Annotated in this window: 92 protein-coding genes, 1 other RNA gene and 1 other annotated feature; of the genes, 66 read left to right on the top strand and 27 right to left on the bottom strand. The window is 45.8% G+C overall.

What is annotated here, in order from left to right; genetic code table 11:
- Positions 1 to 370 precede the first annotated feature (370 nt).
- The 11 genes from rpoE to acpS all read left to right on the top strand — a co-directional run bounded on the left by rpoE (position 371) and on the right by acpS (position 9514).
- A complete protein-coding gene (gene rpoE / locus AACQ42_RS13695; protein ID WP_026027282.1) occupies positions 371 to 943 on the top strand; it encodes an RNA polymerase sigma factor RpoE in 573 nt (190 codons plus the stop codon).
- 34 nt (positions 944 to 977) lie between these two features.
- Complete coding sequence (locus AACQ42_RS13690; protein ID WP_094165137.1) at positions 978 to 1598, top strand: sigma-E factor negative regulatory protein; 621 nt, start codon at positions 978 to 980, stop codon at positions 1596 to 1598.
- Positions 1595 to 2575 carry a sigma-E factor regulatory protein RseB gene (rseB, locus tag AACQ42_RS13685; RefSeq protein WP_017042688.1) on the top strand — a complete coding sequence of 327 codons (981 nt, stop codon included), beginning with the start codon at positions 1595 to 1597 and terminating at the stop codon, positions 2573 to 2575. Before AACQ42_RS13690 ends, rseB begins: the two co-directional genes overlap by 4 nt.
- Entirely contained in the window at positions 2572 to 3042 is a 471-nt protein-coding gene (locus tag AACQ42_RS13680) for a SoxR reducing system RseC family protein (protein WP_094165135.1), read from the top strand. The genes rseB and AACQ42_RS13680 overlap by 4 nt, the downstream gene beginning before the upstream one ends.
- A gap of 112 nt (positions 3043 to 3154) precedes the next feature.
- The gene (lepA, locus tag AACQ42_RS13675; RefSeq protein WP_026027281.1) at positions 3155 to 4948 is read left to right on the top strand and encodes a translation elongation factor 4; all 1794 of its coding nucleotides are present in this window, start codon (positions 3155 to 3157) and stop codon (positions 4946 to 4948) included.
- 94 nt (positions 4949 to 5042) lie between these two features.
- Positions 5043 to 5939: a signal peptidase I gene (lepB, locus tag AACQ42_RS13670; protein WP_094165133.1), complete on the top strand. Its 897-nt coding sequence runs from the start codon at positions 5043 to 5045 to the stop codon at positions 5937 to 5939.
- A gap of 36 nt (positions 5940 to 5975) precedes the next feature.
- A complete protein-coding gene (gene rnc / locus AACQ42_RS13665; RefSeq protein ID WP_010319803.1) occupies positions 5976 to 6653 on the top strand; it encodes a ribonuclease III in 678 nt (225 codons plus the stop codon).
- Positions 6646 to 7620 carry a GTPase Era gene (gene era / locus AACQ42_RS13660; RefSeq protein WP_010319802.1) on the top strand — a complete coding sequence of 325 codons (975 nt, stop codon included), beginning with the start codon at positions 6646 to 6648 and terminating at the stop codon, positions 7618 to 7620. Before rnc ends, era begins: the two co-directional genes overlap by 8 nt.
- Positions 7621 to 7667: 47 nt before the next feature.
- A complete protein-coding gene (gene recO, locus AACQ42_RS13655) occupies positions 7668 to 8396 on the top strand; it encodes a DNA repair protein RecO (protein ID WP_026027280.1) in 729 nt (242 codons plus the stop codon).
- Positions 8393 to 9124, top strand: coding sequence for a pyridoxine 5'-phosphate synthase (pdxJ, locus tag AACQ42_RS13650; RefSeq protein ID WP_013856034.1), 732 nt, complete (start codon positions 8393 to 8395; stop codon positions 9122 to 9124). The genes recO and pdxJ overlap by 4 nt, the downstream gene beginning before the upstream one ends.
- A gap of 9 nt (positions 9125 to 9133) precedes the next feature.
- Entirely contained in the window at positions 9134 to 9514 is a 381-nt protein-coding gene (gene acpS, locus AACQ42_RS13645) for a holo-ACP synthase (protein WP_064625892.1), read from the top strand.
- Positions 9515 to 9607: 93 nt separating this feature from the next.
- On the opposite strand, the gene barA is transcribed toward acpS, so the two are convergent.
- A complete protein-coding gene (gene barA / locus AACQ42_RS13640) occupies positions 9608 to 12388 on the bottom strand; it encodes a two-component sensor histidine kinase BarA (RefSeq protein ID WP_094165131.1) in 2781 nt (926 codons plus the stop codon).
- Between the two features lie 183 nt (positions 12389 to 12571).
- Between barA and rlmD the strand changes: the two genes are divergently transcribed.
- The 5 genes from rlmD to eno all read left to right on the top strand — a co-directional run bounded on the left by rlmD (position 12572) and on the right by eno (position 20357).
- The gene (rlmD, locus tag AACQ42_RS13635) at positions 12572 to 13894 is read left to right on the top strand and encodes a 23S rRNA (uracil(1939)-C(5))-methyltransferase RlmD (RefSeq protein ID WP_094165129.1); all 1323 of its coding nucleotides are present in this window, start codon (positions 12572 to 12574) and stop codon (positions 13892 to 13894) included.
- Between the two features lie 63 nt (positions 13895 to 13957).
- Positions 13958 to 16180, top strand: a complete 2223-nt coding sequence (gene relA / locus AACQ42_RS13630) for a GTP diphosphokinase (protein ID WP_094165127.1) — start codon at positions 13958 to 13960, stop codon at positions 16178 to 16180.
- 134 nt (positions 16181 to 16314) lie between these two features.
- Positions 16315 to 17112 (top strand): nucleoside triphosphate pyrophosphohydrolase, encoded by a 798-nt coding sequence (gene mazG / locus AACQ42_RS13625; protein ID WP_094165125.1) that lies wholly within the window; start codon positions 16315 to 16317, stop codon positions 17110 to 17112.
- Between the two features lie 223 nt (positions 17113 to 17335).
- Positions 17336 to 18976 (top strand): CTP synthase, encoded by a 1641-nt coding sequence (locus AACQ42_RS13620; protein WP_013856040.1) that lies wholly within the window; start codon positions 17336 to 17338, stop codon positions 18974 to 18976.
- A 79-nt stretch (positions 18977 to 19055) separates the two neighbouring features.
- Positions 19056 to 20357 (top strand): phosphopyruvate hydratase, encoded by a 1302-nt coding sequence (gene eno, locus AACQ42_RS13615; RefSeq protein ID WP_013856041.1) that lies wholly within the window; start codon positions 19056 to 19058, stop codon positions 20355 to 20357.
- A 116-nt stretch (positions 20358 to 20473) separates the two neighbouring features.
- On the opposite strand, the gene AACQ42_RS13610 is transcribed toward eno, so the two are convergent.
- Positions 20474 to 21685: a multifunctional CCA addition/repair protein gene (locus tag AACQ42_RS13610; protein WP_094165123.1), complete on the bottom strand. Its 1212-nt coding sequence runs from the start codon at positions 21683 to 21685 to the stop codon at positions 20474 to 20476.
- Between the two features lie 88 nt (positions 21686 to 21773).
- Here AACQ42_RS13610 and AACQ42_RS13605 point away from each other — a divergent pair, with 88 nt between their 5' ends.
- Positions 21774 to 23372, top strand: coding sequence for an ExeA family protein (locus AACQ42_RS13605; RefSeq protein WP_094165121.1), 1599 nt, complete (start codon positions 21774 to 21776; stop codon positions 23370 to 23372).
- Entirely contained in the window at positions 23372 to 24139 is a 768-nt protein-coding gene (locus tag AACQ42_RS13600; RefSeq protein WP_088721291.1) for a general secretion pathway protein GspB, read from the top strand. The genes AACQ42_RS13605 and AACQ42_RS13600 overlap by 1 nt, the downstream gene beginning before the upstream one ends.
- Before the next feature lie 62 nt (positions 24140 to 24201).
- On the opposite strand, the gene AACQ42_RS13595 is transcribed toward AACQ42_RS13600, so the two are convergent.
- The 3 genes from AACQ42_RS13595 to AACQ42_RS13585 form a co-directional block, all read right to left on the bottom strand.
- The gene (locus AACQ42_RS13595) at positions 24202 to 24810 is read right to left on the bottom strand and encodes a TIGR04211 family SH3 domain-containing protein (RefSeq protein ID WP_026029138.1); all 609 of its coding nucleotides are present in this window, start codon (positions 24808 to 24810) and stop codon (positions 24202 to 24204) included.
- A gap of 158 nt (positions 24811 to 24968) precedes the next feature.
- Positions 24969 to 26228, bottom strand: a complete 1260-nt coding sequence (locus AACQ42_RS13590) for an inorganic phosphate transporter (protein ID WP_026027278.1) — start codon at positions 26226 to 26228, stop codon at positions 24969 to 24971.
- A 144-nt stretch (positions 26229 to 26372) separates the two neighbouring features.
- Entirely contained in the window at positions 26373 to 27053 is a 681-nt protein-coding gene (locus AACQ42_RS13585) for a TIGR00153 family protein (RefSeq protein ID WP_013856047.1), read from the bottom strand.
- 204 nt (positions 27054 to 27257) lie between these two features.
- On the opposite strand from AACQ42_RS13585, the gene AACQ42_RS13580 reads away from it, so the two are divergent.
- From AACQ42_RS13580 to hldE, 4 genes are all read left to right on the top strand, one after another.
- The gene (locus AACQ42_RS13580; protein WP_026027277.1) at positions 27258 to 28781 is read left to right on the top strand and encodes a CYTH and CHAD domain-containing protein; all 1524 of its coding nucleotides are present in this window, start codon (positions 27258 to 27260) and stop codon (positions 28779 to 28781) included.
- A 382-nt stretch (positions 28782 to 29163) separates the two neighbouring features.
- On the top strand, positions 29164 to 30420 hold the full coding sequence (locus AACQ42_RS13575; RefSeq protein WP_013856051.1) for a methyl-accepting chemotaxis protein: 1257 nt from the start codon (positions 29164 to 29166) through the stop codon (positions 30418 to 30420).
- A gap of 126 nt (positions 30421 to 30546) precedes the next feature.
- Complete coding sequence (gene glnE, locus AACQ42_RS13570) at positions 30547 to 33393, top strand: bifunctional [glutamate--ammonia ligase]-adenylyl-L-tyrosine phosphorylase/[glutamate--ammonia-ligase] adenylyltransferase (protein WP_094165119.1); 2847 nt, start codon at positions 30547 to 30549, stop codon at positions 33391 to 33393.
- Between the two features lie 63 nt (positions 33394 to 33456).
- Entirely contained in the window at positions 33457 to 34887 is a 1431-nt protein-coding gene (gene hldE, locus AACQ42_RS13565; RefSeq protein WP_094165117.1) for a bifunctional D-glycero-beta-D-manno-heptose-7-phosphate kinase/D-glycero-beta-D-manno-heptose 1-phosphate adenylyltransferase HldE, read from the top strand.
- Between the two features lie 85 nt (positions 34888 to 34972).
- Here hldE and tolC read toward each other — a convergent pair whose 3' ends face one another.
- On the bottom strand, positions 34973 to 36280 hold the full coding sequence (gene tolC / locus AACQ42_RS13560) for an outer membrane channel protein TolC (RefSeq protein ID WP_017046499.1): 1308 nt from the start codon (positions 36278 to 36280) through the stop codon (positions 34973 to 34975).
- A gap of 234 nt (positions 36281 to 36514) precedes the next feature.
- On the opposite strand from tolC, the gene nudF reads away from it, so the two are divergent.
- The 6 genes from nudF (at position 36515) to parC (ending at position 43394) form a co-directional block, all read left to right on the top strand.
- A complete protein-coding gene (nudF, locus tag AACQ42_RS13555; protein ID WP_019283349.1) occupies positions 36515 to 37144 on the top strand; it encodes an ADP-ribose diphosphatase in 630 nt (209 codons plus the stop codon).
- Positions 37132 to 37566 (top strand): DUF1249 family protein, encoded by a 435-nt coding sequence (locus tag AACQ42_RS13550; protein WP_017042669.1) that lies wholly within the window; start codon positions 37132 to 37134, stop codon positions 37564 to 37566. The genes nudF and AACQ42_RS13550 overlap by 13 nt, the downstream gene beginning before the upstream one ends.
- A 47-nt stretch (positions 37567 to 37613) precedes the next feature.
- A complete protein-coding gene (gene cpdA / locus AACQ42_RS13545; RefSeq protein ID WP_094165115.1) occupies positions 37614 to 38435 on the top strand; it encodes a 3',5'-cyclic-AMP phosphodiesterase in 822 nt (273 codons plus the stop codon).
- Complete coding sequence (yqiA, locus tag AACQ42_RS13540) at positions 38425 to 39021, top strand: esterase YqiA (RefSeq protein ID WP_013856059.1); 597 nt, start codon at positions 38425 to 38427, stop codon at positions 39019 to 39021. The genes cpdA and yqiA overlap by 11 nt, the downstream gene beginning before the upstream one ends.
- Before the next feature lie 212 nt (positions 39022 to 39233).
- Entirely contained in the window at positions 39234 to 41117 is a 1884-nt protein-coding gene (parE, locus tag AACQ42_RS13535) for a DNA topoisomerase IV subunit B (protein ID WP_017042666.1), read from the top strand.
- Positions 41118 to 43394 (top strand): DNA topoisomerase IV subunit A, encoded by a 2277-nt coding sequence (parC, locus tag AACQ42_RS13530; RefSeq protein ID WP_094165113.1) that lies wholly within the window; start codon positions 41118 to 41120, stop codon positions 43392 to 43394.
- Between the two features lie 72 nt (positions 43395 to 43466).
- Here the strand turns inward: parC and degS are convergent, their stop codons facing one another.
- The 3 genes from degS to zapG form a co-directional block, all read right to left on the bottom strand.
- Positions 43467 to 44531: an outer membrane-stress sensor serine endopeptidase DegS gene (gene degS / locus AACQ42_RS13525; RefSeq protein WP_026027274.1), complete on the bottom strand. Its 1065-nt coding sequence runs from the start codon at positions 44529 to 44531 to the stop codon at positions 43467 to 43469.
- Positions 44532 to 44673: 142 nt separating this feature from the next.
- Positions 44674 to 46038, bottom strand: a complete 1365-nt coding sequence (locus AACQ42_RS13520; protein ID WP_026027948.1) for a Do family serine endopeptidase — start codon at positions 46036 to 46038, stop codon at positions 44674 to 44676.
- 116 nt (positions 46039 to 46154) lie between these two features.
- Positions 46155 to 46598, bottom strand: coding sequence for a Z-ring associated protein ZapG (gene zapG / locus AACQ42_RS13515; RefSeq protein WP_017046504.1), 444 nt, complete (start codon positions 46596 to 46598; stop codon positions 46155 to 46157).
- A gap of 144 nt (positions 46599 to 46742) precedes the next feature.
- On the opposite strand from zapG, the gene zapE reads away from it, so the two are divergent.
- From zapE to sspB, 8 genes are all read left to right on the top strand, one after another.
- Complete coding sequence (gene zapE / locus AACQ42_RS13510) at positions 46743 to 47849, top strand: cell division protein ZapE (protein ID WP_013856065.1); 1107 nt, start codon at positions 46743 to 46745, stop codon at positions 47847 to 47849.
- 237 nt (positions 47850 to 48086) lie between these two features.
- The gene (gene rplM / locus AACQ42_RS13505; protein WP_013856066.1) at positions 48087 to 48515 is read left to right on the top strand and encodes a 50S ribosomal protein L13; all 429 of its coding nucleotides are present in this window, start codon (positions 48087 to 48089) and stop codon (positions 48513 to 48515) included.
- A gap of 15 nt (positions 48516 to 48530) precedes the next feature.
- Positions 48531 to 48923 carry a 30S ribosomal protein S9 gene (gene rpsI / locus AACQ42_RS13500; RefSeq protein ID WP_010318040.1) on the top strand — a complete coding sequence of 131 codons (393 nt, stop codon included), beginning with the start codon at positions 48531 to 48533 and terminating at the stop codon, positions 48921 to 48923.
- A gap of 326 nt (positions 48924 to 49249) precedes the next feature.
- Entirely contained in the window at positions 49250 to 49846 is a 597-nt protein-coding gene (gene petA, locus AACQ42_RS13495) for a ubiquinol-cytochrome c reductase iron-sulfur subunit (RefSeq protein WP_010318038.1), read from the top strand.
- Positions 49846 to 51111: a cytochrome b gene (locus tag AACQ42_RS13490; protein ID WP_017046505.1), complete on the top strand. Its 1266-nt coding sequence runs from the start codon at positions 49846 to 49848 to the stop codon at positions 51109 to 51111. The genes petA and AACQ42_RS13490 overlap by 1 nt, the downstream gene beginning before the upstream one ends.
- Positions 51108 to 51845: a cytochrome c1 gene (locus AACQ42_RS13485; RefSeq protein ID WP_094123837.1), complete on the top strand. Its 738-nt coding sequence runs from the start codon at positions 51108 to 51110 to the stop codon at positions 51843 to 51845. The genes AACQ42_RS13490 and AACQ42_RS13485 overlap by 4 nt, the downstream gene beginning before the upstream one ends.
- Positions 51846 to 51942: 97 nt before the next feature.
- A complete protein-coding gene (gene sspA, locus AACQ42_RS13480) occupies positions 51943 to 52578 on the top strand; it encodes a stringent starvation protein SspA (RefSeq protein WP_026027272.1) in 636 nt (211 codons plus the stop codon).
- A 9-nt stretch (positions 52579 to 52587) separates the two neighbouring features.
- Positions 52588 to 53067 (top strand): ClpXP protease specificity-enhancing factor, encoded by a 480-nt coding sequence (gene sspB / locus AACQ42_RS13475; protein WP_026027949.1) that lies wholly within the window; start codon positions 52588 to 52590, stop codon positions 53065 to 53067.
- Positions 53068 to 53152: 85 nt separating this feature from the next.
- Here the strand turns inward: sspB and AACQ42_RS13470 are convergent, their stop codons facing one another.
- The 4 genes from AACQ42_RS13470 to AACQ42_RS13455 are packed head-to-tail and all read right to left on the bottom strand — an operon-like array spanning position 53153 to position 56480.
- Complete coding sequence (locus AACQ42_RS13470; protein ID WP_017042658.1) at positions 53153 to 53722, bottom strand: BON domain-containing protein; 570 nt, start codon at positions 53720 to 53722, stop codon at positions 53153 to 53155.
- A 3-nt stretch (positions 53723 to 53725) separates the two neighbouring features.
- Positions 53726 to 54316 (bottom strand): phosphoheptose isomerase, encoded by a 591-nt coding sequence (locus AACQ42_RS13465; RefSeq protein ID WP_010318025.1) that lies wholly within the window; start codon positions 54314 to 54316, stop codon positions 53726 to 53728.
- Between the two features lie 3 nt (positions 54317 to 54319).
- A complete protein-coding gene (locus tag AACQ42_RS13460; protein WP_017047456.1) occupies positions 54320 to 54688 on the bottom strand; it encodes a YraN family protein in 369 nt (122 codons plus the stop codon).
- Positions 54675 to 56480: a penicillin-binding protein activator gene (locus tag AACQ42_RS13455; protein ID WP_094145433.1), complete on the bottom strand. Its 1806-nt coding sequence runs from the start codon at positions 56478 to 56480 to the stop codon at positions 54675 to 54677. The genes AACQ42_RS13460 and AACQ42_RS13455 overlap by 14 nt, the downstream gene beginning before the upstream one ends.
- A 69-nt stretch (positions 56481 to 56549) precedes the next feature.
- Between AACQ42_RS13455 and rsmI the strand changes: the two genes are divergently transcribed.
- From rsmI to lpxC, 16 genes are all read left to right on the top strand, one after another.
- Positions 56550 to 57416 carry a 16S rRNA (cytidine(1402)-2'-O)-methyltransferase gene (rsmI, locus tag AACQ42_RS13450; protein WP_013856074.1) on the top strand — a complete coding sequence of 289 codons (867 nt, stop codon included), beginning with the start codon at positions 56550 to 56552 and terminating at the stop codon, positions 57414 to 57416.
- Between the two features lie 119 nt (positions 57417 to 57535).
- Positions 57536 to 57939, top strand: an RNA gene (rnpB, locus tag AACQ42_RS13445) — RNase P RNA component class A.
- A 200-nt stretch (positions 57940 to 58139) separates the two neighbouring features.
- Positions 58140 to 59090 carry a 16S rRNA (cytosine(1402)-N(4))-methyltransferase RsmH gene (rsmH, locus tag AACQ42_RS13440; RefSeq protein WP_017042655.1) on the top strand — a complete coding sequence of 317 codons (951 nt, stop codon included), beginning with the start codon at positions 58140 to 58142 and terminating at the stop codon, positions 59088 to 59090.
- A 3-nt stretch (positions 59091 to 59093) separates the two neighbouring features.
- Positions 59094 to 59411, top strand: a complete 318-nt coding sequence (gene ftsL, locus AACQ42_RS13435; RefSeq protein WP_010318013.1) for a cell division protein FtsL — start codon at positions 59094 to 59096, stop codon at positions 59409 to 59411.
- Positions 59408 to 61138, top strand: a complete 1731-nt coding sequence (locus tag AACQ42_RS13430; RefSeq protein ID WP_013856076.1) for a peptidoglycan glycosyltransferase FtsI — start codon at positions 59408 to 59410, stop codon at positions 61136 to 61138. Before ftsL ends, AACQ42_RS13430 begins: the two co-directional genes overlap by 4 nt.
- Before the next feature lie 16 nt (positions 61139 to 61154).
- Positions 61155 to 62642, top strand: coding sequence for a UDP-N-acetylmuramoyl-L-alanyl-D-glutamate--2,6-diaminopimelate ligase (gene murE / locus AACQ42_RS13425; RefSeq protein ID WP_094165111.1), 1488 nt, complete (start codon positions 61155 to 61157; stop codon positions 62640 to 62642).
- Positions 62639 to 63997 (top strand): UDP-N-acetylmuramoyl-tripeptide--D-alanyl-D-alanine ligase, encoded by a 1359-nt coding sequence (locus AACQ42_RS13420; protein WP_094165109.1) that lies wholly within the window; start codon positions 62639 to 62641, stop codon positions 63995 to 63997. Before murE ends, AACQ42_RS13420 begins: the two co-directional genes overlap by 4 nt.
- Entirely contained in the window at positions 63994 to 65076 is a 1083-nt protein-coding gene (gene mraY / locus AACQ42_RS13415) for a phospho-N-acetylmuramoyl-pentapeptide-transferase (RefSeq protein ID WP_013856079.1), read from the top strand. The genes AACQ42_RS13420 and mraY overlap by 4 nt, the downstream gene beginning before the upstream one ends.
- A gap of 15 nt (positions 65077 to 65091) precedes the next feature.
- Positions 65092 to 66429: a UDP-N-acetylmuramoyl-L-alanine--D-glutamate ligase gene (murD, locus tag AACQ42_RS13410; RefSeq protein WP_094165107.1), complete on the top strand. Its 1338-nt coding sequence runs from the start codon at positions 65092 to 65094 to the stop codon at positions 66427 to 66429.
- 42 nt (positions 66430 to 66471) lie between these two features.
- Positions 66472 to 67647 (top strand): cell division protein FtsW, encoded by a 1176-nt coding sequence (ftsW, locus tag AACQ42_RS13405; RefSeq protein ID WP_094165105.1) that lies wholly within the window; start codon positions 66472 to 66474, stop codon positions 67645 to 67647.
- Positions 67634 to 68695 carry an undecaprenyldiphospho-muramoylpentapeptide beta-N-acetylglucosaminyltransferase gene (gene murG / locus AACQ42_RS13400; RefSeq protein WP_088732836.1) on the top strand — a complete coding sequence of 354 codons (1062 nt, stop codon included), beginning with the start codon at positions 67634 to 67636 and terminating at the stop codon, positions 68693 to 68695. Before ftsW ends, murG begins: the two co-directional genes overlap by 14 nt.
- A gap of 13 nt (positions 68696 to 68708) precedes the next feature.
- Positions 68709 to 70169: a UDP-N-acetylmuramate--L-alanine ligase gene (gene murC / locus AACQ42_RS13395; RefSeq protein WP_013856083.1), complete on the top strand. Its 1461-nt coding sequence runs from the start codon at positions 68709 to 68711 to the stop codon at positions 70167 to 70169.
- A gap of 188 nt (positions 70170 to 70357) precedes the next feature.
- Entirely contained in the window at positions 70358 to 71131 is a 774-nt protein-coding gene (locus AACQ42_RS13390) for a cell division protein FtsQ/DivIB (protein WP_088718004.1), read from the top strand.
- Positions 71124 to 72386, top strand: a complete 1263-nt coding sequence (gene ftsA / locus AACQ42_RS13385; protein WP_010317995.1) for a cell division protein FtsA — start codon at positions 71124 to 71126, stop codon at positions 72384 to 72386. The genes AACQ42_RS13390 and ftsA overlap by 8 nt, the downstream gene beginning before the upstream one ends.
- 30 nt (positions 72387 to 72416) lie before the next feature.
- Complete coding sequence (gene ftsZ / locus AACQ42_RS13380) at positions 72417 to 73634, top strand: cell division protein FtsZ (RefSeq protein ID WP_017042647.1); 1218 nt, start codon at positions 72417 to 72419, stop codon at positions 73632 to 73634.
- A 97-nt stretch (positions 73635 to 73731) separates the two neighbouring features.
- Positions 73732 to 74649: a UDP-3-O-acyl-N-acetylglucosamine deacetylase gene (gene lpxC / locus AACQ42_RS13375; protein ID WP_010317993.1), complete on the top strand. Its 918-nt coding sequence runs from the start codon at positions 73732 to 73734 to the stop codon at positions 74647 to 74649.
- 70 nt (positions 74650 to 74719) lie between these two features.
- On the opposite strand, the gene AACQ42_RS13370 is transcribed toward lpxC, so the two are convergent.
- Entirely contained in the window at positions 74720 to 75175 is a 456-nt protein-coding gene (locus tag AACQ42_RS13370) for a DUF721 domain-containing protein (protein WP_017046518.1), read from the bottom strand.
- A gap of 324 nt (positions 75176 to 75499) precedes the next feature.
- Here AACQ42_RS13370 and secA point away from each other — a divergent pair, with 324 nt between their 5' ends.
- From secA to AACQ42_RS13340, 6 genes are all read left to right on the top strand, one after another.
- Complete coding sequence (gene secA, locus AACQ42_RS13365; protein ID WP_081244968.1) at positions 75500 to 78226, top strand: preprotein translocase subunit SecA; 2727 nt, start codon at positions 75500 to 75502, stop codon at positions 78224 to 78226.
- Between the two features lie 104 nt (positions 78227 to 78330).
- Entirely contained in the window at positions 78331 to 78729 is a 399-nt protein-coding gene (gene mutT, locus AACQ42_RS13360) for an 8-oxo-dGTP diphosphatase MutT (protein WP_081244967.1), read from the top strand.
- A gap of 104 nt (positions 78730 to 78833) precedes the next feature.
- The gene (gene dapB, locus AACQ42_RS13355; protein WP_094165103.1) at positions 78834 to 79643 is read left to right on the top strand and encodes a 4-hydroxy-tetrahydrodipicolinate reductase; all 810 of its coding nucleotides are present in this window, start codon (positions 78834 to 78836) and stop codon (positions 79641 to 79643) included.
- 482 nt (positions 79644 to 80125) lie between these two features.
- Positions 80126 to 81265: a glutamine-hydrolyzing carbamoyl-phosphate synthase small subunit gene (gene carA, locus AACQ42_RS13350; RefSeq protein WP_017047461.1), complete on the top strand. Its 1140-nt coding sequence runs from the start codon at positions 80126 to 80128 to the stop codon at positions 81263 to 81265.
- A 16-nt stretch (positions 81266 to 81281) separates the two neighbouring features.
- Complete coding sequence (gene carB, locus AACQ42_RS13345; RefSeq protein ID WP_017046523.1) at positions 81282 to 84512, top strand: carbamoyl-phosphate synthase large subunit; 3231 nt, start codon at positions 81282 to 81284, stop codon at positions 84510 to 84512.
- Positions 84513 to 84753: 241 nt separating this feature from the next.
- Positions 84754 to 85533 (top strand): TSUP family transporter, encoded by a 780-nt coding sequence (locus tag AACQ42_RS13340; protein WP_017047462.1) that lies wholly within the window; start codon positions 84754 to 84756, stop codon positions 85531 to 85533.
- On the opposite strand, the gene AACQ42_RS13335 is transcribed toward AACQ42_RS13340, so the two are convergent.
- The 10 genes from AACQ42_RS13335 to gltB (AACQ42_RS13290) form a co-directional block, all read right to left on the bottom strand.
- The gene (locus tag AACQ42_RS13335; RefSeq protein WP_094165101.1) at positions 85457 to 86329 is read right to left on the bottom strand and encodes a LysR family transcriptional regulator; all 873 of its coding nucleotides are present in this window, start codon (positions 86327 to 86329) and stop codon (positions 85457 to 85459) included. The genes AACQ42_RS13340 and AACQ42_RS13335 overlap by 77 nt on opposite strands.
- Before the next feature lie 102 nt (positions 86330 to 86431).
- The gene (locus AACQ42_RS13330) at positions 86432 to 87052 is read right to left on the bottom strand and encodes a TRIC cation channel family protein (protein WP_017046526.1); all 621 of its coding nucleotides are present in this window, start codon (positions 87050 to 87052) and stop codon (positions 86432 to 86434) included.
- A 74-nt stretch (positions 87053 to 87126) separates the two neighbouring features.
- Positions 87127 to 87951, bottom strand: a complete 825-nt coding sequence (gene btuF / locus AACQ42_RS13325; protein ID WP_094165099.1) for a vitamin B12 ABC transporter substrate-binding protein BtuF — start codon at positions 87949 to 87951, stop codon at positions 87127 to 87129.
- Positions 87952 to 88905, bottom strand: a complete 954-nt coding sequence (locus AACQ42_RS13320; protein WP_094163208.1) for a cobalamin biosynthesis family protein — start codon at positions 88903 to 88905, stop codon at positions 87952 to 87954.
- A gap of 17 nt (positions 88906 to 88922) precedes the next feature.
- Positions 88923 to 89618 carry a 5'-methylthioadenosine/S-adenosylhomocysteine nucleosidase gene (gene mtnN, locus AACQ42_RS13315; RefSeq protein WP_094165097.1) on the bottom strand — a complete coding sequence of 232 codons (696 nt, stop codon included), beginning with the start codon at positions 89616 to 89618 and terminating at the stop codon, positions 88923 to 88925.
- A 240-nt stretch (positions 89619 to 89858) separates the two neighbouring features.
- Positions 89859 to 90284, bottom strand: a complete 426-nt coding sequence (locus AACQ42_RS13310) for a DUF1499 domain-containing protein (protein WP_081244961.1) — start codon at positions 90282 to 90284, stop codon at positions 89859 to 89861.
- Positions 90285 to 90424: 140 nt separating this feature from the next.
- On the bottom strand, positions 90425 to 91837 hold the full coding sequence (locus AACQ42_RS13305; RefSeq protein WP_094165095.1) for an FAD-dependent oxidoreductase: 1413 nt from the start codon (positions 91835 to 91837) through the stop codon (positions 90425 to 90427).
- A gap of 18 nt (positions 91838 to 91855) precedes the next feature.
- Positions 91856 to 96319: a glutamate synthase large subunit gene (gltB, locus tag AACQ42_RS13300; protein ID WP_094165093.1), complete on the bottom strand. Its 4464-nt coding sequence runs from the start codon at positions 96317 to 96319 to the stop codon at positions 91856 to 91858.
- 412 nt (positions 96320 to 96731) lie between these two features.
- The gene (locus AACQ42_RS13295) at positions 96732 to 98201 is read right to left on the bottom strand and encodes a glutamate synthase subunit beta (protein ID WP_094165092.1); all 1470 of its coding nucleotides are present in this window, start codon (positions 98199 to 98201) and stop codon (positions 96732 to 96734) included.
- A complete protein-coding gene (gene gltB, locus AACQ42_RS13290) occupies positions 98202 to 102749 on the bottom strand; it encodes a glutamate synthase large subunit (RefSeq protein WP_029189889.1) in 4548 nt (1515 codons plus the stop codon).
- A 538-nt stretch (positions 102750 to 103287) separates the two neighbouring features.
- Here gltB (AACQ42_RS13290) and AACQ42_RS13285 point away from each other — a divergent pair.
- The 3 genes from AACQ42_RS13285 (at position 103288) to AACQ42_RS13275 (ending at position 107113) form a co-directional block, all read left to right on the top strand.
- On the top strand, positions 103288 to 104223 hold the full coding sequence (locus tag AACQ42_RS13285; RefSeq protein WP_094165090.1) for a TIGR01212 family radical SAM protein: 936 nt from the start codon (positions 103288 to 103290) through the stop codon (positions 104221 to 104223).
- Positions 104224 to 104322: 99 nt separating this feature from the next.
- A complete protein-coding gene (gene arcB / locus AACQ42_RS13280; RefSeq protein WP_013856106.1) occupies positions 104323 to 106662 on the top strand; it encodes an aerobic respiration two-component sensor histidine kinase ArcB in 2340 nt (779 codons plus the stop codon).
- 4 nt (positions 106663 to 106666) lie between these two features.
- On the top strand, positions 106667 to 107113 hold the full coding sequence (locus tag AACQ42_RS13275) for a hypothetical protein (RefSeq protein ID WP_013856107.1): 447 nt from the start codon (positions 106667 to 106669) through the stop codon (positions 107111 to 107113).
- 92 nt (positions 107114 to 107205) lie between these two features.
- On the opposite strand, the gene arcA is transcribed toward AACQ42_RS13275, so the two are convergent.
- Positions 107206 to 107922, bottom strand: coding sequence for a two-component system response regulator ArcA (gene arcA, locus AACQ42_RS13270; protein ID WP_013856108.1), 717 nt, complete (start codon positions 107920 to 107922; stop codon positions 107206 to 107208).
- A 697-nt stretch (positions 107923 to 108619) separates the two neighbouring features.
- Here arcA and AACQ42_RS13265 point away from each other — a divergent pair.
- A complete protein-coding gene (locus tag AACQ42_RS13265; protein WP_010318275.1) occupies positions 108620 to 109105 on the top strand; it encodes a putative 4-hydroxy-4-methyl-2-oxoglutarate aldolase in 486 nt (161 codons plus the stop codon).
- On the opposite strand, the gene AACQ42_RS13260 is transcribed toward AACQ42_RS13265, so the two are convergent.
- Complete coding sequence (locus tag AACQ42_RS13260) at positions 109102 to 109605, bottom strand: hypothetical protein (protein ID WP_094165088.1); 504 nt, start codon at positions 109603 to 109605, stop codon at positions 109102 to 109104. The two genes, AACQ42_RS13265 and AACQ42_RS13260, sit on opposite strands and share 4 nt — an antisense overlap.
- A 242-nt stretch (positions 109606 to 109847) precedes the next feature.
- On the opposite strand from AACQ42_RS13260, the gene thrL reads away from it, so the two are divergent.
- The 4 genes from thrL to thrC all read left to right on the top strand — a co-directional run bounded on the left by thrL (position 109848) and on the right by thrC (position 114724).
- The gene (gene thrL / locus AACQ42_RS13255) at positions 109848 to 109925 is read left to right on the top strand and encodes a thr operon leader peptide (protein WP_100208354.1); all 78 of its coding nucleotides are present in this window, start codon (positions 109848 to 109850) and stop codon (positions 109923 to 109925) included.
- Positions 109863 to 109980, top strand: a sequence feature (Thr leader region). Its footprint overlaps the gene before it by 63 nt.
- 29 nt (positions 109981 to 110009) lie before the next feature.
- A complete protein-coding gene (thrA, locus tag AACQ42_RS13250) occupies positions 110010 to 112469 on the top strand; it encodes a bifunctional aspartate kinase/homoserine dehydrogenase I (protein WP_026027387.1) in 2460 nt (819 codons plus the stop codon).
- A gap of 18 nt (positions 112470 to 112487) precedes the next feature.
- Complete coding sequence (gene thrB, locus AACQ42_RS13245; protein WP_094165145.1) at positions 112488 to 113444, top strand: homoserine kinase; 957 nt, start codon at positions 112488 to 112490, stop codon at positions 113442 to 113444.
- Positions 113441 to 114724 (top strand): threonine synthase, encoded by a 1284-nt coding sequence (gene thrC, locus AACQ42_RS13240; protein ID WP_094165086.1) that lies wholly within the window; start codon positions 113441 to 113443, stop codon positions 114722 to 114724. Before thrB ends, thrC begins: the two co-directional genes overlap by 4 nt.
- A 109-nt stretch (positions 114725 to 114833) precedes the next feature.
- Here thrC and grcA read toward each other — a convergent pair whose 3' ends face one another.
- Positions 114834 to 115211: an autonomous glycyl radical cofactor GrcA gene (grcA, locus tag AACQ42_RS13235; RefSeq protein WP_026027385.1), complete on the bottom strand. Its 378-nt coding sequence runs from the start codon at positions 115209 to 115211 to the stop codon at positions 114834 to 114836.
- Positions 115212 to 115343: the final 132 nt, after the last annotated feature.

Here is a 115343-nt window from a genome sequence, read left to right as displayed (position 1 = left end):
CCAACTCTCATTTTAAATATGCATTGCATGTATCTATACTCTTGAAGTGATTCAGCCGCAAGGTTTATCCACCAACGGTATCGCTATGGCTTCAAGCCAATAGCAGTAGAGAAAGATTTGATGCAATACTTTGTAAATGCCATTGTCTTTCGTCTTATCGACCCTCACTATATTGGGGATCCCCTATAGTGAAATTAGATCACATTTATTGAATAATGCTTGGCAAATATTTTTAGACAGAATGGAACTTTCTATTCTCCCTTGAGTCACAATAGTGCTCATGTAAGCGGTGGTGTCAATACTACATTTTGCATAATGAATGCCCATATCTGAGAAGGTAAGGGGAATAACAATAGGAGTACAGGCTCGAATGAACGAGCAGCTGACCGATCAAGTATTGATTGAGCGAGTTCAGAGTGGAGATAAGCAAGCATTTAACCTTTTGGTTTTAAGGTACCAAAATAAAGTCTGCAACCTTATTTCTCGGTATGTGAGCAATTCCGGAGATGTAGCCGATGTCGCACAAGAAGCGTTCATCAAAGCGTATCGGGCTATCCCAAGTTTTCGCGGAGAGAGTGCCTTTTACACTTGGCTATACCGTATTGCTGTTAATACCGCTAAGAATCACATTGTAGCCCAAAGTCGTAGACCGCCCGCTAGCGATGTTGATGCTGAAGATGCTGAATATTACGAAAGTGGCAACGCATTAAAAGAAATATCGAACCCTGAGAACATTACGTTGTCGAAAGAATTGCAGCGGGTCGTTTTTGGTGCGATAGAAGCGTTGCCTGAAGATTTGAAAACTGCGATGACCTTGCGTGAACTGGATGGTTTAAGTTACGAGGAAATAGCAGAAGTCATGGATTGTCCTGTAGGAACGGTGCGCTCTCGCATCTTCCGTGCTCGTGAAGCGGTAGAAAAGAAGATTAAACCTCTTTTATAGCGCTCAAACTGGTAACGAAAATGGTGAATAAATAATGGCTGACAAAGAAAGACTTTCAGCACTCATGGATGGGGAAATGGTCGATAAAGCGCTCATTCAAGAATTAGAGCTCGACCAAGAAAGTTTGCAAACGTGGAAAAATTACCATTTGGTTGGTGATGTGATGCGTGGAGATGCCCCAGTCCGTGAGTGGGATATTGCACAGAGCGTTGCGTTAGCATTGGATGACGAACCCGCACACAGTCGTTTACAATCTGCTTCGGTTATTGATTTTCGTGATGCAAGCCGTGAGTCTCAGCCGACGCCAGCTCAAGCTCGTCGGCAGTTACCGGCTTGGCTTTCCCAATTTGGCCAGGTTGCGGTTGCTGCGTGTGTGTCGTTTGTGGTGATTTTAGGTGTTCAACAATACGGTGGACGTGATTCAGGAGTGAATCAAAACGACCAATTACCCGTACTGCAAACCATTCCGTTGGCTGGCAGCGCAGAGCCAGTGAGCTTAACGCGTGATTCAGTAGAGCGCCAAACCAGCGAAAGCCGCGTGCAAGAACAACGTCGCCGCGTAAACGCATTATTGCAAGACTACGAGCTGCAACTTCGCCTGAACAGTGAAAGTGCAAGCCCACATAACGATGTACTTGAATCGGTAGTTGAATGAATAAATTCCTGATCAGTGCACTGGCGCTGTTCAGTTTGAACTCTACATTAGCCTTTGCAGAAGACCAACCTGCAGAGGCTTTGTTGCTTCAAATGAACGAGGCCAGTCAGCATTTAAATTATGAGCTGTCTTACATTCTGATTAAGAAAAACAGCATCGATCCACTGCTGTATCGTCATGCAAGTCAAGGCGATCAGCAATTTGCGCATCTCGTTTATCTCAGCGGCCCGATCCGTGAAGTGATTCGCCGTGGCAATGAAGTGAGTTACATTGAACCTGGGGTAGAACCGTTCACCATTGAGTCAAGCACTATGGTTGCGCCGACGATTCCGATGCTAACCAGCAATGTCACTGAATTAGGCCGTTACTACGATTTCGTCAAAGTTGGCCGTGCACGTGAAGCGGGTACGGCTTGCCAAGTGGTGCGAGTGGTGCCGAAAGATGGCTTACGCTATTCCTATATTTTGTGGGTAGATGAAACCAGTAACTTGCCATTGCGAGCTGATTTAGTCGATCGCGACGGCGAGGTGCTTGAGCAATATCGCACTATCTCTTACGCCATTAGCGACAAATTAGCGCAGGCGATGCAAGGGCTAAATGACGTTGAGTTACCCGAGGTATTAACGTTACCGAAAGGCAACCTTACGGAAAGTTTTTGGCAAGTGAGTTGGAAACCGGAAGGCTTTGAACCCAAAGAGCTTAACCGTTATCGCATGGCGATTACTGAGCGTTTGGTAGAGAGCCAGATGTTCAGTGATGGGCTATTTAGTTTTTCTGTCTATATTTCCGATAGTGACAACCATTCGCTGAAAGGCCAACTGGTTCGTCAAGGCCGCCGTACCTTGCATAGTGTGGTGAAAGGAAACAATGAAATCTCAGTGGTCGGTGATATTCCACCGGCAACGGCGCAGCGCATTGCTCAATCGGTGACGTTTGTCCAGCCTGCGGCGCCCTCAACAGAGGCAACCAAACCATGATGACGGCGTTAGCAACAGTCACCGCTGTTCAACCTGATGCTAAAGGGTTTCACGTTGAACTCAGTTGTCAGCAGCAGACCAGTTGCAGCAGTTGTTCGTCCTCCAAAAGTTGTGGTACTGGGATCGTATCGAAAGCGATTGGTAACAAATCGCTGTTATGGCAACTCGATACGAAAAAACCAGTGAAGCAAGGCCAGACGGTTGAAATCGGTTTTCCCGAAAAAAGCTTGCTTCAATCGGCAGCCTTAGTGTATTTGGTGCCGCTTTTTATGATGATGTTTGGCGCTTGGCTGGGTGAGAGCCTCTTGGCCCCTTGGCTCGGTTTAGGTGAGGGCATCGTGATCATCACGGCCGCTGTTTTTATCGCGCTGGGGATCGGAATTGCCAAACGTTGCTCTGTGGTTCTTGAAAAACGATCGCAGCAAGAGGTGGTTTTGGTCCGAGTCCTTGGTGAACCTATCGCCTAATTTATGATGCGAACCCTACCGAAATTGGGTAGAATCGGCCAACTTTATGGAAACGCCGCTTGATGTGGCTTTCTTATGTCCCTTTTTTCAAGAGTTTAGTCATCCCAAATCTATGAAGCACATTCGTAACTTTTCGATTATCGCCCACATCGACCATGGTAAGTCGACCCTATCTGACCGTTTGATCCAAGTTTGTGGTGGATTAAGTGATCGTGAAATGGAATCTCAAGTTCTAGACTCTATGGACCTTGAGCGTGAGCGTGGCATCACCATCAAAGCACAGAGTGTGACGCTCGATTACAAAGCAAACGATGGCGAGACATACCAGCTCAACTTTATCGATACTCCTGGACACGTTGACTTTTCTTATGAAGTTTCCCGTTCTTTAGCCGCCTGTGAAGGTGCTCTATTGGTGGTGGATGCTGGTCAAGGCGTTGAAGCGCAAACATTGGCTAACTGCTATACCGCCATTGAAATGGACCTTGAAGTTGTCCCAATCCTAAATAAGATTGATTTGCCAGCCGCAGAGCCTGAACGCGTAGCGGAAGAAATTGAAGATATCGTCGGCATTGATGCTATTGACGCAGTGCGCTGCTCTGCGAAAACAGGCCTTGGCGTGGATGAAGTGCTAGAAAAAATCGTTTCTGGTATTCCGGCTCCTGAGGGCGATCCTGCTGCGCCGCTGCAAGCGTTAATCATCGATTCTTGGTTTGATAACTACTTAGGTGTTGTCTCTTTAGTGCGAGTGAAAAATGGTGCGCTGAAGAAAAATGACAAGATTAAAGTGATGAGCACAGGCCAAACTTGGGGTATTGACCGTTTAGGTATTTTTACGCCAAAACAAGTCGACAAAACCATGTTGAACACTGGTGAAGTGGGCTGGGTGGTTTGTGGTATTAAAGACATTCTCGGCGCTCCTGTGGGTGATACACTGACCAGCGCGAAAGATCCGTGTGAAAAAGCATTGCCAGGCTTTAAAAAAGTGAAACCGCAGGTGTATGCGGGGCTTTTCCCTGTCTCTTCTGATGATTACGAAAACTTTCGTGATGCGTTAGGTAAACTGAGCCTAAACGATGCCTCGTTATTCTATGAGCCAGAAAGTTCGGCCGCCCTTGGTTTTGGTTTCCGTTGTGGTTTCTTGGGTATGCTCCACATGGAGATTATTCAAGAGCGTTTAGAGCGCGAATACGATCTTGACCTTATCACCACTGCGCCAACGGTAGTCTATGAAGTTAAGAAGACCGATGGCACGATGCTTTATGTTGATAGCCCTGCTAAATTGCCTGCGGTGAACGACATTGAAGAGATTCGTGAACCGATTGCGCGTTGTAACATTTTGACCCCTTCTGAATATTTGGGTAACGTCATTATGTTGTGCGTTGAAAAACGTGGCGTGCAGGTTGATATGGTCTATCACGGTAACCAAGTAGCCTTGACTTATGATGTGCCGATGGCCGAAGTGGTACTTGATTTCTTTGACCGCTTGAAGTCAACTTCTCGTGGTTATGCATCACTTGATTATGGTTTCCAACGCTTTGAAGCTTCAAGCATGGTCCGTGTGGATATCTTGCTGAATGGTGACAAAGTGGATGCGTTAGCCATCATCACTCACAAAGACAATTCGCAAACGCGTGGTCGTCAAGTGGTTGAGAAAATGAAAGAGTTTATCCCTCGCCAAATGTTTGATATCGCGATTCAAGCGGCGATCGGTAACCACATTATTGCTCGTTCAACCGTGAAGCAGCTGCGTAAAAACGTACTGGCGAAATGTTACGGTGGTGATATTAGCCGTAAGAAAAAACTGCTTAAGAAGCAGAAAGAAGGTAAGAAGCGCATGAAGCAAATTGGTAATGTTGAGTTGCCACAAGAAGCTTTCCTTGCCATTTTGCACGTAGGTAAAGATTAAGCATTGCTTTGGCTTTCTTATGCATGCAGCAGTCACCATTTAAGTGAAAGAGTTTCGGCTCTTTCACTTTCGTATTTTTAGATAAGGGAACTCCATGGCGAATACATTTTCACTCATCTTGGTGATCGTCACATTAGTGACTGGCATAGTTTGGGTGCTGGAGAAGTTGGTGTGGACGAAAAAACGTCAACAGAAGATGGCCGTTATTGAAGCGCAAACCAACGGCTTGGATGGCAAACTCAGCGCCAAAATTTTCGCGCAACCTTGGTGGATTGAAAACAGTGTTTCCATCTTCCCTGTGATTGCTTTTGTGCTGGTGCTACGCTCTTTTGTGTACGAACCTTTTCAGATCCCATCTGGCTCAATGATGCCAACGTTGCTGGTGGGCGACTTCATCTTAGTTGAGAAATACGCTTACGGTTTGAAAGACCCAGTATGGCGTACTCAACTGGTCGAAACTGGTAAACCAGAGCGTGGTGATGTCGTGGTCTTTAAATACCCGCCGCAACCAAGCATTGACTACATCAAGCGCGTGGTCGGCATGCCGGGCGACACAGTTCGTTATAGCAGCAACAAAGAGATTTGTATTCAAGCTCAAGGTTCAACAGAATGTAAACAGGTCAAACTGTCCAATGTTGAAGAGAGTGAGTTCAACCAAAATGGCATCCCTTTAATTCAAGTGAATGAAAAGTTAGGTCAGGTTGAACACCAGATTTTGATCAATCCATTGCGTCGTGATCGTGTTGATGCTTATCAACCACGCCATGGCGTTAATGAATGGGTTGTTCCTCAAGGTCAGTATTTTGTGATGGGTGATAACCGTGACAACAGTGCTGATAGCCGTTACTGGGGCTTTGTTCCAGAAGCAAACTTAGTCGGTAAAGCGGTCGGTATTTGGATAAGTTTTGAATTTGAACGTGGTGCCGATAGCGTTTTACCTTCGTGGATCCCAACTGGTGTGCGTTTTAACCGCATTGGTGGCATTAACTAGGCTAGCTTTGGCTAGCCATCACTACATCGAGAGAGCATGAATTCTCCAATTAGTAAATTAGAAACTAAACTCGGTTATTCATTTAATGATCCCGAGTTTATTTCCTTAGCACTGACACATCGCAGTGCAAATGGTAAGCACAATGAACGTCTTGAGTTTCTGGGCGATTCAATTTTAAGTTTTGTCATCGCTGATGAGCTGTACCACCGTTTCCCTAAAATTAACGAAGGGGATATGAGTCGTATGCGCGCTACGCTTGTGCGTGGTCACACATTGGCTGAACTGGGCAGAGAATTTTGCCTAGGAGATTACTTAAAATTAGGTCCAGGTGAGTTGAAAAGTGGTGGTTTCCGCCGTGATTCAATCCTTGCTGATGCCGTAGAAGCCATCATTGGTGCGATTTATTTAGACAGCGATACCGAAGTAGTACGACGTATTATTTTGAGCTGGTATCAAGAGCGCCTTGACGCCATTGAGCCGGGCGTATCGCAAAAAGACCCAAAAACTCGCCTACAAGAGTTTCTGCAAGGTAGAAGAAAGCAACTGCCTATCTACACAGTGACTAATATTAAAGGTGAAGCACACAACCAAGAATTTACGGTATCGTGTGATGTAGCAGGAATGGGAACGCCTGTAATTGGTAAAGGCACCAGTCGTCGTAAAGCTGAACAATCGGCGGCTGAAATTGCACTAGAGCAACTGACAAATGGCTGATAACGAATTTGATTTGGATGCGTACTTCGCATCAAACACCAACAGCAATGAAGCAACTCCGGAAAGTGGTGAGCAGCACTGTGGTTTTATCGCCATTGTGGGTCGCCCCAATGTCGGGAAATCAACCCTGCTGAATAACTTACTGGGACAAAAGATATCCATCACATCGCGCAAGCCTCAAACCACTCGTCACCGCATTATGGGTGTCGATACAGAGGGGCCGTACCAAGCGATTTACGTTGATACTCCGGGGTTACACATCGAAGAAAAGCGTGCGATTAACCGCTTGATGAACCGTGCGGCAAGTAGTTCACTCAGTGATGTTAACTTAGTGCTGTTCTTAGTCGATGGCACTCAGTGGACCGCCGATGATGAAATGGTGCTCAACAAGTTACGCAATGCTAATTTCCCTGTAGTGTTGTGTGTCAATAAAGTCGATAACGTGAAAGATCGTAACGATGTAATGATGCACATGCTAGAGCTATCGAAGAAAATGGAATTTGTTGATGTCGTGCCGATTGCGGCAAAACATGGCAAAAATGTCGATGTATTGCGCAAACATGTGCGTGAGCATTTACCTCAAGCCACGCATCACTTCCCTGAAGAGTATGTGACCGATCGCTCACAGCGTTTCATGGCTTCCGAGATTGTGCGTGAAAAACTGATGCGCTTTACTGGTGAAGAGCTGCCGTATTCAGTAACCGTTGAAATTGAACGTTTTGACTATAACCCTGAAACTGATGGTTTTCATATTAACGCGTTGATCCTCGTTGAACGCAGCGGCCAGAAAAAAATGGTGATCGGCAAAGGTGGTGAAAAAATCAAAACCATCGGCCGTGAAGCGCGTTTAGATATGGAAGAGTTGTTTGGTCGCAAGGTTTACCTAGAAACTTGGGTGAAAGTGAAATCCGGGTGGGCAGATGATGAACGTGCCCTTCGTAGCCTTGGTTATATTGACGATCTATAACCTCTATTCGAGGTGGGCGAGAACATCGCTCACCTTTGAGTGCTGATATGTCAGACGGTTTACAGCGCTGTTTTGTCCTTCATCGACGTCCTTATAGCGAGTCGAGCCTAATCCTTGATGTGTTTAGCGAGGAGTATGGCCGCGTTACCTTAATGTCCAAAGGCGCACGCAGTAAACGATCGAACTTAAAAGGTGCACTGCAACCTTTTACCCCCTTATTGCTTAAATGGTCAGGCAATGGTTCAATGAAAACCTTGCGCCAAGCAGAACCGATTAGCCTTGGCTTACCGCTCAGTGGTATTCATCTCTATTCTGCCATGTACGTCAATGAGCTGATTGGCCGCGTGCTTGCGCAAGAAGTGCCTTGCCCGGGTCTGTTCCATGATTATCTGCATGCACTCACCGAGTTGGCTCAGTGTGAAAATCCAGAACCAGCACTGCGCCGTTTTGAACTCGCGTTGCTAGCTTCAATGGGTTATGGCGTTGATTTTTTGCATTGCGCCGGAACGGGAGAAGCTATCGATCCTCGCATGACTTATCGCTATCGCGAGCAAAAAGGTTTTATCGCTTCTGTTAGGCGCGATAACCTCACGTTTATGGGTGATGAGTTGATTGCCATTAGTGAGCGGCGCTTTGTCAGTAAAGAGCAGCTTCAAGCGGCAAAACGCTTTACACGCATAGCGTTAAAGCCGTATCTTGGCGGCAAACCTTTAAAAAGCAGGGAGCTTTTCCTGCCCATGTCTAGTTTTTCCAGAGTACGGAGTATAGGAAAATGAGCGCAATTTACTTAGGCGTTAATATCGATCACATCGCCACGTTACGAAATGCCCGCGGTACTAAATACCCAGATCCCGTGCATGCTGCTGAAATGGCAGAGCGTGCCGGAGCCGATGGCATTACCATTCACCTACGTGAAGACCGACGCCATATCAAGGATCGCGATGTGCGTATTTTGCGCGAGACGTTGCAAACTCGAATGAACCTCGAGATGGCCGTTACCGATGAAATGATTGATATTGCTCTGCAAACCCAACCTGAATTTGTGTGTTTAGTGCCTGAAAAGCGTGAAGAACTAACGACGGAAGGTGGGCTGGACGTATTAGGACAGCTTGACAAAGTGAAAGCGGCAACCGAAAAACTGACCGCTGCAGGCATCAAAGTCTCTCTGTTTATTGATGCTGATCGTGAGCAGATTAACGCAGCTAAAACTTGCGGTGCACCGTTTATTGAATTGCATACTGGTCATTACGCCGATGCAACAACCGAAGCGGATCAGCAAGATGAGTTAAAGAAAATTGCGGCGGCAGCGAGCTATGCAAGTGATTTGGGCATTACGGTGAACGCTGGTCACGGTTTGACTTACCACAACGTAGCTGCCATTGCTGCACTGCCTGAGATTTACGAACTCAACATTGGTCACTCGATTATCGGGCGTGCTGTATTTGATGGTTTGGAAAAATCGGTCGCCGACATGAAAGCCATCATGCAAGCGGCTCGCAAATAAGGTCTACCGATGGCGATTATCGGCTTAGGGACTGATATTGCGGAAATTGAACGCATAGAAAAAGCATTGTCACGCAGTGGCGATGCTTTTGCCGAGCGGGTGCTAACCCAAGATGAATTGGCGGTGTTCCATTCGCTCAAGAAAAAAGGGCGCTATTTAGCGAAACGTTTTGCCGCTAAAGAAGCGGCATCTAAAGCGCTTGGTACGGGTATTGCGCATGGCGTTAGCTTTCAGGATTTTACCGTCACCAACGACGCCAACGGAAAACCCGTGCTAACACTATCAGGTAAGGCTAAGCAGTTGGCTGCCACAGCCAGTGTGAATCACATTCACCTAACCATTTCTGATGAGCGTCATTATGCGGTGGCGACGGTGATTTTAGAGTCTTAATCTGTCAATCTTCTCTGCTTGCTGACAAGCAAATACTGCTGAGCGGCAAGCCCCTTTTTTCATTCGGTTAAATTGTCTCTTCGGTTAAATTGCTCATTCGCTTAAATACGGTTTAGCGGTAGCGATCACTTTGTCCATCTCATCTTGTAACTCAAATAATTCCGGTTCGACATCGCTGATGGATTTGCCGGAGCGCAATGCCTGTTCGAGCGCCGCGCACACTTTTTTCAAGCGGGGTACGCCACTGTATGAGCAACTGCCGTGCAGTTTATGAATATGGTGCAGTAGATCTTGAGTAGAGTATTCATCATCTTCCAACGCCATACTGACGACTTGGTTCAAATGCGGAATCGAATCAACTAGCATCTGTAGCAGCTCTTTGGCCAAATCTTCCTTATTGGCTGATTGTTTGAGTGCATTTTGCCAGTCAATGATAATGGTGTGATTAGGCTGCTCAGATTCCTGTGACGGCGACGGTATAACTTGTTCTGTGAGTTGTAATTTCTCCAACTGTTTACGGTTGGCGTAGGGGTTCCAATGTGCTAACACTTGCTGCAAGATGTGCTCTTCAATTGGCTTAGTGAGGTAATCATCCATTCCTTCTTTCAGCAGACGATCGCGCTCTCCGATCATTGCATGAGCCGTTACCGCAATCACGGGCGTTTGGTGATTGAGTACCGTTTTCTTAATTTCCTGGCAAGCGGTGACCCCATCCATCTGTGGCATTTGGATGTCCATCAAAATCATATCAAATGTCTGTCGGCTTGCTTGTTCGACCGCTTCTTGGCCATTCGTACAAGCGATGACGGTTTCAACACGTTCTTGCAGCAGGGCCATGATCAGTTTGAGGTTGGCAGGGTTATCATCCACCGCCATTACTTTCAGGGGCAGTGTATCGAGTGTGATCGGTAGATCTTGAATGGCAGGCTGTACCGGTTGGTGTGCGATTAACAGTTGCAGCAATTTTTTACGCGACAGTGGCTTGGTAATGCACTGCACTGGATGATGCTGCATTAAATAATCGGATAGTGCGAGCTCGGTACTTGGTGTACCGATAATCACGTTGTCGGCAAGCTGAATAGCCTTTGTGACCCACTGCTCAACCAAATTTAAATCAGTCTCTCTACTTGGGGCTAAATTGAGTAATACATAATCGAAGCGATCCGTCTCTTCTGGTATCACCGCTCGATATGTGACGCTCAACCCTGCCTGCACCAACATTTGCTGGATGATTGAGGCGGCTTGCATATTGGGTTCAACGAGCAACAGCTGTTTATTGCTCAAAATATGTGGATCAAGCCAGTCGCTCATCGGCATTTCAGTGGTATTAAGACGCAGCGTAAACCAGAAGGTGGAACCTTGGTGAAGGCGGCTGGTGAGGCTAATTTCGCCGCCCATGTGGCTGACCAATTTCTGAGTAATAACCAAACCAAGTCCAGTGCCGCCGTAGCGACGAGAAATACTGGCATCGGCTTGGCTAAAGGCTTGGAACAGCTGTGCTTGTTGGCGCTCTGAAATACCAATGCCGGTGTCGCGCACCATAAATTGCAGCTCAACCACATTGTCGCGTTGTGAGCGCAATTCAACACTGATGTCGATGTTGCCACGTTCGGTGAACTTAATCGAGTTACCGACAAGGTTGGTCAACACTTGTTGGATACGAAGTGGGTCACCTACCAAGCCTGCTGGGATTTTTTGATCCACTTTAAGAGTGATTTCCAATCCTTTTTCATGAGCACTGGTCGCTTGGAGGTTAACCACCTCTTCCAAACTCTCTTGAAACTCGAACGGAATATTTTCCAGTGCTAACTTACCGGCTTCTAGCTTGGAGAAATCCAAAATGTCATTGATGATGTTCAATAAGTTATTAGCCGATTTTTCAATGGTTTGTAAGTAATCTGCTTGGCTATTCGTCAACTGGGTTTTGAGCATTTGGCGGGTGAAGCCAATGACACCGTTAAGTGGCGTGCGCAACTCATGGGACATGTTAGCAAGAAATTCTGATTTTATGCGCGCGGCTTCTTGGGCGCGTTTTTTGGCAATGTCCAATTCAACGTTTTGGATTTCCAACTGCTCTAAGGTTTCTCGCAAATCCGAGGTGGCTTGGTCGATACTGTGCTGCATTTCGACGTGATATTCCGATAGCGATACCGCCATCGCGTTGATCCCTTTTTTGAGCGAATCTAACTCACCGTGCATTTTGCCTTCGATCCGCACATCAAGGTGGCCGCGACGAATTCTATCCACCATGTTTTTCATGTGTGAGATAGGGCGAGTCACATCGTGCAGGAGTCGGAATGCGAACATCCCTGATAAACCGAGCCCAAGCGCAAGCACTAAAAAGGCGGAAAAGACCTCTTGATACTGTTGTAAACGCAATGAAGAGAGATCCAACTCTATCGCGATATAGCCGAGCGCAGGCGTTGATGTATTGGCATTTATGCCTTCGGTTAGACGGTTTTCAGCCAAAATTGGCGTGCGCAGTATTAAAGTGTTCTCGGTGAGATTTGAGCTGCTTAAAATCGGAATGGGCTTATCTTTTGGATAAGTTAAGCTTTCAAAGTTAGGGTGAAAATTCGAGGTGACAAACAGTTCGTGGTTGGCGTCAAACACCGCAATACTGCGGACAAATTTAGAGTTCTTCCGATGCGCGTAGCTGATAATGCGGCGTACCGACTCACGGCTTTGGTTTTTTAAGGCGTCTTCACTAGCAATGGCCAAGGGCTCGATGATGCTTGCCCCCGCATTGATCACCTGTTTTTCCAGATCATGGTAGCGATTGAATGAGAAAAAAGCACTGAGCAACAAGCCGATAATTAAGGTTGGAGCTAAGGTTAAAGTAATAACGCGCGCGCGTAAGCCATATCTGGTCATTATTGTCTAAACATCGTGGTGTGGATATGGGAAAATAGACCGCAATTTGATGAGCAAGCCTGTACGAAAATCGTTTAATTGACGGCTAGCTTAATCAAGTCGAGTAAGTTCGACAATCATCCCCGCACTAAATAGTGACGCTAGGGCAAAAAACATCGATTTAATTTTACTTAGGCACAGAGCATGGCACGTTTTTTCCAACCGAAAAAGAAAGCGCAATTAGAAACAAAACATCAAACGGTATTGATTGAACGTCTTGATCATCAAGGTTCTGGTATCGCTTATCAACACAATAAACTGCTTTTTGTTGATGGCGCGCTGCCCGGTGAGCAAGTGCTGATGCAGCTAACTGAAAGCAAAAGTAAATACTCTCGCGGTCAGTTGATTAAAGTCTTAACGGCCAGTGAACAACGCGTGACGCCATTTTGTCGCCATTACGGTCAATGTGGTGGTTGCGATCTGCAGCATTTAGATCACAGTGCGCAAGTGGCGCACAAAGAGCAAACACTCTCGCAATTGATGAGTAAATTCGCCGGACAAACGTTGGCATTGAGCCCCGTAATAAGTTGCGCCGATAAAGGCTATCGCCGTCGCGCCCGCATCAGCGTGTTGTGGGACAAAAAGCAGCAACAGCTGCAATTTGGTTTTCGCAAAAAGCAGAGCAAGCAAATCGTTAACGTGACGGACTGCCCAGTGCTAGAACCACAACTCAACACGCTACTTACACCTATCCAAGCGCTGTTAACGCAATTTAAATCTCAGCAAGCGATTGGCCATGTTGAATTGGTGCTGGGTGATCAAGGCGCGGTGATGGTGTTACGCCATCTTCAGCCGCTGCCAAGTGAAGATCACGCGGCGCTGCTGGCGTTTGCTCAGCAGCATCATCTCACTTTGTATGTGATGCCAGAAAGCGATCAGCTCGAACGTCTTCACGGAGAGATGGCAAGCTACTGTGAAACCGGATCAGTTATCGAATTTTTGCCCTCCAACTTTATTCAAGTCAATCGCCAAATAAACCAAAAAATGGTGGCTCAAGCATTGGAATGGTTAGCCTTGACTGAGGATGACCGAGTGTTGGACCTATTTTGTGGCGTAGGGAACTTTAGTTTGCCGATGGCCCAATACGCTCAATCGGTAGTGGGCATTGAAGGTGTGGATGAGATGGTTGAGCAAGCGACACAAAACGCGCAGCGCAATCAAATCGACAATATCACGTTCTACCAAGCAAATTTGGAACAAGATATGTCAACGCAAGCGTGGGCAAAGCAAAAATTTGCTAAAGTACTACTCGACCCAGCGCGAGCCGGGGCGGCAGGCATTGTCGACCAATTGGCTAAGCTCGGCGCTCAGCGCGTGGTGTACGTTTCTTGTAACCCGGCAACACTGGCAAGAGACAGTCAAAGTTTACTCAGCCAAGGTTATAAGTTGGTAAAACTTGGCATGTTGGATATGTTTCCACACACCAGTCATTTAGAATCGATGGCGCTATTTGTAAAAAGTCGGTAGACAGAGAACTAACTCAGTCGAAGTTAGTCGAATACCACAAACTATAAAACTAGGACGAATCAGATGGTTGCGGTACGAAGCGCACACTTGAATCCAGACGAACAGTTTGAGCTAGATAAATGGATTGCGAGTTTACATCAAGATAAAAGCACAGCTTCTAAACTGACGGACGTATATCGTCAGTGTGAAACGTTATTAGAAAGTCATGCCAAAGGACCGCTACTGCTGTGGCGCGGCCGTGAAATGATCGAAATCCTGATTACCTTATCGATGGATCGCGCCACTTTAGTCGCGGCTCAGCTCTTTCCTATCGTCAGTAGTGGGCTTTTTGACCGTGAAGTATTAGAAGAGACCTATGGTAAAGGCATAGTGAAGCTGATTGATGGTGTCGAAGAGATGGCGGCACTTGGTCAGTTAAACGTCACCTTGCAAGGCAGTGAAGCTTCAGAGCAGGTGGATAACGTTCGCCGCATGCTGCTTGCGATGGTAGATGATTTTCGTTGCGTGGTGATCAAATTAGCGGAGCGCATTTGTAATTTACGTGAAGTAAAAGATGAACCTGACGAAATTCGCCGTGTAGCGGCTAAAGAGTGCGCCAATATCTATGCCCCTTTAGCAAACCGCTTGGGCATTGGTCAGCTCAAATGGGAAATTGAAGATTACGCATTTCGCTACCAGCAGTCCGATACCTACAAACAAATTGCTAAGCAGCTTTCCGAGCGCCGCATCGTGCGCGAACAATATATTCACGATTTTGTCGAAGATCTGCGCGCCGAGATGAAGCTTTCTCATATCAATGCCGAAGTGAGTGGCCGTCCGAAACACATCTATAGCATCTGGCGCAAAATGCAGAAGAAAGGGTTGGCTTTCGATGAACTGTTTGATGTGCGTGCAGTTCGCATTATTGCTGATCAATTGCAAGACTGTTACGCCGCCTTGGGCGTCGTTCATACCAAATACAAACACCTGCCTAGCGAATTTGATGATTACGTTGCTAATCCGAAACCGAATGGCTATCAATCCATTCATACGGTGATTTTAGGACCAGAAGGCAAAACCATCGAAATTCAAATTCGTACTAAGCAGATGCATGAAGAATCTGAACTTGGGGTTGCTGCGCACTGGAAATATAAAGAGGGCGCAACGGTTGCCCGCAGCGGTTACGATGAGAAAATTACTTGGTTGCGCAAGCTTCTTGATTGGCAAGAAGAGATGTCTGATTCGGGTGAGATGATCGACGAGCTGCGTAGCCAGGTGTTTGATGATCGCGTTTACGCCTTTACACCTCGTGGTGATGTGGTTGATTTACCCATGGGAGCCACGCCGCTCGATTTTGCCTACCATATTCACTCTGAAGTGGGGCATCGCTGCATCGGTGCCAAAGTCGCGGGTCGTATTGTTCCATTTACTCATAAATTATCTATGGGTGATCAAGTCGAAATCATCACCCAGAAAGAGCCGAATCCGTCGCGTGATTGGCTAAATCCAGCAACGGGGTTTGTTCATTCAGGCCGTGCGCGCGCCAAGATTAACGCTTGGTTCCGTAAACAAGGCCGCGAGAAAAACCTTGAAGCCGGACGAGAGATCCTCGAGTCAGAATTAGCCAAAATCGGTGCTACGCTAAAAGATGCCGATAAATACGCGCTCAAACGTTTTAACGTCAATACGCCTGACGAGCTGTACGTCGGCATTGGCAGTGGTGATTTGCGAATCAACCAAATCGTCAATCACATCAATGCTTTGGTGAATAAGCCGACCGCTGAGCAAGAAGATCAACAAGCACTGCAAAAATTGCAAGATGCGCAAACTCGTCCAGCTCAGCCACATCGAGCGCACAAAGATGCCGTTGTAGTGGAAGGGGTAGATAACCTCATGACACACCTAGCGCGCTGTTGCCAACCTATCCCGGGTGATGAGATCAAAGGTTACATTACTCAAGGGCGTGGTATTTCAGTCCATCGCAGTGACTGTGAACAGCTAGAAGAGCTGAGCCATCACGCACCTGAACGCATCATTGATACCGTTTGGGGGCGTGGGTTTGTTGGAACCTATATTTTGACTTTGCGCGTTGAAGCGATGGAGCGAGGTGGGTTACTCAAAGACATCACCACCCTGCTTGCGAATGAGAAAGTGAAAGTCATCAGCATGAAAAGTCGTAGCGACTACAAAAGACAGTTGATCATCATGGATTTTGATCTTGAAGTGAGCAACATCGAAGCGTTGTCACGAGTATCAATGCGAGTAGAGCAGATCAAAGATGTCATGTTGGTGAAACGCCTAGGCTAAATTTCATATCACAGTAACACTCTTATTGGCGTGAATCGCAATTAAATCGCGACGCAAGCGCCTTGGGTTTTCAAAGGCGAGTGGCAATGACTGCTCGCTTTTTTATTTTAAATATTGATGTAAGGAGCGGATAAATGAGCCACCCAATCGAACAACTGGAACAGATCATGGCACAGTTGCGTGACCCAAAAACAGGTTGTCCTTGGGATATCAAGCAAACTTTTGACACGGTTGTTCCTTACACAATCGAAGAGACCTATGAAGTGATGGAAGCGATCCACAACCAAGATTGGCCTAATCTCAAAGAAGAATTAGGTGACTTGCTATTTCAAGTTATTTTTTATAGTCAAATGGCGAAAGAGCAAGGGTTGTTTGATTTCTCGCAAGTTGTTGAAACGGTGAATGAAAAACTTACGCGCCGCCATCCTCATGTTTTTTCGGGTGCCAAGTTTGAGGATGAAGCGCAAATCAACGCCAATTGGGAAGCTGAAAAAGCCAAAGAAAAGGTACAAGCAGGAAAAAAAGATCAAAGTATTCTAGACTCAATACCACACGCTTTTCCGTCTCTTTTACGTGCTACAAAGATTCAAAAAAAGTGTGCCCAATATGGCTTTGATTGGGATTCTATCGGCCCAGTGGTTGATAAAGTCCAAGAAGAGATCGAAGAAGTCATGGAAGAGGCGTTGCAAATCAACCCTGATCCGGTTCGAGTAGAGGATGAAATGGGCGATCTATTATTTGCCACCGTTAACTTTGCTCGACACTTAAAAATTGATCCAGAAGTGGCGTTAAATAAAGCAAATCGAAAGTTTTCACGTCGATTTAAAGGTATTGAAATGCTGGTGGCACGTCAGCACAAAACCTTGACCGATTTTTCTCTCGAAGAATTGGATGCGATGTGGAATGAAGTGAAGCGCTTGGAGTCGAAGTAATACCCTGTGTTGGCAATCCACAATAAAACCCACCCATTGAGACAAATTTGACTCATTTGAGTGGTGTGATAAGCCATATCAAGCGGTGCTCTTTGATTTGAAGCAAAAAATAAAAAATGACAGTGTGATAGATTTCACGTTGTAGCGAATAAGGGCTTCTGGTATATTTTTATCCCGTCCAGAAGAAATCCATTTCCCTCATTCAACCAATTTCAGGTTAAACATGACGACAAATTACATTTTTGTTACTGGCGGGGTTGTATCCTCTCTAGGTAAAGGTATTGCGGCAGCATCTCTTGCGGCGATTTTAGAAGCTCGTGGTCTTAAAGTGACTATGATGAAGCTTGACCCTTACATCAACGTTGACCCAGGCACAATGAGCCCAACTCAACATGGTGAAGTGTTTGTCACGGAAGATGGCGCTGAAACTGACCTTGACCTTGGTCACTACGAACGTTTTATTCGTACCAAAATGACCAAGCGCAATAACTTTACTGCTGGTCGTGTTTATGCCGATGTATTGCGTAAAGAGCGCCGTGGTGACTACCTAGGTGCAACGATTCAGGTTATTCCACACATCACCAATGCGATTAAAGATCGCGTTATCGCAGGCTCTGAAGGCCACGATGTCGCTATCGTTGAAGTGGGTGGAACCGTTGGTGATATCGAGTCATTGCCATTTATGGAAGCGATTCGTCAGCTTGCGATTGAAGTGGGCCGTGAACACGCGATGTTTATGCACCTGACTTTAGTTCCTTACCTTGCCGCTGCTGGTGAAGTGAAAACCAAACCGACTCAACATTCAGTTAAAGAGCTGCTTTCTATCGGCATTCAGCCTGATATTTTGGTTTGTCGTAGCGATCGCGTTATCCCAGCGAACGAACGTAAGAAAATTGCTTTGTTCTGTAACGTGCCTGAAAAAGCCGTTATCTCGATGAAAGATGTTGATTCTATCTACAAGATCCCTCAACTGATCAAAGCTCAAGGTTTGGATGATATCGTTTGTAACCGTTTTGGTATTAAAGCACCGGAAGCGGATCTTTCTGAATGGGAACAAGTGATTTACGAAGAGGCTAATCCAACCGCTGAAGTGGTGATCGGGATGGTCGGTAAATACATTGAATTGCCTGATGCTTACAAATCGGTTAACGAAGCACTGAAACACGCAGGTTTGAAAAACCGTTTGAGCGTGAAAATCAAATACATCGATTCTCAAGACGTTGAAACCAAAGGTGCGGAAGTGCTGACTGGTTTGGACGCAATCCTAGTACCTGGCGGTTTTGGTGATCGCGGTATCGAAGGCAAAATTCTTGCTGCGCAATATGCCCGCGAAAACAAAGTTCCTTACCTAGGGATTTGTCTAGGTATGCAAGTGGCGCTGATCGAATACGCGCGTAACGTTGCGGGTATGAAAGGTGCGCATTCAACAGAATTTAACAAAGAGACTCAATACCCTGTGGTAGGCTTGATCACCGAATGGGTAGATGACGAAGGTAACGTAGAAGAGCGTACTGAAAAGTCTGATCTTGGTGGTACTATGCGCCTTGGTTCGCAGCTATGCCACTTAGAGAAAGGTACCAAAGCGTATGAGCTTTACGGTAGTGCAACCATTCATGAACGTCATCGTCACCGTTATGAAGTTAATAATAAACTTCGTCCGCAGATCGAAAAAGCTGGCTTGAAAGTATCAGGTCTGTCTGCTGATAAGAAGCTAGTTGAAGTGATTGAGAACCCTGCTCACCCATGGTTTGTAGCAGCTCAGTTCCACCCAGAATTCACGTCAACCCCTCGTGATGGTCACCCACTATTTGCAGGCTTTATTAAAGCGGCAGGTGAGTTCCAACGCGGTGAATCAGAGAAGTAACAAGGATACGGGCAGTTGCAATTGTTGTGCTGCTGCCCTTTATAGTTTTGACATTTAAATTCAACGAGAGGAAACATTAATGTCTAAGATCGTTAAAGTTCTAGGTCGCGAAATCATCGACTCACGTGGTAACCCAACAGTAGAAGCTGAAGTTCACCTAGAAGGCGGTTTCGTAGGTATGGCAGCTGCGCCATCTGGTGCATCTACTGGTTCTCGCGAAGCTCTTGAGCTACGTGACGGTGACAAATCACGTTTCCTAGGTAAAGGTGTTCTTAAAGCGATTGCAGCTGTAAACGGCCCAATTGCTGATGCTCTAGTTGGTAAAGATGCTAAAGATCAAGCAGCTATCGACCAAGTGATGATCGACCTTGATGGTACTGAAAACAAATCTAACTTCGGTGCGAACGCAATCCTAGCGGTTTCTCTAGCGAACGCAAAAGCGGCTGCGGCTGCGAAAGGCATGCCTCTATACGAGCACATTGCTGAGCTAAACGGTACTGCTGGCCAATTCTCTATGCCTCTACCAATGATGAACATCATCAACGGTGGTGAGCACGCAGATAACAACGTAGACATCCAAGAGTTTATGATCCAACCTGTTGGCGCAAAAACTCTTAAAGAAGCAGTACGTATGGGTGCAGAAGTATTCCATAACCTAGCTAAAGTTCTGAAGTCTAAAGGCTACAACACTGCTGTTGGTGACGAAGGTGGTTTCGCTCCTAACCTAAAATCTAACGCTGAAGCGCTAGAAGTTATCGCAGAAGCGGTTGCAGCGGCTGGCTACGTGCTAGGCAAAGACATCACTCTAGCGATGGACTGTGCAGCATCTGAATTCTTCGACAAAGACGCTGGCATCTACAACATGAAAGGTGAAGGCAAAACGTTCACTTCAGAAGAGTTCAACCACTACCTAGCGGGCCTTGTTGAGCAATTCCCAATCGTTTCTATCGAAGACGGTTTGGACGAGTCTGATTGGACTGGTTTCAAACACCAAACTGAACTTCTAGGCGACAAAATTCAGCTAGTGGGTGACGATCTATTCGTTACTAACACTAAGATCCTTAAAGAAGGTATTGAGAAAGGTATCGTTAACTCAATCCTTATCAAGTTCAACCAAATCGGTTCTCTAACTGAGACTCTAGCTGCAATTAAGATGGCTAAAGACGCAGGTTACACAGCGGTAATCTCTCACCGTTCTGGCGAAACTGAAGATGCAACTATCGCTGATCTAGCAGTAGGTACAGCTGCAGGTCAAATCAAAACGGGTTCTATGAGCCGTTCTGACCGTGTTGCTAAGTACAACCAACTAATCCGTATTGAAGAAGCGCTAGCTGGTCGTGCTCCTTTCAACGGTCTTAAAGAAGTGAAAGGCCAAGCTTAATCCCACGGGGTACAGCTTAGCATCATTACTTTAAAGAACGCCCTGCAATGCAGGGCGTTTTGTTTTTTCTGCTATCGCAACTCGCATTTTGAATTGCTAGTTGAGAAGAGAAAGATTTACACCGCGCTAATCGCTGCGATCCGTCGTTTATCCAGCTCTTCTTTGATCGCTTTCCCTTGAAAACCATCATGGATCACCTGTTGTACATCGACACTCAGTGCCGCTTGATAGGCTTTGAGAAAAATATCGCGTTGCGGATAAGGAGTCTCTTCGCAATCTAATCGACCCGCATGATCGGCCTGACAACAAAGTAAAACGTCCAGCAAGCGCTCAGGCTTGCGCCATGCATCGAGTTTATCGAGTATTTTGAGTTTGGTGCTGGGTTTTAATTCTGCCGCTCGATGAATATTGGAGTGCTGCTCGCAGACGAGTAGTGCCAACTCTTTACACTCATTTGGAATACGCACCCGCTCGCACAAGGCTTTAATGATGTTAATTCCTGTGTGACAGTGCATTTTATGGCTGGGCCATTCGCTTTTAGGTGTGACTCCTTTACCTAAGTCATGCACTTGCGCTGCAAAACGAACCGCTATCGATGAAGAGAGCTTCGCCGCTTGCGCTGCAACCATTAAGGTGTGTACTCCGGTATCAATTTCAGGATGCCATTTTTCCGGTTGAGGAACACCAAACAGGCGATCCAGTTCGGGTAATACCACTTTAAGTGCACCGCATTCATATAAAACAGAAAGAAATATTTCTGGATGCTGAGTGGCCAGTGATTTCTGCCACTCTTGCCATACGCGCTCGGCGGTTAAGTGTTGCAACTCACCTGATTGCGTTATTTGTTTCATCAGTGCCATGGTTTCATCGGCAATGGTAAAATCTAAATGTGCGAATTTGGCCGCAAAACGAGCCACGCGAAGGACGCGTAGTGGATCTTCGATAAAGGCATCAGAAACATGGCGCAGTAGGCGATTGTGCAGATCGCGCTGGCCGCCATAGGGGTCAATAAGCTTACCAGCGTTATCTTGTGCGATGGCGTTAATGGTCAGATCGCGGCGGGCGAGATCCTCTTCCAAAGTCACATCAGGTGCGTAGTAGCAGGCAAAGCCTGTGTAGCCCGCGCCAGTTTTGCGCTCAGTGCGAGCAAGGGCATACTCTTGTTTCGTTTTCGGGTGAAGAAATACGGGAAAATCTTTTCCTACAGGAGTAAAACCAGTGGCCAGCATTTGCTCTGGGCTGCTGCCTACTACAACCCAATCTTTGTCATAGATATCAATATGGAGCAACTGATCGCGTACCGCGCCCCCAACTAAGTATACTTGCACCGGATTACCTTAAATATGCTGAAACGCCATTGGCGATTGATGTTAGTAATGGTACTTTTCATCACAGTGAAATGATAGAGACGAGAGAATGTATAAGGAATTTTTTGGATTTACCGAGCCGCCATTTTCAATTGTACCGAGCTCTCGTTACCTATTTTTGAGCCATCGTCATCGTGAAGCGATGCAACATTTACAAGCAGGGCTGGGTGATGGTGGTGGTTTTGCGCTATTAACTGGCGAAGTGGGGACTGGCAAAACAACCATCGCAAGAGCGATGCTTGCGGCACTCGATGATAGTACTCAGGCGGGGTTTATTTTAAATCCAACTTTTTCGAATATCGAGTTGCTTGAAGCGATTTGTGATGAGTTTGCGCTGTCTTACCCACCTTCAGGGAGTTTAAAAGCGCTTAGCCAAGTAATTTATCATTATTTACTGCATAACCACGCGCAAGGGAAACAGACGCTATTAGTGATAGATGAAGCGCAGCATCTGGCCGCCGATGTACTGGAACAGTTGCGACTACTGACTAACCTTGAAACAGAGAGCCGTAAGTTACTTAAGGTTTTACTGATTGGTCAGCCTGAGTTACAACAAAAATTGCAATTACCTCAATTACGCCAACTTGCGCAACGTATTACCGGTCGTTATCACTTGCTGCCTCTCAATGTTCAAGAGACAGAGCAGTACATCCACTTTCGTTTAGCGTTAGCCGGCGGTCACAAGGATTGGTTTGATCAGAAAAGTATCAAATGGATAGCGGAACAGACCCACGGTATTCCGCGTTTAATTAACTTAGTATGCGATGCGAGTTTCAAGTTAGCCTATCAGCAGGGCGTGAAAGTGCTCTCATTTGAATTAGTGCGTACCGCGGGTCAAGAGGTCATGAATTTTCAGTCTTCGGTCTATCAGTCGCCTCATGCTCGCCTCGTACCGTCTTCAATATCGTATCGCTCTCCTCTCATTGCGGGCTTAGTGTTAGCTGTGTTCATTGCGTGGTTTAGCCCGCCATGGATTGATCGCATGATGCGCTTTGCGTTGCCTTCCCCTGAATTACCTAAACCGATCACTCAAGTGGTGATCAGTGCTCAATTGGAACAAGATCTAGAACGCTCGAAGGCATTGGAAGCGGCCATTAGCGATCTTTATAAAGTGTGGGGTTACAGTGCATCTTTGGCCGATAGTTTTTGTGATGCTCAAGCACAAGGACGCTTTCAATGTCAGCGTATGCAGGGTGATTTCAACCAATTAAAGCAGTTAAATTTGCCAGTGGTCCTTACTTTAGCTGCGGAGCAAACACAAGCTTATGCGGTGTTGTACCAGATCAATGCTGAGCAGGTGCAATTGTTAATGGCAGGAAAGCATGTGCAAATTAACCAAAGTCAGCTCAATGATGTATGGACAGGAGAATATCACTACATTTGGCAGCACGATTTACTTCGAACGTTGAAACAGGGCATGCAAGGAGATGATGTTGAACTGCTTGACCAAAAATTGTCTCAGTTACTTGGAGAGCAAGCCACAGGGCATCAACAATTTGATGGTGAGGTAAAGCGCAAAGTAGCTTTTTTCCAACGCTGGCAAAAAATGGACAGCGATGGTATTGCTGGGGCTCGCACTATAAGTCGGCTTGAGCTATTGACTCAACACAACGCACCTCGTCTTCTCATTACTAAGGAGCAAGGATAATGTCGCAAGTGCTTAAAGCATTAGAGCAATCAGAGCTGAGCCACCAGAGCAAAAGCTTGCCGCACTCTTCTCATGTGGCAGTGTTTAATCAATCCTTGCCATCTTCATGGTGCTCGAAATCATCGCTTACCGTGTTGTTTGCTCCATCGTTACTCTGCTGCGGTTATCTTATTTATCATTCATACCAAGCTCGAATCGATGAGCTAGAACAATTGAAGCGCAATGCGCCACAAGTTGTGCAACAAGAGGGGGCTTACCAAGTTCTGGAATCCCCTGACTTTGGTGAGTTACAAACCAATACACCACGAGTGAAAACACTTACCGAGACAAGCTCTACGCCGCCATTTACTCCTTTACATGGTACTCAGTTGACGACTCGTGAGCCGCGAGATAAAAACGCAGATCAAGAGTTTGGCCTTAATGATCTCGACTTAAGTCAATTATCCCCGGAATTGGTACAACGAGTTGAGTTGGCGATTCAAGGCAAAGATCAAGTCGTACTGGTAGGAGACACATCAAAAGGTCATCTTCTGCTCACAGAACATCTTGATACCTTTTCAGGACGTATCCCAGCGCTGAATTTCCAGACTCACGTTTATTCAAGTCGCACAGATAAACGATGGGTAAAAATTAATGGCGTAGAGCGAAAGGTAGGTGATGATGTGGTGAATGGCGTGCAATTAGTCGAGATCAATCCGCAATCGACCTTGATACGTTTCGATGGTGAATTGATTGAAATCCCAGCTCTTTATGATTGGAAAGGATAAAAAAACGGTCACCTTTCTCTGGTGACCGTTTTTCAAGTGATAGATCCAGTCTGTTAGGGAGATTATGCCCAACCAGAAGGGTGTTTCTTACGGCGTGGGATAATGTGTGGCAAAATTAGTCCAAGTAACAGACCAATACCCGCTACGCCGCCCCCATAAGTAAAGTATTTAAGCAGTAGATCCTCTTTCTGAGTATCCAGCTTAGCGCGCAGTTCGCGAATTTCAGTTTGTGAATCAGTGAGCTGCTTACTGATATCACTGTAGTTTTGTTCTAACTCTGAAATTTGTTGATTGCGAGCCTCTAATGAATTGGCCAATCCGGCTTTTTCACTGTCTGCATTTTGCTTTGCATTGGCCAATTTACTTTTCACTTCGGCCAGCTCACTCTCCAATTTAGGCAAACGCATCGCCATGCTTTCTTGGCGAGTGACAAAACGGCTTTCAACCCAACCCGTGCGGCCTTTCTCATCGGCAATCTGGCTATAACCAGTATCGTTATTAACATCAAGCAGCTTTACTTTGTCTCCTGCATCGATGCTACCGAGAATGCGAAATTGGTTACTTGGACCTGAATGAATATAAGTAAAGAGTTTGTCCGCAATATAGCGGTCTTGCGCAAACGTTGGCGCAGCCAACATGGTCAGTAAAACCATGCAGATCAGTTTTTTCACGATAAGTCCTTTAGCTATCAAATGAGGTATTAAAATGCTTTCGACAAATATTAAGAAGTTTCGTTGATTGGTGCAACAAAGAAGGGAGGCTAAGCCTCCCTTTCTGTGCGTTTGAGTCAATTAATGACATTGCACTTACAATCTATTGACTTATTGTATTAGCCAAATATTGCTTGCAGGGCATAGAAGAAAATGACCGCAAGTAAAGCGCCTGCTGGCAAGGTGACAATCCATGAAGCAACGATATTACGCACCACACCTAGATTCAATGCCGCAATTCCACGAGCAAAACCAACCCCTAATACCGCACCAACAAGTGTTTGTGTGGTTGAGATTGGAAGGCCAGTACCTGATGCCAATACGACCGTTGACGCTGTTGCCAATTGAGCGGCAAAGCCACGGCTTGGCGTCAGTTCAGTGATACCCGTACCGACCGTCGCCATCACTTTGTGACCAAGGGTAGCTAGGCCAACCACAATACCAAAACCACCCAGTGGCAAAATCCACCAAGCAATTGAGCTTTTAGCACTAACAGCACCCAAGCTTTCAACAGTTGAAACCACCGCAGACAGAGGACCAATCGCGTTAGCTACATCATTTGAACCATGCGCAAAAGCCATTGCACACGCAGTGATCACCATCAATACGCTAAAGATGCTCTCAACACCGGAAAACCCATGGTCTTCTTCGCGGTTGGCAAATTTTCTCTTGATGTAGTAGTAACCACCGACCATAACAAGGCCTGATAACGCCGCAGAACATAACCATGCTTCACCGGTGCTCAGGTGTAAGCCTATATGTTTAAGGCCTTTTTTGATGGTAACCAGTGCGATCACCATAGTGGTGATGAACATATAAATAGGAACAAAGCGTTTGGCATTCATCAGTGGATTTTCAGTATCGAAAATCAATCGTTGAGCACTGACGAAGATTAAGTAGGCGAACAAACCAGAAATGACTGGGGTGACAATCCAACTGCCTACGATGCCTTTTACTGAGGCCCAATCAACCGCTTCTGGGCCGACAGATATGCAGGCAAATCCGATAATGGCGCCGATGATAGAGTGAGTCGTTGATACAGGCCAACCCATGTATGAAGCCAACAATAACCATGTTCCGGCGGCGAGAAGTGCAGACATCATGCCATAAACAAGAACGTCGGGTTGGTGAGCGAAAAGTGCGGGTTCGATGACGCTGTTACGAATGGTTTCGGTTACTTCACCACCCGCTAAATATGCACCAGCGAATTCAAAAATCATCGCAATGATAATAGCTTGTTTTACGGTTAGCGCTTTTGAGCCTACTGAAGTTCCCATTGCATTAGCAACATCATTTGCACCAATACCAATCGCCATCATGAAGCCAAAAGCGGCTGCAACAAGAATCAGGACAGTGCCGTAGTTCGCAAGGATATCCATCGTAATACCTAGTCTTTTGATAACAAGCGGAGCATAACTGGACTCATTTTCTCGAAGCGAGTCAAAACCATCAGCGGAGAAAATAATCAACGCCTAAGCTGATGGATCAAGTTTTGCTCTTCGTTATTTGGTTAACTTACTGATTTAAGAGCGAGAAAGCATTAGTTCAAGACGAGCGCCAACGCGCTGAGCTTGATCGGCAATGCCGCCCACCCATTCTAGAATTTTGTACAAGAACATTACATCGATCGGATTCATTTTCGACTCAATAGCCATTAATTGTTGGCGGAGTCGAACCTGCATCGCATCGGTGTCATCTTCAATCACATCCAGTTGATTGATCATTTCCGCCACCAGTGTGACTTCACGACCTTTAAATCCTGTTTCCAATAACTCATCGAGCTCATTGATCACTTTTTGCGCTTGATTTGCTGCATCAAGGCAGCGTTTTACGTAGGCAATGAAGTTTTCTTGAAGAGGCTCTGGGATGATCAATTGACGGCCGTAGACACGGCCTGCAATATCTTTTGCAAGGTTGGCCAGTTTATCTTGCTGAGTTAACAGCTCTAGCATGTCAGTACGATCGACAGGCATAAATAAACCGCGTGGTAGTTTAAGACGAATTTCACGCTTGAGTACGTCCGCTTCTTTCTCTAAATGAGAAATTTGGGCTCGAATTTCACCTGCTTTCTCCCAGTCACCCTTTGAACAAACTTCAAAGAAATTGACTAAGTGAGAGCAACATTCATTCACACACACAACGTGGCGCTGCAAAGGCTTTATAGGGGACTTTGCAAATAACCCCATAATTGTATTTACTGGCATGGTCGTTCAACCTAAAAAATATAACCTTAAAATAACATACACCATTCATGGCGAAATGTTGAGCGATGGCTATAAAGGCGCGCATGTTAACCCATTAAATCTCTCATTAAAACTGTTTTAGATCATCATTCCAGTGATATTTGTTACTTGCCCCACTGTGCATTAGGCCATATTCTTTCGCTATCTGCTTTGAAAGGGTTAGTTATGGAAACCGAGATAGAACTGAAGTTTTTTGTTTCACCAGAATTTTCGGAAATTTTGCGTTACAAGATCTCTGAAATCAAAGTACTTCAGCACAGTTGTCGAGCGTTAGGGAACACTTACTTCGATACACCTGACAACTGGTTGCGTCAACACGACACAGGGCTTCGTATTCGTCGCTTTGATGATGTGTATGTTCAAACTGTTAAAACGGCGGGTCGAGTCGTTGCAGGGTTGCACCAAAGACCAGAATACAATGCTGAGCACAACAGCAATGAACCGAACTTGACGCTTCATCCGGAAGATATCTGGCCACAAGGTAAAGATATTACGACCTTACAATCTGAACTTATGCCTCTATTTTCGACCAACTTCACACGCGAGCAGTGGTTGATTGGCATGGCCGATGGCAGCCAAGTTGAAGTGGCTTTCGATCAAGGCTTTGTCGTTGCAGGTGAAAAACAAGAACCTATCTGCGAAGTGGAGCTGGAGTTGAAATCGGGGCAAACGGATGCTTTGTTTACGTTAGCTCGCCAGTTTTGTGAGCACGGTGGTATGCGTCTGGGTAACTTGAGTAAAGCGGCGCGAGGCTATCGTCTTGCGTCTGGTTATCAAGGTGATGAAGTTCATGCCTTAACCTTGGTCAATACAATCAGTACTGACAGCGTGGAAGAGTGTTTTATTCACTCGCTAGAGCATGCATTATCCCATTGGCATCACCATGAACAGATCTACACCGAGCGCGATTCAATTCCGGCGTTACATGAGATAAGCCACGCCACCAGTTTTTTACGCCAGATCTTGAGCATTTATGGCGGCATTGTGCCACGTCGCGCCAGCGCTATTTTACGTCAGGAATTGAAATGGTTGGAGCAAGAGTTATCGTGGTTAAAAACTCATGACTACCTAACAAACCTGCTTGAAGATAAAGGCCACGCACTACGTAAACTGGACGCTCGTAAATTTATCATCGCCGAGTTAAAAGAGCAGCAAGAGGCACTACCTAATCGGGAAGAAAACTTAAAGCTGCTCAGTTCGGCGCGGTATACTGGGTTACTGCTTGATCTCAGTCGTTGGATTTTGAGCCGTGGATGGCAACCCTTCTTGGACGATAAAGCCAGAGAAAAAATGGCGCGTAACGTCGGTTCGTTTTCGGTGAAGCAGTTGGATCGCACATGGGCCGAGTTAATGGAAGCTTTTCCCCCTAAAGTTGAGCTAAGCCCTCAAGAGTATATTGATCAGCAGTATCGTTTAATGCGTAATCTCTACACTGGCATCGGTTTTGCGAGCCTTTATGATATTGAAGAACGCAAAAACTTCCGTCTCCCTTGGGCTGATTTACTGCAAGGAATAGATGATTTATTAATGCTCAAGCCGCTAGAGAATTTGATCGACAAGTTGCAAGAAGACGAACAAGAACAACTCAAGCGATGGCTGATTCGCCAACAAAACTCCATTGTTCATGCGATGGAGCAGACGCGACAAATTGGCATTGAAGCCGAGCCTTATTGGCGTAAAAGTCGCTAATCAACATGGCTCACAGCCAAAATGAAAAAGAGATACTGCGGTGTCTCTTTTTTTATATCTCTGCTCATTTAGTTTCATTAATTACAATTGATTTGTGGATGAGATCAAATCTCCAACAGGTTGCACAACGAAACGACTACAGTTCAAAAAATCAGGGTCGATAGAAACCTAACAGGTATCATGATTGACAGAGATGAACAACAAGCCTGAGATCACAAATAATGCCATGAGTGAGTGGATCAGCAACAATAAACACATTGGATTTGTCTCATCTTTGATATCATCTTTTTTCATACGAAGCTCAAAATAAATAGCTTTTTTAGTTTTTGAGTTTGCTTACTTACCGAAATTTCAACATATAAGACATAGTGGAGAACTGACAATGGCAACAATGGCATTTAAGCCATGGGAACGTTTGATTACCGATATTCGTCTCGTTCCTAAAATGGTTATGCTGATGGTGTTTAGTACAGTATTGATCATCGCAAAGCAGCTTTGGGATGCTCGTACTTTTTACGAATCACTGCTTGCAGCAACTCAGAATACCGAAATCGCTCAGCAACACTATGATGCTTATTTGACTCAAGTAGTATGGCAAACGGCATTCATGATCATCGTTTTTGTTGTGCTTTTACTCGCCGCAGCCAAAGTCATGCTGCGCCAAACGCAATATTTAAGTGATTCAATTAAGTTGATGGCAAGTCGTGATCTTTCCACACCGATTAATATGGAATGTAAAGATGAGTACGGCGACGTTGCGCGAGAGCTTGAGAAAACCCGCCGCCAGTTGCAAGACGTCATTAAAATGCAAGTGGATGCCTCACAAGAGCTTTCGTCACTTACTGAAGTCATGACCATCAGCATGTCAGAAACCAAAGATTCGGCTCAAGAAGAGTTTAACGAAATTGACCAATTGGCCACCGCCATGAGTGAAATGACATCCACGGTGCAAACGGTCGCAGAGCATGCACAAAATGCATCAGCACTAACCGAGCAAGCGTCAGGTCAAGCAGAAACTGGTCAGCGTTTTGTTAAAGGCACCATCACTAAGATGAGTGAGCTATCGAAGGATATCGCGGCATCAGCGCAAGCCGTCAACCAAGTTGAAGAGCGAGTGGTTGCGATTGGCAGTGTTGTTGGAACCATCCAAAGTATTTCCGAGCAAACCAACCTACTCGCGCTCAATGCTGCCATTGAAGCGGCTCGGGCTGGTGAAGCTGGGCGTGGTTTTGCGGTGGTGGCCGATGAAGTGCGTAACTTAGCGCAGCGTACCCAAAAAGCGACGATTGAGATCCAGGAGATGATTTCTCAATTACAAAATAGTGCCAATTCAGCTGTTGATTTAATGGAAAAAAGTGTAGTTGAAGCGGCTGAAGGAGTTGAGCTGGTTACGAATGCGGGCACTGAATTAGATGGTATTGTGAATCAAGTGCAACGGATCAATGACATGAATATCCAAATCGCAACGGCCGCTGGGCAGCAAACTAGCGTGGCTCAGGAAATGGACCAAAATCTAACCAATGTGAGGGAGCTCGTTGAAGCTTCAGTAACAGTGGTTGGTGAGTTGCTTGAAACATCAGAGATCATGCAAAGCAACGCCGAAGAGTTAGATCGGAAAATTACGATGTTCAAAGTCTAACTCTGTAGAAATTCGATCCTTTAATCAACGCCCACAATTCTTGTTGTTGGGCGTTTTTTATTGATATAAGTTTGCTATAAATAGCCTTCTAGCGACTGCATTGGTCTCAATTCACAAGGATGTCTCATGTTACTGCCTTCATCACTTCACGCTTTTGCGCACACAACCTATCAACATTTGCTAGAGCAACAACCGAGCATTGCACAGTGGTCCGAGCCATTGAAAAAACAGCTGTTGTATGTGGTCGGGATGAGCCAGTTTATCAATGAAGCATTATTGCGAGATGAACGGTTGTGTATGCAATTACCGGAAATGTTGGCGGGAGAGTCAAGGCTAGAGCATTACCGAGACGATCTCGCTATACAGCTAGAAGAGTGCAAAGATGAAATGTCAGGGCATCGTATTTTGCGTCAGTTTCGTAACCGTGAAATGGTGTGCATCGCTTGGCGAGATTTCACCGCCAGTTGGACGTTAGAAGAGAGCCTTGCACATCTTTCAGCACTGGCGGAAGCACTCATTTTTGAGACTTACCAGTGGCAGTACGCTGTTTGCTGCTTCGAGTGGGGAACGCCAACTAACGACCAAGGTGAAGCACAACCTATGCTGATCATCGGCATGGGCAAGTTAGGTGGCGGTGAGTTGAACTTCTCGTCGGATATCGACCTCATTTTTACTTATCCTGAAAACGGTGAAACACAAGGCGCTCGCCGCAGCATCGCGAATGCGCAATTTTTTACCCGCTTAGGCCAGCGAATCATCAAAGCGTTGGATCAACATACCTTTGACGGTTTTTGCTACCGAGTTGATATGCGTTTGCGTCCTTTTGGTGAAAGTGGCCCACTGGTGATGAGCTATGCGGCGCTCGAAGATTATTACCAAGAGCAAGGGCGTGATTGGGAGCGCTATGCGATGATCAAAGCTCGAGTAATGGGGCGGGAAATGTATCCGCAGTACCAAGAGCTGCGTCAAATGCTGCGACCATTTGTGTTCCGCCGCTACATCGATTTTAGCGCCATTCAATCTCTGCGCCGTATGAAATCGATGATCAGCAGCGAAGTGCGACGTCGAGGGCTGCATAACAACATCAAATTAGGCGCAGGCGGGATCCGCGAAATTGAATTCATCGCACAAGTATTTCAGTTAATTCGTGGTGGACGAGAACCCAGTTTACGTCAGCGTGGACTATTAGAAACACTGGTTGCAATAGAAGAACTTGCCCTGCTCAAACCGCAAGAAGTGGCCGATTTACGACAAGCTTATCTGTTTTTACGTCGCCTTGAGAACCTATTGCAAGCGATGGCCGATAAGCAGACGCAAACCTTGCCAGACAATAAACTGGATCAGCTTCGCTTAGCTGTTGCTATGCAATGCACTGACTGGGCAACGCTGCTTCACGAAACGCATCAACACATGATCAAAGTACATCAAGTGTTTGCAACTTTGATTGGTGATGATGAAGAAGAAGATGACCACTGCGTTGCTAAACATTTTCACGAGCTGTGGGATATGGCGCACAAGCCAGATGTGCTTGAAACGATTTTTCAACAAGAGCTTACCTGTGATGATCCTGCCGGCATGGCGCATGTATTGATCCAATTTAAAGAGGATTTGGCGAAAAAAACGCTGGGCCCACGCGGACGAGATGTATTAAACCGGTTGATGCCAAAACTGTTCCAAGCGATTTTCATTCACCCAGATGCGCAGTTTGGCTTACCTCGTGTGCTGCATTTGATGTACAAAATTGTGACTCGAACCACTTACCTTGAGCTGCTAGATGAACACCCTGCGGCATTGACGCAGCTGGTGCGTTTATGTACCGCAAGCCCGATGATTTCGGAACAGCTTAGCCGTTACCCCATTTTACTCGATGAACTTATCGACCCGCAGCATCTCTATAATCCAATGGAGTTGTCTGCTTATAAAACTGAACTGCGTGATTTTCTTGCTCGTATTCCCGAAGAGGATATGGAGCAGCAAATGGAAGGATTACGCCAATTTAAGCAGATCTGCATTTTGCGTATTGCTGCTGCTGATATTGCTGGTGCTTTGCCTGTGATGAAAGTGAGCGATCACTTAACCTACCTTGCTGAAGCCATCGTTGAAGCCGTGATCAACCAAGCTTGGCAGCAAGTCAGTGCAAAATACGGCCAACCCACTCATTTAAAAGAGAGGGATGGTAAAGGGTTTGCCGTCGTTGGCTATGGCAAAGTGGGGGGCTGGGAGTTGGGTTACAATTCCGATCTTGATATCGTGTTTCTCCATGACTGCCCAGTGGATTGTTACACCGATGGCGCAAAAGAGATTGATGGCCGTCAGTTTTATTTGCGCTTAGCCCAGCGCGTGATCCACATTTTTGCGACTCGTACCGCTTCTGGTATTTTGTATGAAGTTGATACTCGTTTGCGCCCGTCTGGAGCGTCCGGTTTGTTAGTTAGCCCCGCTGAAGCGTTTGATGAATACCAGCGCAATGAAGCGTGGACGTGGGAACACCAAGCCTTAGTTCGAGCTCGAATGATTTATGGTGATGAGCCACTGCAACAGGCTTTCCATCGCACCCGCCATGAGATTTTGTCATTGGCAAGAGATGAAACCAAGCTCAAGCAGGATGTCGTCGCGATGCGGATAAAAATGCGCGATCATTTGGGGGGAAAGAAAAGTGGCCGCTTTATGCTTAAACAAGATGCTGGTGGCATCACTGATATTGAGTTTTTAGCTCAATATCTAGTGCTGCGTTTTAGCCATGAAAAGCCAAAGTTGACATTTTGGTCAGACAACGTACGCATTTTTGAGTCACTACTGAACCAAGGTGTTATGGAGGAAGAACAAGCGCTGGCTCTTACCGATGCCTATACCTCAATGCGCAATCAGATCCATCATCGAAACTTGCTCAACTTGGATGCGGATGTTGACGAAAGTAAGTTTGTTGTCCTGCGAAAACGAGTCACAAACGCTTGGCAGCAGTGGCTAGGTTGAGTGTTTTAGAGACTCAATGAGCTGTGTTACACTCAGCGCAATAACAAAAATTGGAGATCCACAATGAAACCAATCCTACCTGACTACAATGATGCAGGTGTATTGATTATTGGCGATGTGATGCTTGATCGCTACTGGTATGGTCCAACCGGTCGCATCTCACCAGAAGCCCCCGTTCCTGTAGTAAAAGTAGAGAATAGCGAAGAACGTCCAGGCGGCGCGGCAAACGTTGCAATGAACATTGCTTCGCTGGGCGGCCATGCGCACATTGTTGGTTTAACTGGCGTGGATGAGCCAGCGAAGGTTCTGACTGAAACGTTAACAGCGTTGAAAGTGAGTTGTGATTTTGTTGCTCTGCCAAATTATCCAACCATTACAAAATTACGCGTGCTAAGCCGAGGCCAGCAACTGATCCGTTTGGATTTCGAAGATAAGTTTGAGAACACCGATCCAGAACTGATTTTATCTCGCATGGATCTGGCGTTACCGAAAGTGAAAGCGGTGATCTTGTCTGATTACGCTAAAGGTGCATTAGAGCATGTGCAACAATTGATCCAAAAAGCACGTGCAGCCAACGTTCCCGTTTTTATCGATCCTAAAGGAGCCGATTTCGAACGTTATCGTGGCGCAACATTGCTCACACCTAACATGTCTGAATTTGAACAGGTCGTAGGCAAAGTAAAAACAGAGCAAGAGCTAGTAGAAAAAGGCTTTGCCTTGATTGAACAGTTTGATCTTGGCGCACTGTTGGTGACTCGCAGCGAACATGGCATGACACTGTTACAACGCAATCAGAAGCCATTCCATTTACCAACATTAGCCAAAGAAGTGTATGACGTAACGGGCGCTGGAGATACGGTGATTTCAGTGCTTGCAGCATCAGTTGCAGCAGGTAAACCACTTGATGAAGCGTGTGCATTAGCCAATGCGGCGGCGGGTGTTGTGGTTGGTAAACTGGGCACGTCAACCGTTTCAACCATTGAACTAGCGGAAGCGGTTCACGGTAGCAAAGATACTGATTATGGTGTCATCAGTGAACAAGCCTTAATTGATGCGGTAAAAGTGGCTCAAGCTCAGGGCGAAAAGGTGGTAATGACCAATGGTTGCTTTGATATTTTGCATGCAGGACATGTTTCTTATCTTAACCACGCAGCCAAATTGGGCGATCGCCTGATTGTCGCGGTCAACACGGATGAGTCGGTTAAGCGTTTGAAAGGCCCAGGTCGCCCAGTCAATACAACGGATCGCCGCATGGCGGTACTGGCTGCATTAGGCGCTGTCGATTGGGTGGTTCCTTTTTCTGAAGATACGCCACAGCGTTTGATTGCAGCTGTACTACCTAACTTACTGGTGAAAGGTGGTGACTATAAACCTGAAGATATCGCCGGTGGTGAAGAAGTGATTGCGGCGGGTGGAGAAGTTAAAGTGTTGAACTTTGAAGATGGTTGCTCAACCACAGAAATTATTGAAGCAATTAAAGGCGGCAGAGGCTAACATCGCGCCGTATCCTTTGGCATTTTGTATAAAATGAGCCAATCACTACAAAAAAGCCGCTGAATTGTCAGCGGCTTTTACTTTTTTAGCTGTCTGCTTTTAAGCCAGCGTTGATATCTAAAATATCTTGCTCGCTCAAGGTGCCTACTGCTTGACGCAATTGCAGTACGCTCAGTACATAGTCATAACGTGCGTTAGAGAGATTTTTATTCGCATCGTAGAGACGGCGCGTTGAATCAAGTACATCAACAATAGTTCGCGTACCGACATCAAACCCTGCTTCGGTCGCTTCCAGTGCTGATTTCGCTGAAATAACTGACTGCTCATAAGCACGTAAAGCGCCAATAGAGGCATTGATGTTGTTGTTAAATGCGCGTACATCTTTCACAACGCTGCGATACGTTTTTTCTAAATCTTGGCTTGCAGCAACGTACGCAAATTCAGCTTGTTTGGTTTGCGAAGTGGTTTTTCCACCAGTGTACAATGGCACCGCAAGGTTAATACCGACATTAAAATCGTTATAATCCCCTTTAGAGCCGCTGTTATTATTACTTTCATCGCCGTACTTGTAGCCGCCATCAAGAGTCAGTGAGGGTAAGTGCCCTGAACTTGCTAATGAAATATTATCTTTCGCGACATCTTGAGCAATACGAGCGGTCAGCAAAGAGAGATTTTTCTGTTGGGCTTCTTCAAGCAGAGCATCAATCGGCTGCGTTGTTTTGCTGGCTGAAAAACGATTAGTATCCAACACACTTAAATCAGAATGTTCTTGGCCGGTAATTTCACGCAAGGTTTCATAACTATTGGTGAGGCTATTTTTTGCCAAAACTTCATCAGCAAGCACGCCGTCGTATTGCGCTTGTGCGTCATGCACGTCAGTAATTGCAGAAAGGCCGACTTCAAAACGTTGTTTCGTTTGCTCTAATTGACGAGCCACTGCCGCTTTTTCTGCACGGACAAATGCCAAGTTATCTTTGGCGCGAAGCACTTCAAAATAGGCTTGTGCAACGCGTAAAATCAGACCTTGCTGGGTGGCCGCATAGGCAGAATCCGCTTTGCGTGCATTCTTTTCTGCCGTGTCTAAAGAAACCCAACTTGAACGTTGATAAAGCTGCTGAGAGAAACTGATGCCTGCTGTGAGCTTATCACTTTCGCGTGCATCAATATCGCTGCGGTTGATATTGTAACCAGCAGTCAGGTTGATTTGTGGTAACAGATCACCACGGCTAGATGTTACCGCTTCAAATGCAGCATCACGTTGAGCTGCAGAGCTCAGTAGCTGAGGATCATTTTCTTTGGCTTGATTATAGATTTCAGTAAGAGTATCCGCCCATACTGAAGAACTCAGGCTGCCTAATGCTGCGCTGATGAATAGTGGAAGCAGTTTTTTCATTGGTCCTATTCCCTGCCTTAATATGTAAGAAGGTTACTTTTAAGGAGTTTAACTTAAATTGGTGGTAATTCACTCGAAACTTTGCACTTTTTTACACATAACTGTCCATCTGTGCAATAAAATTCGATGCTCGTTTAAAAATAAATATAAAATTTATATAAAAAGTTGAGCAATATCCTTGGTGATGGATGAATTCCATGATTAAACTATGAGATTCACTGAGCGAGGTTTCAAATGCAGCAGTCTGACAAACAGTACAACATTTTTACGCCCCAAGATGTGGACGTCATTTCAAAAGAAACACTGTTCCAAGGTTTTTTCCGCATGGTGAAATATCGCTTTAAACACAAGTTGTTTGAAGGTGGATGGAGTGAGGAAATTGAAAGAGAAATGTTTGAAAGAGGTCATGCTGCGGCTATGCTTCCTTATGATCCTGCGCGTGATGAAGTCGTGATTATAGAGCAAATTCGAGTTGGAGCACTAGAGCACGCCCATCCTTGGCAACTGGAGATTATTGCTGGAGTCATCGACCCTAATGAAACGTCCGAGCAGGTTATTCGTCGAGAGGCGATGGAAGAGGCGGGAATTGAAGTGAACCGAATCGAAAAAATTAGCTCTTATTATCCATCATCTGGTGGATGCTCTGAATTACTCGACGTCTTTGTTGGTGAAATCGATGCAACGCAAGCTAAAGGCGTACATGGGCTTGACTATGAAGGTGAAGACATCAAAGTTCATGTCATGAGCCGTGAAGAGGCTTACCGCTTAGTGAAAAACGGCCAAATTGAGAATGGTGCCTCAATTATCGCTTTACAATGGTTAGAGCTAAACTATCAACAGTTACAATTGCAATGGCAGAATTAGCATTGAAAAAACCGTATCACGTTGATTTATCGGAATTAATGCGTGTGTACGAAACTAACTACGCGAAATTGAACGCTTTGTTACCAAGTCAGCCGAGCGTGGGTGACTTACGCTGTTATCAGGCTGCTCAAATGACCTATCAATTACAAGTGCTAGAGGTCACAAAGTACACAACTTTAGTGGAGATTTGTCAGAGTGATGACGTTTCAGTATTTCCATTACCGTCGATGTCTGTCAGGCTTTACCACGATGCACGTGTTTCCGAAGTGTGTGCAAGTGCGCGGATAAATCAGATCAAAGCTCGCTATGATTACCCGAATGAACAAATGATGCAAAAAGATGAGAAAGCGCAAATCAATCGCTTTTTAGGCGATTGGCTTACTTTCTGTTTAAAGCACGGGATTAGTCGAGCTCCAATTTAGTCTTCGTCATAGATGAAAATTAGTCATTCAATTTGGATTAATAAATTTTGAACGTGTCGCCAACTCTAGACAATTCAGACAGCATCAGGCTGCTACAAATTACCGATACGCATCTGTTTGCGCCGGATGATGGCAGCCTGTTGAGTGTTAATACGGTAGATAGCTTTCATGCTGTTGTGGCAGAGATCTGCGCGCAACGTGTTGAATTTGATGCAATTCTATCTACGGGCGACATCTCGCAAGATCATAGTGCTGAGTCTTATCTTCGTTTCTCTCGTGGTATTTCTTCATTAGAAAAAACTTGTTTTTGGCTTCCCGGTAATCACGACTTTAAACCCAATATGGGCGCCGTATTCCCGTCAGAGCAGATTCAACAGTCGGAGCATGTATTACTCGGTGAACACTGGCAGATGGTGATGCTCGATTCTCAAGTGGTGGGCGTACCGCACGGACGGCTGAGCGATCAACAATTGGCTTTACTTGACGAAAAATTATCGACGCACCATCAGCGACACACCTTGATTGTGCTGCATCATCATCCTCTATTGGTGGGGAGTGCCTGGCTCGATCAACATAGCCTTAAAGACAGAGATGCTTTTTGGAATATCGTCACGCAACATCGCAATGTGAAAGCCGTCCTGTGTGGTCATGTTCATCAAAATATGGATAAACTCCATCACGGTGTCCGAGTGATGGCCACTCCCTCGACCTGTGTACAATTTAAGCCCAATTCAGATGATTTTGCTTTGGATCGCACTTCCCCAGGATGGCGTGAATTGACGCTATCGGCTGATGGTCAAATAGAAACTCAAGTCAAACGTTTAGCTAACGGCGCATTCCAACCGGATTTTAACGCTAATGGATACTGAGATGCCTACTCGTCAACCTATGCTGCTTTATATTCACGGCTTTAATAGCTCGCCGCTGTCGCACAAAGCACAAGTGATGGTGAAGTATTGCCAAATGCAGCGTCCTGATATCAAAGTGATGGTGCCTAAGTTACCCAGTTTTCCCGCGCAAGCTGCGGAATATCTACTTGATCTTATTCATCAACATCAAGATCAATATCGTATTGCGCTGGTGGGGAGTTCATTAGGCGGGTATTTGTCTATTTGGTTAAACCATTTGTTTGGTTTTCGTGCCGTGGTGATAAACCCAGCAATCAAACCGTATGAATTATTGGTCAATTTTTTAGGCGAACAAGTCAACCCCTACACGCAAGAGCACTATCGGCTAGAGGCGAAACATATTGAAGAGCTCAAAGCATTAGAGGTTAAAATTAATGACGTCACGTCATTTTGGTTGTTGCAACAAATGGGTGATGAAGTCTTAGATTACCGTCAAGCCGTCGCTAAATTGGCGGGAGCAAAACAGACGGTTGAATTTGGCGGCGATCATAGTTTTGTGAACTTTGAGCGATATCCGCGACAAATCATCGAATTCCTAGATCTCTGACCGATTCATTGAGGGGGGAGTCATAATTTTACCTGTAACTTACTTATCTCGCTTGACATAAGCAAGGCTCTTCCAGACTATGTTCTACCTATACTTTTGCAGTTTGTAATGCTGAAAAAATCAGCGTTGTTGTCGTTAATTAATCACAAGCACATCATTGATAAACTGCCGAAAAAGTAACGAATCATTTATCTATAAAAGCATTCCGTATTATGACTGAACAATATAATGCTGGGGCCATTGAAGTTCTTAATGGTTTAGAACCAGTACGTCGCCGACCTGGGATGTATACGGACACCGCGCGACCTAACCATTTAGGCCAAGAAGTTATCGATAACAGTGTCGATGAAGCGCTAGCCGGATATGCCTCCAAGGTACAAGTTATTCTCCACGCAGATCAATCACTTGAAGTGATCGATGATGGGCGTGGTATGCCTGTTGATATTCACCCTGAAGAGAAAATATCAGGCGTTGAGCTTATCTTCTGTAAATTGCATGCGGGTGGTAAGTTTTCAAACAAAAGCTACCAGTTCTCCGGTGGTTTACATGGGGTAGGTATTTCCGTAGTGAATGCCCTATCCAAGCGTGTGGAAGTGACCGTTCGCCGTGATGGGCAAATCTATGAAATGGCGTTTGAGCACGGTAATAAAGTCGAGGAATTGACGGTAACTGGCACCTGTGGTCGTCGCAATAAAGGGACAAGTGTCCACTTTTGGCCCGATACCAGCTACTTTGATTCGCCTAACTTTTCAGTGACTCGCCTAATCAATAATTTGCGCGCTAAAGCGGTACTTTGCCCGGGGCTCGAGATCACCTTTAGTGATAAGGTTAACAATCTTGAGCACCGTTGGTACTACGAAGACGGCCTAAAAGATTATCTCGCAGAAGGTGTAAAGGGCTACACCTTATTGCCCGAAGAGCCATTTACGGGTGAGTTTGTCGCTGAAACTGAAGCGGCCAACTGGGCAGTGATTTGGCTACCTGAAGGTGGTGAGATGATCACTGAAAGCTATGTTAACTTAATCCCTACCGCACAAGGTGGTACGCACGTTAACGGCTTACGCCAAGGGTTGCTCGATGCGATGCGTGAATTCTGTGAATTCCGCAACCTGTTGCCGCGTGGCGTTAAGTTAACTGGTGAAGATGTCTTTGACCGCTGTTCTTATGTGTTGTCGGTTAAGATGCAAGACCCACAGTTTGCAGGGCAAACCAAAGAGCGCCTTTCTTCACGTCAAACCGCGGCTTTTGTTTCAGGTGTGATAAAAGACTCCTTTAGTTTATGGCTGAATGAAAAACCACAACTCGCTGAATTACTTGCCGAAGTGTGCATAGCCAATGCGCATCGCCGCATGCGAGCCAGCAAAAAAGTGGTACGGAAAAAAATCGCATCAGGCCCCGCGCTCCCCGGTAAACTGACCGACTGTTCAGTACAAGACCTGAGCCGCACGGAAATCTTCTTTGTCGAAGGGGATTCAGCAGGCGGCAGTGCTAAGCAAGCGCGCGATCGTGAATTTCAGGCGGTTATGCCACTGCGTGGGAAAATTTTAAATACGTGGGAAGTGTCGGCAGACCAAGTGCTGGCTTCACAAGAAGTGCATGATATTTCTGTTGCGCTTGGGATTGATCCTGATAACGACGATCTAGATGGATTGCGTTACGGTAAAATCTGTATTCTCGCAGATGCGGACTCTGATGGTTTACATATTGCCACCTTGCTCTGTGCCTTATTTACCAAACATTTCCGAGCACTAGTCAAAGCGGGCCACATTTTTGTTGCGATGCCTCCTTTGTATCGGATCGACTGCGGCAAAGAGGTCTTTTATGCACTCGATGATGCTGAAAAAGAGGGCATTTTAGAGCGACTTAGCCAGAAAAAAGCCAAAATCAACGTCCAACGATTTAAAGGTTTGGGTGAAATGAATCCGCTTCAATTGCGTGAAACAACGATGGATCCAAACACGCGCCGCTTGGTGCAACTGACCATTGATGATGCTGAAGCAACGGATGAGATGATGGACATGTTGCTAGGTAAAAAGCGTGCAGATGACCGCCGCGCATGGTTGCAACGTTATGGCGATATGGCAGAGGTGCAATAAATGTCAACTGAAATAACCTTTGATGGTGTTGAAAAACTGCCGCTGCGTAAGTTCACTGAAGACGCCTATCTCAATTATTCGATGTACGTCATCATGGACCGCGCACTGCCTTATATTGGCGATGGTTTAAAACCGGTACAGCGACGTATTATTTATGCGATGTCGGAGCTTGGACTCTCGGCGTCAGCCAAGTACAAAAAATCAGCGCGTACCGTTGGTGACGTGCTCGGTAAATACCACCCGCACGGTGATTCGGCCTGTTACGAAGCGATGGTATTAATGGCACAACCCTTTTCTTACCGCTATCCACTGGTGGATGGTCAAGGTAACTGGGGTGCTCCGGACGATCCAAAATCCTTCGCGGCGATGCGTTATACCGAAGCGAAACTGTCTAAATTCGCTGAAGTTTTACTGGGTGAGCTTGGACAAGGCAACGTTGATTGGCAGCCTAACTTTGATGGGACAATGCAAGAACCACAAATGCTGCCGGCGCGTTTACCTCATATTTTGCTCAATGGCGTCACGGGAATTGCGGTGGGCATGGCGACCGATATCCCGCCACACAATGTGTGTGAAATTGCCGATGCGACGATTCACCTGATCGATAACCCGGAAGCGCAACTGCATGATGTGATGCAGTACGTGCAAGGGCCAGATTATCCGACCGAAGCGGAAATTATTTCACCCAGAATTGAAATTGAGAAAATATATCGCTCAGGTCGCGGCAGTATCAAAATGCGCGCGGTTTGGCATAAAGAGGGTAGTGATGTTGTGATCACTGCATTACCTCATCAAGTCTCAGGCGCTAAATTGCTCGAACAAATCGCTAACCAAATGCGCGCGAAGAAATTGCCAATGGTTGAAGATTTACGCGATGAATCGGATCACGAGAACCCTACGCGTATTGTTATTGTGCCGCGTTCTAACCGCGTAGATTGTGACTTGTTGATGAGCCACTTGTTCGCATCAACCGATCTAGAGAAAAGCTTCCGTGTTAACTTGAACATGATTGGCTTAAACAATCGTCCTGAAGTGAAAGGTTTAGTGACCATTCTTTCTGAGTGGATTGAGTTTCGTCGCACCACGGTTCGCCGCCGCTTACAGTACCGTCTTGATAAAGTCATGGCGCGTTTGCACATCTTGGAAGGTTTGCTCATTGCTTATCTGAATATTGATGAAGTGATTGAAATCATTCGTACTGAAGATGAACCGAAAGCGGTATTGATGGCCCGGTTTGGTATTAGTGCTATTCAAGCCGATGCGATTTTAGATACCAAACTTCGCCACTTAGCCAAACTTGAAGAGATGAAGATTCGTGGTGAGCAAGATGAGCTTGCCAAAGAGCGCGAAAAATTAGAGCAGTTGCTTGGTTCTGAGCGTCGCTTGAACACATTGTTGAAGAAAGAGATCAAAGCAGATGCTGAGAAGTATGGCGATGATCGCCGTTCACCACTGATTGAGCGTGCTGAATCTAAAGCCTTGACTGAGCGTGACCTTGTGCCAAGTGAAGCGATCACCGTTGTGCTTTCGGAAAAAGGCTGGGTACGTCATGCCAAAGGGCATGATGTGGATTGCCAAAGTTTGAGTTATAAATCTGGCGATCAGTATTTGGCTCATGCTTGTGGTAAGAGCAATCAGCAGGTCGTATTCTTGGGTAGCGATGGTCGAAGTTATTCGCTTGAAGCCCACTCGCTACCTTCGGCGCGCAGCCAAGGTGAGCCGATTACGGGTCGTCTCAACATCACAGAGGGCTCGTCTATCCGCCAAGTAGTGATGGGGGAAGAGGATCAACTCTGGTTAGTGGGCTCGGATGCCGGTTATGGTTTTGTGTGTAAAGGTGGTGAACTGCTGTCGAAAAACCGTAGTGGTAAAGCCTTAGTTAATTTGCCTGAGAACTCAGAGGTAATGACGCCGCAGGCCATCGGTAATTTGGAGTCTGATGACATTTTAGCGATCACGAATCAGGGCCGAATGTTGCTATTCCCAATCAAAGATTTACCACAGCTAACCAAAGGCAAAGGCAACAAAATAATCAATATTCCTGCGGCTAAGTCCAAAGAGCGTGAAGAGTTTGTGTCACACTTAATCTCCTTGCCTCAAGGAGCGGCTATTACGCTCTATGCCGGCAAACGCAAACTTGGTTTAAAAGCCAGCGATCTAGAAAACTTCCGTGGTGAGCGTGGACGTCGAGGTAGTTTACTGCCGAGAGGGTTACAACGTGTTACTGCGATTGAGATTGAATCAGAACTTAGTGATTCAGATCTTGAGCAAGAGTAAAAGTCTATAAATAAAAGCCCCCTTCGTGAGTTGGGGGCTTTTTTATGTCTCTTTGTTTTTGATGGCTTAGTTTTATTCGCGTAGGTCTTCAACAATTGTCACGGGAAGTGTCATCTCTTCACCTTTACGTAAGATGAGCACATCGACAACGGTACCTGGGCGCAAGTCAGTGACAATTTCCATCACACTCTTGCGACCATTAATTTTTTTACCGCCAATTTTTAGAATAATGTCCCGCTCTTTAAAACCAGCCGTTTCCGCAGGGCCATTGGGGTCAATGCCCAACACAACTATGCCGCCAATATGTTCACTGCCAAGTAAGCGAGATGTTACAGGGGTAATATCTTGCCCATCAATACCGATATAGCCGCGAATCACACGTCCATCAGCAATGATTTTTTCCATAATGGTATTGGCTAATTTGTAGGGAATCGCGAATGATATACCATCGGTTTTCATTTCAGTTGCTTGTTGAAACGAAGCCGTGTTAATACCTACCAGCTCTCCTTGAGTGTTGACCAAAGCTCCACCGGAATTGCCTTCATTAATGGCCGCATCAGTTTGGATGAAAGCTTGACGTCCATCGGTACTGACTGATGAACGTTCAGTGGCAGAAATGATACCAAAAGTAGTAGTTTGTCCAAGGTTGTATGGATTGCCAATGGCCAGTACCACATCGCCAACTTTCACCGAGTAATTGGGATTTTGTGGAATAACGGGAAGGTTCGTTCCTTCGATTCGCAAAATTGCGATATCCGTGCGTCGATCTTTGCCTACTAATTGCGCGGCTGCGAGACGGCCATCTTGTAAGGCCGCTACGATTTGGTCGGCTTGGGCTACTACGTGATAGTTCGTAATGATGTACCCTTTCTCGCTCACAATCACACCAGAGCCTAACCCTTGAATCGACAGTTTACTGCGATCGCTTTCGGTGTATTTTTGGTTGTAAATATTGACTACAGCAGGTGCGGCGCGGCGAACGGCTTGGTTAAACGAAATTTGCAAAGAGAGCGCATTGGGAGACTCTTCGGCCGCGATTTGCGGGAGAACATTTGAACGTAGCGAGGGAACCGCTAGTAAAATAACAACAGCAGCAAGAAGCCCAAGCCCCACTGAACGAAGTAAAAAGTTAAGCATATCTTCCCCAAACAAAACCCGCTATATACTCAGCTTATTTTACACCTGAGCTTGAGAGAGGAAGAATAGCACTACATGATTGAATAAGAAAAGGGCAGCATTCAAATGCTGCCCTGATCGCTCCACAAGCGATTCTCACTAATTAGCGAATAACCAAGTAAATGGTTCTATCACCTCGTTGGATATTCAGCGCAAGTATGCTCGGCTTTTTCTCCAAAATTTCGCGTAATTGTGCGAGGTTTTTCACTCGTTGGCGGTTAACACCAATGATGATGTCCTCTTTTTGTAGTTGATACGCTTCTGCCGCTGACCCTTTCTCTATAGCAGTCACTTTAACGCCAGCGATTGGGTCTTGATCCGTCGTATTGGTCAGTGCCGCACCAGTCAACCCCGAGTGCAGTTGCTCTGCTTTAGTTGTGGTGTTGTTTTCACTCAAGGTTACGTCGAAGGTCTTGCTTTTACCATCGCGGATTACATCGATTGTGATTTTTTTACCTGCACCTAATGTTGCCACTTTGGCTCTTAATTCATTGAAGGTAGAAACGTTTTTTCCATTAATAGCTGTGATGACATCACCCGCTTTGATCCCTGCTTTATCGGCGGCGCTATCTTTGATAACTTGGCTAACAAACGCCCCTTTACTTGACTCATAGCCTAGCGCTTCAGCCAGTTCAGAGGTTATTTCACCCCCTTGAACGCCGAGCACGCCACGTTTTACCTCACCAAATTCTAAGATCTGTTCGGTCAAGTTTTTCATCATATTTGATGGTATTGCAAAACCTATCCCAACGTTGCCACCATTCGGCCCAAGAATCGCGGTATTAATCCCAATCAATTCACCATTGAGATTGACTAAGGCACCACCAGAGTTGCCACTGTTAATCGCGGCATCGGTCTGAATAAAGTTCTCAAAGTTTTCAAGATTAAGTCCACTTCGTCCTAGCGCAGAAACAATGCCGGAAGTCACCGTTTGACCAAGACCAAACGGGTTCCCGATCGCGACAGTGAAATCACCTACACGCAGTTTGTCTGAATCTGCGATACGAATTTGGGTTAAATTTTTTGCTTTTTTGAGTTTGATCAGCGCGACATCGGACATTTTATCGCCACCGACGAGCTCCGCATCGTATTCTCGGCCGTCGTATAGTTTGACGCGAATCTTATCAGCGCCATCGATGACGTGATAATTAGTCACAACATAGCCTTTGTCTGCGTCAGTAATGACACCAGAGCCTAATGCTCTAAATGGCCGCTCTTGCGATTGGTCGATTGGGAAGTCAGGACCAAAGAAAAATCGAAACTGCTCGGGTAAACGTTGATGGGAAACTTGAGTTCCCTCAACTGAGATACTCACAACCGCCGGTGTCACTTGCTCTAGCATCGGTGCTAAGCTCGGCAATGGCTCACCACTGACAGAAAAGGGTAGCGCTGCCATTGCGGGTAGTGGGGTGATGATTGAACTTAAACTTAACGATAGAGCGGTTAAAAGAAGTAAAGGTTTTTTCATCATAAGCTCCTTTGGAATAACTGTGTTCGAAGTTTAATATTTGTACGAAAGACAAAACTTCAACACTCTCGTGAGGTTTATGACTCAAAAACCTTTATAAAGTTCATGAATTCAGATTAAACGGCTTTCACCTTAACCACGTCTGCAGAATGAATGATCTCTTTTTTAGGGGTATTAAAAAGCCCTGTTGCGCCATTGGCATAATCTTTCGGTGGCTGTTCCAAAATGTCATCGTTGCTTTTCTCTGTATCATTATGCAGAGCGATTTTTTTGATAAATGGGTTATCTTGCTCTGGCATATTCGGCAGAATTTCGGACGATGTTTTGGCCATGTGTTGATACAGTTTTGTATAATCTTTACCTAGTGTATCGAGTATTTCTGCCGCTTGAGCAAAATGATCCGACAATTCTTGGCGTTGTTGTTCCAAACTAAATTTCGCGTTATCTAATTCTTTTTGTAGAGACTTTTGGTTTTTATATTGAGGCGTAGTCAATCGTGAAATGACCATTCCCAACACAGCCCCTACTAGCAAGCCTACAATGGCATATATCCAAGGCATAACAGCTCCTTATTGTTGTTATTTAACATGTTTTTTACCTGTTGGTTACACACGTCGCTTGGACATGTTACTATGACTGCTCTAGCCAATAAAGCGAAATACACGAAATAGCAGTTTCCATTTTCTTTAGTGCAGTAGGCGGTCATGACACCAAAACAGCGATATGAACACGATGTAAAAAAACTCGGTTTTCAACGAGACTCTGCTCAAGAAAGCGCCGTCGATGCGCTGGATTTACTCTACCATCAGTTTCAGGATTATCTTAACCAACCAGTTAAGCCCTCCGCGGTTTGGACCAAATGGCTTGGTCGTCAACCTGAACAGCCTAACTTACCTAAAGGGCTCTATTTTTGGGGCGGTGTCGGGCGAGGAAAAACCTATCTAATGGATACGTTTTTTGAAGCTCTGCCAACCACTCGCAAAATGCGAGTGCATTTCCACCGTTTTATGTACCGAGTTCATGATGAGTTGAAGGCGCTGGCTGGAGTTGAAGAGCCCTTAGAAAAGGTTGCCGATATTTTAAAGTCTGAAACGGAAATTATCTGTTTTGATGAATTTTTTGTATCAGATATTACCGATGCGATGATTTTGGGTACCTTGTTTCAAGCACTGTTTAAGCGCGGCATTATCTTAGTGGCGACATCGAATATTCCACCGCACGACTTATACCGCAACGGCTTGCAGCGAGCACGCTTTCTCCCTGCAATTGCTTTGATTGAATCACACTGTCATGTGTTGAACGTCGATAGTGGCATTGATTATCGCTTAAGAACATTAGAGCAAGCGGAAATTTACCACTATCCATTGGATGAAGCAGCAAGCCACAATTTACAACATTACTATCGGCAATTGGTTGGTGACGAGAAAAAAGAAGCACGCAGTGAGATTGAAATCAATCATCGCACCCTCTCTGTTGTAAAGGCTAGTGATGGTATTTTACATGCGACATTTGAACAGTTATGCCAAACGGCGAGAAGCCAAAACGATTACATTGAGTTGTCCAAAATTTACCACACAGTACTGTTGGCTGATGTGAAGCAAATGGATCGCGCCATCGATGATGCAGCGCGGCGTTTTATTGCGTTGATTGATGAATTTTACGAACGACATGTAAAAGTAATTATCTCCGCCGAAGTGGCGCTGGACGATCTGTATCTGCATGGGCAACTGGAGTTTGAATTCAAACGTTGTCAGTCGCGGTTAATTGAAATGCAAAGTCATGAGTATTTATCAAGGGAACATCTGGCCTAGCTCAATCCGAACACTTTTAAAGCAAAATAAAAAATTCGTGATTTTGTTCAAAAAGAGGTGATTTTTTCTACTGACTTCCCTATAATCCTGCGACCCACCGTTACTGCAGGCCTGTTTCTGTGAAACGAGAGGCCGAGAGAAACCAAACGCTCGAAGGGGCAACTTTGGACTCTTAGACAGTGGGGGCATTTTAATGCTCCTTTTAGTGTAAATTTTATTTAACGGGTTATTATTAGCATGAAAACTTTCGTTGCTAAACCAGAAACTGTAAAACGCGACTGGTATATCGTAGACGCTGAGGGTAAAACTCTAGGTCGTCTAGCAAGTGAAATTGCATCTCGCCTACGTGGCAAACATAAAGCTGAATACACTCCTCACGTGGACACTGGTGATTACATCATCGTTGTAAACGCTGAGAAAGTTACTGTAACTGGTAACAAAGCAGCAGCTAAAACTTACTACCGTCACACTGAATTTCCAGGCGGCTTAAAATCAATCACTTTCGACAAGCTGATTATTCGTAAGCCAGAGATGGTTATTGAGCTAGCGGTTAAAGGTATGCTACCACGTGGTCCTCTAGGCCGTGCTATGTACCGTAAGCTGAAAGTTTACGCTGGCGCTGAGCACAACCATGCTGCTCAACAACCAAAAGTACTAGACATCTAATTGGGGATTTCGAAAATGGCAGAGAATCAATACTACGGCACTGGCCGTCGCAAAAGCTCAGCTGCACGCGTTTTTATTAAACCAGGCAGCGGCAACATTGTAATCAACAAGCGTAGCCTTGATGTTTACTTTGGTCGTCCAACTTCTCGCATGGTTGTTAAACAACCTCTTGAGCTAGTTGAACTAACTGAGAAACTAGATCTATACATCACTGTTAAAGGTGGTGGTATTTCTGGTCAAGCTGGTGCTATCCGTCACGGTATCACTCGCGCTCTAATGGAATACGACGAATCACTACGTCCTGTTCTACGTGCAGCTGGCTACGTTACTCGCGACGCTCGTTGCGTTGAACGTAAGAAAGTTGGTCTGCGTAAAGCACGTCGTAAACCACAATTCTCTAAGCGTTAATCTTTTTTCAAAAGATTCGCTTCCAGTGTTACTGGATTGTGGTTCAAAAGCCCGGTATTTATACCGGGCTTTTTGTTTTTTGGTGTTAGCAAACACTCATTTTTTTAATCACATCATTTGGTTGTTGCTCTTTAATCTTCCTTTTGTGACCTCACGTGCGATTTACTTCACGAATGTTACGAAAAGGTAGCTTTATCTTGTCAAAAAGTAGGGTTTTATTTATGATTTGCCATCAAATAAATACAACTAGATTCGTATTTTGTTAGCCATGCTCTTGATAAGCGGAATAATAATAATCCACAGGGAGCAAATGGGAGAATGTTTGGATGAGCAATGCGCCTTTAAATAACGGTCGCAGACGTTTCTTAACCGCGACAACAGCCGTTGTCGGAGGGTTAGGAGCCGCTGCTGTCGCCGTTCCTTTTATTAAATCTTGGAACCCAAGTGCCAAAGCCAAAGCGGCTGGAGCCCCCGTTGAAGTTGAAATCGGTAAACTTGAAGAGGGGCAAATGGTTCGTGTTGAGTGGCGAGGAAAACCTGTTTGGGTTGTTCGTCGTTCTCAATCAGTGGTCGATGGGCTAAAAGATATAGAAAACCAACTTCGAGATCCTCAATCGGATGAGCAGCAGCAGCCTAATTATGCGCAAAATGCTTATCGATCGATTAAACCTGAATATTTCGTTGCTGTGGGTATTTGTACTCACCTTGGCTGTTCACCTACTTATTTGCCTGATTCTTTTAGTGAACAAGTTCAAGGGGTTAAATCTGGTTTTTTCTGTCCTTGCCATGGTTCGAAATTTGATATGGCGGGTCGAGTTTTTCAAGGTGTTCCGGCACCACTAAACTTGGTTATCCCTCAATATATGTATCTTAGCGATACTCGTATTGTCATAGGATTAGATGAGACCGGGGAGGCTGCATAATGCAAGTTTTACTTGATTGGGTAGAAAAGCGTTTACCTGCAATGAACGCTTACAAAAAACACCTATCTGAATATCCAATGCCGAAAAACTTTAACTTTTGGTATTTGTTTGGATCGTTAGCCATGTTGGTTCTTGTTAACCAACTGCTCACTGGCGTGTGGCTAACCATGAACTATGTGCCATCAGGTGAAGGGGCTTTTGCATCTGTTGAATACATAATGCGTGATGTTGAGTATGGTTGGTTACTGCGCTATATGCACTCCACTGGCGCTTCAGCTTTCTTTGTGGTGATTTATCTACATATGTTCCGTGGCTTAATTTACGGTTCCTATCAGAAGCCTCGTGAGCTGCTATGGCTATTTGGCATGCTGATCTTCTTAGTGTTGATGGCCGAAGCCTTTATGGGATACTTGCTACCATGGGGACAAATGTCCTATTGGGGAGCGCAAGTTATTATCTCTTTGTTCGGTGCAATCCCCGTTATCGGTGATGATTTAACTCTATGGATACGTGGTGACTACGTTATTTCAGGTGCCACTCTGAACCGTTTCTTTGCACTGCATGTGATTGCTTTACCTATTGTTTTATTGTTGCTAATTGTTCTCCATATATTAGCACTGCATGAAGTCGGCTCTAATAACCCTGACGGTATCGAAACCAAAGTACCAAAAGGGTCGATGGGCGATGATTATAAAACGCAGTTTAAATTTCATGACTACTACACCAAGAAATACGACATCATTGATTCGATTCCATTCCATCCTTACGGGACAGTGAAAGATCTTATTGGTGTAGCTGGTTTCTTAATCCTGTTCTGTTATGTGTTGTTCTTTAACCCAGAGATGGGGGGCTACTTCCTTGAGCCGCCTAACTTTGAAGCGGCAAACCCACTAAAAACGCCAGCACACATCGCACCTGTTTGGTATTTCACGCCTTTCTATGCAATTTTACGTGCTGTTCCTGATAAATTAATTGGTGTGGCTGCGATGGGTGCATCGATTGTGGTGTTGTTCTTATTGCCATGGCTGGATCGTTGTAAGGTTCGTTCTTACCGTTATCGTAGTAAGTTCCACTTAATCAATATTATTCAGTTCACTATCTGCTTTATTGCGTTAGGTGTTTTAGGTGCGTTACCTGCGACAGCCACTTACACAATGCTTGCACGTATATTTAGCGTTGGTTACTTCATGTTCTTTGTTTTGTTGTTCTTCTACAGCAAAAATGAAGCAACGAAACCATTACCAGAGAGGGTGACATTTAAATGAAAAAGTGGATTGTAATTTTGTTTGCAATGCTGCCATCTCTTGCTTTGGCAGCTGGCGCAAATGTACATTTAGATAAAGCAAATAATGATTTAACAGATCAAGCATCATTGCAGCATGGTGCAAAGCTATTCATGAACTACTGTTTTGGTTGCCACTCAACTCAGTACCAGCGTTATGAGCGTGTAGCGAATGATTTGAATATTCCCTCGGATTTGATGAAAGAGAATTTGATCTTTGATCCGAATGCCAAAATTGGTCAACTGATGGAGAATGCGATTCCAGATAAGTCGGCAGCGAAATGGTTTGGTGCACCACCACCAGATTTAACGCTTGTGGCTCGTGTTCGAGGAACAGATTGGTTGTATACTTACCTTCGCTCATTTTATGCCGATCCTAGCAGGCCTTTTGGCGTAAACAACATCGTATTCCCAAGTGTCGGTATGCCTCATGTGCTTGAAGAGCTACAAGGGATCCCACAACCAGTTTATGGTACTCATATTGTCAATGGCGAGGAAGTCAAGGCTGTTATTGGTGCCGAGTCTGATGGAACGGGTGAGCTGAGCCAAAGTGAGTATGATCAAGCGGTCCGTGACATTGTTAACTTCCTTGAATATTCAGCAGAACCAGTCAAGCTTGAACGTCAAACTTTAGGTTGGTGGGTAATGGCATTCCTTGTGCTATTTACTATCGTGGTCGTTCTATTGAAGAAAGAATATTGGCGTGATGTGCATTAATTGTGCTACCATGCGGCGTTAATTTCTAATTTTTAGAATCTTCAATGGAGGCTTGGCCTCCATTGTTTTTATATCTGTAAGTGTGCTGGAGGGCTCCATGGCTGTAGCTGCCAATAAACGTTCTGTGATGACGCTATTTTCGAGTGCATCTGATATGTATAGTCATCAGGTACGTATTGTTCTAGCGGAAAAAGGTGTCAGTGTTGAAGTAGAATTAGTTGATGAAACCAATCTGCCAGCTGACCTTATTGAGCTAAACCCATATAAGACAGTACCAACGTTGGTTGATCGTGAGCTTGCTCTTTATGACTCAAAGATCATCATGGAATACCTAGATGAGCGTTTCCCTCATCCACCGCTGATGCCTGTTTATCCTGTGGCTCGTGGTAATAGCCGTTTGATGATTTACCGTATTGAGAAAAACTGGTACTCACTGGCTGAGAAAGTCGTGAAGGGTAATGCGGAAGAGTCAGAAGCTGCTCGTAATAAATTACGCAATGATCTGCTTACTCTTGGTCCTGTGTTCGCGGAATACGAATATTTCATGAGTGAAGAGTTTAGCCTCATTGACTGTTATTTAGCTCCATTACTATGGCGCTTACCTATTTTGGGTATTGATCTGATTGGTCCTGGCTCTAAAGAGCTTAAAGTATATATGAATCGTGTTTTTGAGCGTGATTCATTCTTGGCTTCTTTAACAGAAGCTGAACGTGAGATGCGTTTAGTTCGTTAAGGCAGTTTGATGGATATCTCTCAAATGACTCCTCGCCGACCTTATATGCTTAGAGCATTTTATGATTGGCTATTAGAAAATGAATTGACTCCTCATGTTGTTGTGGATGCTACTCTTACAGGTGTACGAGTGCCGATGGAGTTTGTGCAAGATGGACAAATTATCCTTAATCTTGCCCCAAGAGCGATAGGTAACCTTGAGCTTGGTAATGAAGCGATTACGTTCAATGCTCGCTTTGGTGGACGTCCTCATTCGGTCATAGTGCCTTTGTACGCAGTGCAAGCTATCTATGCACGTGAAAACGGTGCAGGTACTATGTTTGAACCTGAAGAGGCCTATATCCCTTATCTAGAAGCGGGCATAACAGAGGAATCTGAACAAGAGCCGATGTTAAGCGTTGCTTCTCAAGAAGATGAGGAATTATTAGAGACTCGAGCACAAGAAACCTCTCGGCCGAAGGGAAAACCAAGCCTAAGAGTCATTAAGTAACTCATTTTCACACATTAAGCAGTCATGATCGAAAAAGCAGCGATATTCGCTGCTTTTTTTCTAAAAAAACAAAGGATAACCGAGGTTATTCGCTGTATTGAAATGCCTTAATCACCTGTTTTACGCCTGATATGTTTCGAGCAATATCACTGGCTAGATTAGCCTGTTCCGCCGAGACATAGCCAAGTAAAAATACTTCTCTATTTTCTGTGATTACTTTGATTTTGATTGTGTTCAGTTCAGAATTGGCCAACAGCGCTGATTTTACTTTAGTCGTAATCCAACTGTCGTTACTGATTTCGCCAATTGATAAAGGCGCTTTTATTCTGACTTGATTATGAATGGTTTTGACCCCTTTTGTCTCACGTGCTTTATTTTCAAACTCATTGAGTAATCCGGAGTTTTCAGCTTGTCCCATCAACACGACAATCCCTTGATAAGAACTGGCCGTAATGCGAGTTTTTCCGTTAAAGGGGGCTTTATTGGCGATACCTGCTACTTCAAATTCGATGTTATTATCATTCCAAATTTCTTGAGTGGTTCGAGGGTCTGTTACTAGGCTCGCTGTTGTTGCCGCGCCAGCAAGGATAACTCCTGCACAACCTGATACAGCAAAGCTCAACAGTAGAATGAGTGAAAGTTTTAATCTATTCATTGTCTATTCTTCATGAGAAGGGAAAAGGACTTGATCAATCAAGTCACATAAGCAGTGTAGGGTGACCATATGAACTTCATGGATTCGAGCCGTTCGCTGCGAGGGGATGCGGATCTCCACATCATTTTCACCTAGAAGACCAGCCATTTCTCCACCGTCTTTGCCTGTGAGAGCGATAATCGTCATATCACGAGTCACAGCCGCTTCCATCGCTTTAATGATGTTTTTGCTGTTACCACTGGTTGAAATAGCCAACAAAACATCACCAGGTTGACCAAATGCACGTACCTGTTTCGAGAATATTTCTTGGTAGTGATAGTCGTTAGCAACTGCGGTTAACGTGGTATTGTCTGCGGTTAATGCAATGGCGGGTAAACTCGGGCGTTCAGTTTCAAAACGGTTCAGTAAGCAAGAAGAAAAAAGCTGGGCATTGGCCGAAGAGCCACCATTACCGCAACAGAGAATTTTATGACCGTTAAGTAGCGTTGCCACCATGGCTTGTGCAGCATGCGTGATCGCATGGGGTAGTGCTTCAGCAGCCGCAATTTGAATTTGGATGCTTTCGGTAAAACTGTCTTTAATGCTGTCGAGCATCGTTTATCCTTGAGTTATTGCGTTTTTAATCCACTCAATGTGGTGCACATCTTGGTGGATGGCGATCACATCGAAACGAAAATCGGTGTCATAGGGCGATAGGCCATGTTTCAGTAGCCATAAAGTTGCGGTTTTCATCAACTTTGCCATTTTTGCAGTAGTAACCATTTCTGCGGCATGCCCATGACATTGGTTTTTCCTGTATTTAACCTCTACGAACACTAAGGTGTTTTTATCTCGCATAATGAGGTCGATTTCACCGACTTTGGTATTGAAGTTTTGTTCAATAAAAGCCAAACCACAATCTAATAAATAGTGTTTGGCTGCGGTTTCATACTGTTGACCAACTGCGCGGCGACTAAAGAGCGCCATGCACTGCCCAACTGATCTCTCTCTGTACCACGCATTGCTCATCAATACTTAATGTGCCTGTTTTGCCATCGATACTATACCCCTCGACGACTTTCATTTGTGGCAACTCAATCATTAACTGATAAGCATCCATACCTAATGCTTGTAAGCGTCGCTCGCTGTTGGAGTTCTTTGGCCACAATTGGTTCATTTCATTATCCAGCATTGAATTGGGATGAATGAGTAATGGAATATCGCTATAAGTTACACCCGAGAGGTCTTCATACTGTGTGTTACCACTGTTACTACGAGAGTTTGAAAACAGCTTTGGTGGCTTAGTGTCAGGGTTAATTGCAACCTCGATAAAGGGTTTAATTAAAGTCAATTCTGCGCTGTTAGCCACGATATAAACCGAATCGATATCACGACGACTGCGGGGCAGGCTTTGCAAATCAATACCCATCAACGCATCCATTTGCGCGATATTTTGTTGGCTATCTTGTAGACCAAATACTGAGTTAATGTTGCGTTGCAATTGACGCTTATCACCAAATAGGTTCACCGATACTTTATTCTTGCTGTATTTTTGCCATTCTGCGTTAAACGCTTCTACTACACGCTGGCCGTAATTACCTTGAGGAGCGAGTATTAAAGGGTATTGATAGCCTTGGCTAAACAGATACTTAGCGGCTTGTTCAACCTCTTGCTCTGGCGAAAGTGCAAGATAGCAAGTGTTAGGATGATCTTCAATTTTGTCTGGAATATTCAACGCCAGCGTAGGGATAGAAGCTAAGCGTGCTTGTTGAAGCTTATGTAGATTCTCGATGTTCTCTTTGATGAGTGGCCCAACAATGAAATCAATGTTTTTTTCAATCAATTGCTTGTCTATGAGCGCGGCGTCTTCGGCATTGGTATCAATCACAGTCAAGGTAGCATTGAGGTCACGGTTACGGTCATTCATCATCGCCATGATAAAGCCATCACGGATCAGTTGAGCTTGCGTGGCAAACTTTCCGGAAAGAGGAAGTAACAACGCGGTGTTAGTGGGTTTGATGATTTCCAGCGCTAAAATATCTTGTATCGCTTTAGGCGTATAACGAGCCGCTGGGTGATTGCTGTTTTCCGCAAGCCATTTTTCGAGCGTATTCTTCAACTGCGGAATATTACTATTGAGCGTTTTCATATATACAGCCAGTTGTAGCCAGCCATCGAGCACGTTTTCGTTAGGCTCTGGATTTAATTGGGTAATTTCACGCTCGCTATAGTGATTGAAATTGAGCCAAATTTGATCAGCAATCGCCTCTTGCTCGGCATCATCAACGTAAGTGCTTAATGCAATAAGCTCCCTACTTGAATCAAAAGGGCGGCTGAGCGCGGTAAAAATATCGGCGCGCATTTGATGGTATTGAGCCCATGTTTCAGGGCTTAGCTTCCACCAAGCCTGAAAATTAAGCTGAGAGAGCGCTTGTGAAAACTGTTCCGCATTACTCAACAACTGCGCCTTAGCCATTTGCCATTCAGCTTGTTGCGCTTCAGAGAGCGACTGTTTGGCTAAGCGCATAATCAACAGTTGCGCTTGTTCGCTGTTGTTTTCGTTAATGGCGGCTTTAAGAGCCATGATCAACCAATCATTTTGCAGTGAACCTTGGCTACTATCTGCTTGCATCAAGTAAGTTTGCGCTGACTTGGTGGGATCTTGCGTAATATCGACTGAGGTGGGCGTCGACGGTGAAGACGAACACGCCGCCAAAGCCATTGCTAATGCAACGGGCGTGAATAAGCGTGGTACACTGAGTCTCGGATGGTTCTTCATAGCCATGAGTTCTTTCGTTATTCCGTGTAAAATTGTCTCTATATTAATCGTTGAAGTGATGGTAAACAAATGACAGATAGCAAAACCTTGCCAGCAGAGATCCCAACTCTCTACATTGTTCCTACGCCAATTGGCAATTTGGGTGATATTACCCAGCGAGCCATTGAAGTACTCTCAAGTGTTGATGTTATCGCTGCGGAAGATACACGCCATACTGGCAGACTTCTCGCTCACTTCAATATCCAGACTAAAACCTTTGCCTTGCATGATCACAACGAACAGCAAAAAGCACAAGTGTTAGTCGATAAATTATTATCAGGGCAATCTATTGCGTTGGTTTCTGATGCAGGAACGCCACTGATCAGTGATCCAGGGTACCATCTTGTCAATCAATGTCGTCAAGCTGGTGTGAGAGTTGTGCCACTTCCGGGCGCATGTGCTGTGATTACTGCGCTCAGTGCATCAGGCTTGCCTTCTGATCGTTTCAGTTTTGAAGGTTTTTTGCCGCCGAAAAGCAAAGGGCGTAAAGATAAATTCCTAGAGATCGCTAAGGCTGAACGCACCTGTATTTTTTATGAGTCACCACACCGAATTAGCGAATCACTGCAAGATATGTTAGCTATCTTAGGGCCAGATCGTAACGTGGTGCTAGCCCGCGAGCTCACCAAAACCTTCGAGACGATTCAAGGTTTGCCGTTAGGCGAACTGATTAATTGGATTAATGAAGATGAGAACCGCAAGCGTGGTGAAATGGTGTTACTGATCCATGGTTACAGAGAAAGCGTGGACGATAGCTTGCCGGACGAAGCGTTGCGCAGTTTAGCGATTTTGACAAAAGAGCTGCCTCTGAAAAAAGCGGCCGCATTGGCGGCTGAAATTTATAACCTTAAGAAAAATGCCCTTTATAAGTGGGGGCTTGAAAACCTATCTGCTTAATTAGCCAGCGGCATCTTGATGTTTTAAATCGATGGATAATTAAACGCTTAAGCGTGAATTAAACACAGAAGTTGTTTGAGCCTAGACAGTACCTATCTTTCTCTATACAATCCGCCCTCGGAGTTGACTGGGTAGTCGCTGCTTCATTGATGTCCTTTAGCCTTGTGCTGGGGAGACTGATGGAGGGGAGGAAAGTCCGGGCTCCATAGAGCAGGGTGCCAGGTAACGCCTGGGGGGCGAAAGCCTACGACAAGTGCAGCAGAGAGAAGACCGCCGATGGCCCAATTTCTTCGGAATGGGCACAGGTAAGGGTGAAAGGGTGCGGTAAGAGCGCACCGTGCGTCTGGCAACAGTTCGTAGCAAGGTAAACTCCACCCGGAGCAAGACCAAATAGGCTTCCACATTGCGTTGCTCGCGTAAGGAAGCGGGTAGGTTGCTTGAGCCAGTGAGTGATTGCTGGCCTAGACGAATGGCTACTGCCGCGCAAGCGGAACAGAACCCGGCTTATACGTCAACTCCACCTATTGCAGACCCATCATAACTCTTGCGGTTATGATGGGTTTTTTGCTTTTTATTGACGAAAATTATTTCGTAAGCACTAAACTTAGCGCAATATCACGTGATGCCAACGTCAAGTGGTAGCGATGCGGCGTTAAATCAGTAAACTGAATACTTGCGCCGTAGCCGATTGCTATATTTCAGCTTTAGCCCGATGAGAAAACGATGACTGAACCTTTTCAACACATTTCTGTACTACTGAATGAATCCATTGATGGCCTTGCTATCAAACCAGACGGTATTTATATCGACGGCACGTTTGGCCGTGGTGGTCATAGTCGTACAATTCTCTCTAAGTTGGGTGACAATGGTCGTCTGTACAGCATAGATCGCGATCCACAAGCGATTGCTGAAGCTGGAAAAATTAACGACCCGCGTTTTACTATCATTCATGGCCCATTCTCTGGCATGGCACAATACGCTGAGCGCTACGATCTGGTCGGGAAAGTAGATGGAGTACTACTTGATTTAGGTGTTTCCTCGCCGCAGTTGGACGATGCCGAGCGCGGTTTTAGTTTCATGAAAGATGGCCCGCTTGATATGCGTATGGACCCGACGTCAGGGATCCCTGTCTCACAGTGGCTTGCGCAAGCCGATTTGGACGACATTACTTGGGTGATTCGTGAATTTGGTGAAGACAAGCACGCGCGCCGTATTGCCAAAGCGATTGTCGCTTACCGTGAAGACGATGAAAAAGAGCCTCTGACGCGCACCAGTCAATTGGCTAAACTGATTTCAGAAGCTGCGCCGAAAAGCTTTAAAGAGAAAAAACACCCGGCTACGCGCTCATTTCAAGCATTTCGTATCTATATCAATAGTGAATTAGAAGAGATCGACACTGCATTAAAAGGCGCAGCTAAGATCTTAGCCCCACAAGGGCGCTTATCGGTGATCAGTTTCCATTCGCTTGAAGATCGCATGGTCAAACGCTTTATTCGTAAAGAGAGTAAAGGCCCAGAGGTTCCACATGGTTTGCCGTTAACAGAAATACAAATTCAGGCATTGGGCTCAGCCAACTTAAAACCAGTTGGGAAAGCGATTATGCCAACTAAAGACGAAGTGGAACTCAATCCCCGTTCACGCAGCTCAGTATTACGAGTTGCTGAAAAACTGTAGTCCATGTCTAAATCGCCGCCTAACTTAACCAAACTGATTGCACTTGACCTGTTTACGGTGGGTCGAGTGCCGCTTATTTTGTTAATGTTAATTTTTGCCAGTGCGATGGGTGTGGTGTTTATTACCCACCATTCTAGGCAGGCGATTTCAGAAAAAGATCAAACCTTAGTTGAGCGTGAGCGGCTCGATAATGAATGGCGTAACCTCATTCTTGAGGAAACGGCCCTCGCAGAACATAGCCGCGTGCAGAATCTTGCCAAACAAGAGCTGGAAATGAAGCGACCTGATTCTGATAAAGAAGTGGTGATTACGCTCAAATGAAAAAAAACAAAGACAAAGCCCAAGCGGCACCTCGTCAAGAAAAAGCGACATCTCCTATTTTGATCCGTTGGCGATTCTATCTCATCCTCTTTTTTGTATTCGTTGCTTTCGCTTTATTGGTTGGGCGCGTTGCCTTCATCCAAATTATCGAACCGGATAATTTGATCCGCGAAGGGGATATGCGCTCTGTCCGAGCCAAAACCTTGCCATCGGCACGCGGAATCATTTCAGATCGTAATGGTGAACCTCTCGCAGTCAGTGTTCCTGTCGATGCAGTATGGGCTGATCCTGTGGCTATTTTTAAAGCCGGCGGCTTAGTTGAACGTGAACGTTGGTACGCACTGGCTGATGTGTTAGGCATTAAGCGCAGTGAACTGCTGAAAAAAATTGAAGAGAACCAAACCCGCCGTTTTATCTATTTGCAGCGTCAAGTGAGCCCTGCAATGGCCAATTATATTCGCGAACTTAAATTGGCGGGTGTGGGGCTAAAGGCCGAATCTCGCCGTTACTATCCAGCCGGTGAGGCGAGTGCGCACTTAATTGGTGTGACGGGCATCGATGGTCACGGTTTAGAAGGGGTTGAGCGCAGCTATGATAAATGGCTGACGGGGGAAGCTGGCAAACAGGTGATCCGCAAAGATCGGTATGGCCGAGTGGTGGAAAATATCTCGCTTGAAGAGCGTGAAGAGGGCAAGCCACTGGCGTTGACCATTGACCAACGTTTGCAAGCGATCGCCTTTCGTGCGGTCAAGCAAGCTGTGGCGGACTATCGTGCCACTTCGGCATCGGCCATTTTGCTCGACGTGAAAACGGGTGCAGTATTAGCGATGGTTAACGCCCCCTCATACAACCCCAATAACCGTTCCGATTGGCAAAGTTTTAAAATGCGTAACCGCGTGATCACGGACGCCTTTGAACCGGGCTCAACTGTCAAACCTTTTGTAGTATTGGCCGCGCTTGAAAATGGCGTTGCGAATGACAAAACGGTGATTGATACAGGGAATGGCATCATGCAAATCGGCGGCAGTCGAGTGCGTGATACCTCAAAAGTCGGCAAAGCCGATTTAACCTTAATTCTGAAAAAATCGAGTAACATCGGAGTGGCTAAGCTGGCGCTTGAAATGCCTCTCGAAGCTCTATTAGGTATGTATACCTCTGTAGGGCTTGGTGAAATGTCCGGTTTAAACCTCGTCGGTGAGACTTTGGGTATTTTCCCGAATCGCCGCCGTTGGTCACCGTTTGAAATTGCCACCTTGGCATTTGGCTATGGTTTGTCAATTACCCCCATTCAGTTGGCTCATGCTTATGCCACTTTAGGCAATTTAGGTCAGTACCAACCAATCCATATTATTGACAGCAACCAGCAAGATTTATCACGCCAAGTGGTTGATAAAACTAATGCTAAGAAAGTGTTGGAAATGTTAGAAACCGTTACCCAACCCGGTGGCACAGCAACTCAAGCCGCGGTTCCGGGCTATCGTATTGCGGCCAAGTCAGGCACTTCGCGCAAAGCGATTGCCGGCGGTTATGGTGATGAATATTTTGCTTACACGGCAGGAGTGGCTCCAGTGAGCGACCCTCGAGTCTCGTTAGTGGTGATGGTGAATGAACCTCAAGGTGACTTATATTATGGCGGTTCCGTTGCTGGCCCTGTCTTTGCCGAAATAATGAAAGGAGCGTTGCAGATCCTCAATGTTGCTCCTGATGAAAATCGATTCCAAAAATAATTAAGAGAGAAGCACAATGACGCCGAGTATGTGTTTACAAGATCTCATCGCCCCTTGGCTTGACCTCGATGGCCATTCTATTTCAACGTTGTCGGTGACTCGTTTAGTGCTCGATAGCCGTAAAATATCACCCAATGATACCTTTATTGCAGTGGTCGGCCATGCCATCGACGGAAGGCGGTTTATTGAGAGCGCCACTCAAGCTGGAGCGAATCTGGTATTGGCTCAAGCGTGTGGGCAGCATCCGCATGGCAGTATGACTACCGTCAATGGCGTGTTAGTGATTTACCTTGCTGATCTAAACCAACATCTATCTCAACTGGCATCGCGGCTTTATCGTTCGAAGACCAATACGTTGATTGGGGTTACGGGAACTAACGGTAAAACCACCATTACTCAATTAATCGCGCAGTGGATTGACTTGTTAGGCGAGAAAGCGGCGGTGCTGGGGACGACGGGGAATGGTTTTCTTAACCATTTACAGCCTGCCGCCAATACCACAGGTAATGCCATTGAGGTCCAAGAAACACTCTATCAATTAGCGCAGCAGGGCGCTCGCTATACCGCTCTGGAAGTCTCTTCGCACGGATTAGTTCAAGGGCGAGTTCAAGCATTGAAGTTCGCTGTGGGCGTGTTTTCTAACTTAAGCCGCGATCATCTCGATTATCATGGCACCATGGAAGAGTACGCCAAAGCAAAGCTCTCCTTATTTACCGCTCATCACTGCCAATACGCTGTCATTAATGCCGACGATGCGGTGGGGGCGAGTTGGTTAGCACAGCTGAAAGCACCGATTGCCGTCTCTTTAAAGCTGCAACCGCAATGCGCTAAAGCGCTGTGGGCGAGCTCGGTCTCTTACAGTGATAATGGTATTTCATTAACCTTCGACGGCTACTATGGTCAAGGTGAATTGAGCGTGCCGTTGATTGGCGAATTTAACGCCAGCAATCTTCTACTCGCGTTTGCCACTATGCTGACTTTAGGGTTTGATAAACAAGCCTTGATGACAACGGCTTCTCAACTGCAGCCAGTCTTAGGGCGAATGGAGCTCTTTCAAGCGCCAAATCGTGCGAAGATCGTCGTCGATTATGCACACACGCCTGATGCTTTGGAAAAAGCACTGTTGGCACTTCGCGTTCATTGCCAAGGTCAGCTATGGGCGATTTTTGGTTGTGGTGGCGACCGTGATAAAGGCAAACGCCCGATGATGGCCGAAATTGCAGAGCGCTGCGCCGATAAGGTCATTTTGACCGATGATAACCCTCGTAGCGAAAAACCGGCAGACATTGTGCAAGATATGGTGGCAGGGCTTGAGTTTGCAAGTCGCGCACACGTTGAGCACAATCGTTATGCTGCCGTGCAATACGCCCTGCAGCATGCCGATCAGCAAGATATCATTTTATTGGCAGGCAAAGGGCATGAAGATTATCAAGTGATGGCCCATCAAACTATTCACTATTCGGATCGCGAAACGGCGCAAACCTTACTGGAGATAAGTGCATGATAGAAGTCTCTTTACAGCAATTGACGCACGTTTTGCATGCACAATTGGTTGGTTGTGATATGACAGTGTCTGAGGTCTCGACCGACACACGTCAAATCAAACCCGGTGCGCTCTTTGTTGCCTTGGTCGGTGATAAATTTGATGCTCATGAGTTTGCTGCACAAGCGGTTGCGTCTGGTGCAAAGGCGTTATTGGTTCAGCGCCCTTTGGCGGTTTCGGTTCCTCAACTGGTGGTTACCGACACCAAACTGGCGTTAGGCCAGCTTGGCGCTTGGGTTCACCAACAGTGTCAAACACCGACCGCTGCGATTACAGGCAGTTGTGGTAAAACCACTGTCAAAGAGATGGTGGCAAATATTTTATCAGCCAAAGGGCGCGTGCTCTTTACTGCTGGCAATTTTAATAATGATATCGGCGTGCCGCTCACTCTGCTTCGCTCTGATCTTAATGATGCGTATGCGGTGATTGAGTTAGGGGCGAACCATATTGGTGAAATTGCTTATACCACCTCTTTAGTGAAGCCGGATGTCGCATTGGTGAACAATGTTGCCGCGGCGCATCTGGAAGGTTTTGGCTCAATTGAGGGTGTAAAACAGGCGAAAGGTGAAATTTATCAAGGCCTTGCTTCAGGTGCGACAGCCATTATTAATTTAGAAAGCCACGGTGGTGAGCGGTGGAGCGCTATTTTAGCGGACAAAACCGTTAAAACCTTTTCCAGCCGTCAAATGGCAGATTTTTACGCTCGTGGTATTAAGCTTAATGAACAAGGTGAAGCCCAGTTTGAAATGATCACACCCGTCGGTCATATTGACATTGGGCTCAATATTGTGGGTGAACATAACGTTTCCAATGCGTTGGCGGCGGCGGCATTAGCCATGGAGTTGGGTGCAAATCTTGAAGAGGTGCAGTACGGACTTGCGCATCTAGCTCAGGTGAAAGGGCGTGTTGATGTCACCCAATTGAGCTCGACTGTGAAACTGATTGATGACAGTTACAATGCCAGTGTTCCAGCGATGAAAGCGGCGGTTGATCTACTTAACACTTTCTCTGCAAGGCGTTGGTTAATTTTAGGTAATATGGCTGAGTTGGGCGATGAAAGCCTTGCACTTCATCGTCAAGTCGGTGAACATGCTGCACCATTCCAGTTTGACTATGTCCTTACTTACGGTCGCGATGCAAAAGTGATCAGTGACCTATGCCATGGCCTCCATTTTGAAAGCCATGCGGACATGATTGCTTATATCGAGCAGCAATTATCACAATTCGATCAAGAGTCTCATACCTTACTTGTCAAAGGTGCAAACAGTGCGGGTATGAGTAAAATTGTGGCTGCTCTAAAGGAGAAATACTCATGATTATTTGGCTCGCGGATCTACTCCAGCCATACTTCTCTTTTTTTCGTCTGTTCGAATATCTCTCATTTCGGGCCATCGTCAGTATTTTAACCGCACTTGCTCTGTCGTTATGGATGGGGCCGCGCTTGATTAAACGTTTGCAACTACTGCAAATTGGTCAAGTAGTGCGGAACGACGGCCCAGAATCACATTTTAGTAAGCGCGGTACGCCAACCATGGGCGGTGTTATGATCCTCGCCTCTATCATTACTACCGTACTGCTGTGGACAGATCTCTCAAACCCTTACGTGTGGGCTGTACTCGCGGTGCTGCTTGGTTATGGCGTCGTCGGTTTTGTGGATGATTATCGCAAAGTGGTGCGTAAAAACAGTGATGGATTGATCGCGCGCTGGAAATACTTTTGGCAGTCGGCCATTGCGTTGATAGTGGCGTTTGCTCTCTATGCACATGGCAACGATACCGCAGCTACTCAGCTTGTGGTGCCTTTCTTTAAAGATGTGATGCCGCAACTGGGCTTGCTCTACATTGTGCTGACCTATTTTGTCATCGTCGGAACCAGTAACGCGGTGAACTTAACCGATGGTCTGGACGGTTTAGCCATCATGCCGACTGTTTTGGTTGCTGCCGGTTTTGCTGTGATTGCATGGGCAACTGGGAACGTCAATTTCGCCAGTTATCTGCATATTCCTTATGTTCCTTATGCCTCAGAGTTGGTGGTGGTATGTACTGCAATTGTGGGGGCCGGTTTAGGTTTTCTGTGGTTCAACACTTATCCTGCGCAAGTCTTTATGGGCGATGTGGGTTCACTCGCTTTAGGCGGTGCACTCGGTACAATTGCAGTGTTGGTTCGTCAAGAGTTTGTGTTAGTGATCATGGGCGGCGTGTTTGTGATGGAAACCTTGTCGGTGATTTTACAAGTCGGTTCCTACAAATTGCGTGGTCAACGTATTTTCCGGATGGCCCCTATCCATCACCACTATGAATTGAAAGGTTGGCCAGAACCACGCGTGATCGTCCGTTTTTGGATTATCTCAATTGTGTTGGTGTTAGTGGGTTTGGCTACACTAAAAGTGCGCTAGTGATAGAGCAAAACGGTGTTGAATGGAATGAAGATGGATCGTTGGCAAACTGTTAATAATGTGGTGGTCGTGGGGCTGGGTATGACGGGTCTCTCGGTGGTTAACTACCTTTTGAGCTTAGATCGCTCGCTCACGATTAAGGTGATCGACACACGGGAAAACCCGCCAGGTCGAGAGCATTTAAGCTCGCAAGTTGAGCTACATTGTGGTGGCTGGAACCAAGCTTGGCTATTTGACGCTGACCTGATTGTTACTAATCCGGGTATTGCTTTAGCTACGCCAGAGATTCAACAGGCGTTAGCACGACATATTCCCGTGGTGGGCGATATTGAGCTCTTTTCTTGGCAGGTGGATAAGCCTGTTATCGCTATCACAGGAGCCAACGGCAAGAGCACTGTGACGGATTTAACCGGAGTACTTGCTAAAGCTGCTGGGGTTAAGGTTGCCGTTGGCGGCAATATTGGTGTGCCTGCTTTAGATCTACTTCAGCAAGAGGCCGATCTTTATGTGCTGGAGCTCTCAAGCTTCCAGCTGGAAACGACCTCAAGTTTAAAACTCGTCTCTGCTGCCTTTCTCAATCTGACTGAAGATCATATGGATCGCTACGATGGTATGGAATCGTATCGCCAAGCTAAATTGCGCATTTTTAAGTATGCGCAAGCGGCGGTCGTGAACGCCGATGATAGCCAGACGGAACCTCCCTCATTTTCAGGTCACATCGCACGTTTTTCCGTTGAACATGACGCGGACTATTGCACGCAAATGATTGATGGCAAATCGTTCTTAGTGGCGAAAGGCACGCCATTGTTGGCAAGCGAGGAACTCAGCTTAGTGGGACGACACAATAGTGCCAACGTGCTCACTGTGCTCGCACTGCTCGATTTGGCGGGTGTTGATTACTCATCTGCGCTTGATGCATTGAAATCTTACCGCGGGCTGACACATCGTTGTCAGGTTGTTGCTGATAATCACGGCGTAAAATGGGTCAATGACTCGAAAGCGACCAATGTCGCAAGCACTCAAGCGGCGTTGTCGGGGTTAAATTGCCAAGGGACTTTGTATCTGCTTGTGGGGGGCGTTGGCAAGGGCGCTGATTTCTCGCCATTAGCACCGATACTAAAAACATTGAACGTAAAACTGTGCTGTTTTGGCGTTGACGGTGGGCAATTCATGCCACTGCATCCATCGGCTCAGTTTTATTCATCGATGGAAGAGATTATCGTATCGATCAAACCGCAGCTGCGTCGTGGTGATATGGTGATGCTTTCGCCTGCTTGTGCCAGTTTTGATCAGTTTAAAAACTTTATGGCCAGAGGTGACGCCTTTGCCGAGCTTGCGCAGCGTTACGCTTAATCAACAGGAAATTGCATTTTGTCCTTTTCAAGCCTCATCAAAATGACTCGTCAATGGTTTCAGAGCCAAGAGCCTGAAGCCTTGTTTGATCGTCAATTGGTATGGATTGCTTTAGGTTTGATGCTGACTGGGCTGGTGATGGTGACATCGGCTTCGTTTCCTATCAGTTCGCGTTTAACGGATCAACCGTTTCACTTTATGTTTCGTCACGCCATTTTCTTGATGCTGGCCATCGTGACATCGAGTGTGGTGTTGCAAGTGCCAATGAAACGTTGGATGCAATACAGCTCGGTGCTACTTGGCGTCTCTTTTATGCTGCTGATTGTGGTTTTGCTCGCGGGCAAATCGGTCAATGGTGCTTCGCGTTGGATCCCTTTGGGGTTATTTAACCTGCAACCAGCTGAGGTCGCAAAACTGTCACTGTTTATTTTCATGGCTGGGTACTTAGTTCGTAAACAAGATGAAGTGAGGCAAACCTTTTTTGGTGGTTTCATGAAACCGATTATGGTGTTTGGAACCTTGGCCATTTTGCTGCTTGGCCAGCCAGATTTGGGAACCGTGGTTGTGATGCTAGTGACTCTGTTTGGTATGCTGTTTATTGCTGGGGCCAAACTATCACAATTTATTGCGCTCATGGTGGCTGGAATTGTTGCGGTAATCGCACTGATTGCTGCAGAGCCTTACCGTATTCGCCGTGTAACTTCATTTCTTGACCCGTGGGAAGACCCGTTTGGCAGCGGTTATCAATTGACTCAATCTTTGATGGCCTTTGGTCGTGGAGAGTGGTTTGGTCAAGGGCTTGGTAACTCGATTCAAAAGCTAGAGTACTTACCTGAAGCGCACACTGATTTCGTATTTGCAGTGCTGGCTGAAGAGCTCGGTTTTGTTGGCGTTGTACTGGTTCTACTGCTGATTTTTAGTCTGGTGCTTAAAGCGGTGTTTATCGGTAAAAAAGCCTTTGAGCATGATCAGCAATTTGGTGGCTATTTGGCCTTTGGTATTGGAATTTGGTTTGCATTCCAAACACTCGTCAATGTGGGTGCTGCAGCGGGTATGGTGCCGACTAAGGGCCTAACGTTGCCCTTGATCAGTTATGGCGGTTCAAGCTTAATTATTATGTCGGTTGCGGTGTCGATCTTATTGAGAATTGATCATGAATGTCGACTCAAAGATCGCAATCGAGTGTCTATAGAAAAAGAATCCAATGATAAACAATAAACGTTTAATGGTTATGGCTGGCGGCACGGGGGGACATGTTTTTCCCGGTCTCGCTGTGGCTAAACAGCTCCAACAGCAAGGTTGGCAGATCCGCTGGCTAGGGACTGCGGATCGGATGGAAGCAGAATTAGTGCCTAAACATGGTATTGAGATCGACTTTATTCAGGTCAAAGGTTTACGTGGCCAAGGCATAGGGCGTTTGCTGAAAGCGCCTTTTCAAATTGTGAACGCGATTTTTCAAGCGCGTCGTTATTTGAAGCAGTGGCAACCTGATGCGGTGCTCGGCATGGGCGGATACGTCAGCGGCCCCGGTGGTGTGGCAGCCTGGTCTATGGGAATTCCCGTTGTGCTTCACGAGCAAAATGCCGTAGCAGGGTTAACTAACCGTTGGCTTTCGAAAATTGCCAAACGTGTATTTCAAGCCTTCCCCGGTGCCTTTACTGAGGCGCAAGTCGTAGGTAACCCTGTACGTCAAGATGTCGCTACATTACCCGAGCCGCAAGTGCGTTTTGCTGAGCGCAATGAACCGATCCGCATTCTCGTGATGGGCGGCAGCCAAGGTGCGCAGATTCTCAACCGAACTTTGCCTGACGTACTAGCTGTGCTTGGCGATAATTACCAAGTTTGCCATCAAGCAGGCAAGAATAATCAACAGTCGGTTGAGCAAGCTTATCGCGCGCTTCAGATCAAAAATGCACACGTTACCGAGTTCATTGAGGATGTGGCTGGCGCTTATGCGTGGGCTGATTTACTGGTGTGCCGTTCGGGAGCATTAACGGTTTCTGAAGTGGCAGCGGCCGGTGTTGGCGCTATATTTATCCCTTTTATGCATAAAGACCGACAGCAAGCGCTTAACGCGGATCACTTAGTCGCTTGTGGTGCGGCCAAAATGATTGAACAGCCGCAGCTCACAGTAGAAAAACTAGCGCAAGAGATTGCTTCTCTTGAGCGTCATGATTTGCTGTTGATGGCGCAACAAGCGCGTGCAGCCGCACAACTGGATGCTGATAAAGTCGTTGCCGACGCTATCATCGCACTTACCCAATAACGAGAAATTTTTCATGACCATTAAACATACTCAAGATTTAGCTCAAATCCGTGCCATGGTGCCAGAGATGCGCCGCGTCAAGTGTATTCACTTTGTCGGTATTGGTGGGGCGGGAATGAGCGGAATTGCAGAAGTATTGCTCAATGAAGGCTACCAAATTACCGGCTCTGATCTTGCTTCCAACCCTGTGACTGAAAGATTGGCAAGTAAAGGGGCTATCATTTATATCGGTCATCAAGCCACTAATATTGAACTCGCCAGCGTAGTGGTAGTCTCTACTGCAATCGATGAGCTAAATCCTGAACTGAAAGCGGCGCGTGAGCGACGCATTCCTATTGTTCGTCGTGCAGAAATGTTGGCGGAATTAATGCGTTTTCGTCATGGCATTGCGGTGGCTGGTACGCATGGTAAAACAACGACTACGGCATTGGTTACGCAAATTTATTCTGAGGCTGGTTTAGATCCCACGTTTGTTAATGGCGGGTTAGTCAAAAGCGCTGGCACCAATGCGCGTTTGGGTTCAAGTCGGATTTTGATTGCTGAAGCTGACGAAAGTGATGCTTCATTCCTTCATCTTCAGCCTATGGTTAGTATCGTGACCAACATCGAAGCTGATCACATGGATACGTATGGCGGTGATTTTGAAACGCTCAAACAGACCTTCATCGATTTCCTACACAACCTGCCATTTTATGGTCAGGCGATATTATGTATTGATGATCCTGTTGTGCGTGAAATCATCCCACGTATCAGCCGTCAAGTGATCACCTACGGTTTTGCCGATGATGCAGATGTCAGGATTGAGAATTACCATCAGCAGGGGCAACAAGGCCAGTTTACGGTCGTCAGACAGGGACGAGCCAATCTGGATATCACGCTTAATATTCCAGGTCGTCATAATGCGCTTAATGCCTCCGCGGCTATTGCAGTGGCAACGGAAGACGACATCAGCGATGAAGCGATTTTAAAAGCGATGGCTAGCACCCAAGGTACGGGACGTCGTTTTGATCATCTGGGCGAGTTTGATACGGGCAATGGGGTTGCGATGCTCGTTGATGATTATGGTCATCATCCGACCGAGGTGGGCGTGACTATTAAGGCGGCGCGTAGTGGTTGGCAAGAAAAACGGCTAGTGATGATTTTCCAACCCCATCGCTACAGTCGAACTCGCGATCTGTATGATGATTTTGCCAATGTACTGGAGCAAGTCGATGTGCTGATCATGCTCGATGTCTATGCCGCAGGAGAAAAGCCGATTGCGGGAGCCGATGGTCGATCGTTGTGCCGAACGATACGCAGTCGCGGTAAAATTGATCCTATTTTTGTTCCCGACAGCACCATACTGCCTTCGATTCTGGCTAATGTATTACAAGATGGTGACCTCGTGCTGACGCAAGGTGCTGGGGATATCGGCAAGGTAGCGAAACATTTAGCGGGACTCGAACTGAATATCAGTAAAATGCAACAGGTTTAATTTAAATGGCTTATTTGTGTATCAATATTGAATAACATGGTATCCAGTCCAGATTTATTACTTTCAATGTTTGATACTTTCAGCGACCTCAGTATAATCCGGAGGTTAAAGTCAGTGCTTTTACCTCTATTGTGAACCAAATAGGGCATGCGATTGCGATTTAGAAACAGGAACATCAGGCTTTGTTAATGAATGTGTTCGATGAAAGCCGAGCTGTGTCCCGTTCGCCACTCATAAAAGATCACGCCGCTGGCGCTATTTTTTTATTTGTGGTGTTGTTGCTGATAAGTTCACTCATTTATTCAACACTCAGTTGGATGTGGGACGAACAGAGGCTACCGCTTTCAAAAATTGTTCTACAAGGTGACTTGCAGTACGTATCTTCGCTAGATGTGCAGCGCGCTTTTGCTCAGTTGGATCATATCGGTACTTTCATGTCGCAAGATATTAACGTACTTCAATCGAGTGTACAGGTCATCCCGTGGGTGGCCCATGCATCGATTCGTAAACAATGGCCTGACACAATAAAAGTGTTTCTGACAGAGTATAGAGCGGTAGCGATTTGGAATGGCAACGCTTTGTTAGACGGATATGGCACGGTATTTAATGGTGATATTGGTCAATTGAACGGCGATAGAGTGAAACTTTATGGCCCGCAAGGAACCAGTCACGAAGTACTGGATGTTTGGAATAAAACGAACCCTAAGTTTCAATCATTAAACTTAAATATATCGTCACTGTTACTCAACGATCGTCGAGCGTGGCAAATAATTTTAGATAATGGCATCCGCTTAGAGTTAGGTAAAGAATCACTAGATGAGCGAGTTGCACGTTTTATTTCGCTGTATAAGAATTTAGGTAATAAAGCTGAACAAGTTAGCTATATCGATCTTAGATATGATACAGGAGCCGCAGTAGGTTGGTTCCCTGAACAAGAAGCACAAGAGAGTAAAAATGACTAAGACCGCTGATGACAACATTATTGTTGGTCTTGATATAGGCACAGCCACCGTGTCAGCTTTAGTCGGTGAAATACTGCCTGACGGTCAAATTAATATTATTGGCGCTGGTACGAGCCCATCCCGTGGGATGGATAAAGGGGGAGTTAACGATCTTGAATCGGTCGTTAAGTCTGTCCAAAGAGCGGTTGACCAAGCAGAATTAATGGCGGAATGCCAAATTAGTAATGTGTTTCTCTCTCTATCTGGGCGACATATTGCGAGCCGTATTGAAAAAGGCATGGGAACTATTTCAGATGAAGAAGTTTCTCAAGAGGATATGGATCGAGCGATTCATACCGCCAAATCAATAAAAATTGGGGAAGAGCAAAGAATATTGCACGTCATTCCTCAAGAATTTACGATTGATTACCAAGAGGGAATTAAAAACCCGCTTGGTTTATCAGGTGTGCGCATGGAAGTGAGCGTGCATCTTATTTCTTGTCATAATGATATGGCGAGAAATATTATCAAAGCGGTAGAACGCTGTGGTTTAAAAGTTGAACAACTGGTTTACTCTGGTTTAGCGGCAAGTAATGCAGTTATTACGGAAGATGAGCGAGAGTTAGGTGTGTGCGTGATTGATATAGGCGCAGGCACTATGGATGTTGCTATCTGGACCGGTGGTGCGTTACGACATACTGAAGTGTTTTCTTATGCAGGAAACGCAGTAACCAGTGATATTGCTTTTGCGTTTGGCACACCAGTCAGTGATGCTGAAGAGATTAAAGTAAAATATGGCTGTGCGCTGAGTGAATTGGTAAGCAAGGATGATACCGTTAACGTCCCAAGTGTAGGAGGAAGACCTTCGCGAAGTTTGCAAAGACAAACCTTGTCGGAAGTGATTGAACCTCGCTACACTGAATTAATGGGATTAGTTAACCAAACTATAGATACTGTCCAAGACAAATTGCGCAAAAATGGTATTAAACACCATTTAGCGGCTGGTGTTGTTTTAACTGGCGGCGCTGCGCAAATTGAAGGTTTGGTTGAGTGTGCGGAACGCGTTTTCCGCAATCAAGTTCGCGTAGGCAAGCCTTTAGAGGTGAGTGGCCTTACAGATTACGTAAAAGAGCCGTATCATTCTACGGCGGTTGGTTTACTTCATTATGCGAAAGAGAGCCAAATTAATGACGACACGGAATACAGCGAACCGAAACGCCAATCCATGTCGAGCTTAATTGGTCGTTTGCGTAACTGGATACAAAAAGAGTTTTAACCTGAGTTGCAGGGAAAACGGAGATAACACATGTTTGAACCGATGATGGAAATGTCTGACGATGCTGTAATTAAAGTCGTTGGAGTTGGTGGTGGTGGCGGTAACGCTGTTGAACACATGGTGCGTGAGTCCATCGAAGGCGTGGAATTCATCAGTGTCAATACCGATGCGCAAGCACTTCGTAAAACAAGCGTAAGTAGCGTCATTCAAATTGGTGGTGATATCACTAAAGGTTTGGGTGCTGGTGCAAACCCGCAAGTTGGACGTGATGCAGCTCTAGAAGACAGAGAAAGAATTAAAGAAGTTCTGATGGGTGCCGATATGGTGTTTATCGCAGCTGGTATGGGCGGTGGTACAGGTACTGGGGCAGCTCCTGTTATTGCAGAAGTTGCCAAAGAACTGGGTATCTTAACCGTAGCGGTTGTCACTAAACCTTTCAGTTTTGAAGGAAAAAAACGTTTGGCATTTGCTGAACAAGGTATTGAAGAGTTGTCAAAACACGTTGACTCTTTGATTACCATTCCTAATGAAAAACTACTGAAAGTATTAGGTCGTGGTATTACTTTGCTCGAAGCCTTTGCAAGCGCGAATGACGTGCTTAAAAATGCAGTACAAGGTATTGCTGAACTGATTACACGCCCAGGCATGATTAACGTGGACTTTGCTGACGTACGTACGGTGATGTCAGAAATGGGCCACGCTATGATGGGTAGTGGAGTGGCTCGCGGCGAAGATCGTGCTGAAGAAGCGGCAGAGATGGCAATTTCTAGCCCTCTTTTGGAAGATATTGATCTTGCAGGCGCTCGTGGCGTGTTGGTCAATATTACCGCTGGTTTGGATATGCGACTAGACGAATTTGAAACCGTCGGTAATACTGTTAAGGCGTTTGCGTCTGACAATGCGACAGTTGTCATCGGTACTTCGTTAGATCCTGATATGGCAGACGAAATTCGCGTGACTGTCGTTGCAACGGGTATTGGCAATGAGAAAAAGCCAGACATCACTTTAGTTGCAGGCGGTAAAGCCAAAGTCGCACCAGCAGTTCAGCCACAAATGGTTCAACAAGCAGCGAAAATCGAAGAAAAAACGGCACAACCTTTGCAAGAAAGAGCAGAAGTGAAACCGCAATCAGCATCGTCGTCAACTGTTTCATCTTCTTCCGGTGCAAGTCAAAATACGGCACCGAAAGCAGATAAGGAAAATGGATATCTTGATATCCCAGCATTTTTACGTCGTCAGGCTGATTAACAATTAGACATAATTTGACACTGTTCAAAATTATGGTAGCATTCGCGGTCGGTGCTTTACCGACCGTGTTTTGTCGCACTGACATAGAGGCAAGTAGATGATCAGACAACGAACTCTGAAAGAAATAGTGAAAACAACTGGGGTGGGCTTACACTCTGGTCGTAAAGTCACATTAACGCTTCGCCCTGCTGCTGCAAACACTGGGATCATTTATCGCCGTACTGATGTCAATCCTCCAGTAGACTTCCCTGCGGACCCTGAATCTGTTCGCGATACCATGCTATGTACTGCTTTGGTCAACGATGAAGGTATTCGTATCTCTACTGTTGAGCACTTAAATGCAGCATTAGCGGGCATGGGAATCGACAACGTTATCATCGAAGTTGACGCACCTGAAATTCCTATTATGGATGGTAGTGCTAGCCCATTTGTTTACTTGCTACAACAAGCAGGCATTCAAACGCTGAATACACCAAAACGTTTTATTCGAATTAAGAAACCAGTTCGATTTGAAGATGGTGATAAGTGGGCGGAACTTGTACCCCATAACGGTTTTCGTATGGATTTTGAGATTGACTTTCAACATCCTGCTATCGATTCTGATGAACAACGCATGGTGTTTGATTTTTCCTCGCAAGGTTTCGTCAAAGAAATTTCAAGAGCTCGTACTTTTGGTTTCATGCGTGACATTGAGTACCTACAATCGCAAAACCTCTGTTTAGGTGGTAGCTTTGATTGCGCCATCGTATTAGATGAATACCGTATTCTTAATGAAGAAGGTTTGCGTTTTGCCAATGAGTTTGTCACTCATAAAGTATTGGATGCCATTGGTGACTTGTACATGTGTGGTCATTCCATTGTGGGTGAGTTCCGTGCTTATAAATCAGGCCATGGTTTAAATAACCAGCTACTGCGTGCGGTCTTAGCCGACCAAGAGGCGTGGGAATGGGCTACTTTTGAAGAAGAAGTTGGCTCTCCAGTGGCGTTTGCTGAACCAAATATGGTTCTCGCTTAATCGCAATTTTTAAATAAAAAGGCCAGACAACTGTCTGGCCTTTTTATTTGTACTAATTCATTGATGACGCTTATTTGGGCCTAGCCAATTTCGCTAAATTTTCCAAACGTTTTTTGACTTTAGGGGAAGCGCTACTCGCCACCATCAGTAATGCCTGGGCCGTATTTTCAGATAGTGGTGGGCGAGCGACCGTTTCTTTTTCTTCTTTCATACCACGATTACGATAGAGCGCTGGGTTTATCTTGAGCTCAATGCTGATCAATTTGGCAAATCCTTGGTTGCGTAACTGATTCAAAATGTGTAATCGGTCATAATCAAGCTTCATTTTTATTGATGCACTGGCCACTTCAACGATTAAGTGACCACCGCGCACATTAGCGGCTCGGACATGATCGGCCGTTCCTTTAGGAAGCAACTTATTGAGCACTTTATTTAAAGCGAGGATCTCGGTGGCATGTTGCTGTATTTTTTTCAGAGATGAATCGCTGATCAGCTCTTTCGTTAACGTGGGACGGTGATCGCGCATGGTGTCTCCCTCTTAAGTTGCCATTCAATTCTATTGTGGTGCCTATGATGCGTATAGTAATAAATCTATTTTATTGCTTAAACAGTGCTCAAAAAGCGTAAAAATATTAAGTGTGCTTCAAACAAATAGTTTTGCTATTGGTTGTTGCCGCAAAAATTCCTTACACTATGCGTTACATAATTATTTAATACCTTGAAAATAAACCTCACCGTCACAATATCTGTGATACATGATTTATCTCAGTATCCTTAGTTCAAAACTGGTAGAGACTGACGGCATTAAGAGTAGATCGAAAACGATCTAATAAAGAGAGATTCCTGACACATGATAACTAAGCTACTGACAAAGGTTATTGGCAGTCGCAATGACAGAACGCTGCGCCGCCTTAAAAAAATTGTCAAAGAGATCAACAGCTACGAGCCTACTTTTGAAGCACTAACTGATGAAGAATTAAAAGCCAAAACGGTTGAGTTTCGTCAACGTTTAGAGCAAGGTGAAACCTTAGACCAATTACTTCCTGAAGCATTTGCCACCGTGCGTGAAGCGTCCAAGCGCGTATATGGTATGCGTCACTTCGACGTACAGTTGATCGGCGGTATGGTTCTCAACGCGGGTCAAATCGCAGAAATGCGCACTGGTGAAGGTAAAACGTTAACCGCGACTTTACCTGCGTATCTCAATGCCTTGCCTGGCAAAGGCGTGCACATTGTTACTGTCAACGATTATCTTGCTAAACGTGACGCAGAAACAAACCGCCCACTGTTTGAGTTTTTAGGCATGACGGTCGGTATTAACGTACCCAATATGCCACCACAAGAGAAAAAACTTTCTTATCAAGCCGATATTCTTTACGGGACCAATAACGAGTTTGGTTTCGATTACTTACGTGACAACATGGCTTTCCGCAAAGAAGACCGTGTACAGCGTGAACGTTTCTTTGCTGTAGTCGATGAAGTGGACTCGATTCTTATTGATGAAGCGCGAACGCCGTTGATCATCTCGGGTCCTGCAGAAGATAGTTCTGAGTTGTACATCCGCATTAATACCCTCATTCCACTTCTGCAAAAGCAAGATAAAGAAGATTCTGAAGAGTATCGTGGTGATGGTCACTACACGGTTGACGAAAAATCAAAACAAGTTCATTTGACTGAAACGGGTCAAGAATTTGTTGAAGAGTTAATGGTGAAAAATGGTTTGATGGAAGAGGGCGATACTCTTTATTCACCCACGAACATTAGCTTACTTCACCACGTCAATGCCGCATTGCGTGCGCATGTGTTATTTGAGAAAAACGTTGATTACATCGTGACAGAAGAGGGCGAAGTGGTCATCGTTGATGAGCACACTGGCCGCACCATGCCAGGTCGTCGTTGGTCTGAAGGTTTACACCAAGCTGTCGAGGCGAAAGAAGGTGTTAAAATCCAAAACGAGAACCAGACTCTTGCGTCGATCACCTTCCAAAACTATTTCCGTTTATACGAAAAACTTTCTGGTATGACGGGCACTGCCGATACCGAAGCGTTCGAATTCCAATCGATTTACGGTTTGGAAACCGTGGTGATCCCAACCAATAAACCTATGGTTCGTGATGATATGCCTGATGTGGTGTATCGCACTGAAGCTGAAAAATTTGCGGCGATCATTGAAGACATCAAAGCGCGTGTTGCAAAAGGTCAACCAACCCTCGTCGGTACGGTTTCGATTGAGAAATCTGAACTACTTTCTAATGCGTTGAAGCAAGCTAAAGTGAAACATAACGTGCTTAACGCGAAATTCCATGAAAAAGAAGCAGAAATTGTAGCGCAAGCGGGTATTCCGGGCGCGGTGACGATTGCGACTAACATGGCAGGTCGTGGTACTGATATTGTATTGGGCGGCAGCTGGCAGGCACAAATTGAGCAGCTAGAGAATCCAACACAAGATCAGATCGATGAGATCAAAGCGAAGTGGAAAGAGGTTCATAACCAAGTGTTAGCCGCTGGTGGTCTGCACATTATTGGTACTGAACGCCACGAATCTCGTCGTATCGATAACCAGTTACGTGGTCGTTCTGGTCGTCAAGGGGATGCGGGTTCTTCACGTTTCTATCTATCGATGGAAGATTCACTGCTGCGTATCTTCACCTCAGATCGTATGGCAAGCCTTATCCAAAGTGGTATGGATGAAGGTGAAGCGATCGAAAGTAAGATGCTTTCTCGCTCGATTGAAAAAGCGCAACGTAAAGTCGAAGGACGTAACTTTGATATTCGTAAACAGCTTCTTGAATACGATGATGTTGCTAACGATCAACGTAAAGTAGTTTATGAGCTGCGTGATGAGCTCATGGAAGCAGACGATATCAGCGAAATGATTGAGCAGAATCGTCAAGATGTTCTGACTTCCGTTATTGACGAATACATTCCGCCACAATCACTTGAGGACATGTGGGATGTTAAAGGATTGGAAGATCGTTTGAAAAACGATTTTGATTTAGAGCTGCCATTACAGCAATGGCTAGATGCTGATGATAAATTGTACGAAGAAGCGCTGCGCGAACGTATTCTTGAACAAGCGGTTAGTGTGTATCGTGAAAAAGAGAAAGCGGTTGGGGCTTCTGTTCTGCGTAATTTTGAAAAATCGGTCATGCTACAAACTCTGGATACTTTGTGGAAAGAGCATCTAGCGGCGATGGATCATTTGCGCCAAGGCATCCACCTACGTGGCTATGCGCAGAAAAACCCAAAACAAGAGTACAAGCGTGAGTCATTTGAGCTGTTTGAAGAACTACTGAATTCTTTAAAAACCGATGTGATTACTATCTTGTCGAAGGTGCGCGTACAGCAGCAAGAAGAAGTTGAACGTATGGAAGCACAGCGTCAAGCACAGGCGGAAGAAGCCGCGCGTCGCCAACAGTTCCAGCACCAAAGTGCCGACAGTTCGGTTGCAGATGAAGCTTCTGAAGATCAAGGACACCAGCCTATGGTTCGTGAAGAGCGCAAAGTTGGTCGTAATGAGCCTTGCCCTTGTGGTAGCGGTAAAAAGTACAAACAGTGCCACGGACAGATCAACTGATCCCTTGAATGATCACCCCAAGAGTCGCTTAGGCGACTCTTTTTTTAACTCAATATTTCTCATCTTTATTTTCTAGGTTGGGAAGTCGGCGAATCGGAGTCTTTATGAAACGTGTTCATATTGTTGCGGCTATTATCTTCAATAGCGATAAATCAGAAATTTACATTACCAAACGACCAGATCATCTTCACAAAGGCGGTTTTTGGGAGTTCCCTGGCGGCAAAGTTGAAGCGGGAGAAACGATTGAACAAGCCATTTGCCGCGAGCTAGATGAAGAGATTGGTATTCATATTACTGAGCAATCTCCTTACCAATACCTTGAGTTTGACTATTCAGACAAGTCCTTAACTTTTGATTTTATTTGCGTGACACAATTTGATCATCAGCCGTATGGTAAAGAAGGGCAGCAAGGAGAATGGGTAGCGGTTTCTGAGTTGGCAAACTATTCATTTCCTGAAGCCAATGCGCCCATCGTCGAGCGCGTCATGAAAGAGTTTGCCTAAGTCGCTAGCCACCACAAGCAAATGTTGATAGTTTACAGAAACACCTTGAACGAAGAGAAACGATGCAAGCTTAAGCTGATGTCGTCACAATGGAGAATAACGCAATGGTGAGAATTGCGATTGCAGGAGCGGCGGGTCGAATGGGCCGCAATTTGGTGAAAGCCACTTATCAAAATAACCATGCTCGAGTGGGTGCGGGCTCAGAGCGTCCTGAGTCCTCGTTGGTTGGTGTTGATATCGGTGAGTTATGCGGTGAAGGGCGATTTGATATCGCGTTGGTGGATAACCTAGAGAATGCCGTAGATAACTTCGATGTCATCATTGATTTTACAGCTCCTGTGAGCACCTTAGCCAATATTGAGTTATGTAGAAAACACGGTAAGAAGCTAGTGATTGGTACAACGGGCTTTTCTGAAGCAGAAAGAGCACAAATCAATGTTGCCGCACAACAGATTGCGATTGTCATGGCTCCTAACTACAGCGTTGGGGTTAACCTTGTTTTCAAATTGCTTGAAAAAGCGGCTAAAGTGATGGGTGATTACTGTGATATTGAGATCATTGAAGCCCACCATCGTCATAAAGTGGATGCTCCGTCAGGAACCGCAATTGGTATGGGAGAGGCGATAGCTAATGCTATGGGTAACCAACTGAGTGACGTTGCCGTCTATGCGCGAGAAGGTATTACCGGTGAACGTACTAAAAATGAGATTGGTTTTGCTACGATTCGTGCTGGCGATATCGTGGGTGAGCATACCGCGATGTTCGCTGATATCGGTGAACGTGTAGAAATCACCCATAAAGCGACGGATCGTATGACTTTTGCCAACGGTGCAGTGAGAGCGGCGGTTTGGCTTGCTGATAAACCTGCCGGTTTTTATAGCATGACTGACGTGTTAGGTTTGAACGATCTTTAATTACATAATTATGCGTCAGTATTTGCTGGCGCATCTTTGTTACACCTCTTTTTACCGATTTAATTATCTCTCTTTATTTTCACTTTACTGACTTACTTTTGTTGTGTTTTGGGTCGGTATTGCTTTCTTTTTGTTTTAGATGCCTGAAATTGAACTTATTCTCTGCTTGATTAACGTTTGCGTGATTTTGTTTGTCGTTGATTGTTTAAAATGCATCAAAGAGTTTCAGTTTGCTGATTCTAATTCCTCCATTCTCATTTTTTTACTCATCAAACCTATTTTTTTACTGTCTTAGGTTCGATTTTTATCTCTAATGCTTTAAATGTTGCCTTAATTTATTATGAGATGTTGACAGTAATCATGGTGGTCATTAGAATACCGCCAATTTGTCTAAATCACCCTATGGCGCGACTCTATGGCCTTAAGGAAGACGGATTTGCAGTTTAATTTATATTTTTTGCATTTTTATTCTGGAGGTTGTCTTGAGTAAGTCAGCACTGTTAGTCCTAGAAGATGGGACGGTGTTCCACGGTGTATCCATTGGCGCTGATGGAATATCCGTTGGTGAAGTCGTCTTTAATACCTCGATGACGGGGTACCAAGAAATCCTCACTGATCCTTCCTATTCTCAACAAATCGTTACTCTTACTTACCCCCACATAGGCAATACCGGAACCAATTCCGAAGACGAAGAATCCTCTTCTATCCATGCACAAGGCCTTGTGATTCGCGATCTCCCTCTTATCGCTTCTAACTTCCGTAATGAACTTTCCCTTTCTGACTACCTTAAATCACAAAATATTGTGGGCATTGCCGATATCGACACGCGCAAGCTAACGCGCATTTTGCGTGAAAAAGGAGCTCAGAATGGCTGCATTATGGCAGGTGACCATTTAGATGAAGCATTGGCGCTGGTAAAAGCCAAAGAGTTCCCCGGTTTAAAAGGAATGGATCTTGCGAAAGAAGTTACAACAAAAGAAGCGTACCAATGGAAACAAGGTTCGTGGACGCTCGAAGGTGGACTTCCTGAAGCGAAAGATGACAGCGAGTTGCCCTATCACGTTGTTGCCTACGATTTCGGTGCAAAGCGCAATATCCTCCGTATGTTGGTTGACCGAGGATGCCGCCTAACTGTGGTACCAGCACAAACCTCGGCTGAAGAAGTTCTAGCGCTGAAACCTGATGGTGTCTTTTTATCAAATGGCCCTGGCGACCCAGAACCATGTACTTATGCGATTGAAGCAACCAAAGTGTTCTTAGAGAAAGGACTGCCTATTTTTGGTATCTGTTTAGGGCATCAAATTTTGGCATTGGCGTCTGGTGCAAAAACAGTAAAAATGAAATTTGGCCACCATGGCGCGAACCATCCAGTGAAAGATTTGGATCGTAATGTGGTGATGATTACGGCACAAAACCACGGTTTTGCTGCTGATGAAGCAACGCTGCCTATCACGCTTCGTGCAACGCACAAATCGCTATTTGATGGTTCACTACAAGGAATTCACCGCACCGATAAGCCAGCCTTTAGCTTTCAGGGACACCCTGAAGCGAGTCCTGGCCCGCACGATGCCGCCCCTTTGTTTGACCATTTTATTGAACTAATTAAAAAGCACACAGCGTAATTCGGAGTAGTAGACAATGCCAAAACGTACTGACATTAAAAGTATTCTAATTCTAGGTGCTGGCCCGATTGTAATCGGTCAGGCTTGTGAGTTTGACTACTCTGGCGCTCAAGCATGTAAAGCTCTGCGTGAAGAGGGTTACCGAGTGATTTTGGTCAACTCGAACCCAGCCACTATCATGACTGACCCAGAGATGGCCGATGCGACTTATATTGAGCCTATCCATTGGGAAGTCGTGCGTAAAATCATCGAAAAAGAGCGCCCAGACGCGGTATTACCGACCATGGGTGGCCAAACTGCATTGAATTGTGCACTTGAACTGGAAAAGCATGGTGTTTTGGCTGAGTTTGGCGTTGAGATGATTGGCGCAACGGCTGATGCGATTGATAAAGCGGAAGATCGTTCTCGCTTTGATAAAGCGATGAAGTCAATCGGCTTAGCTTGTCCTCGCGCTGATACGGCAAAAACTATGGAAGAAGCTTACCGCGTTCAAGAGATGGTGGGTTTCCCTTGCATTATTCGCCCTTCATTTACTATGGGTGGAACCGGCGGCGGTATCGCTTACAACAAAGAAGAGTTTGAAGAGATTTGCCGCCGTGGCCTTGATCTTTCGCCAACCAACGAGTTGTTGATTGATGAATCACTCATCGGTTGGAAAGAGTACGAAATGGAAGTGGTTCGCGATAAAGCGGACAACTGCATTATCGTCTGTGCGATTGAAAACTTTGACCCAATGGGTATTCACACGGGTGACTCGATCACGGTAGCTCCTGCGCAAACGCTAACTGACAAAGAATATCAGATCATGCGTAACGCATCGCTAGCCGTACTGCGTGAAATCGGTGTAGAAACGGGTGGTTCGAACGTACAGTTTGGTATCAACCCGAAAGATGGCCGCATGGTGATCATCGAGATGAACCCACGTGTTTCTCGCTCTTCTGCTCTTGCATCGAAAGCGACGGGCTTCCCTATTGCCAAAGTTGCAGCTAAATTGGCGGTAGGTTTCACACTGGATGAGTTAATGAACGACATTACTGGTGGTGCAACCCCAGCGTCGTTTGAACCAACTATTGATTATGTTGTGACGAAAATTCCTCGCTTTAACTTCGAAAAATTTGCCGGTGCTAACGATCGCTTAACCACGCAAATGAAGTCGGTGGGCGAAGTGATGGCGATTGGTCGTAACCAACAAGAATCGCTGCAAAAAGCACTGCGTGGGCTGGAAATTGGCGTAAACGGCCTAGACGAAATGGTTGATTTAGACGCACCAGATGCACTGACTAAAATTCGCCATGAGCTGAAAGAAGCGGGTGCTGAGCGTATTTGGTATATCGCAGATGCTTTCCGCGCTGGTTTGTCTGTGGATGGGGTCTTTAACCTGACTAACGTTGATCGCTGGTTCTTGGTACAAATCGAAGAACTGGTCAAAATGGAACAAGAAGTCAAAGCGGGCGGTTTTGCTGGCTTAAATGCGGATGTTCTACGCAAGATGAAGCGCAAAGGTTTTGCGGATGCGCGTCTCTCTTCACTGCTTGGCGTGGCTGAAAGTGAAATTCGTCGTATGCGTGACCAATATAATATTCATCCGGTTTACAAGCGTGTCGATACTTGCGCGGCGGAGTTTTCGTCTGATACGGCTTACATGTACTCCTCTTATGATGACGAATGTGAAGCACAACCGACCGATAGAGACAAAATCATGGTGCTCGGCGGTGGTCCAAACCGTATTGGTCAAGGTATCGAGTTTGATTACTGTTGTGTTCATGCCTCACTCGCGCTACGCGAAGATGGTTATGAAACCATCATGGTTAACTGTAACCCTGAAACGGTTTCAACAGATTATGACACCTCCGATCGCCTCTATTTTGAACCAGTAACACTCGAAGATGTATTGGCGATTGTTCGTGTTGAAAAACCTAAAGGCGTCATCGTGCAATACGGTGGTCAAACACCACTGAAATTGGCTCGTGCACTTGAAGCCGCTGGAGTGCCTATCATTGGTACTAGCCCAGATGCGATTGACCGCGCCGAAGATCGTGAGCGTTTCCAGCAAGCGGTTGATCGTTTAGGTCTGCTGCAGCCAGAAAACGCAACAGTGACCACAATGGAACAGGCGATTGAAAAATCGAAAGACATCGGCTTCCCGCTGGTGGTACGCCCGTCTTACGTTCTTGGTGGCCGCGCGATGGAAATCGTCTATGACGAACAAGATCTGCGTCGTTACTTTAACGAAGCGGTCAGTGTGTCTAACGAATCCCCAGTACTGCTTGATCGCTTCCTCGATGATGCAATTGAAGTCGATATCGATGCGATTTGTGATGGTGAGCGTGTCGTCATTGGCGGCATCATGGAGCACATTGAACAAGCGGGTGTTCACTCTGGTGACTCAGCTTGCTCTCTACCGGCTTACACGTTAAGCCAAGAAATCCAAGATGTGATGCGTGAACAAGTTGAGAAGCTGGCGTTTGAATTAGGCGTTCGTGGTTTGATGAACACGCAGTTTGCGGTTAAAGATAATCAAGTTTACCTGATTGAAGTTAACCCTCGTGCCGCTCGTACTGTACCGTTTGTGTCAAAAGCAACGGGCGCACCGCTTGCCAAAATTGCCGCGCGCGTGATGGCAGGGCAGTCTCTAGAGTCACAAGGCTTTACTAAAGAGATCATTCCTCCTTACTACTCAGTGAAAGAAGTGGTTCTGCCATTTAATAAATTCCCTGGTGTTGACCCACTGCTTGGCCCTGAAATGCGTTCAACGGGTGAAGTGATGGGTGTGGGTGCAACGTTTGCTGAAGCTTATGCAAAAGCGGAATTAGGTTGCGGTAATGTTTATCCTGAAGGCGGCCGAGCTCTGCTCTCTGTACGTGAAGGTGATAAACAGCGTGTGGTTGATTTAGCGTCGAAACTGGTGAAATTAGGTTATCAGCTTGATGCTACCCACGGTACCGCCGTAATTTTAGGTGAAGCCGGTATTAACCCACGTTTGGTGAATAAAGTGCATGAAGGTCGCCCTCATATTCTTGACCGTATTAAGAATAATGAATACACCTACATCATTAATACGGCCGAAGGGCGTCAAGCGATTGAAGATTCTAAAGTTCTTCGTCGTGGAGCATTAGCACAAAAAGTGAACTACACCACAACACTGAATGCTGCTTTTGCAACCTGTATGTCTCATACGGCCGATGCGAAGTCATCAGTTACGTCAGTGCAAGAGTTACACGCGCAAGTGAAAGCACACTTAGCATAAGCGTTAAAAAATAATAAATCAGTAGGTCTAAGACCTACATGACAACCTCATTGCCCGCTGAATTAAGCGGGCTTTTTTTTCGGCCGAATTGAATCGTTTTACCAATGAAGAAGAGATTTGGCTTAGAGGATAGCTTTTTAATTGATGAAAAATGGGAATGGGTTGTTGTCTTGGCTTTCGCTATTTTCACCTTTTAAGTGGTGTTATTGTTGGTTTTTATTGTTCAATGCGTTGATAAGAAATGGAACTTTCACTGGAAGTATTAGGCCTGTTGTTTTTGGTTGCAGGGATTGCAGGGTTCATTGATGCGATGGCTGGCGGTGGCGGTTTGCTTACTTTGCCGGCTTTGCTGGCAGTAGGCGTGCCACCGACTCAAGCGCTGGCTACCAATAAGCTGCAAAGCTCATTTGGCAGTTTTTCCGCCACTTGGTATTTTGTACGCAATGGCATTGTGAACCTAAAAGAGATGAAGTTGGCGATAGCTTGTACTTTTATCGGCGCTGCGTGTGGGGCTGAACTTGTGCAGCATATGGATGCCAGTTTGTTGACCAGCTTAATCCCGCTTTTGCTGATCGGTATTTCACTCTATTTTCTACTTGCACCCGCGACGAAAACCCACAATGGGCCTGCTCCATTGTCTGAAACGGCTTTTGCTTTTACGGTCGGTTTTGGTATCGGCTTTTATGATGGTTTTTTCGGTCCGGGCACCGGGTCTATTTTTACGGTCTGTTTTGTCGTGTTAGGTCATTTTTCGTTGATTGAAGCGACTGCAAGAACCAAGGTTCTCAACTTCACTTCAAACATTGCTGCGCTGCTTTTTTTTGTTATTGCTGGCTTGCCGATTTGGAAGATAGGGCTGGTGATGGCCGTTGGTGGTTTTTTAGGGGCGAGAATGGGTGCAAAGATAGTGGTGACTAAAGGGCAGAAATGGATCCGCCCATTAGTTATTGTGATGTCGATGTTGATGGCAATAAAACTTCTTTGGCAACAGCATCAGCAATGGTTGTTATCAATCTTTTGACCCTTGGCGAGCGATAACTATTGCTGCGCAGACAGAGATGAACAGGCCGAACCAAAGGTTGCAGTTCATCAAAATCAAAGTAGTAGCGAGGTTCAATGTTCAGTGCTTTAATCACTGACAGTGGTACTAAAGCAGGCGTCATGCCTCCTAATGCCAATTGTGCTGCGGCCGTATACGAGTCCATTTCCATCTGCGGCGTGATGGCGAGTTTCGCCAATATATCGACTTGATAGGCGTTCGCTGGGTTGGACAAATCATTGGTAACGAGCTGTTTAGGTAACGAAGATAAGGGTGTTTGGCTGACAATGTAAAAGGATTCATCTACCAGATGAAACGTCATTAGCCCATGATTAGCGGGTAAGTAGCCTGCGCAAAATCCTAATGTCGCTTTGCCTGATTGAACGTGCTGAACAATCCTCGGCGTATGGTTCGTGGTGATGGTGATGAACTTATCGTGCTTGAGGTACTGCCCCATGGTGGTATTAATATAGCCAGCGACTAACGTTTCTGAGCAGTCTATCTTGATCAGTGTGTCATCCGTAAAAGATTGCTGATCGAAAATCAAACCGCATAACTCACTAAAGCTTGGGCCGATAGTTTCAACCAAGGCTTGTGCATCTGTGGTTAATTTAATCTGTCGGCCATCAGGCTCAATCAGCTTTTTACCGACCCTTTTTTCTAAATTAGCAATCCGCTTACTAACGGCGGACTGGCTAATGTAGAGTAGGCTGCCCGTACGCCCCATGGTTTTTTCTTTGCTCAGCACCAGCAAAGTTTCGATACCTTCTAGCAACATAATTAATGACGATGAGGAATAGATTAGCTCATCTTATCGCAAAGCGACCATAACCCATAGCGTCTGTACATGTTACTGTTTGTGGTTTTGATGAGATCGGCTTTATTTATTCAGTGCAAAAGTGGGCAGTGATAAGTGCCAGCGGATCGCGCCAAGTCGAATGATCAAGGTTGAGGCGACTCCGGCCAGAAAGGCGCTTGAGCTATCGTAGTCCATCGCCAGTGCTGTGGTATGAAACAGACCGCCGATGATACAAGCTGTAGCATAGACTTCGCTGCGTAGCACCATTGGAATCTCACGGGCCAGTACATCACGAATAATACCGCCGCCACAGCCAGTAATAACGCCCATGATTACCGCAACCATGGCCGAGTCTTGATAGTTCATCGCCTTTTCAACACCAATGCCAACAAACACGGCTAAACCGATTGCATCACAAACGGGTAAGATCCACCAAGCAACGCGTTTAGGCCTGCGAACCAGCAGCATGGTGAGTAAACAAGTGATGAAAATGACCCAAAGATAAGTGGTGTCTTTTATCCAGAAGACTGGCGTCGCACCCAATGCCATATCACGAATTGTTCCACCGCCAATTGCAGTAACGCTCGCAAGCACGACCACGCCAAACGGGTCCATTTTTAATCGACCAGCTAATAATACGCCAGAAATGGCAAAGATAGCCGTACCAAATAAGTCAATAAGATAGAGCAGCATGGAGTCCATGTTACTGGGTTCTCTTTAGTCGTTAATGGAACAAAATTCGGGCAGGAATTGTACGAGATTTTATTACGCAAGCGTTAGCGTTTTTGGCGAACGACGGAAAAGTACTCACACACTTCTTCTATCGCTTGCAGTGTTCTGGGCGTTGGTCGATTTAACCAATCTGAGGTCAGTGCCCACACAAACCCGTTTTGTACAGCGGGTAGTTGCTGTTGCCACTTTTGCCACATCGTGCCATTTTTTATCGCATGTTCAGAGGTGAAAATTACATCAGGTTTAGCCAGCAGCACTTGCTCAATCCCAACTTGAGGGTAGGGGGATGCGCTGTTGGCAAAAATATTTTCGCCGCCACAAAATTCAAAGACCTCACTGGGCCAACTGCCTTTGGCCAGTGTGATGATCGGTTTTTCACTGAGTTGATAGAAATAACGAACTTTACTTTGGCTGCCATAACTCTGTTTCAGAGTGATGAGTGATTGACGAAAATCACGCGCCGCTTGCTGGCCGATACTCGGATCATCGGCAAATTGGCTAAGTGCTTCAATATTATTGGCAATGTCATCGAGTTTTTGAGTTTTTGTCGTATAAATCCTCAGCCCTAACTGCTCTAATTTATCGAGCTCCTTCGCCGGATTGCCCGCAGGCCAAGCAATCACTAAATCCGGTTTTAGGGTAAGAATGCGCTCTATATTCAACCCTTGGTAATTGGCCACTTTTTCGAGTTTGAGTGCTTGTGCTGGGTAGTCACTGTACTCGCTGACGGCCACCAATTTATCACCAAGGCCAGCCGAAAAGGCCAATTCCGTGGCATGAGGGGCTAAGCTAATGATGCGTTTAACTTGCGCTTGAACTGGAAAAGTTACGCACAGCGTGACGACAATATTGAGAAACAGTAAACGCATCTAAAATCCTTGATGGACGAGCAGCAGTATCGCGCTCTCTAATGCTATCCACGCGAAAATACGCCAAGCTAACAGTTTTTGGATTTGCGCAAGGTGGAAGGCTGATGGGGCGATACGTCCGCCTATTTTTACGCGCAGGGCTTTTTTATCACCGTAGATAGCTGGGCCACCTAAGGCCAGTGATAGTTTATTGCCGACGGCGGTTAACAGCCATGCAGGCCCCGGGAGTGGCCATAAGCGGCTTTGTTGTAACATGGCTGAGAAGGTGTTTGATGCGTTGCGACCAATGATAATCAATAGGCTAAATAGGCGCAGTGGCACAAAGTCAAGCACAGCCAGCAAGCGTACCGATGGAATACCAAAAGGATGAAACGCCGCTCGCGAAGGCGCCCAAGCTCTGGCGAGTTCCGCGATGAGACGGTACATCAACGCGCCAATACCGCCAAGACAGGCGTACCAAAACAGCACCGCGATCACGTTGCGCCCATAGCCAATAATGACGGTTTCAGCCCCCGCCTTACCTAACCCCAGCGCTGACAAGCTATCGGTTTCACGATTCACAAAAGGGGCAAGTACGCTGCGAGCGTATTTTTTGTCTTCTTTGCTGAGTGCACCGATGAGCTGATTGGCTAATAATTCTTGGCTACGCCAATCAAATGCGAGTAATAGTAGCGCTAAATCAAATAGTTGAGGTTGCCATACCAAAGGTTTTAACGCGACTAAGGTGACCCATGCGGGTAGGCACATCAATAGCCAAGCCAGTGTGCCGGAAAGTAGGCTTTGTGAATAACTGCTACTGGTATTGACTTTATCCGCTAATATTTCCGCAAATTTTCGCCACAAAGTGACGGGATGAGCGTTACGTGGGATGGGTAAAATAAGATGAAAGGCAACCGCTCCCCACATAACGAGGAGCGTACCGTTGGCATACAAGTAGGTGATTAACTCGTCCATGTTGAGTCTGTCACTGCTTACTTAAGCAGTTCGACCATCTTAATCACCATTTCTGATGAGCTTTGTGCGGCAAGCGGTAAAAATTCATCAAAGGACATCGGAGACGCTTTATCGGCTACATCTGAAATGGCGCGAACGACCACAAAAGGCACTTTGAATTGGTGGCAAGTTTGTGCAATTGCTGAAGCTTCCATCTCAACGGCAATCACGGTTGGGAAGTGTTGGCGAATAAAGCTTTGACGTTCAGCGGTACAAACGAAAGCATCCCCGGTACAAATCAGGCCGCGTACCGCGTGCTTATCTTTGATGTGTGTGAGTGCTTGTTCTGCAACGCGGATCAATGCATCATCCGCTTTGAAAGCGGCTGGTTGACCTGCCATTTGCCCCATTTCATAGCCAAATGCTGTTACATCGGCATCATGGTGACGAACTTCGCTTGAAATGACTACATCACCCATGGTTAAGCTTGAATCAAAACCACCTGCAGAACCGGTGTTAATCACTACATCTGGTTGGTATTCATTAAGTAAAAGAGTGGTGCCAATGGCTGCGGCGACTTTACCAATGCCAGATTGTAGCAGCACCACATCCACCCCATGGATTTGACCTGAAAAATAGGTGCAGCCCGCTTTGCTGACTTCTTGAACATTGTCGATTGCGTTTTTTAATATCGCGACTTCTTGCTCCATCGCGCCAATAATGCCGATTTTCATGAGGTTTCTCTTATTCGGTTAGTAGTAAATATTCGTTTAATAGTAAATATCTGGTGAATATGCCCTTCCTACTTGAGGCCGCAGCGGTGTTGGCTACGTTCGCTCACCCCAATCACATAGTTTGCCTACGCTCATGGGGACTCACTCACTTGCCGCCTACCTGCAACTCCAAGTTGTTTGGGTATAGCAAAATTGGCCGAAGTTTAGCACGAAACTTTCCGCCAGTGCGATATTGAGCAACTATTCAATCAAGCCTGCTTTGGTGAGGTTTTCTCGCAGTGTTTCTGCTCGCTTACGATTGACGCCCATATCTGAATAACCAATGCGCGATTCAGATCGTACGATTAAACGCCCGTTCTCTATCTTAAGTTCAAGATCATCCACAAATCGCCAAATACGACTGGTGCATTCAATGCGGAGATAATTGTCCTCTTTCACCGCCGTTTTAGAGCGAGGAATAGAAAGCGCAACCGCTTCAATTTTATCTAAAGAGACGCCTGTTTTGAGGATAAAGGGAGAGAGCGAGAACGCGTTACGCTCATCTTGAGTCGAAACGCAATTCGGTTTATTTCCGCAAGGGGTCGCAGTGCGATCGGTCATAGTTGTCACTCCTTGGCTGCAAGCGGTTAGTGTGGCAAACATCAGTAAACTTAGTACTACGCGCATGATAGTCCTTATCAAATGAATCCTCATTACCAATCGCCAAAATACAAGCGAGCTGCAGTGTCGATGGCTGAAGGAAAATGGCCTAAGAAAAAAGGATTCACGTTACCATGAATCCTTCAAGGATATTAAGCAGTTAAGGCTTAAAAGCCTAAGTAGTCAAGTATTCCTTCTGCGGCTTTGCGCCCTTCGTCAATGGCAGTGACGACCAGATCGGAGCCGCGTACGGCATCCCCACCAGCAAAAATTTTTTCATTACTGGTTTGGTACTGGAACGATTGCTGCGACGCGGCCTTAATGCGTCCCCATTGATCAAGTTCAACACCGAATGGCTCAAGCCATGGCATGGCATGTGGCTGAAAACCAAACGCCATAATGACGGCATCGGCTGCCAACACATGTTCGCTGCCCGCAACGGGCTCGGGCTTGCGACGCCCTGCAGTGTCAGGCTCCCCCAAAGCGGTTTGCACCACTTTAACGCCACTCACTTGGCCTTGTTCATTGACCTCAATGGCGAGCGGTTGCAGGTTGAACATAAATTCTACGCCTTCTTCTTTGGCATTTTTCACTTCTCGGCGTGAACCCGGCATGTTCTCTTCATCGCGTCGGTAGGCACAAATCACTTTGGCGGCATGTTGGCGAATGGAAGTACGCACGCAATCCATCGCAGTGTCTCCGCCTCCAAGTACCACGACTTTTTTGCCCGCCATATCAATAAATGGTTGGGGTGATTCCAAACCCATCACTTTATAAGTATTTGACACTAAGAAGGGTAGAGCATCGTAAACACCGTTTGCTTCTTCATTTTCTAGCCCTGCGCGCATGTTTTGGTAAGTCCCGACACCGAGAAAAACGGCATCATATTCATTAAGCAGCGTCTGAAGTGTGATGTCTTTACCTACTTCGATGTTGAGCTGAAATTCGACGCCCATCTCACTGAAAATGCGGCGGCGGTTTTCCATTACGCCTTTTTCAAGTTTGAAAGAGGGAATACCAAAGGTTAGCAAACCACCAATTTCAGGATAGCGATCAAACACCACGGGCTTTACTCCGTTGCGCACTAAAATATCGGCTGCGGCTAGGCCTGCTGGGCCTGCACCAATGATCGCCACTTTCTTATCCGTCCACTCCACGTGCGACATGTCTGGTTTCCAGCCCATCTCAAACGCTTTGTCGTTAATGTATTTTTCGATGTTACCTATGGTGACCGCACCAAAGTCATTGTTTAGGGTACAAGAGCCTTCACAGAGGCGATCTTGTGGGCAGACTCGCCCACAGACTTCGGGCAAGCTGTTGGTTTGGTGCGATAGTTCAGCGGCTTCAATAATGCGCCCTTCGTTGGCCAGTTTTAGCCATTGCGGAATGTAGTTGTGCACTGGGCATTTCCATTCGCAGTAAGGGTTGCCGCAATCTAAGCAGCGATCCGCTTGAGCGGTCGCTTGCTGTTTAGTAAAGGGTTCGTAAATTTCGACGAACTCGATTTTGCGAATAGTGAGCGGCTTTTTTGCCGGATCAACTCGATTCACATCAATAAATTGGTATACGTTCTGGCTCATTAATCTGGCTCCTTCCAATTATTGCGCTTGAACGCGAAGTTCGGCGGCACTGCGGCTTTGATGGCCGAGTAGGGTTTGCAGATCCGCCGCCTGGGGTTTGATGAGATAGAACTTTGGAATCCATTCATCAAAGTTCGCTAAGATCTGTTCAGCATGCACCGACCCCGTCTCTTCCAAATGCTCGGCAATTAAACCACGTAAATGTTCTTGGTGAATGTAGAGATCTTGCAATGAAATAGCCTCTACTGATTCACTATTGACTCGACCTTGGAAATCACCGTTTTCATCCATCACGTAAGCAAAGCCGCCCGTCATACCCGCGCCAAAGTTAACGCCTGTTGCACCCAAAATGGCGACGATTCCGCCTGTCATGTATTCGCAAGCGTTATCACCAGCGCCTTCGATAACTGTGATAGTGCCAGAGTTACGCACACCAAAACGCTCTCCCGCTTTGCCTGCCGCAAACAGCTTGCCGCCCGTTGCGCCATATAAACAGGTGTTGCCGATGATCGTAGCGTCGTTGCAGTTAAAAGCGGTACCAAGGTGGGGTTTGATGACCAGCTTTCCGCCTGCCATCCCTTTACCAACATAGTCATTGGCATCGCCAGTAAGGTAAAGCTCAACACCACCCGCGTTCCATACACCAAATGACTGACCTGCTGTGCCATCGAGATAAATTTTAATCGGCGAGGCGGCCACGCCTTGGTTACCATAACGTTTGGCGATTTCACCAGATAGGCGAGCACCGAGCGAGCGGTCAGTATTTTGTACGTTGTAATACAAGCTGATCGATTGTTGTGCTTCAACTGCCGCTAAAGCGTCATCGACAAATTGTTGGTTAAGTTGTCCTTTATCAAACGGTGTATTGGGTTGAGTCCAGTAAAGCGGATGACCCTGAGCGGATACTGGCGCTTCCAATAAACCGGATAAGTCCAATTTGCTTTGCTTGGCGGTCATCCCTTCAAGTACTTCTAGTAAATCGGTGCGGCCAATCAGATCGGTGAGCTTTTCAACGCCCAACTGTGCCAAGTAACCACGGACCTCGTCGGCAAGACCGATGAAATAGTTCATCACCATCTCAGGTAAGCCTTTGAAATACTCTTTACGCAGCGTTTCATCTTGCGTTGCTACGCCCGTCGCACAGTTATTAAGGTGGCAAATCCGTAAGAATTTACAGCCCATCGCGACCATAGGAGCTGTGCCAAAACCGAAGCTTTCGGCACCTAAAATCGCGCCTTTAATCACGTCCAGTCCTGTTTTTAGACCACCGTCAACTTGAAGTCGAATTTTGTGGCGCAGGCCGTTTGCGACTAACGCTTGTTGGGTTTCAGCAAGGCCGAGTTCCCAAGGGCTACCAGCGTATTTTACCGAGGTGAGCGGGCTAGCCGCTGTACCGCCGTCATAACCAGAAATAGTGATAAGATCGGCGTAGGCTTTGGCAACGCCAGTGGCAATGGTGCCAACGCCCGGCTCTGAAACCAATTTGACCGAAACCAAAGCTTTTGGGTTAACTTGTTTGAGATCGAAAATCAGCTGGGCTAAATCTTCAATCGAATAAATATCGTGGTGCGGCGGTGGCGAAATTAAGGTTACGCCTTGTACTGAATAGCGCAACTTGGCAATTTCTGCGGTCACTTTATGGCCGGGAAGTTGGCCACCTTCACCCGGCTTCGCTCCTTGCGCCACTTTAATTTGCAGCACGTCAGCATTGGTGAGGTAATGCGGAGTCACGCCAAAACGCCCTGATGCGACCTGCTTAATACGGGAGTTACGTTCAGTGCCAAAACGGCGTGGATCTTCCCCACCTTCACCAGAGTTGGAGTAGCCACCTAAGCGGTTCATTGCGGTCGCTAACGCTTCATGAGCTTCTGGGCTTAAGGCGCCAATCGACATCGCCGCAGAATCAAAACGTTTAAATAGCTCCGTACTGGGTTCGATTTTTTCCAGTGCTAGCGGTGTCGCTGATTTTTTTAAGCGCAGTAAATCGCGTAGCATCGCGACGGGGCGTGCGTTGACCTGCTGGGCAAAGCTTTGGTAATCGGCGCTTTCACCTGATTTAACTGCGGCTTGTAAGGTACCAACCACATCTGGGTTATAGGCATGGTATTCACCACCATGCACGTATTTTAATAAGCCACCTTGTTCGAGCGTTTTACGTTTGGTCCACGCTTTGCGCGCTAAATTAAATAGATCTTGTTGGAAGTCTTCGAAGTTAGCACCTTGAATGCGCGTGGTGACACCTTTAAAACACAACTGAACTACGTCGCTATGTAGGCCAACCGCTTCAAACAGCTGCGAGCAGCGATAAGAAGCGACGGTTGAAATGCCCATTTTCGACATGATTTTCAATAAACCTTTGTCGATACCGTACCGGTAGTTTTGCATCACCTCGCGATAGCTTTTTTCCAACGTGCCATCATCAATCATTTTGCCGAGCGTTTCGTAGGCCAAGTAAGGGTAGACGGCTGTTGCGCCAAAGCCGATTAAGACTGCAAATTGATGAGGGTCACGTGCGGTGGCGGTTTCGATAATGATGTTTGCATCGCAGCGTAAATTGGCTTCGACTAAGCGAGTGTGTACTGCGCCCACGGCCATTGCCGCTGGGAGCGGCAGTTTATCCTTATGCAAAGCGCGGTCAGACAATACGATCAATACCGATCCTTGGCGTACGGCCTCCTCTGCTTGTTGGCAAAGTTCGAGCAAAGCTTGCTTGAGATCCTTATGCTGTGGATCGTAATTGATGTCTAAAATGGTATTGCGATAGTGTTTGTCGCTGAGCTCCAATAGCTGTTGCATGTCAGAATAGAGCAAGATAGGTGAATCAAAGGTAACACGATAAGCGTGACCATCGGTTTCACAGAACACGTTCATCTCTTGGCCGATGCTGGTGGCCAGTGACATCACGTGTTTTTCACGTAGTGGATCGATAGGCGGGTTGGTTACTTGGGCAAATTTTTGACGGAAATAATCGGTGACCAAGCGCTCTTTCGAAGAGAGCACCGCCATCGGCGTATCATCACCCATTGATCCCACCGCTTCTTGGCCTACATCTCCCAGTACGCGCAGTACTTGATCAATCTCTTCGTTGCTCATTGCAAACTGTTTTTGATAGGTTTTCAGCTCGTCATTGTCAAAGCTGCGCTCGCCCACCAAGTCGTCACTGAGTTCAGAAAATGGCGTTAATCGGTGGACGTTATTTTTCATCCACTCGCCATAAGGGTGGCGGCTTTTGAGATCGTTATCAATTTCACTAGATTGCCACAATTTCCCATGGCGGGTGTCGATCACCAGCAGTTCACCGGGCCCAACGCGGCCTTTTTCAGCCACTTCATCGGGCGCGTAATCCCAAATTCCGACTTCAGAGGCGAGGGTGATGAGTTTATCTTTGGTGATCACATAACGCGCAGGGCGAAGGCCATTGCGATCAAGGTTACAAGCAGCATAACGGCCATCCGATAACACAATGCCAGCCGGGCCATCCCATGGCTCCATGTGTTTTGAGTTAAAGTCGTAAAAGGCACGAAGGTCTGGGTCCATATCAGGGTGATTTTGCCACGCCGGCGGTACTAACATACGCATGGCACGGAAAATATCCATTCCCCCCGCTAAAAACAGATCGAGCATGTTGTCTAAGCTTGATGAATCGGAACCTGTTTCATTGACAAATGGCGCGGCGGTTTGCAGATCCGGTAGTAGGGGAGAGGCAAATTTGTAAGCCCGTGCTCGCGCCCATTGACGGTTCCCTTCGATAGTATTGATTTCACCATTGTGCGCTAAGTAGCGGAACGGCTGTGCCAGTGGCCAACGTGGCTGAGTATTGGTTGAAAAGCGCTGGTGGAACAAGCAAATGGCTGATTCCATCCGTAGATCAGCTAGGTCAAGATAAAAGCGCGGTAAGTCAGCAGGCATGCACAAGCCTTTGTAAACAATGACTTGAGTCGATAGTGAGCAAATATAGAAATCACGATCTTCGGTGATCTGTTTTTCAATGCGACGGCGAGCAATGTAAAGGCGTCGTTCAATGTCTCGTTCACGCCAACCAGCGGGAGCACTAATAAAGACTTGTTGAATATCAGGCACGGATTCGGCAGCAATAGGGCCAAGTACAGCTTGGTTCGTTGGTACGGTTCGCCAACCTGTCACTGTGAGTGTTTCTTGCGCCAGTTCTTTGTTGATAATATCGCGCGCTGATTGCGCTTTGACCGGATCTTGGCTGAAGAAAATCATACCAATCGCATACTGTTTGGCGAGCTTCCAGCCTTTTTCTTCAGCGATGAGTCGTAGGTAACTATCTGGTTTTTGTAGTAATAGACCACAGCCATCACCGGTTTTACCATCGGCTGCGATGCCGCCACGGTGGGTCATACGATCTAATGCTGAAATCGCGGTTCTGACTAATTTATGGCTGGTTTGGCCTTCCATGTGGGCGATCAAACCAAATCCACAGTTGTCTTTCTCTAAACTTGGATCATATAGAGCCATTGCAATTCTCCCTTTGCTTCTCTGTCATCCAGACAGTAAATGACTAACTATTCTATTTTTGTTGTTTTAAGTGGGTAATTATGCGTTCATTCTCAATTTAAATTTTAACAAAAATGATTATTTTAATTTTCACTGACTTCACAACCTATAGCTTATGGTGCAAAAGGTCAAGTTGTTGGTGAAAAATCATGTTGCAATGGGATTTACCACCTAATCATCTAGATTAATATAATATATTCAATGAGATAGAATTTTTGTTGTTACAGTTTGTTAACGTGGGTAATCTCATGGAATAAGAATTAGCCATAAAAAAGGCCAGCATTAAATGCTGGCCAAAAAGTAGAACGTTGGAAGAAATCATCGCTGCTTAGCGCTCTGGATCACCTTGAACCAGCGAAAAGAGCGCGAGGCACTAGGCTGAAAGCATCAATGAGTCGGCTTTCGCTTCTAAGTTGGTGTTGCCCATCAAGTAAGCGTCGATCTCTCGTGCGCACTCGCGCCCTTCATTGATACAACGTACGACTAACGATTGTCCTGTGCGCATATCACCTGCAGCGAAAACACCTTTTTGGTTGGTCGCAAAACCTTGTGTTGCCACATTGCCACGCTCATCTAACTTGATATCAAGTTGAGCAAGTACACCATGTGGTTCTGGATGTAAAAAGCCCATAGCAAGGAAAGCCATATCACACGCAATAATACGTTCACTGCCCGCGACTTCATCAAAGTTCGGGCGCTCACCCGGTTTTGCATCTTGCCAAACGATATCAGCAACACGTAGCCCCGTGACTTGACCTTGCTCGTTGCCGAGGAACTCTTTGGTTAGAATATTCCAATGACGTTCGCAGCCCTCTTCGTGGGAGGTTGAGGTGCGCAAAATCATTGGATATTGCGGCCAAGGCATGTTGGCTGGGCGTTTATTGGCTGGGATCGGCATGATTTCAACTTGCGTGATGCTTGCGGCGCCGTGTCGGTTTGAGGTTCCGACACAGTCAGAACCAGTATCACCACCACCAATCACCACCACATGTTTGCCCTTAGCGTGGATCTCGTCAGTTTTAAGATCCATGTTATTCGCGCGGCGGTTATTTTGTGCCAGAAACTCCATCGCAAAATGAACCCCTTTTAACTCGCGCCCCGGAATCGGCAGGTTACGAGGCACGGTAGAGCCACCAGTAAGCAAGATGACATCAAACTCTTGGCGCAGTTGCTGTGCGTTGATATCAACACCGATATGTGCGTTTACTTCAAACTTGACGCCCGATTCTGCCATCAAATTGATTTTGCGATCAATAACGTCCATACCCAGTTTGAAATCCGGAATGCCAAAACGCAGCAGGCCGCCGACTTTTTCATCACGTTCAAACACAGTAACTGAGTGACCCGCGCTGTTCAGCTGCTCAGCTGCGGCCAAACCCGCCGGGCCAGAGCCAATGATAGCGATGGTTTTTCCAGTACGAGAACGCGGCTTTTTCGCTTTGGCATAGCCTTCGCGATAAGCCGTTTCCACGATGGTTTTTTCGATATTACAGATGGTAATGGGATCTTGGTTGATCCCGAGTACGCACGAACTTTCGCAAGGTGCAGGGCACACGCGACCAGTAAACTCGGGGAAGTTATTGGTTGAGCTTAAGATCTTCCAAGCTTCTTCCCAGCTATCACGATAAACGGCATCGTTAAATTCAGGAATAATGTTACCGATAGGGCAACCGTTATGGCAAAACGGTACTCCGCAGTCCATGCAACGAGACGCTTGAGTATTAATTTTGCTACCAAACTCTTCGTTAAGGACAAACTCTTGGTTGTTTTGAATGCGAACCGTTGGATCGAGCTTTTTTGGCAGCTCGCGGCCATGTTCTAAAAATCCAGTAGGCTTACCCATTTATACGGCCTCCACTTCTTCCGTTTGTACTTGCGCAGCTGCAGCCTTGCGTTTTTGAAGAACCGCTTTGTAGTCACGCGGCATCACTTTCACCATTTGGGTGAGGTTTGCTTCAAAATTATCAAGGAATAACTGAGCCACTTCACTTCCTGTGAACTGAACATGCTTGTTGAGCATCTCACGTAGCAGATCGGTATCTTCTTGTTGCAGTGGGTCGAGATCAACCAATTCAGCGTTAAGCTTAGTTTCGAAGTCTCCATGTCGATTCCACACGTAGGCTACACCGCCACTCATACCAGCCGCAAAGTTACGTCCTGTCGAACCGAGGATCACTGCGACGCCACCTGTCATGTATTCACAGCCGTGATCGCCGATACCTTCTACGACCACTTTGGCTCCTGAGTTACGCACGCAGAAACGTTCTCCAGCAAGGCCGCGAATATAGGATTCACCAGAAGTTGCGCCATAGAAACAGACGTTACCCACCACGATATTATCTTGCGCAATGATGGTTGAGCGCGTGTCAGGGTAGAGCACTAAGGTACCGCCAGATAAACCTTTGCCCCAATAATCGTTGGCATCACCTTCTACTTCAAACGTTACACCTTTAGCAAGGAATGCACCGAATGATTGTCCTGCGGAGCCGTTGAATTTAACTTTCATTGGCTGAGGTAGACCTTGGTCTTTGTATACCTTCGATATTTCGTTCGACAGCATAGTACCCGTGCTACGGTCAGTGTTGACGATAGGGAAGACTGCGTTAACCGCTTCGCCTTTCTCAAGCGCGGGGTTGGCTACTTGAATTAGCTGACGATCTAGCACGTTTTCTAGATGATGATTTTGTTTGGTTTGGCAATAAACACCATCTTCTGCACGAGGCTCTTGAATGTACAACACTGGTGACAAATCGAGGTTTTTGTATTTCCAGTGGTTGATGTTGTCACGCACTTTCAGTTTATGCGATTGGCCAACCATTTCATCGATAGTACGGAAACCCAGTTCAGCCATGATTTCACGTAAGCCTTGCGCCATGTATTGGAAGAAGGTGACGACATCGTCTACGCGGCCATCAAAGCGCTCACGCAAGGTTTTGTTTTGTGTCGCAATCCCTACTGGGCAGGTGTTTTTATGACACTTACGCATCATGATACACCCTTCAACCACTAGCGCAGCGGTGGCAATTCCCCACTCTTCCGCGCCTAACAATGTCGCCATTGCAAGGTCACGTGGTGTTTTCATCTGACCGTCACTTTGCACGACAATGCGATTACGCAGGCCATTTTTAAGCAAGGTTTGGTGCGTTTCAGCAAGGCCGAGCTCCCAAGGTAAGCCTGTGTGACGAATCGAAGACATCGGTGATGCACCCGTGCCGCCATCATAGCCAGCAATTAATACCACATCCGCTTTGGCTTTAGCCACACCGGAGGCGATAGTACCAACCCCGGCTTCGGAAACTAATTTCACGTTGACGCGGCCGGTACGGTTCGCGTTTTTCAAATCAAAGATCAGTTGCGCCAAATCTTCGATCGAATAGATATCGTGATGTGGTGGTGGTGAAATAAGACCGACTCCCGGAGTCGAGTGGCGTGTCGCGCCGATCCAATCATCGACTTTATCACCTGGCAGTTGGCCGCCTTCACCTGGTTTCGCACCTTGAGCCATTTTGATCTGTAGCTCATCGGCATTGGTGAGGTAGTAAGAGGTCACGCCAAAACGACCAGAAGCGACCTGCTTAATTGCAGAGCGTTCCCAATCGCCATTTTCTTTGCGTTCAAAGCGTGCTGGATCTTCACCGCCTTCACCCGAGTTGGATTTCGCGCCAATACGGTTCATCGCCACGGCTAACGTTGAGTGCGCTTCGTAGGAGATGGAACCAAACGACATGGCACCAGTTGCGAAGCGTTTTAAAATACGTTCAATCGGTTCCACTTCCTCAATGGGAATCGAACCGGCTGGATTTTTAACAAAATCAAGCTGGCTACGCAGCGTGGCAGCGTTGTCGCCTTGGTCATCTACCGCTTTCGCATATTGCTTGAACTGCACATAATCTTTGTTGCGTGTTGATTGTTGCAGCAACGAAATCGTCTCTGGGTTAAACAGGTGTTTTTCGCCACGCTGTTTCCACTGATAAACGCCGCCCACATCCAACACTTGCACTGGAACTTCGCGAGTCGGGTAGCCCACGCGATGGCGAACTAACACCTCTTTTGCGATGTCATCAATGGTCAAACCTTGGATGCGCGATACAGTGCCAGTAAAGTACTTATCTACCACTGATTTGCTGATGCCCAAGGCTTCAAAAATTTGCGCACCGTGGTAAGACTGCAGGGTGGAAATGCCCATTTTGGAGAAGATCTTCAGTAGCCCGCCGTTGATGCCTTTGCGGTAATTGTCAAACAGATCTTTTGCTGCAATGGTCGGGTCGAGTTTTTTGACTCGTTGTAAATCGATAATGGTTTCAATGACTAAATACGGGTTAACCGCATTTGCGCCATAGCCAATCAATGTCGCAAAGTGGTGTGTTTCACGCGCGTCGCCGGTTTCTACGACTATGTCACATTTAGCTCGTAAGCCTTTACGGATAAGGTGGTGATGAACCGCACCGACAGCGAGCATTGCAGGGATCGCCGCATGGTTTGAGTTTACCGCGCGGTCAGTCAATAAAATAATCGAGTAACCATCGATAACCGCATCTTCTGCATATTGGCAAATGCGTTTCAGCGCGCGTTCTAATTTGCCTTGATCTTCACTGGCTTGAAATACGATATCTAAGGTTTTCGCTTGCAGATGTTCGTTATCAATAGCGCGCAGTTTCTCAAGCTCAGAGTTGGAAAGAACCGGAGATTCCAATTCGACTTTTAAGCAGTGCAGGGGCGTCTCTGTCAGTAAGTTCTGATCTTTACCGAGGTAAGTATTGAGCGACATCACCATTCTTTCACGGATCGGGTCGATCGGTGGGTTGGTGACCTGAGCAAACAGTTGCTTAAAGTAGTTGGAGAGATGCTGTGATTGATGCGAAAGCACTGCCAGAGGCCAGTCTGCACCCATAGCCGAAAGCGGTTCATAACCGGTTTTTGCCAAAGGAAGAATGATTTCATTCACCTCTTCTGAGCTGACGCCAAACGACTGTTGGCGTGACATTAGACGCTCAGGAGCAGGTTGGCTGTACTGGTTGCTCGCTTCAGGCAGTTTTTTCAAGCTGAGGAGGTTCTCTTCAACCCATTTGGCGTAGGGCTGCGCATTGGCAATGCTGTCTTTCACTTCCTCATCAGAAATGATGCGTCCTTGCTCTAAATCAGCGACAAAGATACGTCCGGGCTGTAAACGGCCGCGGTATTCCACGTTCTCTGGTGCAATTTCAACCACGCCAGATTCAGAAGCCATGATCAGAAAATCATCTTTAGTCACGGTATAACGTGATGGGCGCAGGCCGTTACGGTCCAGTGTTGCGCCAACTTGTACACCATCAGTAAAACATACTGATGCTGGGCCATCCCACGGTTCCATGACGTTAGCATGGTATTGGTAAAATGCGCGGCGGGTTGGATCCATATTTTTATTTTCTTGCCACGCTTCAGGGATCATCATCATCAGGGCGTGTGGCAGGCTGCGGCCAGACAGAACCAGTAACTCTAATGCCATATCGAAGTTGGCGGAATCTGAACTGCCTTCTTGGCAAATTGGCAGCAGCATGTCGATTTCAGCTTGTGTAAACAAATCTGATTCGAGGATCGCTTCGCGCGCTTTCATCCAGTTTAAATTGCCGCGAACTGTGTTGATTTCGCCGTTGTGCGCAATGTAACGGAAAGGTTGAGCTAAGCGCCATTTAGGGAATGTATTGGTCGAAAAACGAGAATGCACCAGTGCCAGCGCGGTCACCATGGTCGGATTTTGTAGATCAAGGAAGTACTGTGGTACTTGCTCTGTGGTGAGCTGACCTTTATACACCAAGGTTTTGTAAGACATGGAGTTGATGTAAAAATCATCACCAATGTTGGACACACTTTCTAAGCAGACTCGAACGGTGTAATTACGCAGAACGTACAATTTACGCTCTAATTCTGCGGGGGTGGTACTTGGGCCACCGGAGATGAAAACGTGCTCAAATTGAGGCTCAGTGCTAAGTGGGTCTGCGCCAATCATGGAGTTATCGGTTGGCAAAACGCGATAACCCAGTACTTCTAAATCGAGTCTCTTGGCGTTGCGTTCTAAAATATCACGACACTGGGCGCGTTTGTGCTCATCTCTTGGAAACAGCACCACGCCGACGCCGTACTTTTCAAACGAAGGCAGTTTTAAGCCAAGTTTAACGGTCTCTTCAAGTAAAAACTCATGGGGTTTTTGTAATAAGATACCTGCGCCATCACCAGAACATGGGTCACAGCCTTGGCCACCACGGTGTTCCATACGAGCAAGCATGTCTAAAGCTTGAGTCACAACTTGGTGAGACTTACGGTTTTTCAGGTGGGCAACAAAACCGATACCACAAGCGTCATGCTCCAATTCAGGAGTATATAGACCTCGTGAATCCTGCTCTCTATCTACCATAGATACATCCTTCCAGTTCAATTTAGACGCACGTGTGCTAAGGCATACTTAGCGATGCGACTTGTCCTTTAATTGTTATCAATCTAAACCTGCCTGTGTTGGCGGGTTCGAATCCTTTCCGTCTCTCGCCGGAAAAATATGGCGAGAAAAACATTCCTTAGTGATATTCAATTTATTTATGCCACTTGCTAGTGGTTTGTATAGGAGGGGTGCGAATATCACCGATTTTTCCACAACTATTTATGTAAGGAATATCACAAAAAATAGGGCGGATGTGTAAGTATCCTACAATTTTGTTTATAGGAATTCCAACGAAAACTCATTTTAGTCGCCCATTTTTTTCGTTAAAAATGCATGTACCGTTTAACATTGGTGCAACATTAAGCAAATAACGCTGTTTTTATGAATGTTTATTGATTTTTGTTAGGTTGGAGAGTGTTTGATACGGCTACTCTTTGTGAATTTATTTTGCAGGGATGTAATTTAGTTACATAAATCTAACTGAGATTCATTACTATCTATAAGCGGTATTTCTTCAATGCAATTACATCAACTGGTTAACACGATCGGCCAAGATCTGCAGCGCCGTTATGGCGAAAGAGTTCACAAGCTGACCCTGCATGGTGGTTTTAGCTGTCCGAATCGAGATGGCACGATTGGGCGAGGTGGTTGCACCTTCTGTAATGTCGCTTCTTTTGCTGATGAAGAAACACAAGCCCAAAGTATTGAGCAGCAATTGACAGAACGCGCTGGTGAAATCAAACGTGCCAAAAAATATCTCGCGTATTTTCAAGCTTATACCAGTACCTATGCGGAAGTGCAGGTGTTGAAAAATATGTATCAGCAAGCGCTTCAATCGGCTGACATTGTTGGGTTATGCGTTGGCACTCGGCCTGATTGTGTACCCGATGCTGTGCTCGATTTATTGGCCGATTATGTGCGACAAGGTTTTGAAATTTGGCTCGAACTGGGTTTGCAAACCGCCAATAATCAAACGCTCAAACGGATCAACCGTGGTCATGACTTTGAATGTTATGCGTTGATCACTGAGCGCGCTCGAGCCTTGGGGATCAAAGTATGCACGCATCTCATTGTGGGGCTACCTAAAGAAACGCGTACCGATAATCTTCAAACCTTAAAGCAAGTCTTAGCGGTAGGCACTGATGGTATCAAGTTACATGGGTTGCATATTGTTGAAGGCAGTACGATGGCCAAAGCGTGGCGAGCAGGAAAATTACAAGCGCCAACGTTAGAAGAGTATGTTGCTATTGCGAGTGAATTGATTCAAATGACACCGCCTGAGATCATTTATCACCGAGTCTCGTCAGCCGCCCGGCGGCCGACACTGCTTGCGCCACTGTGGTGTGAAAATCGTTGGCTTGCGATGACCGAAATAGGCCGAGCACTTAATCAAGGTGGCGCGCAAGGCTCACGCTTAAGTCGACCGTTTGTCTATACGCTTCCAAACAGCTAAAGATTCAAGCAATTTCGCAAATCCTTGTGATTAACTTGGCTGACGAATCGACGTTAAACGCGTTAGACTAGTGGCACTTTTATTACATGGAAGTGTTTAATGAAACCCATGAAAAACCTTGCCCAGTACTATGTCGACCTATTGGTCAAACTGGGCATTCTCCGTTTCTCCATTCTTCTTGCGCTCGCTTTAGTGGCCTTGGCAGTGGTGGTGCAAGTTGGTATCACGCTGGTGCTCAATGGTTATGTTGATGATATCGACATCGTTCGTTCCGTCTTTTTTGGTTTATTGATCACGCCTTGGGCAGTTTATTTCCTTTCAGTGGTGGTCGATCAGTTAGAAGAGTCACGTCAACGTCTCTCGAAGTTGGTTTCTAAGCTCAAAGACATGCGCTCACGTGATCAAGAGCTCAATTATAAGCTTCAGCAAAATATCGAAAAACTCAACCAAGAAATTGAAGAGCGAATTAAGGCAGAGGAAGCGCGTGAAGAGGCGATGGCCGATTTAGAAAACGAGGTCTATCAACGCGAAAAAACGCAGCTTGAATTGGCAGAAAGAACCGCCTTATTGCGCTCTTTTATCGATGCTTCTCCTGATCTGATTTACTACCGTAATGCGAACGGCGTTTTTTCTGGCTGCAACCGAGCGATGGAAGAGCTAACGGGCAAGCGTGAGCATCAGTTGGTTGGGTTAACTCCATGGGATGTCTATAGCAAAGAAGTGGCGCAACAGATCGTTGAAACTGACGAAAAAGTGTTTGCCGACAATCAAGCCATCACTTATGAGCAGTGGCTTGAATACCCTGATGGCCGCAAAAACTATTTTGAACTGCGTAAAGTCCCTTTTTACAGCAAAGATGGCCGCCACTTAGGGTTGGTGGGCTTTGGGCGAGACATTACCGAACGTAAACGCAATCAAGAGTCTTTGGAAAAAGCGAGCCGGGATAAAACCACTTTTATTTCGACCATCAGCCACGAATTGCGCACACCACTCAACGGTATCGTTGGTTTGAGTCGTATGTTGCTCGATAGCCCCATGACCCCAGAACAGCGTAAGTACATGCAGACCATTAATGTCAGTGCCATTACGTTAGGTAATATCTTCAACGATATCATTGATATGGATAAGTTTGACCGCCGGAAACTAGAACTACTGCCAGCGCCGTTGAATTTTGAAGAATTTGTTGCTGAAATTGAAAGCATCTCGGCGTTGATGGCAGAGCAAAAAGGGCTTAGGTTTGATCTCGAACGGCTCAGTGATTTACCTGTTGCGATTGAAGTGGATGCTACGCGCCTGCGTCAGGTATTGTGGAACCTGATAAGCAATGCGATGAAATTTACCAAAGAAGGTGGCGTCGTCATGACGGTCTGCGCTGACATTGAGGATAAGTTTGCGCGCATTACCATGGAAGTTGAAGACACAGGCATTGGTATACCAGAGGCTGAACTCGATAAAATTTTCGCCATGTATTACCAAGTTAAATCGGGTAAGGACAATTTGCACGCTGTTGGCACGGGGATTGGCTTAGCGGTATCTCGCCAGTTAATCAACTTAATGGATGGTGATATTTCTGTGAGCAGTGAAGAAGGCTTTGGTAGCACCTTCACCGTTTCAATTCGTGTGCCTTTGGCACAAGATGCCCAATTCAAACCAACGTTACCCGTTCCTCAAAAAAGTTTAGCCATTTTTATGGTTGAAGATATTGAGCTCAATATTACAGTTGCTCGTTCTTTGCTAGAAAGTTTAGGACACACGGTTACCGTCGCTATGACAGGTGAAGAAGCCAAACAAAAATTTGTGCCGCAAGAGTACGATCTGGTTTTCCTCGACATTCAACTGCCAGACATGACCGGGTTTGATGTCGCTGCGTTTTATCGAGAAACTTATGATAACCTTCCGCCATTAGTCGCATTGACCGCCAACGTATTGAAAAATAAAGCTGAATATCTAGAGAAAGGGATGGATGACGCGATCAGTAAACCATTGTCAGTACTGGCGATTCAAGAGGTGATTGCAAAATTCACCCATAGTGAGGCGATTCAACTTGCCGACGCTAAGGTTAAGGCTGCCTCAGAAGAACACAGTGAGTTGAACACGCATTTGCTCGATCTTGAAATGCTTGAGTCTTATATCGATATTGTTGGCCCGAAACCTGTGCTGGAAAGTATCCAAATGTTCGAGCAGATGATGCCCAGTTACGTTGAAGTGCTAGACTCCAATATGGTAGCAAAAGATCAAGCAGGCATTGTTTCAGAAGCACACAAAATCAAGGGTGCTGCGGGTTCAATTGGTTTGAAACACATCCAAAACGTTGCACAAAAGGCACAGTCGCCAGAGCTACCTGCTTGGTGGGAAAATATTGGTGACTGGATAGATGAAATTAAAAATGGGTATCAACACGATATTCAAGTCTTGAAACAATGGTTAACTCAAAGGTAATGGTATGAAAAAAATCGGGTTGGCTTCATTAGTCATGGCGCTACTATCTGGCTGTAGTTCACCGCAAGTGAATTGGCTGCAGGACAGCAGTGCCGTGATATCAAATATCACCATTGGGTTGAAAAGTAACCTTTGGATCAATCAAATGCCTACAGCTAATGAGAGCGAAATACCTCTTGTGCATGGGACATTAAGATTGGATTCGTCGGCAATATTACCTGCCAATTTAACGATTGACGCGTTGATGGTCCAGCAAAGGGATAAAAATTGGCTGGTGGGCAGTGAATCGTTAGATTTACGGACTCAAAGTGAAGATCAATGGGAAGTTGTGTTTGAATGGCCGATGCAGCTTAATGTGGATAAGCCCGTTAATGTAGCTTTGCAATTGAGCGATGGTACAACAGCGCAGTGGCTTATCGAAAAGAGCGTCTTCATCGACAAAGTCTATTAGATTTATAGAACGGCTCCACGCGCAGTAGTCAGCCATGAAAAAAGCCCTTTAACCTGAGGTTAAAGGGCTTCTAACTATCTGGGGGTAGACGTTTAGTCTTCTAGATCACCACAGAAGCGGTAGCCTTCGCCATGAATTGTGGCGATGATCTCTGGCGTACCTGAGACTGATTCAAAGTGTTTACGGATACGACGAATCGTCACATCTACTGTTCTGTCGTGTGGTTTCAATTCACGGCCAGTCATCTTTTTAAGCAAATCTGCGCGAGTTTGGATTTTTCCTGGGTTCTCACAGAAGTGCAGTAAAGCGCGGAATTCTGAGCGAGGAAGCTTGTAGCCTTCACCATCCGGATTCACTAAAGAGCGGCTATTGATATCCAATACCCAACCGTTGAACTCATATTTTTCCACACTGCGTTTCTCTTCTTGAGTCGTATTGGTATTCATTGAACGACCTAGAAGATTACGAGCACGAATCGTCAGTTCACGTGGGTTAAATGGTTTGGTGATGTAGTCATCAGCCCCGATCTCTAAACCGAGGATTTTATCAACTTCATTATCACGACCAGTCAAAAACATCAGTGCAACATTAGCCTGTTCACGAAGCTCACGAGCTAACAGAAGACCGTTTTTACCTGGTAAATTGATGTCCATAATGACCAAGTTAATGGGGTTATCAGACAGCACATGGTGCATCTCTTCACCGTTACTGGCCTCAAAAACAGCGTATCCCTCTGCTTCAAAAATACTCTTAAGAGTGTTACGAGTTACTTGCTCATCTTCAACGATAAGAATCTGCGGGGTTTGCATTGGCGGTACCTAAACTTGTGAAAAAATTGTGCTAATAGAATTAATTGTAGGCAAAAAATTGCAACATACAGGTAATCTGCTGCCGATAATAAACTAAAGTTTTGAAAAAAACACTTACTTCAGTTGCCCGCCGTCCTTAGGCATATCTTGCATTGAGGTCTCCATACCCTCGGTGTTCTACTAGTCTTTAAGGCGGATTCTATAATGTTAACAGCATGCTAACAACGGCAGAATGTTAATTCCAATCACTTTGTTGATTTACATCAAGAGTTCTAATGTAACAAATATTAATCGTCTTAAGCAGTTGTAAATTTACACCACATTACCCATGCAAATAGCATGCTTTTTGGGGATTTTTGCTGGGGATGGTAGCATTAGGCGCAATGGGCTTTACCTCAAATAGAAATTTACCAGCAAAGAACTTGTTAACTCGATACTTGTCAAAAAATGGGAATTGCGTAAAAAATCAACGTTTACAGCGGGGGATATCGCACTATTATGGATGTCACCAATATGAATATTCAGTCTTTTAAATGCAGTTGGCCGCCAAGTTATGCTCATTCTCAGCGGGTTTTTCTTTGCATCGTTTGTATGAATAGGTGAGTAAAGTATCTGGCATTATGGTTCATTGAGTTGTGGTTTTACAGCGCGTCTAATGTGTCAGATGAAAATAATAAACAATAATCAAGGAAGAAGGATGATAGATATCACACCAGATATTTGCGATAAGTTTGAATCGCAAATCAATATATTGGATTTGCCTTTGCAAACTTTTGGTTTAAGGAGTGCTTTTTGGGGGCAAATTGTCACCGTGCGTTGCTATCACGATAACTCTAAAGTTCGTGACGTATTAAGCCAAAATGGTAAAGGGAAAGTTTTAGTCGTCGATGGTAACGGTTCGTGTCAAAGAGCGTTATTGGGTGATCAACTGGCGATCATGGCGATTGAAAACGGTTGGGAAGGGGTCATCATTTATGGAGCGATACGCGATGTTGCTGCGTTATCGCAAATGGATTTAGGCGTGAAAGCGTTAGCGAGTTGTCCACTTAAGACCGATAAGAGAGGTGCAGGCGAAATTAATGTAACGCTGACTATCCTCAACCAGATGATTCAGCCGGGTGACTATGTTTATGCCGATTGGAATGGTGTTTTAACGTCAACTCAAGCGCTAGACTGGCACTAGAATCTGAAACCCACCCCAAATTGAACGCCTTGCTGCCACTCTTGATAATCAAGGGTGGCATGTAAATCAACGTTTTCTGATAGTTGAAGTCGGCTAGATAGCTCCGCCGCCATAGCATCGGCACTGCTCGTATCATTCGGATTACTGGCGGCTGACCGTAAGGTGCTTTTTAGTGATAATTTTGGGGTTAGCTGGTAGCTAAGGCCACTTAAAAAACCACTTTCGGATCCGTAGTCGGAATTGTTTATCCTCGCTCCAATGTACAGATCTAAATTGTCAAAAAGGTTATAAGAATAACCGCCATCAATAGTCCAACTATCAAATTGTTGACCATCACTTTCGCTTGAAAGAAATAAGCGATGTGGAGATTGGCTCTGTGAAGAAGGAAGTGCAGGTAAGGTATTGGCCATGCTAGATAAAGAGACAAGCAGAAATAAATATAGTGCAACTTTTAGTTTCATCTGCCTCTCCTTATTCTTGTTTTGAGTTACTGCGTCCACTGCGGTAACAACAATTAAAGCACAAATTTCACACGATGACAGCGTTATGTATATAGCATTTTGTTATTTGCTTATGTGTAAAATGGTTGTGCTTAACGTGCAATAAGTATCTTATTTGTGTGGTGGTTTTAAATTTGATTAATTCGGAATGACTATAAAAAATAGCAGATTTTCGTTGACTAATGATGATGAAGTAAGGTAAACGTAAAGGCAATTAAAGACACGAGTATTTAAATTTTTCTATGTTACAGCGCAGCCTAGTAGTAATGACAACCACCATTATTATTACCGACATGACACATGTTGGGGCGGGCCGCTGAGCGAAAAGTTTTTACAAAAAAGGCCTGTATCCCACCAGATACAGGCCTTTTTTTATACCAATTTGAATTGTTTTGGAGGAAGGGATGCGAGTATTAAAGTTTGGAGGTTCATCGTTAGCCGATGCTGATCGTTTTTTAAGGGCGGCAGATATCATCGTTAACAATGTACAACAAGAAGAAGTCGCCGTTGTGCTCTCTGCACCGGGAAAAACCACCAATAAATTAGTGGCAGTTATTGAGAGTGCTTTGCGTAATGGCGAAGCAGAACGCCAAATAGCGGAGCTTGAATTCTCATTTTTCGATCTACTCGCTGGCATCAAAGCACAATTACCTAATGTGGATTCGGCCGCTTTTGACAATCAAGTAAAAACGTCACTGTCTCAGCTGCGTCAATTTGTGCACGGTATTAATTTACTCGGTATGTGTCCAGACAACGTCAATGCGCGCATTATCAGTAAAGGTGAGCGAGTCTCTATCCAACTGATGAAAGCGGTACTTGAAGCAAAAGGACAAGCGGCTGCATTGATTGACCCAGTACAATATCTTTTTGCTAAAGGTGAGTACCTTGAGGCAATGGTCGATGTTGAGATCTCCACGCAAAATTTCAAGCAAAATCCACTTCCGCAAGCGCATGTTAACATTATGCCGGGTTTCACGGCTGGTAATGAAAAGGGTGAATTGGTCTGTCTAGGCCGTAATGGCTCGGATTATTCTGCGGCTGTGCTTGCGGCATGTTTACGTGCAGATTGTTGTGAGATTTGGACCGATGTCGATGGCGTTTATAACTGTGACCCACGTTTGGTTGCGGATGCTCGTTTATTAAAATCACTCAGCTACCAAGAAGCGATGGAGCTTTCGTATTTTGGCGCGTCAGTGTTACATCCCAAAACCATTGCACCGATTGCACAATTTCATATTCCGTGTCTTATCAAAAACAGTTTTAACCCTCAAGGCGCAGGTACGCTGATTGGTCAAGATACTGGTGAAGATAAGCTTGCTATCAAAGGTATTACTACACTCAATAATTTGACTATGGTCAACGTCTCCGGCCCTGGCATGAAAGGCATGGTCGGCATGGCTAGCCGTGTGTTTGGCGCGATGTCTGCCGCAGGCGTTTCTATTGTGCTGATTACGCAATCCTCTTCAGAATACAGCATCAGTTTCTGTATTGAGGCGCAAGATAAAGCCCTTGCCAAAAGAGCATTATCGGAAGCGTTTGAACTGGAATTAAAAGATGGCCTACTTGAGCCTGTCGAGTTTATGGATGACGTTGCGATTGTCACTCTGGTTGGTGACGGCATGCGCACTTCGCGCGGAGTGGCTTCTCAATTTTTCTCATCGCTGGCTGAAGTTCACGTCAATATTGTTGCCATTGCACAAGGCTCTTCCGAGCGAGCTATTTCGGCGGTGATTCCAGAAGATAAAATTTCAGAAGCGATCAAGGCTTGTCATGAAAATCTCTTCAATTCTAAGCATTTCTTGGATGTGTTTGTGGTCGGTGTTGGCGGTGTCGGAGGCGAATTAGTTGACCAAATTCATCGTCAGCAAGCCAAACTAGCCGATAAAGGAATTGTGATTCGAGTGTGTGGCCTTGCGAATAGTAAGGCACTATTGCTGGATAGCGAAGGCCTGCCGCTGGAGCATTGGCGTGATCGAATGCATAGCGCGAGTGAAGAATTTAGCCTCGCAAGGCTTATCTCTCTGGTGCAGCGTAACCATATCATTAACCCTGTCTTAGTTGATTGTACTTCCAGTGAAGTGATTGCCAACCAGTACGCCGAATTTCTGGCTGCGGGTTTTCATGTTGTGACGCCTAATAAAAAAGCCAATACCGCAAGCATGGCCTACTATCACCAGCTGCGTGAAGTGGCGCGCAACTCGCGCCGTAAACTGATGTACGAAACGACGGTTGGTGCTGGTTTACCTGTGATTGAAAACTTGCAAAATCTCATTGCTGCTGGTGATGAGTTGGAAAAATTCAGCGGTATTTTATCTGGCTCTCTCTCGTTTATTTTCGGCAAGCTGGATGAAGGTATGACTCTTAGTCAAGCTACGCAGCTAGCTAAAGACAAAGGTTTTACTGAGCCTGACCCTCGTGATGATCTGTCGGGAATGGATGTGGCTCGTAAGCTGTTAATTTTAGCTCGTGAGGCGGGAATGCCTTTAGAACTGGATGACGTAAAAGTCGATCTTGCTTTGCCACCGGGTTTTGATATTTCGGGTACAGTTGAAGAGTTTATGGCGCGCTTGCCGCAGGCTGATGCTTATTTCCAAGAGTTATCCACTAAGGCAGCAGCCGAAGGTAAGGTATTACGTTATGTTGGTGAAATATCAGAAGGCCAATGCAAGGTGAAAATTGCAGTGGTCGATGAAAATGACCCCATGTTTAAAGTCAAAGATGGTGAGAATGCACTGGCGTTTTATAGCCGTTATTACCAACCGATTCCATTGGTGTTGCGTGGTTATGGGGCGGGTACAGAAGTAACAGCAGCAGGGGTGTTCTCTGATGTGATGCGCACCTTAGGTTGGAAGTTAGGGGTTTAATTGATGAGTTCAAGTGACATGAGTGTGGTGGTGTATGCCCCAGCTTCAATTGGTAATGTGAGCGTTGGGTTTGATGTTTTAGGGGCGGCCGTGTCGCCAATTGATGGCAGTTTATTGGGGGATCGCGTTGAAGTTAAAGCGGGCAGCGAACCTTTTGTACTCGAAACTGCAGGTCGCTTTGTCGACAAGTTGCCTGAAGATCCAAAGCAGAATATTGTTTACGATTGCTGGCTTGTTTTTGCCAGAGAGCTTGAAAAAAAGAGCATTGTAGTAAAGCCGTTGCAAATGACGTTAGAAAAAAATATGCCGATTGGTTCTGGTTTAGGTTCCAGTGCTTGTTCAATTGTTGCAGCTTTAGATGCGTTGAACCAGTTTCACGGTAACCCACTTAATCAGACTGAGCTTTTAGCGCTGATGGGCGAAATGGAAGGTAAAATTTCAGGCGGTATACATTATGATAACGTTGCTCCCTGCTACTTAGGCGGCGTGCAATTGATGCTTGAAGAGCTAGGCATCATCAGCCAAGAAGTGCCTTGTTTTGACGATTGGTATTGGGTAATGGCGTATCCTGGGATTAAAGTTTCCACAGCCGAAGCGCGAGCGATCTTACCTTCACAATATCGTCGACAGGACATCATTGCGCATGGACGTCATCTTGCAGGTTTCATTCATGCTTGTCACTCAGGTCAGCCTGAGCTAGCGGCTAAACTAATCAAAGACGTGATTGCTGAACCGTATCGTGAGAAACTTCTGCCCGGCTTTTCGGATGCGCGTAAATACGCTGCATCAGCCGGAGCGCTTACCACTGGCATTTCCGGCAGTGGCCCAACACTGTTCAGTATTTGCAAAGAAAAAGAGGTTGCCGAGCGAGTTGCTCGTTGGCTTGAACAACATTATGTACAAAATGAAGAAGGATTCGTCCATATTTGTCGCTTAGACAAAAATGGCTCGACCGTTACAGGAAGTGCTCTATGAAGCTTTACAACATAAAAGAAAATGATGAACAAGTCTCTTTTGGCCAAGCCGTACGCCAAGGATTAGGACGCAATCAAGGGCTATTTTTCCCAGCAGAGTTGCCTCAGTTTGAAGATATTGACGCGTTACTAGCCGAAGATTTTATCTCTCGTAGTACAAAAATTCTCAGCGCCTTGATTGGTGATGAATTACCAGCAGAGCAAGTGAATGCGATGGTTGATGCGGCTTTTCAGTTTCCAGCACCCATTAAGCAAGTGAAAGACGGCATTTATGCTCTAGAGCTTTTCCACGGCCCAACGCTGGCATTTAAAGATTTTGGTGGTCGCTTTATGGCGCAGTCATTGGCCGCCGTTTCAAATGGTGGACAGATCACCATTTTAACCGCGACTTCTGGTGATACTGGCGCTGCGGTGGCTCATGCCTTTTATGGAATGCCCGATATCAAGGTCGTGATACTTTACCCTAAAGGTAAGATCAGCCCGTTACAGGAAAAACTCTTCTGCACTCTGGGCAACAATATTCACACTGTAGCGATAAATGGTGACTTTGATGCTTGCCAAGCGTTAGTTAAGCAGGCTTTTGATGACGCCAAGCTTCGCCAAGAGATCGGTTTAAACTCTGCAAATTCAATCAATATCAGTCGTTTAATGGCACAAATTTGCTACTACTTTGAGGCCGCATCACAATTAAGCAAAGCGCAGCGTGAAAACTTAGTCATCTCCGTACCGAGTGGCAACTTTGGCAACCTAACCGCTGGTCTGTTGGCAAAAGCATTGGGCTTACCTATCAAGCGTTTTATCGCGGCAACCAATGCCAATGATACCGTTCCTCGTTACTTAGAAACGGGTCAATGGGATCCAAAACCCACGGTAGCGACCACATCGAATGCGATGGATGTGAGTCAGCCGAACAACTGGCCGCGCATCGAAGAGCTTTGTCGCTTAAAGGGCTGGGGGCTAGATACCTTAGGTAAAGGTGCGGTATCTGATGCACAAAGTGCGGATTCAGTTCGTGAACTTTACACGCAAGGTTATTTGTGTGAACCGCATGGTGCCATTGCATATCGAGTTTTGGATGAGCAGTTACAAGCGGGAGAAACGGGGCTATTTTTGTGTACTGCGCACCCTGCCAAATTTAAAGAAGTCGTTGACGATGTGCTAGGCACTGACATTGAATTACCAGCTCCTCTTGCAAAACATGCAGTGATGACGTTGCTTTCTGAAGAGTTAGACAATGATTTTGACGCTCTAAAAACGGTGTTAAGACGCGTTCAGCCTTAAAGAGATCCTGATTTCATCTTATTGAAGTCAGGATGATATTCCTCTAACGATAAAAATGGCGCTCATTGAGCGCCATTTTTGGATATGAATATTCTCATCAACGCTATGATTATAGCGTCTCAGTGAAGGTACGTGCGATAACGTCACGTTGCTGTTCTTGAGTCAATGAGTTGAAACGAACAGCGTAACCAGAAACACGAATCGTCAGTTGCGGATACTTCTCAGGGTGTGCAACGGCATCTTCAAGAGTTTCACGCTTAAGAACGTTCACATTTAGGTGCTGACCGCCTTCGATGCGAGGTGCTGTTTCAATCGCAACTTCACGGCTTTCATATTCACCAAGGTCGCTGACCGCGATAACTTGATCTGCTTGGTAGCCTGCGTTAGCGGCAACGCAACGTGCTTCATTCTTTTCGTTATCGAGTAACCAGATAGAATTTAGTAGGTTGTCGTTTGCTGCTTTTGTAATTTGAATGCCTTGAATCATCACTATCTCCTAGTCCACTTAAGTGGCGTTATTGGTGTTTATTTTCTAACTTTGTTGAGTTGGTTATTATATAGCTAATATCCTTAAAATTAATATTGATTTAGGTCAAAAAACAACGATAAACATTGATAA

The organism is Vibrio sp. V12_P9A6T4 (genome assembly GCF_963874835.1).
GTDB classification, from domain to species: domain Bacteria; phylum Pseudomonadota; class Gammaproteobacteria; order Enterobacterales; family Vibrionaceae; genus Vibrio; species Vibrio anguillarum.
This window is presented reverse-complemented; position numbering and strand designations above follow the sequence as displayed.

What these genes read in the sequence shown, in the direction of transcription:
- AACQ42_RS13520 (WP_026027948.1), bottom strand. Translation starts at nt 46,038, where the DNA reads ATGAAAAAACCTTTACTTCTTTTAACCGCTCTATCGTTAAGTTTAAGT.
- pdxJ (WP_013856034.1), top strand. Translation starts at nt 8,393, where the DNA reads ATGAGCGCAATTTACTTAGGCGTTAATATCGATCACATCGCCACGTTA.
- AACQ42_RS13275 (WP_013856107.1), top strand. Translation starts at nt 106,667, where the DNA reads ATGAAAAAAATCGGGTTGGCTTCATTAGTCATGGCGCTACTATCTGGC.
- ftsA (WP_010317995.1), top strand. Translation starts at nt 71,124, where the DNA reads ATGACTAAGACCGCTGATGACAACATTATTGTTGGTCTTGATATAGGC.
- thrA (WP_026027387.1), top strand. Translation starts at nt 110,010, where the DNA reads ATGCGAGTATTAAAGTTTGGAGGTTCATCGTTAGCCGATGCTGATCGT.
- eno (WP_013856041.1), top strand. Translation starts at nt 19,056, where the DNA reads ATGTCTAAGATCGTTAAAGTTCTAGGTCGCGAAATCATCGACTCACGT.
- yqiA (WP_013856059.1), top strand. Translation starts at nt 38,425, where the DNA reads ATGGATACTGAGATGCCTACTCGTCAACCTATGCTGCTTTATATTCAC.
- AACQ42_RS13430 (WP_013856076.1), top strand. Translation starts at nt 59,408, where the DNA reads ATGAAAAAAAACAAAGACAAAGCCCAAGCGGCACCTCGTCAAGAAAAA.
- grcA (WP_026027385.1), bottom strand. Translation starts at nt 115,211, where the DNA reads ATGATTCAAGGCATTCAAATTACAAAAGCAGCAAACGACAACCTACTA.
- AACQ42_RS13620 (WP_013856040.1), top strand. Translation starts at nt 17,336, where the DNA reads ATGACGACAAATTACATTTTTGTTACTGGCGGGGTTGTATCCTCTCTA.
- rsmH (WP_017042655.1), top strand. Translation starts at nt 58,140, where the DNA reads ATGACTGAACCTTTTCAACACATTTCTGTACTACTGAATGAATCCATT.
- arcB (WP_013856106.1), top strand. Translation starts at nt 104,323, where the DNA reads ATGAAACCCATGAAAAACCTTGCCCAGTACTATGTCGACCTATTGGTC.
- murG (WP_088732836.1), top strand. Translation starts at nt 67,634, where the DNA reads ATGATAAACAATAAACGTTTAATGGTTATGGCTGGCGGCACGGGGGGA.
- gltB (WP_094165093.1), bottom strand. Translation starts at nt 96,319, where the DNA reads ATGGCTCTATATGATCCAAGTTTAGAGAAAGACAACTGTGGATTTGGT.
- btuF (WP_094165099.1), bottom strand. Translation starts at nt 87,951, where the DNA reads ATGCGTTTACTGTTTCTCAATATTGTCGTCACGCTGTGCGTAACTTTT.
- AACQ42_RS13575 (WP_013856051.1), top strand. Translation starts at nt 29,164, where the DNA reads ATGGCAACAATGGCATTTAAGCCATGGGAACGTTTGATTACCGATATT.
- ftsL (WP_010318013.1), top strand. Translation starts at nt 59,094, where the DNA reads ATGTCTAAATCGCCGCCTAACTTAACCAAACTGATTGCACTTGACCTG.
- lepB (WP_094165133.1), top strand. Translation starts at nt 5,043, where the DNA reads ATGGCGAATACATTTTCACTCATCTTGGTGATCGTCACATTAGTGACT.
- mutT (WP_081244967.1), top strand. Translation starts at nt 78,331, where the DNA reads ATGAAACGTGTTCATATTGTTGCGGCTATTATCTTCAATAGCGATAAA.
- AACQ42_RS13320 (WP_094163208.1), bottom strand. Translation starts at nt 88,905, where the DNA reads ATGGACGAGTTAATCACCTACTTGTATGCCAACGGTACGCTCCTCGTT.
- mraY (WP_013856079.1), top strand. Translation starts at nt 63,994, where the DNA reads ATGATTATTTGGCTCGCGGATCTACTCCAGCCATACTTCTCTTTTTTT.
- AACQ42_RS13580 (WP_026027277.1), top strand. Translation starts at nt 27,258, where the DNA reads ATGGAAACCGAGATAGAACTGAAGTTTTTTGTTTCACCAGAATTTTCG.
- AACQ42_RS13485 (WP_094123837.1), top strand. Translation starts at nt 51,108, where the DNA reads ATGAAAAAGTGGATTGTAATTTTGTTTGCAATGCTGCCATCTCTTGCT.
- rnc (WP_010319803.1), top strand. Translation starts at nt 5,976, where the DNA reads ATGAATTCTCCAATTAGTAAATTAGAAACTAAACTCGGTTATTCATTT.
- AACQ42_RS13295 (WP_094165092.1), bottom strand. Translation starts at nt 98,201, where the DNA reads ATGGGTAAGCCTACTGGATTTTTAGAACATGGCCGCGAGCTGCCAAAA.
- relA (WP_094165127.1), top strand. Translation starts at nt 13,958, where the DNA reads ATGGTTGCGGTACGAAGCGCACACTTGAATCCAGACGAACAGTTTGAG.
- AACQ42_RS13600 (WP_088721291.1), top strand. Translation starts at nt 23,372, where the DNA reads ATGTCGCAAGTGCTTAAAGCATTAGAGCAATCAGAGCTGAGCCACCAG.
- AACQ42_RS13465 (WP_010318025.1), bottom strand. Translation starts at nt 54,316, where the DNA reads ATGCTCGACAGCATTAAAGACAGTTTTACCGAAAGCATCCAAATTCAA.
- mazG (WP_094165125.1), top strand. Translation starts at nt 16,315, where the DNA reads ATGAGCCACCCAATCGAACAACTGGAACAGATCATGGCACAGTTGCGT.
- AACQ42_RS13690 (WP_094165137.1), top strand. Translation starts at nt 978, where the DNA reads ATGGCTGACAAAGAAAGACTTTCAGCACTCATGGATGGGGAAATGGTC.
- sspB (WP_026027949.1), top strand. Translation starts at nt 52,588, where the DNA reads ATGGATATCTCTCAAATGACTCCTCGCCGACCTTATATGCTTAGAGCA.
- thrL (WP_100208354.1), top strand. Translation starts at nt 109,848, where the DNA reads ATGTTACAGCGCAGCCTAGTAGTAATGACAACCACCATTATTATTACC.
- carB (WP_017046523.1), top strand. Translation starts at nt 81,282, where the DNA reads ATGCCAAAACGTACTGACATTAAAAGTATTCTAATTCTAGGTGCTGGC.
- AACQ42_RS13605 (WP_094165121.1), top strand. Translation starts at nt 21,774, where the DNA reads ATGTATAAGGAATTTTTTGGATTTACCGAGCCGCCATTTTCAATTGTA.
- recO (WP_026027280.1), top strand. Translation starts at nt 7,668, where the DNA reads ATGTCAGACGGTTTACAGCGCTGTTTTGTCCTTCATCGACGTCCTTAT.
- parE (WP_017042666.1), top strand. Translation starts at nt 39,234, where the DNA reads ATGACTGAACAATATAATGCTGGGGCCATTGAAGTTCTTAATGGTTTA.
- rplM (WP_013856066.1), top strand. Translation starts at nt 48,087, where the DNA reads ATGAAAACTTTCGTTGCTAAACCAGAAACTGTAAAACGCGACTGGTAT.
- dapB (WP_094165103.1), top strand. Translation starts at nt 78,834, where the DNA reads ATGGTGAGAATTGCGATTGCAGGAGCGGCGGGTCGAATGGGCCGCAAT.
- AACQ42_RS13680 (WP_094165135.1), top strand. Translation starts at nt 2,572, where the DNA reads ATGATGACGGCGTTAGCAACAGTCACCGCTGTTCAACCTGATGCTAAA.
- AACQ42_RS13330 (WP_017046526.1), bottom strand. Translation starts at nt 87,052, where the DNA reads ATGGACTCCATGCTGCTCTATCTTATTGACTTATTTGGTACGGCTATC.
- rsmI (WP_013856074.1), top strand. Translation starts at nt 56,550, where the DNA reads ATGACAGATAGCAAAACCTTGCCAGCAGAGATCCCAACTCTCTACATT.
- AACQ42_RS13420 (WP_094165109.1), top strand. Translation starts at nt 62,639, where the DNA reads ATGATAGAAGTCTCTTTACAGCAATTGACGCACGTTTTGCATGCACAA.
- rlmD (WP_094165129.1), top strand. Translation starts at nt 12,572, where the DNA reads ATGGCACGTTTTTTCCAACCGAAAAAGAAAGCGCAATTAGAAACAAAA.
- parC (WP_094165113.1), top strand. Translation starts at nt 41,118, where the DNA reads ATGTCAACTGAAATAACCTTTGATGGTGTTGAAAAACTGCCGCTGCGT.
- tolC (WP_017046499.1), bottom strand. Translation starts at nt 36,280, where the DNA reads ATGAAAAAACTGCTTCCACTATTCATCAGCGCAGCATTAGGCAGCCTG.
- barA (WP_094165131.1), bottom strand. Translation starts at nt 12,388, where the DNA reads ATGACCAGATATGGCTTACGCGCGCGCGTTATTACTTTAACCTTAGCT.
- secA (WP_081244968.1), top strand. Translation starts at nt 75,500, where the DNA reads ATGATAACTAAGCTACTGACAAAGGTTATTGGCAGTCGCAATGACAGA.
- nudF (WP_019283349.1), top strand. Translation starts at nt 36,515, where the DNA reads ATGCAGCAGTCTGACAAACAGTACAACATTTTTACGCCCCAAGATGTG.
- rpoE (WP_026027282.1), top strand. Translation starts at nt 371, where the DNA reads ATGAACGAGCAGCTGACCGATCAAGTATTGATTGAGCGAGTTCAGAGT.
- murC (WP_013856083.1), top strand. Translation starts at nt 68,709, where the DNA reads ATGACCATTAAACATACTCAAGATTTAGCTCAAATCCGTGCCATGGTG.
- thrC (WP_094165086.1), top strand. Translation starts at nt 113,441, where the DNA reads ATGAAGCTTTACAACATAAAAGAAAATGATGAACAAGTCTCTTTTGGC.
- hldE (WP_094165117.1), top strand. Translation starts at nt 33,457, where the DNA reads ATGAAACCAATCCTACCTGACTACAATGATGCAGGTGTATTGATTATT.
- AACQ42_RS13590 (WP_026027278.1), bottom strand. Translation starts at nt 26,228, where the DNA reads ATGGATATCCTTGCGAACTACGGCACTGTCCTGATTCTTGTTGCAGCC.
- AACQ42_RS13285 (WP_094165090.1), top strand. Translation starts at nt 103,288, where the DNA reads ATGCAATTACATCAACTGGTTAACACGATCGGCCAAGATCTGCAGCGC.
- AACQ42_RS13370 (WP_017046518.1), bottom strand. Translation starts at nt 75,175, where the DNA reads ATGCGCGATCACCGTCCCACGTTAACGAAAGAGCTGATCAGCGATTCA.
- AACQ42_RS13470 (WP_017042658.1), bottom strand. Translation starts at nt 53,722, where the DNA reads ATGAATAGATTAAAACTTTCACTCATTCTACTGTTGAGCTTTGCTGTA.
- AACQ42_RS13335 (WP_094165101.1), bottom strand. Translation starts at nt 86,329, where the DNA reads ATGTTGCTAGAAGGTATCGAAACTTTGCTGGTGCTGAGCAAAGAAAAA.
- petA (WP_010318038.1), top strand. Translation starts at nt 49,250, where the DNA reads ATGAGCAATGCGCCTTTAAATAACGGTCGCAGACGTTTCTTAACCGCG.
- sspA (WP_026027272.1), top strand. Translation starts at nt 51,943, where the DNA reads ATGGCTGTAGCTGCCAATAAACGTTCTGTGATGACGCTATTTTCGAGT.
- AACQ42_RS13265 (WP_010318275.1), top strand. Translation starts at nt 108,620, where the DNA reads ATGATAGATATCACACCAGATATTTGCGATAAGTTTGAATCGCAAATC.
- lpxC (WP_010317993.1), top strand. Translation starts at nt 73,732, where the DNA reads ATGATCAGACAACGAACTCTGAAAGAAATAGTGAAAACAACTGGGGTG.
- gltB (WP_029189889.1), bottom strand. Translation starts at nt 102,749, where the DNA reads ATGGTAGATAGAGAGCAGGATTCACGAGGTCTATATACTCCTGAATTG.
- glnE (WP_094165119.1), top strand. Translation starts at nt 30,547, where the DNA reads ATGTTACTGCCTTCATCACTTCACGCTTTTGCGCACACAACCTATCAA.
- AACQ42_RS13340 (WP_017047462.1), top strand. Translation starts at nt 84,754, where the DNA reads ATGGAACTTTCACTGGAAGTATTAGGCCTGTTGTTTTTGGTTGCAGGG.
- murE (WP_094165111.1), top strand. Translation starts at nt 61,155, where the DNA reads ATGACGCCGAGTATGTGTTTACAAGATCTCATCGCCCCTTGGCTTGAC.
- thrB (WP_094165145.1), top strand. Translation starts at nt 112,488, where the DNA reads ATGAGTGTGGTGGTGTATGCCCCAGCTTCAATTGGTAATGTGAGCGTT.
- mtnN (WP_094165097.1), bottom strand. Translation starts at nt 89,618, where the DNA reads ATGAAAATCGGCATTATTGGCGCGATGGAGCAAGAAGTCGCGATATTA.
- AACQ42_RS13455 (WP_094145433.1), bottom strand. Translation starts at nt 56,480, where the DNA reads ATGAAGAACCATCCGAGACTCAGTGTACCACGCTTATTCACGCCCGTT.
- arcA (WP_013856108.1), bottom strand. Translation starts at nt 107,922, where the DNA reads ATGCAAACCCCGCAGATTCTTATCGTTGAAGATGAGCAAGTAACTCGT.
- ftsW (WP_094165105.1), top strand. Translation starts at nt 66,472, where the DNA reads ATGACTCGTCAATGGTTTCAGAGCCAAGAGCCTGAAGCCTTGTTTGAT.
- rseB (WP_017042688.1), top strand. Translation starts at nt 1,595, where the DNA reads ATGAATAAATTCCTGATCAGTGCACTGGCGCTGTTCAGTTTGAACTCT.
- lepA (WP_026027281.1), top strand. Translation starts at nt 3,155, where the DNA reads ATGAAGCACATTCGTAACTTTTCGATTATCGCCCACATCGACCATGGT.
- AACQ42_RS13390 (WP_088718004.1), top strand. Translation starts at nt 70,358, where the DNA reads ATGAATGTGTTCGATGAAAGCCGAGCTGTGTCCCGTTCGCCACTCATA.
- degS (WP_026027274.1), bottom strand. Translation starts at nt 44,531, where the DNA reads ATGCTTAACTTTTTACTTCGTTCAGTGGGGCTTGGGCTTCTTGCTGCT.
- AACQ42_RS13550 (WP_017042669.1), top strand. Translation starts at nt 37,132, where the DNA reads ATGGCAGAATTAGCATTGAAAAAACCGTATCACGTTGATTTATCGGAA.
- AACQ42_RS13310 (WP_081244961.1), bottom strand. Translation starts at nt 90,284, where the DNA reads ATGCGCGTAGTACTAAGTTTACTGATGTTTGCCACACTAACCGCTTGC.
- rpsI (WP_010318040.1), top strand. Translation starts at nt 48,531, where the DNA reads ATGGCAGAGAATCAATACTACGGCACTGGCCGTCGCAAAAGCTCAGCT.
- zapG (WP_017046504.1), bottom strand. Translation starts at nt 46,598, where the DNA reads ATGCCTTGGATATATGCCATTGTAGGCTTGCTAGTAGGGGCTGTGTTG.
- acpS (WP_064625892.1), top strand. Translation starts at nt 9,134, where the DNA reads ATGGCGATTATCGGCTTAGGGACTGATATTGCGGAAATTGAACGCATA.
- AACQ42_RS13490 (WP_017046505.1), top strand. Translation starts at nt 49,846, where the DNA reads ATGCAAGTTTTACTTGATTGGGTAGAAAAGCGTTTACCTGCAATGAAC.
- era (WP_010319802.1), top strand. Translation starts at nt 6,646, where the DNA reads ATGGCTGATAACGAATTTGATTTGGATGCGTACTTCGCATCAAACACC.
- ftsZ (WP_017042647.1), top strand. Translation starts at nt 72,417, where the DNA reads ATGTTTGAACCGATGATGGAAATGTCTGACGATGCTGTAATTAAAGTC.
- AACQ42_RS13460 (WP_017047456.1), bottom strand. Translation starts at nt 54,688, where the DNA reads ATGGCGCTCTTTAGTCGCCGCGCAGTTGGTCAACAGTATGAAACCGCA.
- AACQ42_RS13305 (WP_094165095.1), bottom strand. Translation starts at nt 91,837, where the DNA reads ATGAGCCAGAACGTATACCAATTTATTGATGTGAATCGAGTTGATCCG.
- zapE (WP_013856065.1), top strand. Translation starts at nt 46,743, where the DNA reads ATGACACCAAAACAGCGATATGAACACGATGTAAAAAAACTCGGTTTT.
- AACQ42_RS13585 (WP_013856047.1), bottom strand. Translation starts at nt 27,053, where the DNA reads ATGCCAGTAAATACAATTATGGGGTTATTTGCAAAGTCCCCTATAAAG.